General features: G+C 62.2%; 92 protein-coding genes and 1 riboswitch. Of the genes, 40 read left to right on the top strand and 52 right to left on the bottom strand.

Annotated elements, in window-relative coordinates:
• Positions 1-256: 256 nt before the first annotated feature.
• The 7 genes from GOQ25_RS13140 to GOQ25_RS13110 form a co-directional block, all read right to left on the bottom strand.
• Positions 257-1027, bottom strand: coding sequence for an ABC transporter ATP-binding protein (locus GOQ25_RS13140; RefSeq protein WP_160350932.1), 771 nt, complete (start codon positions 1025-1027; stop codon positions 257-259).
• Complete coding sequence (locus GOQ25_RS13135) at positions 1024-2862, bottom strand: ATP-binding cassette domain-containing protein (RefSeq protein ID WP_160350931.1); 1839 nt, start codon at positions 2860-2862, stop codon at positions 1024-1026. Before GOQ25_RS13135 ends, GOQ25_RS13140 begins: the two co-directional genes overlap by 4 nt.
• A 5-nt stretch (positions 2863-2867) precedes the next feature.
• Positions 2868-3905 carry a branched-chain amino acid ABC transporter permease gene (locus GOQ25_RS13130; RefSeq protein WP_160350930.1) on the bottom strand — a complete coding sequence of 346 codons (1038 nt, stop codon included), beginning with the start codon at positions 3903-3905 and terminating at the stop codon, positions 2868-2870.
• A 220-nt stretch (positions 3906-4125) separates the two neighbouring features.
• Entirely contained in the window at positions 4126-5292 is a 1167-nt protein-coding gene (locus tag GOQ25_RS13125) for an ABC transporter substrate-binding protein (RefSeq protein ID WP_160350929.1), read from the bottom strand.
• 237 nt (positions 5293-5529) lie between these two features.
• Positions 5530-6093: a biotin transporter BioY gene (locus GOQ25_RS13120; protein ID WP_160350928.1), complete on the bottom strand. Its 564-nt coding sequence runs from the start codon at positions 6091-6093 to the stop codon at positions 5530-5532.
• A gap of 140 nt (positions 6094-6233) precedes the next feature.
• Positions 6234-6833, bottom strand: a complete 600-nt coding sequence (locus tag GOQ25_RS13115; RefSeq protein WP_160350938.1) for an energy-coupling factor transporter transmembrane protein EcfT — start codon at positions 6831-6833, stop codon at positions 6234-6236.
• Positions 6833-7510 carry an energy-coupling factor ABC transporter ATP-binding protein gene (locus GOQ25_RS13110; RefSeq protein ID WP_160350927.1) on the bottom strand — a complete coding sequence of 226 codons (678 nt, stop codon included), beginning with the start codon at positions 7508-7510 and terminating at the stop codon, positions 6833-6835. The genes GOQ25_RS13115 and GOQ25_RS13110 overlap by 1 nt, the downstream gene beginning before the upstream one ends.
• Positions 7511-7573: 63 nt before the next feature.
• Between GOQ25_RS13110 and msrB the strand changes: the two genes are divergently transcribed.
• The 4 genes from msrB to GOQ25_RS13090 are packed head-to-tail and all read left to right on the top strand — an operon-like array spanning position 7574 to position 9660.
• The gene (msrB, locus tag GOQ25_RS13105) at positions 7574-7975 is read left to right on the top strand and encodes a peptide-methionine (R)-S-oxide reductase MsrB (protein WP_160350926.1); all 402 of its coding nucleotides are present in this window, start codon (positions 7574-7576) and stop codon (positions 7973-7975) included.
• Positions 7972-8559 (top strand): septation protein A, encoded by a 588-nt coding sequence (locus GOQ25_RS13100; protein WP_160350925.1) that lies wholly within the window; start codon positions 7972-7974, stop codon positions 8557-8559. The genes msrB and GOQ25_RS13100 overlap by 4 nt, the downstream gene beginning before the upstream one ends.
• Before the next feature lie 36 nt (positions 8560-8595).
• Positions 8596-8874, top strand: coding sequence for a BolA family transcriptional regulator (locus GOQ25_RS13095; RefSeq protein ID WP_160350924.1), 279 nt, complete (start codon positions 8596-8598; stop codon positions 8872-8874).
• A 9-nt stretch (positions 8875-8883) separates the two neighbouring features.
• Positions 8884-9660 carry a peptidylprolyl isomerase gene (locus GOQ25_RS13090; RefSeq protein ID WP_160350923.1) on the top strand — a complete coding sequence of 259 codons (777 nt, stop codon included), beginning with the start codon at positions 8884-8886 and terminating at the stop codon, positions 9658-9660.
• Positions 9661-9799: 139 nt separating this feature from the next.
• Here GOQ25_RS13090 and ligA read toward each other — a convergent pair whose 3' ends face one another.
• Genes ligA through smc form a run of 3 tightly spaced genes read right to left on the bottom strand, consistent with a single transcriptional unit; the run spans position 9800 to position 16549 of the window.
• On the bottom strand, positions 9800-11899 hold the full coding sequence (ligA, locus tag GOQ25_RS13085) for an NAD-dependent DNA ligase LigA (RefSeq protein WP_160350922.1): 2100 nt from the start codon (positions 11897-11899) through the stop codon (positions 9800-9802).
• The gene (locus tag GOQ25_RS13080; RefSeq protein ID WP_160350921.1) at positions 11899-12972 is read right to left on the bottom strand and encodes a cell division protein ZipA C-terminal FtsZ-binding domain-containing protein; all 1074 of its coding nucleotides are present in this window, start codon (positions 12970-12972) and stop codon (positions 11899-11901) included. The genes ligA and GOQ25_RS13080 overlap by 1 nt, the downstream gene beginning before the upstream one ends.
• A 46-nt stretch (positions 12973-13018) precedes the next feature.
• Positions 13019-16549 carry a chromosome segregation protein SMC gene (gene smc, locus GOQ25_RS13075; RefSeq protein WP_160350920.1) on the bottom strand — a complete coding sequence of 1177 codons (3531 nt, stop codon included), beginning with the start codon at positions 16547-16549 and terminating at the stop codon, positions 13019-13021.
• A gap of 287 nt (positions 16550-16836) precedes the next feature.
• On the opposite strand from smc, the gene lplT reads away from it, so the two are divergent.
• Positions 16837-18147, top strand: coding sequence for a lysophospholipid transporter LplT (lplT, locus tag GOQ25_RS13070; RefSeq protein ID WP_160350919.1), 1311 nt, complete (start codon positions 16837-16839; stop codon positions 18145-18147).
• Positions 18148-18249: 102 nt separating this feature from the next.
• Here lplT and GOQ25_RS13065 read toward each other — a convergent pair whose 3' ends face one another.
• Together GOQ25_RS13065 and tsaB are read right to left on the bottom strand one after the other, a co-directional pair.
• Positions 18250-19236, bottom strand: coding sequence for a uracil-DNA glycosylase family protein (locus GOQ25_RS13065; protein WP_160350937.1), 987 nt, complete (start codon positions 19234-19236; stop codon positions 18250-18252).
• Positions 19237-19325: 89 nt separating this feature from the next.
• The gene (gene tsaB, locus GOQ25_RS13060; protein ID WP_160350918.1) at positions 19326-20654 is read right to left on the bottom strand and encodes a tRNA (adenosine(37)-N6)-threonylcarbamoyltransferase complex dimerization subunit type 1 TsaB; all 1329 of its coding nucleotides are present in this window, start codon (positions 20652-20654) and stop codon (positions 19326-19328) included.
• A gap of 129 nt (positions 20655-20783) precedes the next feature.
• On the opposite strand from tsaB, the gene ompR reads away from it, so the two are divergent.
• From ompR to GOQ25_RS13040, 4 genes are all read left to right on the top strand, one after another.
• Positions 20784-21518, top strand: a complete 735-nt coding sequence (gene ompR / locus GOQ25_RS13055) for a two-component system response regulator OmpR (protein ID WP_160350917.1) — start codon at positions 20784-20786, stop codon at positions 21516-21518.
• Between the two features lie 46 nt (positions 21519-21564).
• Positions 21565-22950 (top strand): ATP-binding protein, encoded by a 1386-nt coding sequence (locus GOQ25_RS13050; protein ID WP_160350916.1) that lies wholly within the window; start codon positions 21565-21567, stop codon positions 22948-22950.
• Between the two features lie 69 nt (positions 22951-23019).
• Positions 23020-23568, top strand: a complete 549-nt coding sequence (locus GOQ25_RS13045) for a peroxiredoxin (RefSeq protein ID WP_160350915.1) — start codon at positions 23020-23022, stop codon at positions 23566-23568.
• A gap of 55 nt (positions 23569-23623) precedes the next feature.
• Positions 23624-24142 (top strand): carboxymuconolactone decarboxylase family protein, encoded by a 519-nt coding sequence (locus GOQ25_RS13040; RefSeq protein ID WP_160350914.1) that lies wholly within the window; start codon positions 23624-23626, stop codon positions 24140-24142.
• 1096 nt (positions 24143-25238) lie between these two features.
• On the opposite strand, the gene GOQ25_RS13035 is transcribed toward GOQ25_RS13040, so the two are convergent.
• The 5 genes from GOQ25_RS13035 to GOQ25_RS13015 are packed head-to-tail and all read right to left on the bottom strand — an operon-like array spanning position 25239 to position 29838.
• Positions 25239-25943: an ABC transporter ATP-binding protein gene (locus tag GOQ25_RS13035; protein WP_160350913.1), complete on the bottom strand. Its 705-nt coding sequence runs from the start codon at positions 25941-25943 to the stop codon at positions 25239-25241.
• On the bottom strand, positions 25937-26749 hold the full coding sequence (locus tag GOQ25_RS13030) for an ABC transporter ATP-binding protein (protein ID WP_160350912.1): 813 nt from the start codon (positions 26747-26749) through the stop codon (positions 25937-25939). The genes GOQ25_RS13035 and GOQ25_RS13030 overlap by 7 nt, the downstream gene beginning before the upstream one ends.
• Positions 26746-27702, bottom strand: coding sequence for a branched-chain amino acid ABC transporter permease (locus tag GOQ25_RS13025; RefSeq protein WP_160350911.1), 957 nt, complete (start codon positions 27700-27702; stop codon positions 26746-26748). Before GOQ25_RS13025 ends, GOQ25_RS13030 begins: the two co-directional genes overlap by 4 nt.
• Before the next feature lie 3 nt (positions 27703-27705).
• On the bottom strand, positions 27706-28620 hold the full coding sequence (locus tag GOQ25_RS13020) for a branched-chain amino acid ABC transporter permease (protein WP_160350910.1): 915 nt from the start codon (positions 28618-28620) through the stop codon (positions 27706-27708).
• A 54-nt stretch (positions 28621-28674) separates the two neighbouring features.
• The gene (locus tag GOQ25_RS13015; RefSeq protein ID WP_160350909.1) at positions 28675-29838 is read right to left on the bottom strand and encodes an ABC transporter substrate-binding protein; all 1164 of its coding nucleotides are present in this window, start codon (positions 29836-29838) and stop codon (positions 28675-28677) included.
• Between the two features lie 190 nt (positions 29839-30028).
• Between GOQ25_RS13015 and GOQ25_RS13010 the strand changes: the two genes are divergently transcribed.
• The 4 genes from GOQ25_RS13010 to GOQ25_RS12995 all read left to right on the top strand — a co-directional run bounded on the left by GOQ25_RS13010 (position 30029) and on the right by GOQ25_RS12995 (position 33698).
• Positions 30029-30520 (top strand): MarR family winged helix-turn-helix transcriptional regulator, encoded by a 492-nt coding sequence (locus GOQ25_RS13010; RefSeq protein ID WP_160350908.1) that lies wholly within the window; start codon positions 30029-30031, stop codon positions 30518-30520.
• A gap of 79 nt (positions 30521-30599) precedes the next feature.
• Positions 30600-31826, top strand: coding sequence for a bifunctional glutamate N-acetyltransferase/amino-acid acetyltransferase ArgJ (gene argJ, locus GOQ25_RS13005; protein ID WP_160350907.1), 1227 nt, complete (start codon positions 30600-30602; stop codon positions 31824-31826).
• A gap of 50 nt (positions 31827-31876) precedes the next feature.
• The gene (locus GOQ25_RS13000) at positions 31877-32743 is read left to right on the top strand and encodes an ATP-binding protein (RefSeq protein WP_160350906.1); all 867 of its coding nucleotides are present in this window, start codon (positions 31877-31879) and stop codon (positions 32741-32743) included.
• Positions 32736-33698 carry a Nudix family hydrolase gene (locus GOQ25_RS12995; RefSeq protein WP_160350905.1) on the top strand — a complete coding sequence of 321 codons (963 nt, stop codon included), beginning with the start codon at positions 32736-32738 and terminating at the stop codon, positions 33696-33698. Before GOQ25_RS13000 ends, GOQ25_RS12995 begins: the two co-directional genes overlap by 8 nt.
• 50 nt (positions 33699-33748) lie before the next feature.
• Here GOQ25_RS12995 and GOQ25_RS12990 read toward each other — a convergent pair whose 3' ends face one another.
• The 7 genes from GOQ25_RS12990 to GOQ25_RS12960 form a co-directional block, all read right to left on the bottom strand.
• Positions 33749-35269 carry an efflux transporter outer membrane subunit gene (locus GOQ25_RS12990; protein ID WP_160350904.1) on the bottom strand — a complete coding sequence of 507 codons (1521 nt, stop codon included), beginning with the start codon at positions 35267-35269 and terminating at the stop codon, positions 33749-33751.
• Positions 35266-38394 carry a multidrug efflux RND transporter permease subunit gene (locus tag GOQ25_RS12985; RefSeq protein ID WP_160350903.1) on the bottom strand — a complete coding sequence of 1043 codons (3129 nt, stop codon included), beginning with the start codon at positions 38392-38394 and terminating at the stop codon, positions 35266-35268. The genes GOQ25_RS12990 and GOQ25_RS12985 overlap by 4 nt, the downstream gene beginning before the upstream one ends.
• A complete protein-coding gene (locus GOQ25_RS12980) occupies positions 38391-41504 on the bottom strand; it encodes an MdtB/MuxB family multidrug efflux RND transporter permease subunit (protein ID WP_160350902.1) in 3114 nt (1037 codons plus the stop codon). Before GOQ25_RS12980 ends, GOQ25_RS12985 begins: the two co-directional genes overlap by 4 nt.
• A complete protein-coding gene (locus GOQ25_RS12975; RefSeq protein ID WP_160350901.1) occupies positions 41501-42808 on the bottom strand; it encodes an MdtA/MuxA family multidrug efflux RND transporter periplasmic adaptor subunit in 1308 nt (435 codons plus the stop codon). Before GOQ25_RS12975 ends, GOQ25_RS12980 begins: the two co-directional genes overlap by 4 nt.
• A gap of 111 nt (positions 42809-42919) precedes the next feature.
• Positions 42920-43672: a cell division protein ZapD gene (gene zapD, locus GOQ25_RS12970; protein WP_160350900.1), complete on the bottom strand. Its 753-nt coding sequence runs from the start codon at positions 43670-43672 to the stop codon at positions 42920-42922.
• A gap of 41 nt (positions 43673-43713) precedes the next feature.
• On the bottom strand, positions 43714-44358 hold the full coding sequence (gene coaE, locus GOQ25_RS12965; protein ID WP_160350899.1) for a dephospho-CoA kinase: 645 nt from the start codon (positions 44356-44358) through the stop codon (positions 43714-43716).
• A 133-nt stretch (positions 44359-44491) separates the two neighbouring features.
• Complete coding sequence (locus tag GOQ25_RS12960) at positions 44492-45346, bottom strand: A24 family peptidase (protein ID WP_160350936.1); 855 nt, start codon at positions 45344-45346, stop codon at positions 44492-44494.
• 180 nt (positions 45347-45526) lie between these two features.
• Between GOQ25_RS12960 and GOQ25_RS12955 the strand changes: the two genes are divergently transcribed.
• Entirely contained in the window at positions 45527-46264 is a 738-nt protein-coding gene (locus GOQ25_RS12955) for a copper resistance protein NlpE (protein ID WP_160350898.1), read from the top strand.
• Between the two features lie 270 nt (positions 46265-46534).
• The gene (locus GOQ25_RS12950) at positions 46535-48538 is read left to right on the top strand and encodes a PIG-L family deacetylase (RefSeq protein WP_160350935.1); all 2004 of its coding nucleotides are present in this window, start codon (positions 46535-46537) and stop codon (positions 48536-48538) included.
• Positions 48539-48577: 39 nt separating this feature from the next.
• On the opposite strand, the gene GOQ25_RS12945 is transcribed toward GOQ25_RS12950, so the two are convergent.
• The 4 genes from GOQ25_RS12945 to GOQ25_RS12930 form a co-directional block, all read right to left on the bottom strand.
• Complete coding sequence (locus GOQ25_RS12945) at positions 48578-48820, bottom strand: LuxR C-terminal-related transcriptional regulator (RefSeq protein ID WP_160350897.1); 243 nt, start codon at positions 48818-48820, stop codon at positions 48578-48580.
• Between the two features lie 177 nt (positions 48821-48997).
• Complete coding sequence (gene panC, locus GOQ25_RS12940) at positions 48998-49840, bottom strand: pantoate--beta-alanine ligase (RefSeq protein WP_160350896.1); 843 nt, start codon at positions 49838-49840, stop codon at positions 48998-49000.
• Positions 49841-49875: 35 nt separating this feature from the next.
• Positions 49876-50760 carry a ScpA family protein gene (locus GOQ25_RS12935; RefSeq protein ID WP_160350895.1) on the bottom strand — a complete coding sequence of 295 codons (885 nt, stop codon included), beginning with the start codon at positions 50758-50760 and terminating at the stop codon, positions 49876-49878.
• Between the two features lie 32 nt (positions 50761-50792).
• The gene (locus GOQ25_RS12930; protein WP_160350894.1) at positions 50793-50981 is read right to left on the bottom strand and encodes a DUF3460 family protein; all 189 of its coding nucleotides are present in this window, start codon (positions 50979-50981) and stop codon (positions 50793-50795) included.
• A 95-nt stretch (positions 50982-51076) separates the two neighbouring features.
• On the opposite strand from GOQ25_RS12930, the gene GOQ25_RS12925 reads away from it, so the two are divergent.
• Positions 51077-52510: a DHA2 family efflux MFS transporter permease subunit gene (locus tag GOQ25_RS12925; protein WP_160350893.1), complete on the top strand. Its 1434-nt coding sequence runs from the start codon at positions 51077-51079 to the stop codon at positions 52508-52510.
• Between the two features lie 30 nt (positions 52511-52540).
• Positions 52541-54157, top strand: a complete 1617-nt coding sequence (glpK, locus tag GOQ25_RS12920; RefSeq protein WP_160350892.1) for a glycerol kinase GlpK — start codon at positions 52541-52543, stop codon at positions 54155-54157.
• A gap of 33 nt (positions 54158-54190) precedes the next feature.
• On the opposite strand, the gene GOQ25_RS12915 is transcribed toward glpK, so the two are convergent.
• Positions 54191-55216: a tripartite tricarboxylate transporter substrate binding protein gene (locus GOQ25_RS12915; RefSeq protein ID WP_160350891.1), complete on the bottom strand. Its 1026-nt coding sequence runs from the start codon at positions 55214-55216 to the stop codon at positions 54191-54193.
• 292 nt (positions 55217-55508) lie between these two features.
• Between GOQ25_RS12915 and GOQ25_RS12910 the strand changes: the two genes are divergently transcribed.
• Entirely contained in the window at positions 55509-57566 is a 2058-nt protein-coding gene (locus tag GOQ25_RS12910; RefSeq protein WP_236844568.1) for a TonB-dependent copper receptor, read from the top strand.
• A gap of 65 nt (positions 57567-57631) precedes the next feature.
• On the opposite strand, the gene GOQ25_RS12905 is transcribed toward GOQ25_RS12910, so the two are convergent.
• From GOQ25_RS12905 to GOQ25_RS12890, 4 genes are all read right to left on the bottom strand, one after another.
• Positions 57632-58372 (bottom strand): amino acid ABC transporter ATP-binding protein, encoded by a 741-nt coding sequence (locus GOQ25_RS12905; RefSeq protein ID WP_160350890.1) that lies wholly within the window; start codon positions 58370-58372, stop codon positions 57632-57634.
• 60 nt (positions 58373-58432) lie between these two features.
• Positions 58433-59533, bottom strand: coding sequence for an amino acid ABC transporter permease (locus GOQ25_RS12900; RefSeq protein WP_160350889.1), 1101 nt, complete (start codon positions 59531-59533; stop codon positions 58433-58435).
• 1 nt (position 59534) lies between these two features.
• Complete coding sequence (locus GOQ25_RS12895) at positions 59535-60725, bottom strand: amino acid ABC transporter permease (RefSeq protein WP_160350888.1); 1191 nt, start codon at positions 60723-60725, stop codon at positions 59535-59537.
• Positions 60726-60855: 130 nt separating this feature from the next.
• On the bottom strand, positions 60856-61872 hold the full coding sequence (locus GOQ25_RS12890) for an amino acid ABC transporter substrate-binding protein (RefSeq protein WP_160350887.1): 1017 nt from the start codon (positions 61870-61872) through the stop codon (positions 60856-60858).
• Positions 61873-62079: 207 nt separating this feature from the next.
• On the opposite strand from GOQ25_RS12890, the gene GOQ25_RS12885 reads away from it, so the two are divergent.
• From GOQ25_RS12885 to GOQ25_RS12870, 4 genes are all read left to right on the top strand, one after another.
• Positions 62080-62748 carry a cell division ATP-binding protein FtsE gene (locus GOQ25_RS12885; protein WP_160350886.1) on the top strand — a complete coding sequence of 223 codons (669 nt, stop codon included), beginning with the start codon at positions 62080-62082 and terminating at the stop codon, positions 62746-62748.
• Entirely contained in the window at positions 62745-63653 is a 909-nt protein-coding gene (locus GOQ25_RS12880; protein ID WP_160350885.1) for an ABC transporter permease, read from the top strand. Before GOQ25_RS12885 ends, GOQ25_RS12880 begins: the two co-directional genes overlap by 4 nt.
• A 187-nt stretch (positions 63654-63840) precedes the next feature.
• Positions 63841-64899 carry an A/G-specific adenine glycosylase gene (gene mutY / locus GOQ25_RS12875; RefSeq protein ID WP_160350884.1) on the top strand — a complete coding sequence of 353 codons (1059 nt, stop codon included), beginning with the start codon at positions 63841-63843 and terminating at the stop codon, positions 64897-64899.
• Between the two features lie 46 nt (positions 64900-64945).
• Positions 64946-65764, top strand: coding sequence for an aldolase/citrate lyase family protein (locus tag GOQ25_RS12870; RefSeq protein ID WP_160350883.1), 819 nt, complete (start codon positions 64946-64948; stop codon positions 65762-65764).
• A 105-nt stretch (positions 65765-65869) separates the two neighbouring features.
• On the opposite strand, the gene GOQ25_RS12865 is transcribed toward GOQ25_RS12870, so the two are convergent.
• A complete protein-coding gene (locus tag GOQ25_RS12865) occupies positions 65870-66691 on the bottom strand; it encodes a helix-turn-helix transcriptional regulator (protein ID WP_160350882.1) in 822 nt (273 codons plus the stop codon).
• Between the two features lie 177 nt (positions 66692-66868).
• On the opposite strand from GOQ25_RS12865, the gene GOQ25_RS12860 reads away from it, so the two are divergent.
• From GOQ25_RS12860 to GOQ25_RS12850, 3 genes are read left to right on the top strand one after another with little or no spacing between them, the layout of a single operon-like run.
• Positions 66869-67264: a GtrA family protein gene (locus tag GOQ25_RS12860; protein WP_160350881.1), complete on the top strand. Its 396-nt coding sequence runs from the start codon at positions 66869-66871 to the stop codon at positions 67262-67264.
• 31 nt (positions 67265-67295) lie between these two features.
• On the top strand, positions 67296-68318 hold the full coding sequence (locus GOQ25_RS12855; protein ID WP_160350880.1) for a glycosyltransferase family 2 protein: 1023 nt from the start codon (positions 67296-67298) through the stop codon (positions 68316-68318).
• Positions 68311-69837: a glucosyltransferase domain-containing protein gene (locus GOQ25_RS12850; RefSeq protein WP_160350879.1), complete on the top strand. Its 1527-nt coding sequence runs from the start codon at positions 68311-68313 to the stop codon at positions 69835-69837. Before GOQ25_RS12855 ends, GOQ25_RS12850 begins: the two co-directional genes overlap by 8 nt.
• A 142-nt stretch (positions 69838-69979) precedes the next feature.
• Here GOQ25_RS12850 and metH read toward each other — a convergent pair whose 3' ends face one another.
• Positions 69980-73753, bottom strand: coding sequence for a methionine synthase (metH, locus tag GOQ25_RS12845; protein ID WP_160350878.1), 3774 nt, complete (start codon positions 73751-73753; stop codon positions 69980-69982).
• A 92-nt stretch (positions 73754-73845) separates the two neighbouring features.
• Positions 73846-74008: riboswitch (cobalamin riboswitch) on the top strand.
• Between the two features lie 63 nt (positions 74009-74071).
• Here metH and GOQ25_RS12840 point away from each other — a divergent pair.
• From GOQ25_RS12840 to GOQ25_RS12815, 6 genes are all read left to right on the top strand, one after another.
• Positions 74072-76096, top strand: coding sequence for a TonB-dependent receptor (locus GOQ25_RS12840; RefSeq protein WP_160350877.1), 2025 nt, complete (start codon positions 74072-74074; stop codon positions 76094-76096).
• A complete protein-coding gene (locus GOQ25_RS12835; protein ID WP_160350876.1) occupies positions 76096-77052 on the top strand; it encodes a cobalamin-binding protein in 957 nt (318 codons plus the stop codon). The genes GOQ25_RS12840 and GOQ25_RS12835 overlap by 1 nt, the downstream gene beginning before the upstream one ends.
• Positions 77053-77135: 83 nt before the next feature.
• Positions 77136-77945, top strand: a complete 810-nt coding sequence (locus GOQ25_RS12830) for a thiazole synthase (protein WP_160350875.1) — start codon at positions 77136-77138, stop codon at positions 77943-77945.
• The gene (thiD, locus tag GOQ25_RS12825; RefSeq protein ID WP_160350874.1) at positions 77942-78787 is read left to right on the top strand and encodes a bifunctional hydroxymethylpyrimidine kinase/phosphomethylpyrimidine kinase; all 846 of its coding nucleotides are present in this window, start codon (positions 77942-77944) and stop codon (positions 78785-78787) included. The genes GOQ25_RS12830 and thiD overlap by 4 nt, the downstream gene beginning before the upstream one ends.
• A 102-nt stretch (positions 78788-78889) precedes the next feature.
• Complete coding sequence (locus GOQ25_RS12820; protein ID WP_160350873.1) at positions 78890-79570, top strand: protein-L-isoaspartate O-methyltransferase; 681 nt, start codon at positions 78890-78892, stop codon at positions 79568-79570.
• Positions 79571-79579: 9 nt separating this feature from the next.
• Entirely contained in the window at positions 79580-80914 is a 1335-nt protein-coding gene (locus GOQ25_RS12815; RefSeq protein WP_160350872.1) for a TolC family outer membrane protein, read from the top strand.
• Between the two features lie 29 nt (positions 80915-80943).
• Here the strand turns inward: GOQ25_RS12815 and rfaE2 are convergent, their stop codons facing one another.
• From rfaE2 to ubiE, 6 genes are all read right to left on the bottom strand, one after another.
• A complete protein-coding gene (gene rfaE2 / locus GOQ25_RS12810; RefSeq protein WP_160350871.1) occupies positions 80944-81435 on the bottom strand; it encodes a D-glycero-beta-D-manno-heptose 1-phosphate adenylyltransferase in 492 nt (163 codons plus the stop codon).
• Positions 81436-81586: 151 nt separating this feature from the next.
• Positions 81587-82471, bottom strand: coding sequence for a ferritin-like domain-containing protein (locus GOQ25_RS12805; protein ID WP_160350870.1), 885 nt, complete (start codon positions 82469-82471; stop codon positions 81587-81589).
• Positions 82472-82634: 163 nt separating this feature from the next.
• Complete coding sequence (gene ubiB / locus GOQ25_RS12800; protein WP_160350869.1) at positions 82635-84188, bottom strand: ubiquinone biosynthesis regulatory protein kinase UbiB; 1554 nt, start codon at positions 84186-84188, stop codon at positions 82635-82637.
• Between the two features lie 2 nt (positions 84189-84190).
• On the bottom strand, positions 84191-84829 hold the full coding sequence (locus GOQ25_RS12795) for an SCP2 domain-containing protein (protein ID WP_160350868.1): 639 nt from the start codon (positions 84827-84829) through the stop codon (positions 84191-84193).
• A gap of 240 nt (positions 84830-85069) precedes the next feature.
• Entirely contained in the window at positions 85070-86062 is a 993-nt protein-coding gene (locus tag GOQ25_RS12790; RefSeq protein ID WP_160350867.1) for a Tim44 domain-containing protein, read from the bottom strand.
• 346 nt (positions 86063-86408) lie between these two features.
• Positions 86409-87179 carry a bifunctional demethylmenaquinone methyltransferase/2-methoxy-6-polyprenyl-1,4-benzoquinol methylase UbiE gene (gene ubiE / locus GOQ25_RS12785; protein ID WP_160350866.1) on the bottom strand — a complete coding sequence of 257 codons (771 nt, stop codon included), beginning with the start codon at positions 87177-87179 and terminating at the stop codon, positions 86409-86411.
• Between the two features lie 145 nt (positions 87180-87324).
• Here ubiE and phoB point away from each other — a divergent pair, with 145 nt between their 5' ends.
• From phoB to serA, 3 genes are all read left to right on the top strand, one after another.
• A complete protein-coding gene (gene phoB / locus GOQ25_RS12780; RefSeq protein ID WP_160350865.1) occupies positions 87325-88023 on the top strand; it encodes a phosphate regulon transcriptional regulator PhoB in 699 nt (232 codons plus the stop codon).
• A 9-nt stretch (positions 88024-88032) separates the two neighbouring features.
• The gene (phoR, locus tag GOQ25_RS12775; protein ID WP_160350864.1) at positions 88033-89331 is read left to right on the top strand and encodes a phosphate regulon sensor histidine kinase PhoR; all 1299 of its coding nucleotides are present in this window, start codon (positions 88033-88035) and stop codon (positions 89329-89331) included.
• 255 nt (positions 89332-89586) lie between these two features.
• Positions 89587-90786, top strand: coding sequence for a phosphoglycerate dehydrogenase (serA, locus tag GOQ25_RS12770; RefSeq protein WP_160350863.1), 1200 nt, complete (start codon positions 89587-89589; stop codon positions 90784-90786).
• Positions 90787-90792: 6 nt separating this feature from the next.
• Here serA and GOQ25_RS12765 read toward each other — a convergent pair whose 3' ends face one another.
• Positions 90793-91656, bottom strand: coding sequence for a LysR family transcriptional regulator (locus GOQ25_RS12765; protein WP_160350862.1), 864 nt, complete (start codon positions 91654-91656; stop codon positions 90793-90795).
• 179 nt (positions 91657-91835) lie between these two features.
• Between GOQ25_RS12765 and GOQ25_RS12760 the strand changes: the two genes are divergently transcribed.
• The 4 genes from GOQ25_RS12760 (at position 91836) to GOQ25_RS12745 (ending at position 94938) form a co-directional block, all read left to right on the top strand.
• Positions 91836-92267 (top strand): VOC family protein, encoded by a 432-nt coding sequence (locus tag GOQ25_RS12760; protein WP_160350861.1) that lies wholly within the window; start codon positions 91836-91838, stop codon positions 92265-92267.
• A gap of 92 nt (positions 92268-92359) precedes the next feature.
• Positions 92360-93031 (top strand): 5-oxoprolinase subunit PxpB, encoded by a 672-nt coding sequence (pxpB, locus tag GOQ25_RS12755; protein WP_370519951.1) that lies wholly within the window; start codon positions 92360-92362, stop codon positions 93029-93031.
• A complete protein-coding gene (locus tag GOQ25_RS12750; protein WP_160350860.1) occupies positions 93028-94044 on the top strand; it encodes a biotin-dependent carboxyltransferase family protein in 1017 nt (338 codons plus the stop codon). Before pxpB ends, GOQ25_RS12750 begins: the two co-directional genes overlap by 4 nt.
• 123 nt (positions 94045-94167) lie before the next feature.
• Positions 94168-94938, top strand: a complete 771-nt coding sequence (locus GOQ25_RS12745) for a LamB/YcsF family protein (protein WP_160350859.1) — start codon at positions 94168-94170, stop codon at positions 94936-94938.
• Positions 94939-95967: 1029 nt separating this feature from the next.
• On the opposite strand, the gene GOQ25_RS12740 is transcribed toward GOQ25_RS12745, so the two are convergent.
• Positions 95968-99927 carry an FAD/FMN-binding oxidoreductase gene (locus GOQ25_RS12740; RefSeq protein WP_160350858.1) on the bottom strand — a complete coding sequence of 1320 codons (3960 nt, stop codon included), beginning with the start codon at positions 99925-99927 and terminating at the stop codon, positions 95968-95970.
• Positions 99928-100005: 78 nt separating this feature from the next.
• Positions 100006-100599, bottom strand: a complete 594-nt coding sequence (locus GOQ25_RS12735) for a YqaA family protein (protein ID WP_160350857.1) — start codon at positions 100597-100599, stop codon at positions 100006-100008.
• A gap of 175 nt (positions 100600-100774) precedes the next feature.
• On the opposite strand from GOQ25_RS12735, the gene ilvA reads away from it, so the two are divergent.
• Entirely contained in the window at positions 100775-102283 is a 1509-nt protein-coding gene (gene ilvA, locus GOQ25_RS12730) for a threonine ammonia-lyase, biosynthetic (protein WP_160350856.1), read from the top strand.
• 69 nt (positions 102284-102352) lie between these two features.
• Here ilvA and GOQ25_RS12725 read toward each other — a convergent pair whose 3' ends face one another.
• The 8 genes from GOQ25_RS12725 to purT form a co-directional block, all read right to left on the bottom strand.
• Positions 102353-102907 (bottom strand): adenine phosphoribosyltransferase, encoded by a 555-nt coding sequence (locus GOQ25_RS12725; protein WP_160350855.1) that lies wholly within the window; start codon positions 102905-102907, stop codon positions 102353-102355.
• Positions 102908-102961: 54 nt separating this feature from the next.
• Positions 102962-104647 carry a thiol reductant ABC exporter subunit CydC gene (gene cydC / locus GOQ25_RS12720; protein WP_160350854.1) on the bottom strand — a complete coding sequence of 562 codons (1686 nt, stop codon included), beginning with the start codon at positions 104645-104647 and terminating at the stop codon, positions 102962-102964.
• Positions 104644-106551, bottom strand: coding sequence for a thiol reductant ABC exporter subunit CydD (gene cydD, locus GOQ25_RS12715; protein WP_160350853.1), 1908 nt, complete (start codon positions 106549-106551; stop codon positions 104644-104646). The genes cydC and cydD overlap by 4 nt, the downstream gene beginning before the upstream one ends.
• A 23-nt stretch (positions 106552-106574) precedes the next feature.
• Complete coding sequence (cydX, locus tag GOQ25_RS12710; RefSeq protein WP_160350852.1) at positions 106575-106709, bottom strand: cytochrome bd-I oxidase subunit CydX; 135 nt, start codon at positions 106707-106709, stop codon at positions 106575-106577.
• 30 nt (positions 106710-106739) lie between these two features.
• A complete protein-coding gene (gene cydB / locus GOQ25_RS12705; protein ID WP_160350851.1) occupies positions 106740-107891 on the bottom strand; it encodes a cytochrome d ubiquinol oxidase subunit II in 1152 nt (383 codons plus the stop codon).
• 15 nt (positions 107892-107906) lie between these two features.
• Positions 107907-109484, bottom strand: a complete 1578-nt coding sequence (locus GOQ25_RS12700) for a cytochrome ubiquinol oxidase subunit I (protein ID WP_160350850.1) — start codon at positions 109482-109484, stop codon at positions 107907-107909.
• A gap of 126 nt (positions 109485-109610) precedes the next feature.
• Complete coding sequence (locus tag GOQ25_RS12695; RefSeq protein ID WP_160350849.1) at positions 109611-110156, bottom strand: GbsR/MarR family transcriptional regulator; 546 nt, start codon at positions 110154-110156, stop codon at positions 109611-109613.
• Between the two features lie 285 nt (positions 110157-110441).
• Entirely contained in the window at positions 110442-111668 is a 1227-nt protein-coding gene (purT, locus tag GOQ25_RS12690) for a formate-dependent phosphoribosylglycinamide formyltransferase (protein ID WP_160350848.1), read from the bottom strand.
• 117 nt (positions 111669-111785) lie between these two features.
• On the opposite strand from purT, the gene GOQ25_RS12685 reads away from it, so the two are divergent.
• A complete protein-coding gene (locus tag GOQ25_RS12685) occupies positions 111786-112775 on the top strand; it encodes an SIS domain-containing protein (RefSeq protein ID WP_160350847.1) in 990 nt (329 codons plus the stop codon).
• Positions 112776-112804 lie beyond the last annotated feature (29 nt).

Genomic DNA, 112804 nt, shown 5'->3' with positions numbered 1-112804 from the left:
AACAGGCCATGATCCAGTTTGCTATCCTCTATGAGGATCGCTTCGTCCGTCCTTCCATTTGATTTTTAACCCGCCTTAAACACGGAATTTCTGACACCCCCGACAGGGCCGGCATCGCCCACGCACACCGCCCCCGGACGCCAAAAGAACCCAACCCTAAGCCAGCAAGAAGCTCTAAACGCACACCCCCAGCAACAGCCCACCACCTACCCAAAAGCCAAACCTAAACGACAAACCCACGCACATCGAAAGCCCATCACCCCGCAGCCCCCTTCCCAAACCCCAGATAGCTCTCGATCACCCGGGGATTCCCCGCCAGCTCCCGCGCTGGCCCATGCAGCACCACCTCGCCCGTCTCCAGCACATACCCATAATCCGCCACCTGCAGCGCCGCCCGCGCGTTCTGCTCTACCAGCAGTATCGCCACACCCGTCTCCCGCAACCGAGAAATGATGTGGAAAATTTCGCGCACGATACGCGGCGCCAGGCCCAGACTAGGCTCATCCAGCATCAACACTCGAGGCTTTGCCATCAAGGCACGCCCCACGGCCAGCATCTGGCGCTCGCCCCCCGACAAAGTGCCAGCCTCCTGCCGCCGCCGCTCCCGCAAACGCGGAAACAAGGTAAACACCTCGTCCAACGTATCGCGCCATCCGCTCTCACGCGCCCGATAACGACGGAATCCGCCTAACAACAGGTTGTCTTCCACGGACATGCTGCCAAACAGCTCACGGCGCTCCGGGACCAACGACATCCCCGCCGCCACGCGTCGCTCAACCAGCCAATTCGATACATCCTGTCCCGCGTAGTGCACCGCACCCGCTGCATGGCCGGTGGTCGGTAACGCTCCCATCATGGCGTTGAGCAGCGTCGATTTACCCGCGCCATTCGCGCCAATAACCGTGACAATGCTGCCCGGCGCCACGGTCAGACTCGCGTTATTCAACGCGTTCACTTTGCCATATCGTGCGGTCAGCCCACGTACGTCGAGCACGACCTTCTGGTTCGGTGCTTGTGCTTGCGTCATGCTGCGCTCCCGGTAGTCGCTTCGGCGCGCTCAGGCTCGGGCAGGTCATCGTCGATACCCCCCAAGTAAGCCTCCAACACCGCAGGATTCTTCTGCACATCGGCCGGCACGCCTTCGGCCAGCTTCGTGCCAAAGTCCATGACCACCAGATGATTGGTTAACCGCATGACGAAGTCCATATCGTGCTCTACCAACAAAATGCTCATGCCTTCCTCACGCAGCTGCTCGAGCACCTGAGCCAGTTCCTGCTTTTCTTTGTAGCGCAAGCCAGCCGCCGGCTCGTCCAGCAACAGCAAGGTCGGATCACTGGCCAACGCGCGGGCGATTTCCAGAATACGCTGCTGGCCAAGCGCCAGATTGCCCGCTTGCTCGTAGAGGTAATCACCCAAGCCCACCCGCTGCAGTTGCGTGGCGGCCTCGTGCAGCAGTCTGGCCTCTTGAGCACGGTCGCTATGCAAGGCGCCCGACACCACACCAACATGGGCACGCATATGCGCACCGAGCGCAACGTTTTCCAGCACGGACATACCGGGCAGCAGTTGCACGTGCTGGAACGTACGACCTACACCCAGGCGGGCAATTTCACGCGCGCTGCGCCCGGAGATGTTTTCACCGAAGAAACACACGCGCCCGCGCGTCAGTGGCAACACGCCACTGATCAGGTTGAAGGTGGTGCTCTTACCCGCGCCATTGGGGCCGATCAAGCCAACAATCTCGCCGGCACGCACATCGAAAGAAATATCGTTGACCGCTACCAGCCCGCCGAACTCTTTGCGGATCTCCTGGACCTCGAGCACGAGATCACCACGACGTGGCCGCTCACGCTGCGGCAATGGCTGCGCCGCGGGCGGAGGAGCGAGCTGACGGCGCTGAGACGCGCCTCCTGTCACACGCGCCCAAGCCGAAGCCAGAATCGGCCATAGCCCATGCCCGGCATACTGCAACATGACGATCATCAAGACACCGAAAACGATGAGCTCGAAGTTCGCGTTGGTGTCCAGCAATTTCGGCAACAGATTCTGCAGCTGATCCTTCAATCCCAGAATCACCGCCGATCCAACTACCGCACCCCACACATGCCCAGCACCGCCCACCACGGCCATGAACAAATACTCAATCCCGTAGTTCAATCCAAACGGGCTGGGGCTGACAGCGCGCTGCATATGCGCATAAATCCATCCCGACAGGCAGGCCAGTAGCGCCGCCCATACAAAGATCACGATCTTGTACGAAGCGGTATCGACGCCCATCGATTCGGCCATGCCCGCGCCGCTCTTCAATGCGCGGATCGCCCGGCCCGGACGTGAGCTCAACAAGTTGCTGGTCGCCCACAAGGACAACAGCAGCAGCACCCAGATCAGATAGTAGATGTGCCGTCCGCTTGCGAGCGAAAAGCCGAACACATTGATCGGCTGCAGCCCCGCGATGCCATCATGCTTGCCCAGCCAATCGAGATTGCCGAACAGATAAAACAGCGACAGGCCCCATGCGATCGTGCCCAGCGGCAGATAATGGCCCGACAGCCTCAGGGTAATCAGCCCCAGTAAATAAGCCACGCCCGCGGTCAACAACAACCCCGCGATCAATGCCAGCCAAGGCGACGCATCATAGTGACTCGTCAACACCGCCGTCGTGTAAGCGCCCAGGCCCACGAATGCCGCCTGGCCGAATGAGGTCAGGCCGCCTACCCCGGTCAGCAATACCAGCCCCAACGCCACCATCGCGGCCAGGCCGATGTAGTTCAGTTGGGTGATCCAGAATTCAGGCGTGGACGGCAGCGCCGGCAACACGGCCAGCACGACGATAAAAACGAACAAAGGAATACGGTTGCTCATGACGCTTACTCCTCGTCATCCGAAGCGTGGCTGCCGAACGACCGCCACACGAGCACCGGAATGATCAACGTGAACACTATGACTTCCTTATAGGCGCTCGCCCAGAACGAGGCAAAGGCTTCCAGCACGCCCACCAGTATCGCGCCGGCCGCGGCCACCGGATAACTCGCCAGCCCGCCGATGATCGCGCCGACAAAGCCTTTCAGGCCAATCAAGAAGCCCGTGTCGTAATACACCGTCGTAATCGGCGCGATCAGCATGCCGGACATGGCGCCAATGGCCACCGCCAATGTGAACGTCAGGCTCCCCGACATCGTGGTGCTGATGCCCACCAGCCTTGCGCCGCGGCGATTCACCGCCGTTGCGCGCAGGGCACGGCCATACAGCGTCTTGCCGAAAAACACCCACAGCGCCACGATTAGCAGTGCACATGTGCCCACCACGAACAGGCTTTGCGCCGACCACGTCGCCGGGCCAAGATCAAACTGACCGCTCACGAACGCCGGCGTGCGCCAGCCTTCCGCGCCAAAAAACACCAGCGCCAGTCCCAGCAACGCAAAATGCAACGCCACCGAGACGATGAGCAATACCAGTACCGTGGCCTCGGCCAGCGGTTGATAAACAATGCGATAGACCATCGGCCCCATCGGGATAATGAGCACCAAAGTCAGCAGCATGTTCAGCCAGAGCGAGGTATCCGGCGCGGCATAGGCGGTTGCCAGCCACAGCAGCGCGAGCGGCAGCGCGACGCAGGTCAGCAGCACCTTGGGCATGGCCGACCAGCTGCCGGTGCGCAGCGCGCGCACGATCTCCATCACCAACACCACCGCGCCCATCAGGGGCAGCAGATACGCGGTGCCCGGCACGCGGCCGTTGACAAGCATCGCCAGTGTCAACGCACCAAATGCGACGAACTCGCCCTGAGGAATGAAAATGACCCGTGTGACCGTGAACACCAGCACCAGCGCCATTCCCAACAATGCATAGATGGCGCCGTTAACGATGCCATCCTGCAGCAGGATGAGGGCAATAGAAAAATCCATGAAACCGCCTTAAGAGTTGCTAACGAGCGCCCCAGATTGACATGGCCCGAGCCGCCCAATGCGGATCCTATGCCCGCCTGAAGCGGAAATTCCATTCACGGGCAGCAGCGTTGTAACGTTATCGGCCCGCGCGGAATTATCGCGGATAAGACACACCGGCCAAAAGGCCGGTGCGAAAGAAATCGCCGATACGCTTGCCCCCGTATCGGCGATCGATCCATCAAAGGTCCGGCTGGTACACCCACTTGCCATTATCGACCTTCACCATCACGCGGGAACGCTCATCAAAACCGGCATGATCCGTTGGGCTCATATTGAATACGCCCTGCGAGGCCGGCAGGTTCTTGATGTTCTCCAACGCATCGCGCAGCGCGGCGCGGAATTCCGGCGTGCCGGGCTTGGCGCCGCTCTTGAGCGCTTCGGGCACGGCCGCGACGATCAACTGACCGGCATCCCACATATGTCCGCCAAACGTGTTGGTCGTGCCCGCGCCGTACTTACCCTCATAGGCTTGGGTATAGGCCAACGCGGATTTCTTGACCGGGTTGCTATCGGGCAGCTGCGCCGCCACGAGCAGCGGGCCCGCCGGCAAGAGCATGCCGTTGCAATCGGCGCCGCAAACGCGCAGCACGTCACTATTGGCCGCGCCATGGGTTTGATAAATCGTGCCCTTATAGTTGCGCGCGCGCAGTTCTTTTTGCGGCAGCGCCGAAGGCGTACCGGCGCCCGCGATCAGGATGGCATCCGGTTTAGCGCCAACCAACTTGAGAACCTGACCGGTGACGCTAGTGTCCGTGCGTCCGTATTTCTCGACCGCCGTAATCTCGATGCCCTTGCTCTTTACCGCATCTTGCATCACGGCCAGCCAGCCATCGCCGTACGCGTCGGCAAAGCCGATAAAGCCCAGTTTCTTGACGCCAGCCTTGGCCATGGCGTCGGCCAGCGCGCTCGCCATCAAGGCATCGTTTTGCGGAGTCTTGAAGACCCAGCGGCGCTTGTCGTCCACCGGTTCGACAATCTTGGAACTGGCGGCCACACTGATCATCGGCACCTTGGCCTCGCTCGCCACATCGACCATGGCCAGCGAACCCGGGGTGATGGAAGTGCCCACCAGCACATCGACCTTGTCGTCAGACACCAGCTTGCGCGAGTTCTTCACGGCCTGAGTGGTGTCGGTGGCATCGTCCAGCACGATCCATTCGATTTTTTGACCGGCCACCTCGGTCGGCAACAAGGCGACGGTGTTGCGCTCGGGGATACCCAAGGACGCGGCCGGCCCGGTGCTCGCCACCGTGACACCCACCTTGACCTGCGCGCTCGCCATCAAGGGCAGGCTCAGCGCAAGCGCGCCAGCCAACGCGGACAAGCCGAAATTTTTGCGACTCATATTGTTGTCTCCTGTGAGCTCTTTGTTGTTGGACCCTGACGGACGCGAGCTCAATTAAAGTTATACAAAAAAAACGATACCTGGCCTTGAAATGTATCAAATGCCGGTACTATCCACCCCCCGTGACTTCCCTAATCGACTTCACCGCCAAACAATACCCGGATTGCGCAATCCGGAGCGGTAAAATCAAACGCATTCAACAATAACGAATTTTTCACCGCGCGCCGAGGCGCGTCATTAAGGGGATTCCCGCAGAACCGGCCACACGCGCTCGACTCGCCACGCTGCCCAGGTCGCGACCGCGACTTTGACCAGATCTCCCGGAATAAAGACCAGCATCGCCATCGCCGCTTTCGCAATAGGCATTTGCGTGACAGCCGCGAGCCACGGCACACCGATCAGATACACCATGCCGATGCCCCCTGCCACGCAGGCGACGGCATACCCGGCCAAAGGCCGCGCGCCTTGCATTGGAAAACGCACCAACGTGCGCGCCATCCAGCCGGTCACGAAGGCACCTAACGCCATTCCGATCAGGAAGCCCCCTGTAGGGCCGAAAAACACACCCAGCCCGCCCCGGCCACCCGGCAGCACGGGCAAGCCAATGGCAGCAAGCGCGAGATAAAGCAGGCATGCCAGACCGCCTCTGACCGGACCGAGCATGGCGCCAGTCAGCATGACGCCCAGGCTCTGCAACGTGACAGGGACCGGAATCGCCGGCAATGGAATCGGCGGGGCCAGACTCAGCACCACGATCAGCGCGGCAAAAAGGGCAATCAAAACAGTGTCTTTAGTTCTCATCCTGGATTCCTAAACCATCGTCCGTATGGGTACTGCTGCGTTATTTATGTTGGAGCGGAGTCACTATATAACCACCATGAGCCATGAGCCCCGCTCTTGGAAGCGCCATCTCTGGCCGGTCGCGTCCGACTTGTCTTTCATTATGTTCCGCCGCGCGCATCAATGGCCTGGGCGACTTGCTCGGCGCGCTTTAGCGTTCTGACAATCAGCGGCACTAATAAGGCCAACGGATGCTTGGCCAGCCCGCGCGCCGCCTGCGCTTCACGAATTTCCTGATACTGCCGCCAAATCTCGGGCACAAAGCGCAAGGTCAAAGCGAGCGCGAGCGCCACTTTACCGGCATTGACCCAGCCTAGCCGCTCCAGCGGCGTCAGCGCGCGTTCGCAGGCCGCAATCAGATCCGCACTGCGCGTGGAGAGCGTCACCGCCATCGCCAACGCCACCAGCACCCCGATGCGCAATAACACCACGGCAGCGTGCATCCATCCCTGAAACACCGCCGCAAAAACGCCGATAGCCGCCAGTACCCACACCAGCCCGCGCACCTGCCGCCACCATGACGCGGCGCTCACCCCGGTCAGCATCACCAGCGCCGCCGCGAGCGCCATCGCCCCCGCCAGAATCCATAGATTCTGCACGAAGAAAAGCGCGACCCCCGCTGCCACCAGCGCCGCGAGCTTTGCTCCCGCCGGCATGCGGTGCAGCCAACGGTCACCTTGTATATAAAGCGGCTCGAGCATCATGCGCAGTGCTCGCAATACCAGCGCAAGGCCGGACCCGGCGTATCGTCGGCCGCCACCTGGCCGTCCACAACCACCAGCACCCGGTCAAAATCGCGCAACAAGTCCAGATCGTGCGTCACCACCACCGCCTGCTGCGCCAGCCCCTCGATCGCGCGCGCAACGCGGTTGCGATTGCGCAGATCCAGCTGGGTGGTGGGCTCGTCAAACACCACCAAGGACGGTTGCATCACCAGGACAGAGGCCATCGCCACCAGCTGACATTCGCCCCCGGATAAAGAATGACTCGCGCGGTCGGCGAGATGCCCTACCCCCATCGCATCCAGGCACGCTTGAATGCGTCGCGCGGATTCATCGGCCGGCAGGCGTTGCGGCTTCAGCCCGAACGCCATGTCCTCCCGCACGATAGGGAATACGATCTGATTTTCAGGATTCTGAAAAACGAATCCCACCTGCCGGCGGATCGCCTTCAGATCCTGGCGCGTATCCAGTCCGTCCAGGCGCACTCGCCCCTCGGTCGGCAGCACCAGCCCATTGAGCAGTTTGGCCATCGTGCTCTTGCCGGCGCCATTGGGGCCGACAATGCCGATGCGATGCTCGCCCAAGCTGGCGGTCACCCCTCGTAGGGCCTGGGCGTGCGGCGTGGCGACAACGACGCGTTCAAAGTCGATTAACATGGGACGAAATTATGCCCGATGCACGGGCAGACCTCTTTCACCGATTTAGGCTCACGACCGGATATGGAAAAAGTTCGCAAAACTGACGAGGAATGGCGCGCGCAGCTGTCCCCCGAGGAATACGTGGTCGCCCGCCAGAAAGGCACCGAACGCGCCTTTACGGGCCGCTATTGGAATACCACCGCGACCGGCATTTACCGATGCGTCGGCTGCGGCACGCCCTTGTTCGCCTCGGACACCAAATTCGATGCGGGTTGCGGCTGGCCCAGCTATTTCGAACCCATCGATCCCGAACGCGTGCGCGAAGAACGCGACACCTCCCATGGCATGATCCGCACCGAGGTGCTTTGCAATATTTGCGACGCGCACCTCGGCCACGTATTCCCCGACGGCCCCGAGCCCACGGGTCTGCGCTACTGCATCAACTCGCTGTCGCTGAAATTCGAACCGCTCGAAGACGAATGAAGAAATTCCTGTTTGACCTGTTTCCGCTGATTCTTTTCTTCATTGCGTACCGCTATGCGGATATCTATACGGCGACCGCGGTAGCCATCGCGGCATCGGTCGGCCAGTTCATCTGGCTGCGCGCCACCGGCAAACGCATCGAGATGACGCACTGGATCAACCTGTCCGTGATCGTGATTTTCGGTGGCGCCACGCTGTGGCTGCACAGCGATGTCTTCATCAAATGGAAGCCCACGGTCCTCTACTGGCTCTTTGGCGGTGCCCTGCTGGGCGCGCGCTATGTGTTCGGGCGTAACCTCATGCGTAAATTATTAGGGGGACAGTTGGAACTTTCCGCCCCCTTATGGGACAAACTCAACTTGAGCTGGTCCTTGTTCTTCGTGGCCGCGGGCGCCGTTAACCTGTATGTGGCGTTTTCCGGCCATTTCACCGAGTCGCAATGGGTCAACTTCAAAGTCTTTGGCCTGATGGGTTTGCTGCTGGTATTTGTTATTGCGCAGTCGTTATGGCTGGGCAAGCACATGCAGCATGTCGAACAGTCCGGCGCCGGCGAACGAGATCCACGCCGGCTTGATAAAGACTGATTTTCTTGTTTTAACGTTGTTGCTTGCTTTGTTGAGATGTCCGACACGACCGATCGAATTGACTTGATACGCAGCCGCTTGGCGCCCTTGGAACCCACGACGCTGGACATCCGGGACGACTCGCATTTGCACGCCGGTCATGCCGGAGCCCAAGGTGGCGCCGGTCATTACCACGTGCGAATTGTGGCCTCGCGCTTTGCCGGTTTGTCGCCCGTGGCACGACATCGCCTGGTGTATGATCTTTTGCGAGATCTGATCCCTCATCCCATTCATGCGCTTGCGCTCGATGCCCAAGCACCTCAATCCAATAATTAAAGGAAAACCATGAAACGCTATGTGATGCTCGCCGCTGCTTGCGCGGTCGCGCTCCCCGCTTTTGCGCAGAACGTTGCAACGGTTAACGGCCAGCCGATCACTCAGCAGAGCCTGGATCAATTCGTCAAGCTGCTGGTGAGCCAAGGCGCCACTGACTCGCCGCAATTGCGCGAGCAGGTCAAGCAAGAGATGATCAATCGTCAGATCTTTGTCCAAGCGGCAGAGAAAGACGGCATCGCCAAACAACCCGCCGTCCAGACCGAAATCGCCCTGGCGCGCGAAGGCATCCTGGTTCGCTCCTTGATGGCCGACTACTTGAAAAAGCACCCGATCACCGACAAGCAGATCGAGGCTGAGTACAACAAGCTCAAAACCCAGCAAGGCGACCAGCAAGAGTACAAGGTCCGTCACATCCTGGTCGAGGATGAGAAGACCGCCAACGATCTGCTCGCTCAGATCAAGAAAGACAAGAAGAAATTCGCCGAGCTGGCCAAGAAAAACTCCAAGGATCCGGGTAGCGGCGCCAATGGCGGCGAACTCGGCTGGGCCTCGCCTTCCAACTACGTCCAACCGTTCGCCGAGACGGTCAGCAGCCTGAAGAAAGGCCAACTGGCCGACAAGCCGGTACAAACCCAATTCGGCTGGCACATCATCCAGGTCGAAGACACCCGCCCGGTCGAGTTCCCGCCGCTGGCCCAAGTCCGCCCGCAAATCGAGGAAATGCTGCGCCAGCAAGAGCTGGGCAAGTTCCAGAAAGAACTGCGCGAAAAAGCGGTCATCAAGTAAGTCGCGGTACAAGCTGACCGGGGCTGCGTCCCGGTCACCGCGTTACGCTGACCGTGGGTGGATATCCGCCCACGGTGCATCTCGAGGATGATGGCGCGCGGATACCCCCGAGGAGCGCGAGACGCTCCGCAAGTTTGCCTTATACGCCCAACAGCGCCTTCAGCCCGTCTTCGTCCAAGATCGCCACGCCCAACTCGCGCGCCTTGGTCAGCTTGCTGCCCGCTTCTTCGCCGGCCACGACATACGCGGTCTTGCGAGACACCGAGCCGCTGACCTTGCCGCCGGCGGCAAGGATATAACGCGTGGCCTCGTCGCGCGTCCAATTCGGCATGGTGCCGGTCAGAACAAACGTCTTGCCCTCTAGCGTGTTGTCCTCTGGACCTTGCTCCTCGACCGCATGCACGCCGCGCTGCTTGAGCTGCTCGATGATGTCGCGATTATGGGGTTCGGCGAAGAAACGTCGAATCGAACCGGCGACCACCGGCCCCACATCGGGCGCGGCCGCCAGCGCTTCCTCGTCCGCATCCATGATGCGTTCGATACTGCCGAAATGGCGCGCCAGATCGCGGGCCGTTTTTTCGCCCACGTGCCGAATACCCAATGCAAAGAGCAGTCTGCCCAAAGTGGGCGTGCGCGCCTTGTCGATTGCCGCCACCAAGTTGTCGGCGGATTTTTTGCCCATGCGATCCAGCGCCGCCAGTTCAAAGGCGGTTAAACCGAATAGATCCGCCAATGACTTGACCTGACCGTTGTCGACAAGCTGCTCCACGAGCTTTTCGCCCAACCCGTCGATATCCAGCGCCTTGCGACCAGCCGCATGCCAGAGCGTTTGCTTGCGCTGCGCGGCGCAGAAAAGCCCGCCCGTACACCGTGCGATGGCCTCGTCTTCGGGCCGTTCGATGGCCGAACCACAGACAGGACATTGCGTCGGCATGACGAATTCGCGCACATCCTCGGGCCGCAGATTCAACACCGGGCCCACGACCTCGGGGATCACATCGCCCGCGCGCCGCACGATGACCGTGTCGCCGATACGCACGTCCTTGCGGCGGATTTCGTCCTCGTTGTGCAGGGTCGCATTGGTCACCGTCACGCCGCCGACAAACACCGGCTGCAAGCGCGCCACGGGCGTGATCGCCCCGGTACGGCCCACTTGCACCTCGATGTCGAGCAGCCGCGTCGTGACTTCCTCGGCCGGGAACTTGTGCGCCACGGCAAAACGCGGTGCGCGGGCGACAAAGCCCAACACCTTTTGCGCGCTTAGCGAATCGACCTTGTACACCACGCCGTCGATGTCATAAGGCAGATCCGGACGCTGCTTGCCCACGCGCGCATAAAACGCCAGCAAGCCGTCGGCGCCCTTGGCCCGATGGTTATGCGATTTGTTGACGGGCAAACCCAGCTCGTCCAACCAATCGAGCATGGCGCCATGCGTGGTTTGCGGCAGGCTCGAGTCGGCGCGCGCGTTGCCGGTGGGCTCTTCGAAGCGCTCCGGCTGCGATTTCGCCAGTCCTTGCACTTCGCCCCAGCCATACGCGAAAAAGCGCAACGGCCGCTTGGCGGTGATGCGCGGATCCAACTGGCGCAGGCTACCGGCCGCGGCGTTACGCGGATTGACGAAAACCTTGTCGCCCCGGCCGGCCTGCGTGCGATTCAAGCGCTCGAAGTCGGCCCGGTTCATCAGTACCTCGCCACGGACTTCCAGCACGTGGGGATAGTCACCCTTCAGGCGCAACGGTATCGCGCGAATCGTACGCACGTTGGCCGTGACGTCTTCGCCCACCTGACCATCGCCGCGCGTGGCGGCCTGAACGAGCACGCCGTCCTCGTAGCGCAAACTCATCGCCAAACCGTCGAGCTTGAGTTCGCAGAAATACTCCGGAGAATCCGCCGGGCCCAACAGGCCGGCGCCGCGCAACGTCTCGGAAACACGGCGATCAAAAGCGCGCACTTCCTCTTCGTCAAACGCATTGCCCAACGAGAGCATGGGCACTGCGTGCTGCACACTACCGAACGCTGCTAATGGCGCGGCGCCCACACGCTGGGTGGGCGACTCCGGTGTGACGAGTTCGGGATGTTCGGATTCAAGCTGCACCAGCTCGCGCATCAGCGCGTCGTAGTCGGCATCCGATATGGTGGGCGCGTCTTGAACGTAGTAGCGCACATTGTGCTGCTCGATCTCGTGACGCAGTTCGGCCGCGCGCTGCGCGGCCTGATCGGCACGGGCAGACTCAGCCATCAGCCAAACACCCTCAGTGCACGCTCGCCGCCCGCGGGCAGTCCAGCTTGATCGAGCTTACGGAACAGCGTCAGCAGTTGCTGATCGATACTGGTTTCCATGCCATCGACGACGGGCTTGCCGTGGTCATCCACCAGCTCGGCCTGCAAACGCGCGGCCAGATCGCGGCCCACGTCCACCATGCGACCGAACGCACGTTCGTCCTCGGGGCTGCGCGGCACATCCAACAGCAACACCAGGCGATCGACCGGTGCCATGCCGTTATCAAAGCCACCGCCATCAGCGCGCGACAGCGTGAAACGCGTCGCGCCCGTATCGGCCAACCACGACAGATGGCCGCCATCGACGGCAAAGCCCAATTCGCGTGCCACGCCGATGACCTCGGCGGTGGCGCGGGGCGCTTGCAAGGTAAGCGTCAGCCCCACTTGCGCATCCAACGACGCGCAGAATTCATCCAGTTTGGTCGCTCGGTCGACCACGACTTGTTGATCGGGACCTTCGATCGTGGCCTCGAAACGATCTGCCAGGCCCTGCGCGCGCGCCCAGAGTTGAGACCACTCGATAGCCGTCAATGCGCCACTGCGATTCGCCAAGAGCACGGCCAGTTGCAGGGTGGCGTAGGACTCCTCGGCATGCAGGCGCGCGCGATGACGCCCGCGATCGGTGGAGGCGAACACACGCACCGGCTTGCGACCGACATGAGTCAGATCGCGCACCGCGCCCAGCAGATCGGCCCCCGACACCGGCTCGGCAAAATGAATCTCAACGACGACCTCACACGCCGGATCGGGTTCTTCGGCGTCATCGGCGGTGTTGTTAGGCGGCTCAGAGGCCGCAGCCGCAGCCGAAGTCGCCGCCGAACCGGGCACCCCTATACCGGGTTCGCGACGCTGGTGCTCGGGCGTGGCGGTGCGCGCCGCCGCCTCGGCACCAAACAGTGGATCCTGTTCAGTGGCCGGAAATCGCGCCTGCATGCGCTGACGCGCGCGGCGGTCCTGCCACCAATTGAAACCCAGTACCAGCAGTATCAGCAGTACACCCAGGGCGATTAGCCCAATCTGCAAGTCGCTCATGTGTCAATCCTGCGCTGTGATGACAGCGCCCTTTCGTTTGTAGTGGTTATGCGGCTTCGGAGGCCATTTGCACGGCCGAATCAATATCTACAGCAACGATACGCGAAACCCCTTGCTCTTGCATGGTTACGCCGACCAGTTGCTTGGCCATCTGCATTGCGATTTTGTTATGGGATATGAACAAGAACTGCGTTTGCTCGCTCATGCTGCTCACCAAATTGGCGTAGCGTTCGGTGTTGGCGTCGTCCAGAGGCGCGTCCACTTCGTCCAACAGACAGAAGGGCGCGGGATTGAGTTTGAACAACGCGAACACCAGTGCCGTCGCGGTCAAGGCTTTTTCACCTCCGGATAACAAGTGAATCGTACTGTTGCGCTTGCCGGGCGGTTGTGCCATCACCTGCACCCCCGCATCCAGGATCTCGTCCCCAGTCATGATGAGCTTGGCTTCGCCTCCGCCAAACAGCTTGGGGAAGAGCTCGCCGAAATGACCGTTGACCGTATTGAACGTGGCCTGCAAGAGATCGCGCGTTTCGCGATCGATCTTGCGAATGGCGTCTTCCAGCGTGGAGATCGCGGTCAGCAAATCCTGCTGCTGCGAGTCCAAAAATTCTTTCCGTTCCCGCGCGGCGTTGAGCTCATCGAGTGCAGCAAGGTTGACCGAACCCAGCGCATCGATCTGGCGCGAGATGCGCCCGACTTCCGATTGCAGCCAACTTGCGCGGCGCCATTCGTCCGGCATCTCGGCCAGCGATTGGGCGAGCTCTTCGCGATTGACTTCGCGGGCATTGAGTTGTTCGGTAAATTGCTCTTCGGCCAGTCGCGCGGCTTGTTCTTGCAGCTGCAGCTCGGTGATGCGCGCGCGCAGCGGTTCCAGCGCGCGTTCCTGCTGCATGCGGTCCTCGTCGGCGCCGCGCAGCAAGGCGGCCAGATTGTCCAGCTCCTGGCGGGCGCGCGTCAGCGCCTCCTCGCGTTCGGCGCGAAGCTCCAGCGCTTCTTGCAGACCCGCCTTGGAGGCCGACTCATCGAACTCGGCGAGCTCGGCTTGCAACTGTTCTAGTTCCTGCGCACCGCGTTGGCTTTGCTCTATGGCCAACTGGCGGTTGCGCTGCAGATCCGCGATGCGGCTTTGGATCGCCCGTTCGGCGAACTCGGATTCCTGCGCGGCGCGTTCCAGCTCACGCAGCCGGTTGCGGGCAGCCTCGGCCTCGGCGGCGAGGTCTTCGCCGGCCATCTCCGCATCGGCAAAACGCGATTGATGCTCGGCCAGCTCTTCGTCCAAGGTCTCGAAACGGGCTTCGGCCTCTTCGCGCGTGGCACGCAGGTCTTCTTCGTGCGCGGCGATTTCTTCCAGGTCTTGTCGCAGGCGCGCGGCGCGTTCGCCGGATTGCGCGGCCTGCTGCTGCAAGCGCGCGTGCTCGAGCTGAATGTCGTGCAGGCGGCGCGTCAGCTCCACGACCCGCTGACGCGCAGGCACGATGGCTTGTGAAACTTGCTGCCAGGCACTTTCGGCCCGGGCCACCGCTGCACGGGCCTGGTCGGCGATCAGCTGATGCGCCTTGATCTCGCGCTGCAGATTCTCGATTTCCTGCTGACGGGCCAACATCCCGGCCTGCTCGGAGTCCGGTGCGTAAAAGCGCACGCTATGCGCATCGACCAGATGGCCGGCGCGCACGACGAGGGCAGCGCCGGGCGGCAGGCTCGCGCGCGCGGCCAGCGCCTCGCCCATATCGGTGGCAGTGTAGACATTGCGCAGCCAATCGTTGAGCAAGGTGCGCAGGTCCGGATCGGTGACCCGCAACAGACTCGCCAACGGCGTCAGGCCGGGCGCGCTGGCCGGCGCGGGCGCGGCCGCGGGAACTTGATAAAAGGCCAGACGCGCGGGCGGCGCATCCTCGGCAAAGGCCCGTGACCAGTCCAGATTGCGCACTTCCATCGCCGCCATGCGTTCGCGCAGCACCGATTCGAGGGCGTTCTCCCAGCCGGGTTCGATATGCAGCTTCTGCCACAACCTCGCCAGGCCGGTCAGTTCATGCTTGGCGAGCCACGGCTCCAGTGAGCCCTGCTTCTGCACGTCTTCTTGCAGCTTGACCAGGGCCGCCAGCCGGGCTTCGAGCCGCGCCAGATTCTGGGCGTCTTGCTGAGCCGCCGACTGCGCACGGCTGCGCTCGGCATCGGCTTGCGGAATCTTGGCTTCGAGGGCGGCGAGTTCTTCCTGAGACTCTTGCAGTTGATCTTCGGCCACGGCGCGATCGCCTGCCAGTTGCTCCAACTCGGCCGGGTCGGGACTATGCAGCTCGCGCAATTCCTGCTGCAGCCGTTCACGGCGCTGCTCCAGGTTTTGCAGCTGACGATCGGCGTCACGCTGCGTTTGCGCGGCCAAGGCCAGATTTTGCTCGACACGCGCCAGCGCCGCTCGCATTTCGTCGCGCGACGCGGCGGCCTCCCGCACGCGCGCTTCCGTCGAGGGCAGACCCGCCTGAGCGTCCTCGGCCCGCGCGCGCGCTTCCTCGCTGCGGGCGACCGCGGCGGCGAGGTCTTCCTCTGCCTGAGCGATCTGCTCGACGCAATGTTCCTGCTGCGACTCCCATTCCGCGATCTGCTGCTGCAGCTGCTCGCGCCGGGCGTGCAGTCGATTGCGGGAATCCACCACGTGGCGAATCTCCGCCTCGAGTCGGCTGACCTGGGAATTTGCCTCGTAGAGCGCGCCTTGTGCCGCGTGCACCGCGTCGCTGGCGGCGTAATGCGCCTGGCGTCGCGACTCCAACTCGAGCTCGCCCGAGCGCAGGTTGGCGATGGCGGCTTCCAGATTGGTCTGGGCCTGCGCCATTTCCTGGCTCTTGCGCTGACGTTCATCGCGCGCACCGGTTTCCTTGAGCAGCCACAGCGCGAATTGTTTTTTCTCGCCGTCGGCTTGCAGTTCCCGGTACTGGCGCGCCACTTCGGCCTGGGCCTCGAGCTTTTCCAGCTGCGAACCCAACTCGCGCAGAATGTCTTCGACCCGGGTCAGGTTCTCGCGGGTGTCGGACAACCGGTTTTCGGTCTCGCGCCGCCGCTCTTTATAGCGGGAGACGCCCGCCGCTTCCTCGAGAAATACCCGCAGTTCCTCGGGGCGTGCCTCGATGAGGCGGTTGATCATCCCCTGCCCGATGATGGCATATCCGCGCGCGCCCAAGCCGGTGCCCAGGAAGATATCGTGAATATCCCGGCGGCGTACCTGCTGGTTATTCACGTAATAGCTGCTGGTGCCGTCGCGGGTGAGCACCCGGCGCACGGCGATCTCGGAATAGGCGCTCCACTGGCCCGCGGCACGGCCCTCGCTGTTATCGAATACCATCTCGACAGAGGCGCGCGCGGCGGGCTTGCGGTGGCCGGAGCCGTTAAAAATCACGTCTTGCATGGATTCACCACGCAATTCGGACGCTTTGGCCTCACCCAACACCCATCTGACCGCGTCGATGATGTTAGATTTACCGCAGCCGTTCGGCCCGACTACCCCGACCAGCTGACTGGGAACGGGGATGACGGTCGGATCGACGAACGACTTAAATCCGGCAAGTTTTAATTGAGTCAGGCGCACAGTACGATAATCGGGACGGGTGGGGTTAAGCGGAAAGCGTTAAACAGACCTGCCCTACAGATAGCAACCCCGGCATGGCTAACCCAGCCGGGTAATGGCCCCCGGGCCAAACAAGGCGAATCTTGAGTGGATCGTATGATACCCCAGCCAGTCGAGCGTCCCCCGCATGAACCTGGGCGAGGCACCACCGTCTAAACCGCAGACGCTATACTCGCTCACACTTTTTTTCCTCCTACACCATTTTTTAACCTGTCGCCCTCGCGGCGACGGCCACTGAGGATTGTCCTTTGAAACGTGGGTTTTATCTGGTCATGGCGGCTCAGGCCTTTTCGTCCTTGGCGGACAATGCGCTGTTTATCGCCGCGATCGCCCTGATTCTGGAACTGAACGGTCCGGACTGGATGGCTCCCATCATGAAATGGTCGTTCGCGCTGGCGTACGTGGTGTTGGCGGCGTTCGTGGGCGCCGTGGCGGATTCGTTCCCCAAGGGCCGGGTCATGTTCGCGACCAACGCGCTCAAGGTCACGGGCTGCCTGCTGATGTTTTTGTACGCGAGCGTGGGCGTTCCTGGCGAATACCAGACCTACCTGGTCTGCATCGCCTATGGACTGGTCGGCGTGGGCGCCGCGGCCTATTCGCCGGCCAAGTACGGCATCGTGACAGAAATGCTGCCGCCAGAGTTGCTCGTCAAGGGCAATAGCTGGATCGAAGGCCTGACGGTGTTTTCCATCATCCTCGGCACCGTGCTGGGTGGCGTGCTCATTTCGCCGGCCGCCTCAAGCTTTTTCCTGGAGCATCACGTCATCGGCGGCTGGGTCCATACCCCGGCCGAGGCCGCGATTCTGGTGATCGCGTGTGTTTATCTCATTGCCGCGGCTTGCAATCTGCTGATTCCGAACACGCACGTGCACTACCCACCTCAGCAGAAAAACGTCATCAAGCTCACCAAGACCTTCGCCAGCTACGTGCGCGTGCTGTGGCAGGACAAACTCGGTCAGATTTCGCTGGCGGTAACCACCCTGTTCTGGGGCGCCGGCGCGGTGCTGCAGCTCATCGTGATCGAATGGGGCAAGCAGCATCTGGGCTATCGTCTGGACGAGGCATCCATGCTGATGGGCGTCGCGGCAGTCGGCACCGTGGTGGGATCGATCCTCGCGGGGCGCATTCCGCTGCGCAAGGCATTGACGGTACTGCCGATCGGCGCGCTCATGGGCGTCGTGGTGCTCTTCATGCCCGTCGTTCATAGCACCTGGTCGGTCTATTCGATATTGCTTCTGACGGGCGGCTTGGCGGGCTTTTTCGTCGTGCCGATGAATGCGTTGCTACAGCATCGCGGCCATGTGCTGCTGTCGGCCGGCCACTCGATCGCCGTGCAGAACTTCAACGAGCAGCTCAATATCCTGCTGATGGTCGCCGTCTACACGCTGATGTTGTGGCTGGAGATGCCCATCAATACCGTCATCGTGCTGTTTGGCCTGTTAGTCGCCATCCTGATGCTGATCTTCATGCGCTGGAGCCGCCGCAATCTGTCGGCTAATCCGTCCCTGCGCGATCAGATCGGACAAGAAGGCCATGGAAAGGCGCTGAATCAGCATTGAGCGGATAGGCCGTTGGAAGCTGAACCCGCAATGGGGACGTCCGCATAGGGCACAAAATCACCTCGCGCGCGCCCCGTCGGAAGCAGGCTCCCCGGTTGCGCGCTAAACGGTCGATGCCACAGCCAATTGCAGGTCCTGCCACGCCCGCGCCTTTTCCAGCGGGCTGCGCAGCAGATAAGCCGGGTGATAGCTCACGATCACGGGGATGCGCACCCCGGCTTCTGTGGTCCACACATGTTGGCGTCCGCGCAAATTGCCGATCGTGGCATCCGTGCCCAGCAAGGTCTGCGCGGCGAATCTGCCCACCACCAGGATGCGTTCGGGCTGAATCATTTCGATTTGGCGCTTGAGGTACGGACTACAGGCCGCGATTTCCTCGGGCTTCGGGTTGCGATTCCCGGGGGGCCGGCACTTGATGACGTTCGCGATAAAAACGTTCTCGTCGCGGCTCATGCCGACCGAGCGCAGCATCGCGTCCAGCAGCTGACCAGAGCGGCCGACAAACGGAAGCCCCCGACGATCTTCTTGCTCGCCCGGCGCCTCGCCAATGATCATCCAGCGCGCTGGCCGCGCGCCCATGCCGAAAACCGCGTGACGGCGCCCCTGGCAGAGCTGGCATGCCGTGCAAACCTCGACCTGTGCGCGTAACCCGTCCAGATCGGGGGCAGCAGCGGCGATTTCGACGGTCGAGACGGAAGCGCCGGCAAGCAATTCCGCGCTTGCCACGGCAATGGGCGGCGACGCGACAGGACGCGAAGGCGGTGCCGCCGCTGGGCGCGGAGCTGGCGCAGCGGTGGGATGTGCTCCAGGCGAAGCGGCTGAAGGTGCTCCAGGCGAAGCCGACGTAGGCAACGCTGTCGAAGCCGTGGAGTCCGAAGCCGGACCAGATGAAGAGCGCGCAGCTGGCGCACCCGTAGGGTACGAACGCGGAGAGCCTGACGACGCCGGCCGACCTGCGGTCATCAACTGCGACCGGGCGTCCGAGTCGGACTCGATCGCTGGCGACTCAGCTATCGGCAGCCAGGTCTTTTCGATCCCGATTTCCCTCAACCACAGTTTCTGCAGCGCGTTGATACGCGGGGCACCCATGGCGCCGACGGACGCGAACGGGCCGTTTTCCACAACCTGATCCGCTTCGGCCGCCATCGCCACCCCGGCATCCCCGGCTATTTCCGAGCTCATAGCGGCGCTCCGGCCCCGTCCAGCGTTTTCTGCATCACCCACGCATCCTCGCGGGCGCCTTGCCCGTTGGGGTAATAACCCCGCCGCACGCCGATGCGCTGAAAGCCAATTTTTTCGTAAAAAGCCAAGGCGGGCACATTAGACGGCCGCACTTCCAACATCACCGCGGGCAGGCCTTGTTCGCGCGCGATGCCTTCGCACCACCGCATGAGCAGACTGCCGTACCCCTGCCGATGCTGAGTTCGCGCCACGCCGATGACCAGCAGATGCGCCACATCAGGCGCCAACATCACGAGACAAAAGCCCACGACCTTGCCGCCCTGCCGCAATACGCAGGCCTCGTAGCCTGACGCCAACGCATCGGCGAAATTGCCGCGCGTCCACGGAAAAGCCTGCAAATTCGCCTCGATGTCAGCGACAGCATCGACATCGGCCTCTGTCATGGGTTCAAGCACCGGCGCGGACAATGCCGGCGCCGCCTTGGGGTTGCCACCCAGCCCGCGCTCGCGCTCGGCGGTGGTAAAGGCGACTTTATCCCGCACATAGAGCGGCGCTGCCAGTTCCGGCGGCTGGGCTTCACCACGCAGCCACGCCTCGCGCGCCAGCTGCGCGACCGAAGTGGCTTGCGGCCGCGCGGCAACGCTAAGACGCCAATCTGACGGCACAGCCATCCGGTCTGAGTAAACATGCCAGGCGTCGCCCGCCGCGTGCAGCGTCGGTCCACTCGAGGGGCTCGCGCAGCCCCCCACCAGCCCGCCCGTCAGGCCATCCACCAGACCATAGGTCAGGTCGTGCGCCAGCCCCTCTTCTTGGCTCTGCTCAGACCAAACCGACAAATAATGCAAAGACCACGGCACGACTTCCTCGGCCGCGATCAGCATCGGCGACTGCAAGGTAATCCAGGCGTGCTCGGGATCCGCGCTGCGCAGATAGGCGGCCAGATAGACCTCATTCATGCGAGCGTCCAGCGCCACCAGCACGATGTCGCCGGCCTGTGCCCCAGCCGCCTCGGCCACGGCTAAATGGGAAACGACAGGCACCACGGGAATATCCAACGCCAATCCCATGCCCTGCGCCACGCCACACGCCACGCGCAAGCCCGTGAACCCACCCGGCCCTTGTCCAAACGCGACGGCGTGCAAATCGGCGGGCGTCAGCCCCGCCGCCTTCAGCAACTCATCCGCCATCGGCAAGAGGCGTTCCGCATGCTCCTGAGTCCCCTCGTGTTCCAGCACGGTGACCACAGATCCCGCCGCAGTTTCGCGCAGCAATGCAACCCCGCAGCGCGAGGAGGACGTTTCGAGGGCTAAGAGGTTTAAATTCATAGATTTGGATTGTACGGAATCCCGGCTCCTCCCCTTCGACAAACAGGGATTTCAACCGTAATGCGCAATGTGTAATATCTTGTGAATACCCACTAGCCGTCGATTCTTGTCACTGTTACATTTCCGGCCATGAACACGCAAAACGCAAATCCCGTCCGAAAAATCCTGGTCGTTGACGACGATCCTCGGCTGCGCGACCTGCTGCGCCGGTATCTGTCCGAACAGGGATTCAACGTCTTCGTCGCCGAAGACGCAAAAGAAATGGGCAAGCTCTGGCAGCGCGAGCATTTTGATCTGCTCGTTCTGGATTTGATGTTGCCCGGCGAAGATGGCTTGTCCATCTGCCGTCGACTGCGCGGCGGTCACGACAATACACCCATCATCATGCTGACCGCCAAGGCCGAAGAAATCGACCGTATCGTCGGCCTGGAAATGGGTGCGGATGATTATCTGTCCAAACCCTTTAACCCACGAGAGCTGCTGGCGCGCATCAACGCCATTCTGCGCCGCCGTGGCACCGAGGAACATCCGGGCGCGCCCAGCCAGGAAAACGAGTCGATCGTTTTCGGGCCGTACGTGCTCAACTTGTCCACGCGCACCCTCACCCGTAATAACGAACAAGTGCCGATCACCACGGGTGAATTCTCTGTACTGAAGGTCTTTGCTCGTCACCCGAAGATCCCGCTATCGCGCGACAAGCTGATGGAACTGGCGCGTGGTCGCGAATACGAGGCTTTCGACCGCAGCCTGGACGTGCAAATTTCGCGTCTGCGCAAACTGATCGAACCCAATCCCTCCAAGCCGGTATTCATTCAAACGGTTTGGGGCCTGGGCTACGTCTTTGTGCCGGACGGCGGTAGTTGATCTGTCCCTCGGCTTTTAATCAGCACAACTTGTAGTGTCGTCCGGAGTGCGCAAGCTTTCGCGAAGCCTGACTTCTCGTCTCAGGCTGGGGCTGTTCGGCCGTACGTTCCTGTTGCTGGCCGCCCTCATGCTCGTGAGCCTGGGGGCGTGGCTGCAAGTGTTTTTCAGCATGGAGCTCGGGCCCCGCGCCAATCAAATGGCGCAACGCGTGATCACTGCTGTCAATATCACGCGTACGGCCCTGATCTACTCCGACGACGCCGAGCGCAGCAAGCTATTGCTGGACTTGGCCACCAATGAAGGTATCCAGGTCTATCCGCGTGAAGTCACCGATTTCACGCAGCCGCTGCCGGACGACGAATACTGGCAACGGGTGGCCGACCACATCCGAGCGCGTTTTGGTCCCGAGACCCAGATTGTCTGGGCGGTTAACCAAGTGCCCGGTTTCTGGGTCAGCTTCCATATCAACCAGGATCTGTACTGGTTGGTCTTCGAGCGCGAGCAAATTGGCCTGACTGGCGGGATCGAATGGCTGGGCTGGGGCGCCACGGCGCTACTGCTCTCCCTGATCGGCGCCGCGGTGAGCGTGGGCTTTGTCAACCGCCCGCTATCGCGCCTGGCGCGTGCCGCCCAGGTGCTCTCGCGCGGAGAAACCCCCGCCCCCTTGCCCGAAAATGGTCCATTAGAGATCCGCGATCTCAACGCCTCGTTCAACCGCATGGCAAAAGACTTGCGGCAAGCGGAAGCCGACCGCGAACTCATGCTCGCGGGCATCTCGCACGATCTGCGAACCCCGCTGGCACGCATGCGGCTCGAAATCGAAATGAGCGGCATCTCCGAAGACGCGCGCCAGGCGATCGACGATGACCTCGCGCAAATCGACCACAGTATCGGTCAACTGATGGAATACGCTCGCCCTGCTGGCACACTGCCTCAGATGGCGACGGATATCTCGGCCGTCCTCACGGAACTTTACGAGCGGGAACGCAGTCACACCATCTCGCTAGGGGGAACGCTGGACGCGAAGATCGCGCCGGGGCTGTATGCACGGGTGACCGCGCTGGATTTAAAACGCGTGGTCAGCAACCTCATCGAAAACGCCCGCCGGTATGGCAAATCAGCGGACGGCCAACCTCATCTCGAGATGAGCCTGCGCGCCGAGGGCAATACGTTGGTCATCGAGGTCTCTGATCGTGGCCCCGGGATCGCCCCCGAGGATGTGGATCGTCTCCTGCGGCCGTTTTCGCGTGGCGAGGTGGCGCGCACCGGGGTGAGCGGCGCGGGTCTCGGTTTAGCGATCGTCGAACGCTTGCTCAAGCACGTGGGCGGGTCGCTCAGAATGCTGGAGCGCCCGGGCGGCGGCTTGAGGGCGCGTATAGAGATTCCTAAAGCCAAATTTAGGAATTATCAATTAGACAGCGATAACCAATAGCGTAAAATGTGGTTTTAGCGCACCAATTATTGCGTGCCTTAATTCACCCAACAACTAACGGGAGTACTCATGAAAACTGTTGGCGACAAGCTCGAGCCTTTCAAGGTCACCGGCGTTAAGCCCGGCTTCAATCATCACGAAGAAAACGGTGTCTCGGCCTTCGAAGAAATCACAGAAAGCTCGTTCCCCGGCAAGTGGAAAGTGATCTACTTCTACCCGAAGGACTTCACCTTCGTGTGCCCGACCGAAATCGTTGGCTTCAACAAGCTGGCTAAGGATTTCGAAGACCGCGACGCCGTTCTGCTGGGCGGTTCGACGGACAACGAATTTGTGAAGCTGGCATGGCGCCGTGAGCATCCGGACCTGAACAAGCTGGGTCACTACCAATTCGGCGACACGACCGGTTCGTTGATCGACCAACTGGGCGTGCGTGAGAAGGAAGCTGGCGTTGCTCTGCGCGCTACCTTCATCGTTGACCCCGACAACACGATCCAACACGTTTCGGTGAACAACCTGAACGTGGGTCGTAGCCCCGAGGAAGTTCTGCGTTTGCTCGACGGTCTGCAAACCGACGAGCTCTGCCCGTGCAACCGTAACGTTGGCGGCGCAACGCTGTAATATTTCCAGCCCGGCCCTGCCGGGCTTTTCCAGATCCAGATTATAGGTAAAAACTATGGAATTCCTTTCAGCAATCAAAGAACAACTGCCAGACTGGGCCAAAGATATACGCCTGAATCTGGACGCGGTGATCTCGCGTTCGACGCTGGCTCCCGAGGATGCCGTTGGCGCTGCCCTGTCGGCTGCCTTTGCCGCACGTAGCCCGGTGCTGATCGAAGCATTCAAGAGTGGCCTGTCCGAAACCGACGCAAATGCCGCATTGACGGCTTCGGCGTTGATGGGCATGAACAACATGTGGTACCCGTATGTTGAAATGACCGGCGACAGCCAACTGAAGAGCTTGCCTGCTCAGCTGCGTATGAACGCTTATGCGACGCATGGTGGCGTGGATAAGAAGCGCTTTGAATTGTTCGCGCTGACGGCCTCGATCGTGGGCAAGTGCCATTTCTGCGTGCAATCGCACTATGAAAACCTGAAGAAGGATGGCTTTACTGTCGAGCAATTGCGCGATGCGGGTCGGATCGCTGCGGTGGTCAATGCGGCTGCGCTTTCGTTGGCTGCTCAAGGTAAGTAAAAAGGTTTCCTCTTTACGCTCGGGGGGTTTGATCTCGAGCGTTGAGGCTATTAAGGGCGTCTCTGGTTTTGCCGGAGACGCCCTTGCTGTTTTTTGGGCTGCTGGTTTGTGGGCGTGCGGGTCGGGATCTTGCTTAAGGCGTCGAAGTGGGGCTGTGGGGGTATGGGGGCTTCACGGCGTCGGTCGGACGCCTGCGCGTCCGACACCGCTTCGCTCGTCTCGTCCGCGCCTTCGCGCTCCCTTCGACTTCCGCTCGCTCGACGCCGAGGCGCCCCCACACCCCCACAGCCCCACTTCGACTCGCGTTGTGCTTGATTGAACGGGCGCTGGGACGAGGGGTGTGCTTAGGCTTCGTAGGCGACTGGGATGGTGGGGAGGAAGATTTTGCGGGGCTGCTCAGAGCAGGCGCCTACGGGCGCGCCTGCTCTGAGCGTTCGTTAGCGTAGTGCGAGAGTCCTCTACCCAAAGGCGCGAGAGCGTCGACTTGAGGGCGAAGACGGTCTACTTGGCGGCCAAGAACATTTATTAGAGGGCAACGGCTGTTTGCTTGGTAGCTGCCAAAGACCGTGTACTTAGCGGCGAAGAAGACCCATTCAAAGGTGTAAGGCCATCAACCCAAGCAACCGCAGCGCATGCCACAAAGACACCCCGACGCGAATTACGGGCGCGCAGGGCGCCCGCAATTCGCAGCCCTGCAAGACCTTCCAAACTAAAAACTACGCCAGCAAAAAGGCCAAGCAAAACACCCGCCCCGCCGACGGCGCAATCCCGCACCCCTGCCAGTCGAGGCGAGGCAATTGGGCTGCGAGGGCGCCTCAAAGCCGAGCGAGCGGAAGTCGAAGGGAGCGCGAAGGCGCGGACGAGACGAGCGACGCGGTGTCCGGCGCCCGGGCGCCGGACCGGCTTTGTGAAGCCCTCGCGGCCCGAGTGCCTCGGCTCGACGCCAAAAGAAAGAACCACGCCCACGGCAAGCAGAAAGAAGCGCGCCCCAGAAGAGGCACGAGCGCTCCACACAGATAAAGCCGAGTCATGCACAGCCCAGCCAATGCAAAACCTACAGCCCCCGAGCTACGAGCGCCGCAGGTACACCCCGCACTCACACGCCCAGATAGCGCTCCCAAACCCCCCGATCCCCATCCAACGCCGCAGAATCCCCCGTCCAAACCACGCGCCCCCGCCCCAACACCACGTGGTAGTCCGCCAACCCCAGCAACCGTTCCACATACTTATCGATCACCAGAATCGTCTGCCCCGCCTCTCTCAGCGTAGCCAAGCACTGCCAGATCTCTTCCCGCACCAATGGCGCCAGCCCTTCCGTCGCCTCATCCAGAATCAACAACCGGGGATTCGTCACCAACGCCCGCCCGATTGCCAGCATTTGCTGCTCGCCCCCCGACAGCTGATTCCCCATATTCGAAGCCCGTTCCTTCAACCGAGGGAACAAGCCGAACACCCGCTCCACCGTCCAAGGCTGCGCGATATCCGGATTGCGCTGCGCCACAAACGCCGTCAGATGCTCACGCACCGTCAGATTCGGAAAACACTGCCGCCCCTCCGGCACAATCGCCAACCCCGCGCGCGCAATCCGATCCGGCGCCCACCCGCCAATATCCTGCCCCGCGAAGCGGACCGTCCCCGCCCGCAACGGCAGCTGCCCAAACATCGTCTTGAGCAGCGTGCTCTTGCCCATGCCGTTGCGCCCCAAGAGCGTCACCACCTGTCCCGCCTGAATCTCCAGATCCACGCCAAACAGCACCTGGCTCGCACCGTAGCCGCTTTCCACCCCGCGCATGCTCAACATGATGCCTGCTCCCGCGCGCGCGCCACGCCGCCATGCCCCGCGTCGTCATCGCCCAGATATGCTCGCCGCACCTCCGGATTCGCGCGAATCTCATCCGGCGTCCCCGTCGCAATGACGCGCCCATACACCAACACCGAAATCCGATCCGCCAACCGAAACACGGCCTGCATATCATGTTCCACCAACAACATCGCCGCCTGCCCGCGCATCGACTCGATCAGATCCGTCAACCGCAAGGTCTCATCCGGCCCCATCCCCGCCATGGGTTCATCCAATAGCAACACCCGTGGCCGCGCCGCCAAGGCCAGCGCAAACTCCAGCTTGCGCTGCTCGCCATGCGGCAACGTGCCAGCGGGGCGATCCAGCACATCGTCATCCAAGGCGCACTGTCGCGCCAACTCGTGCGCCACGTCATATAACCGTGCATCCGCCGCGCGCGGTTTCCAGAACCGGAAGCTGCTGCCCGCATGCGCCTGCGCCGCCAGCAACAAGTTATCCCGCACGCTGAACGACTTAAAGATGTTGGTGATCTGATACGAACGCGACAACCCCGCCGCGACCCGCTGATGCGCATTCATCCGCGTCACATCCACGCCATCCAACACCAGCGTGCCCTCATCGGCCGGCAAGGTGCCAGACAACAGATGAATCAGCGTCGATTTCCCCGCGCCATTCGGCCCGATCAAGGCATGAATCTCACCTGGGCGCAGTGACAACGACACATGGTCCGTTGCCAACAACGCTCCAAAGCGACGCACCAGCCCGGTGGCTTGCAGCACCGTTCCCGTTTCCGCGACAGCGCTCATGGCCGCTCTCCCCGCGCAGAAGACCCACTCACCCACGGCCCGAACAGCCCTGCGATTCCGCGCGGCGCGCCAAACACCACGCACAGCAGCAGAATGCCCAACGGCAGATGCCAATATTCCGTCCACATGCGCAGCACTTCCTCCAGCGCCAGCATCACCACCGCGCCCACTACCCCGCCGTAGCGCAGCCCGATACCGCCGACCAGCACCATCACCAGCAGATTCGCCGATTGCGTCCAGTGCATGAGGCTAGGCGAGATAAAGAGATTGTGATTCGCCAACAACGCCCCGGCCAGACCCGCGAATGCACCGCTGATCACGAAGGCGACGAGCTTTATCCGATACACCGGATAGCCCAACGATTCCATCCGCGATTCGTTTTCGCGTATCCCTTGCAAGGCCATGCCGAATCGCGAATTCACCAGGCGCCCGAACGCCCACATCGATAGCGCGAACAACACCAGCACCACGTAATAAAAGCTGTTGCTGTTGGCCAAATCGATACCAGGCAGCGTCGAATAGCCGGCCATATTCAGACCATCCTCGCCACCGTACTGCCGCAACGAGATGAACACATAGAACACCATCTGCGCGAAAGCCAGCGTGATCATGATGAAGTAGACACCGCGCGTGCGTAACGACACCGCGCCGATCAGCAGCGCCAGCACCGCCGCCAACCCCGCTGCGGCGGGCCACGAGATCAGCCCGGCCTGCACGCCCGAGGCTTCGAGTATGCCGACCACATAGGCCCCCGCGCCGAAAAACGCGGCGTGCCCCAGCGCCACCATGCCCCCATAGCCCAGGATCAAATTCAAGCTCGTCGCCGCCAGCGCATAGATCAGCACCCGCCGCACGACCGACACATAAAAATCCATATCCAGCGCTTCGGCTACCCACGGAAACACCGCCAGTGCCGCCAACAGCACCCAGGTCACAATCAAGGATCTACGCATCGCTCACCCACGCGCCGGAAACAGCCCGGCCGGCCGGAATACCAGCACCACGGCCATGAGCACATAAATAGAAATCGCCGCCAGCGTCGCCGCTAACCCGGAGGCCACCGCCGGTGGCAGCACCTCGCGCAACAACATCGGCAGAAACGCGCGGCCCGCCGTATCGACCATGCCGACCAGCAATGCGCCGACAAAGGCACCACGTATGGACCCGATGCCGCCTATCACGATGCACACCAGCACGAGGATCAGGATTTCCTCCCCCATGCCTATCTGCACTGCCGTGATGGGCCCCAACAACGCGCCCGCAACGGCAGCCAACATCGCCCCCAGCGTGAACACACCGAGAAACAGCAAAGGTACGCGCACGCCCATTAATGTGGCCATCTGACGATTCGACGCCCCCGCGCGCACCAGCACACCGGCGCGTGTGCGCGTGACAAACCAGTACAGCCCCACGGCCGCAGCCAGACCACAACCGATAATCAGTAGCCGATACGCGGGATACATCAGGTCCGGCAACAAACGCACGGGCCCAGACAACGCGGCGGGCAGATTCAACATCACCGGCGCGGGTCCCCACACCATCTTTACCAAATCATTGGCGATCAGAATGACGGCATATGTGCCTAGTACCTGAGCCAAATGGTCCCGTACGGCCAGCCGCCGTATCAGCAGATGTTCCAGCACCAGCCCCACGATCCCCGTGGCGACGGCGGCCACCACCACGGCCGCGACAAACGAACCGGTGCGCTGCATGGTCTCGGCCGCCACGTAGGCGCCCGCCATATACAAGGACCCATGCGCCAGGTTCATGATGTCCATGATCCCGAACACCAGCGTCAGTCCCGCGGCAATCAAAAACAGCATCAGCCCAAACTGCAGGCCGTTTAACAATTGCTCGACTACAAGCGTCATGAAACGTATCCCCAGTGCCGCGGGCCGGTTCGGGCCCGCGGGCGGTTGCCATGGTTACAGCTTGCACTGCCCCACGTATACGTCTTGATAGTCGTCGAAGACTTTTTCTACGAGCTTGTTGGTAATGCGTCCGTCGCCGTCTTTTTCGATGACGCGCAGGTAATAGGCCTGGATCGGGTAGTTGTTCTTGCCGTAGGTGAACTTGCCGCGCACCGAGGGGTAATCGGCCTTGGCCAGTGCGGCAATGATGGCGTCACGGTCGCTGGCCTTGCCGCCGGCTTGCTTGACGGCGGCGTCCATGGCCATGATCACGTCATACGCCTGAGCCGCGTACACCGACGGGTAACGGCCACCGTATTCCTTGCGGAAGGCTTCGACGAACTGCTTGTTTTGCGGCACGTCCAGATCGTGGGCCCATTGCGCAGTGTTGTACATGCCGAGCATGGGCTCGCCCACGGCCTGAATCACGTCCTCGTCAGCCGAGAACCCCGGGCCGATGAGCTTGATGTTTTCCGACAAGCCGGTCGAGACGAACTGCTTGACGAAATTGATGCCCATGCCGCCCGGCAGGAAGATGAACACCGCATCCGGCTTGGCCGCGCGGATTTGCGCTAGTTCGGCGGCGTAGTCAAGCTGGCCGAGTTTGGTGTAGACCTCTTCGGCCACGTCGGTTTTATAGCCGCGCTTGAAACCGGCCAGCGCGTCCTTGCCCGCCGGATAATCGGGGGCCATGATCAGGACTTTCTTGAAGCCTTTGTCGGCCGCGACCTTGCCGGCTGCCTCGTGAAACGCATCGTTCTGATAGGAGGTACCGAACCAGTAAGGATTGCAACGTTCCCCGGCGAACTGGCTGGGGCCCGGGTTATTGGAGAGGTACGGCACCTTGGCCGCGAAGAGCGCGGGACCTACCGCGAGCGCCACGTTAGAGCCGATCGGGCCCGTGAAGAAATCGATCTTGTCGCGCTGGATATAACGCGAAACCAACTGGCGGGCCTGATCGGGATTGCCGCCCATATCCGTCTGCAGAAACTCAGCGGGCTGTCCGCCCAGCTTGCCGCCCAGCTGCTTGATCGCCAGATTGAAGCCATCGCGGGCCTCGGCGCCCAGCGCGGAAAACGGGCCCGATATATCATTAGCAATTCCGACCTTGACCGGGTCGGCGACAGATAAAGCGGGCAGCAGCGCAGCAGCGGCCACCAGGGAAGTCAAGAAACGCATCGATATACTCCTTGCGCGAGCCGCGCGGCGGACATTTTTTATCAGTTAGGCGAAAGCGTTTACCGCAAAGGCCAGCGAGCATGCGGACCCCTTGCAACGCAAACACCACTGGCATGGCGCATAGTTTAGGTTTAAAGTATCTAGCCCGACAAGACTAGGGTTTTTACCGAGATTCGCCCCTCGCCATATCATGACCGACTTGCCCGACCTGGAATCCCGCGCCGCTCCCGAGGACCATCACGCGTTGCGTTTGTGGCTGCGTATGCTGACCTGCTGCAACCTGATCGAATCCGAGATCCGCACGCGCCTGCGCACGGAATTCGACACGACGCTGCCGCGTTTCGACTTAATGGCCCAGCTGCAGCGCGCGCCCAAGGGTTTGAAAATGGGCGAGCTCTCGCGCCGCATGATGGTGACCAACGGCAATATCACCGGCATCACGGATCAGCTCGAAAAAGAAGGCCTGGTCATGCGGCTGAAAGTCGAAACCGACCGGCGCAGCTCGGTGTTGAAACTGACTCCGCAGGGACGTCGTACCTTTTCCCGCATGGCGCGCGCGCATGAGCGCTGGGTCAAAGCCATGTTCGCGGATCTGCCGGAAGACCATCGCGACGCCATGTATCAAGCGCTGGGCGAATTAAAGTTGCAAATCGTCGCCCGGCGTCCAGACTCCGCTCGGTGATGGTGGGATAATAGAGGGATAACCCGCAGTTGCCGCGGGCTACCCCCTTCATTTTCCGCCAAGCCACAGAGACGAAGTCATGGCCGTTAATCTGCAGATTCCTTCAGAATCCGAAATATTTCCCGTTGCCGGTGTTGAAATCGGCGTCACCGAGGCCGGCATCCGCAAGGCCAACCGACGCGATCTGACTGTTTTCCGCCTGGCGCCGGGCTCGAACGTGGCCGGCGTTTTCACCCGTAACCGTTTCCGCGCTGCGCCCGTGCAAGTCTGCGAGGCCCACCTCGCCGCCGGCGGCCCGATCCGGGCGCTGGTCATTAATACCGGCAATGCCAACGCGGGCACCGGCTCTGAAGGTCTGAAGAACGCTCAGGAGACCTGCGTGGCGCTGGGCAAACTGCTGCACGTGCCGGCGCAACAAATCCTGCCGTTTTCGACCGGCGTGATTCTCGAACCGCTGCCGCTGGACCGGCTGACCGCTGGCCTGCCCGGCGCGATCGACAAGCTCGGTCCGGATCAATGGTTCAACGCCGCCTACGGCATCATGACCACCGACACGCAACCCAAGATTCACTCGCAGCGCGTGCAGATCGATGGCAAGACCGTCACGTTCACCGGCATCAGCAAGGGCGCGGGCATGATTCGCCCTAACATGGCCACGATGCTGAGCTTTCTGGCCACCGATGCGGGCATCGCCCAACCGCTGCTGCGCAAGCTGGCGGTCGACATCGCCAACCGTTCGTTTAACCGCATCACCGTCGATGGCGACACCTCGACGAACGACTCGTTCATCATCATCGCGACCGGTCAGTCGGGCGTGGAGATCAACAGCGAGTCAGATCCCCACTACCAAGCCGTGCGCGAGGCGTTGACCACCGCCGCCCTGGACCTGGCGCAGAAGATCGTGCGCGACGCCGAGGGCGCGACCAAGTTCATGACGATCCGTGTCGAGGAAGCCAAGTCCACCGAGGAAGCGCTCAAGGTCGCCTACGCTGTCGCACACTCGCCGCTGGTCAAGACCGCCTTCTTTGCTTCGGACCCCAACCTGGGCCGTATCCTGGCCGCCATCGGCTATGCCGGCGTGGACGATCTGGATGTTTCCAAGCTGCGGATGTGGCTGGACGATGTGCTGGTCGCCAAGGATGGCGGACGCAATCCGGATTACCAAGAGGCTGACGGCCAGCGCGTCATGAAGCAGGCCGAGATCACGGTACGCATCGCGCTGGCGCGCGGCGACGTGGCCGACACGGTCTACACCTGCGACTTCTCGCACGAATACGTCAGCATCAACGCCGACTATCGTTCGTAAGTCTCGCGCAGGCTTTGCCGATCTTTTAACGACCCGCAGGAAACAACGACGTGAGTGCTGCAGATTTTTCGGTTCTGATAGAACGCGCCGAACGGGTGTTGGCGCAGCTGGAAGCCTGGCTGCCCGCCGCCCCGCCAGAGATCGATTGGACGGCCCATGCCTATCGCTGGCGTAAACGCGGCGCGCGCGGCTGGCTGGATGCCGTGCGCCACGTGGCACGTATCGATTTGACGGATCTGCAGCATATCGAGCGTCAAAAAACCATTATTGACCGCAATACGCGTCAATTCCTGCAAGGCAAGCCTGCTAATAACGTCCTGATGACAGGCGCGCGCGGCACGGGCAAAAGCTCGCTGGTCAAGGCCATGCTCGCGACGTACGGCGAGCAAGGCCTGCGTCTGATTGAAGTGGACAAAACGGACCTGGGTGACTTGGCCGATATCGTCGAACTGGTGGCGGCAAGGCCCGAGCGCTATATCGTGTTCTGCGACGACCTGTCGTTCGAGGAAGGCGAAGCCGGCTACAAAGCGTTGAAATCCGTGCTGGATGGGTCGGTATCGTCCTCCGGCGAGAATGTGCTGATTTACGCGACCTCGAACCGGCGTCACCTGATGCCGGAATACATGAGCGAGAACCTGCAGGCCAAGCATCAGGCCGATGGCGAGATCCATCCCGGCGAGACCGTGGAAGAGAAAATCTCGCTGTCCGAACGCTTCGGATTGTGGCTGTCGTTTCATCCGTTCAGGCAAGACGATTATCTGGACATCGTGTACCACTGGCTGCGCGCGCTGAAGTGCCCGGCGGAGCAGATCGAAGCCAGCCGCACCGAGGCGCTGCAATGGGCGCTGGAACGCGGTTCGCGTTCGGGACGCGTGGCCTATCAGTTTGCTCGCGACTGGGCCGCGCGCTATGTCTGAGCGCATCATTGATGTCGCCGCCGGCTTGATTCTGCGCCCCGACGGGCAACTGCTGTTGGGCCAACGGCCCGAGGGCAAACCTTGGTCGGGCTGGTGGGAATTGCCCGGCGGCAAGCTGGAGCCTGGCGAAACCGTGCTAGAGGCTTTGTCCCGCGAGTTGCAGGAGGAAATCGGCATCGAGGTCACGCAAGCCGTGCCCTGGGTGACCTATGTGCATTCCTATCCGCAGACCACCGTGCGACTGGCTTTTTGCCGCGTCACCGCCTGGAACGGCGAGCCGCGCGGGCTGGAGAATCAACGTCTGGAATGGGTGGATCCGCGCAACGCGGCAAGCGTGGGCGAACTGCTGCCGGCTACCCTGCCCCCGCTGCGCTGGTTGCAACTGCCAGAAACCTACGGCATTTCATCGATTGGCGGTCTGGCCGGTGTGCCTGAATTCCTGCAACGCCTGGAGCGCGCATTGGCACGCGGCTTGAAGCTGGTGCAGCTGCGCGAACCCGATTGGCCCGATGGCGTCGGGGCGACATCGCTGCGCGATGTGATGCAAAGCGTCGTCAAGCTTTGCCATGCCGCCGGTGCACGGCTATTGATTAATAGTGTGCACCCGGCCGCCTGGTGGCGCATGGCCGATGGCGTGCATCTGCGCTGGAGTGACGCCGAGGCCTTGCGCACCCGACCGGAATTGCCCGAAGGCGCGCTCGTTGCGGTCTCGACGCACGACAACAACCAGGTCGTGCATGCGCGCGATATGGGCGCGGATTTCGCGGTATTGGGCGCGGTGCTGGAAACGCCCAGCCACCCGGGTCAACCGGGCTTGGGCTGGGACGGGTTCGTGGCCGCTAATCGCGATGCCGGTTTGCCGGTCTATGCATTGGGCGGTCAGTCCATCGATACCTTGAGCGAGGCGCAACGCCACGGTGCGCATGGTATCGCGGGTATTCGAGGCTTGATTTAAGCCCGCATTTTTCGCCGAGCGCGCACGCCGCTGACGCGGTCGTCTCGCGCTCAGTTCTGCTGCTGCGCCGACAGGCCGTCCCAGCCACCGCCCAAGGCCGCGATTAAGCGCACGCTGGCGGCGAGCCGGCTGGCCACGAGATTAAGCGCGTTGCGCTCGCTGTTCAAGGCGCCGGTTTCCAGCGTTGCGACATCCAGGTAATCGATCAGGCCTTCCTGATATTGGTTTCTCGCCAGACGCAGCGACTCGCGCGCGGCCGTCAGAGCGCGCCGTTGCACCACTTGCTCCTCACCCAGCACGCGCATCTGGATCAAATAGTCCTCGACTTCCTGTAGCGCCGTCAGCACGGTCAGGCGATAGGCCGCTGCCTGCGCGTCATAGGCGGCGCGCGTTTGTTCGAGGCGGGCATTCCGTGCGCCACCATCGAACAGCGTCAACGCAAGCGCGGGCCCCAAGGACCAGAACCGCGCGGGCGCCGTTAGCCATTGCGCGAACTCCCCGCTACGAAAACCGCCATTGGCGCTGAGCGTCAAATCGGGAAACCAGGCGGCCTGCGCCACGCCGATTTCGGCATTGGCGGCAGCGGTGCGGCGCTCGGCGGCAGCAACATCGGGGCGGCGCTCGAGTAATTGGGATGGCAGACCAACGGGAATATCCGGAATTTGCGGTTCGAACGTTTGTGCCTCTGCCAAGGTGAAGCGCGAAGGCGCCAGTCCCACCAACACGGCGATGGCATGCTCGAACTGCCCGCGCTGCCATTCCAAGTCGACCAGCTGAGCCCGCGTGGATTCGAGCTGAGCTTCGGCAACGGTCACATCGGACTTGCCGACAACGCCCGCCTCATAACGGTTTTGCGTAAGTTTCAGCGATCGTTCATACGCCGCGACCGTCGAGGCGAGCAGGCGCTTTTGTTCGTCCAACACGCGCAGCTGGAAATAGTTCTGCGCCAACGCCGATTGCGCACTCAGGCGCGCGTTAGCGGCATCGGCGAAACTGGCCTCGGCCTGCGCGCGGCTGGATTCGACTTCGCGGCGGATACGGCCCCACAAATCCGCCTCCCAGCTCACGCCGAGACCCAGGTTGTACTGGCTGCCCGAGGTGCTGTTGGACCCGCTGCCCGAGCCACTGCGCGTGGCGCTGGCATCGGTACTAATGAACGGGAAAAACCCGGCGCGCGCGTTCTGTACCAACGCCTGGGCCTGACGGTAATTGGCTTCCGCCTGCGCGATGGTCTGGTTGGCGGCGTTTAACTTCGCCATCAATTCATCGAGCGTACTGTCGCGATAAAGTCGCCACCATTGGCCGCGATCGATCTGATCCTGCGGTTGCGCGGGCGTCCATCCCTCGGTGCTGGCGGCAGTCGCCACGGCTGCGCCAATCTCCCCCACGCTCTGCCCTCTGCGCTGTTTATAGTCTTCGCCCACGTCGACAGCAGGACGCTGATAATCCGGCCCGACCGCGCAGGCGCTCATCAATGCGCAGCATAGCGCCGTCGCGACACCGCGCAGCACCCGCGTACGCGGCAACGACGCAAAAGACGAGAGGGTCAACGGGATTGATGCGCGGTTCATGATGGTTCTACTTCAGAAGTCGGAGGGCCGGTACGGCCCGCGTTGCGACGGGTGGTGCGGCGGCGCGCCCATAAACGGAAACGGTCGAGGTACAGATAAACGACCGGCGTGGTGTAGAGCGTAAGAATCTGGCTCACGATCAGCCCGCCGACGATGGTCACCCCCAGCGGGTAACGCATTTCCACCCCGGCACCGGTCGCGAGGATCAACGGCAGCGCGCCGAAAATCGCCGCCATCGTGGTCATCATGATGGGCCGGAAGCGCGTCAGGCATGCCTGAAAAATCGCATCGCGCGGCGACAGGTTCAGCCTGCGTTCGGCATCGAGCGCGAAGTCCACCATCATGATGGCGTTTTTCTTGACGATACCAATCAGGAGGAACACACCGATCAACGCAATAATCGTGAACTCGCTGCCCACCAGCATCAGCGCAAGCAACGCGCCGATCCCGGCCGACGGCAGCGTGGACAAGATCGTCAAGGGATGCACGTAGCTCTCGTATAACAGGCCTAGCACGATATACATCGTCACCAACGCTGCCAAAATTAGCCAGGGTTGCTGACGTTGCATGGCAGCCTGCGCGGCGGCCGTCCCCAGGAAACCCGCCTGAATCTGATCTGATGGCAAGCCGATGCGCGCCACGGCATCATTGATCGCTGCCACGGCTTCATCCAGCGACACGCCCGGGGCAAGATTGAAGGAAATCTCGTCCGCGGCAAACAAGCCGTTATGCTGCACGCTCAAGGGGGCATTCCCCATCTCGAAGCGCGCGAACGCGGCCAGCGGCACGCGCGCGCCATCAGCGGCGATCACATGAACCTGCTTTAACGATTCCGCATCCTGCGCAAAGCGCGGTTCCACGCCCATGACGACCCGGTATTGATTCAAAGGCCCGTACATTACGGATACCTGGCGTTGACTGAACGAATTATTCAACACCGCTGAAATATCGGACATGCTCACGCCCAGGCGCGTGGCGGCTTCTCGGTCGATGACGAGATTGATCTGGCGACCTTTGTCCTCGACGCTGGAATCCACATCGGTCAATTGCGGCAACGCGGCCATGGCCTGCCGGACTTTCGGTGTCCAGGTACGCAATAGCGATAAATCGCCAGCCAGCAGGGTGTAGTCATAAGAGCCGCTGCCCTGCTGACCCCGCACAAAGATATCCTGCTGCGGCACCAGAAACATGCGAGCGCCGGGCACGCCCTGCAGCTTGCCACGCAGCCGATTCACAACATCATTGGCGCTGACCTTGCGTTCGGCCAACGGCTTGAGCTGGATCATCATGAAACTGCTGTTGCTGCCGCCCCGACCGCCGGCGTAGGCCGTCATACTCGCCACGGCGGGATCGGCCAGTATGACCTTGCGGAAATGTTCGAGCTTCGGGACGGTCGCCTGAAACGACGTGCCCTGGTCCACGCGGAACATGCCAATCAATTGGCCCGTGTCCTGCTGCGGGAAAAAACCCTTCGGAACTACCGCATACAGATACACATTCAGACCGATGGTGGCCACCAACAGCAGGATCATCAAACGGCCATGCGCCAGCGCCCAGGACAAGCTACGCCGATAGCCCGCCAACAACGCATCGAAGAAACGCTCCAAGCCGCGCGCCAGCCAACCGGGCTCGCGAACCTCGGGCGGCTCATGCCGCAAAAGCTTGGCGCACATCATTGGCGTCAAGGTCAACGACACTACCATCGAGACCAACACCGAGGCCGACAAGGTCACGGCGAATTCGCGGAACAAGCGCCCGACGATATCCCCCATCAGCAACAGCGGGATAAACACCGCGATCAATGACAGACTCATCGACAACACGGTAAACCCCACCTCGCGCGAACCACGCAAGGCGGCACGCAACGGCGAGGCGCCGCGCTCCACATGCCGCATGATGTTCTCGAGCACGACTATGGCATCGTCCACCACAAAGCCGGTCGCGACAATCAAGGCCATCAAAGAAATCGTGTTCAGGGTATAGCCGCACCAATACATGATGCAGAACGTGCCAATCAAAGACACCGGCACCGCCACACTAGGAATCAGCGCCGCACGCCAGCGACGTAGGAACAGCAGCACCACCAGCATGACCAGACCTACCGCCACAATCAGCGTGATCTCGGCTTCGTGTAACGAGGCGCGTATGCTGGGGGTACGGTCTTGCGCGACGGTCAGATCGACATCGCCCGGCAGCAGCGCCTGCAGCTGCGGCAGTTGCTCGCGCACCGCCTCGACCGTCTCGATGATGTTGGCATCGGCCTGCCGGCGCAGTATCAGCAATATCGCCTTGCTGTTGTTGTAGTAGCCGGTCTGAAACAAGTCCTCGACCGAATCTTCGACCGTGGCCACGTCCGACAACCGTATCGGCGAGCCATCGCGCCATGCGACGATAAGCGGGCGGTATTGTTCGGCCCGTTCGAGCTGATCGCTGGCCATGATCTGCCAGTGATGCTCGTCGTTTTCGATCATGCCCTTGGGCCGATTCGCATTGGCCTGGGTCAGGGCATTGCGGACTTCGTCCAAGGACACACCGCGATTCGATAACGCCCCCGGGTTTAACGTCACGCGCACGGCGGGCAAGGAACTGCCGCCCACCGTGACCTCACCGATACCGCTCACCTGCGCGAGCTTCTGCGCCACGATGGTCGAGGCCAGGTCATACAGCTTGCCTTGGCTCAGGGTACTAGAGGTCATGGCCAGCACCATAATAGGCGCTGACGAGGGGTTCACCTTGTTATAGGTCGGATTGCCGCGCATGCCGGTAGGCAGCAGCGGACGCGCGGCGTTGATGGCGGCTTGCACATCGCGCGCGGCGCCATTGATATCGCGACTCAGATCGAACTGCAGCGTGATGCGGGTCGAGCCCTGCGAGTTGCGCGAGGTCATTTCCGTCACACCGGCGATGCTGCCCAGCGAACGTTCGAGGGGCGTAGCCACACTGGAGGCCATGGTCTCCGGACTGGCCCCGGGCAGGCTGGCCGTTACCGAAATAATCGGCAGATCGACTTGCGGCAACGCCGCCACGGGCAGCAGGCGAAACGACAGAATGCCCGCCAGCACCAGTCCCAGGCATAGCAATACCGTGGCGACCGGCCTGACGATGAACGGCGCCGACAAATTCATGTGGGCTCCGCGACCGCGCGCGTGCGACGGCGATGCGCCAGACGGTCAAACATCAGATAGATGGCAGGCGTGGTGAACAGCGTCAACACCTGGCTCACCAACAACCCACCCACCATCACCAGACCCAGCGGTTGACGCAACTCCGCGCCCGTGCCGGTGGACAACATCAGAGGCAATGCGCCAAACAGCGCCGCCAGCGTCGTCATCAAGATCGGGCGAAACCGCAGCAACGCCGCCTCGTGTATCGCGGCACGTGGTGTCAGGCCGCGTTTACGCTCGGCATCCAACGCGAAGTCGATCATCATGATCGCGTTCTTCTTGACGATACCGATCAGCAAAATGATGCCGATGATGCCGATCATGTCGAGCTGCGTACCGGTGATCATCAGCGCCAACAACGCGCCCACCGCCGCCGAGGGCAGCGTGGACAGGATGGTGATCGGATGGATATAGCTTTCGTACAGCACCCCCAGCACGATATACATCGTGACCACAGCGGCCAGGATCAACCACAGCGTACTCGACAAGGAGTTCTGAAACGCGAGCGCTGCGCCTTGGAACCGCGTGTCGATACTGTCCGGCATGCCGATCTCTTTCTCGACGGCATCTATTGCCTCGACCGCATCCGACAGCGATGCGCCCGGCGCCAGATTGAACGAGACGGTCGTCATCGGGAACTGATCGAGTCGGCTGATCGCCAACATGGTCCGCCCTTCGGATATGCGCGCGACCGACGACAGCGGCACCTGCGCACCGTCGGACGTGGTCAGATAAATTTGCTGCAAAGAGTCGGGCGATTTGCTGAACTGCGGCAACACCTCCAGCACCACGCGATACTGATTCGATTGCGTGAAAATCGTCGAGATCAGGCGCTGACCGAATGCGTTGTACAACGCTTCGTCAATCGCGGATGCCGTAATGCCCAGTCGCGATGCCGCATCGCGGTCGATTTCGACCCAGGTCTGGAGCCCATCGTTTTGCAAATCGTCCGTGACATCGGTCAATTGCGGCAATTCCGACAGGCGCGCGACCAGCTTGGGCGCCCATTCCGTCAGCACAACGATGTCCGGATTGGACAAGGTCATCTGATACTGCGTGCGGCTGATGCGATCCTCGATGGTGAGGTCTTGCACGGGCTGCATGTAGACCGTCAGATCTGGCGCGGCATCTTGTGCCGAGCCAAACCGTTCGGTCAGCGCGTCTTGTAAACGCTGCGTGACCGCCGTCAGATCCGCATCGCGATCCTTGTGCGGTTTGAGGGCGATCTGGATACGCCCGCTATTGAGAGTCGCATTCGTGCCATCCACGCCGATAAACGAGGACACCGACTCCACATCCGGGTCTTGCAGAATAATTTCGGCGGCCTCTTGCTGACGCTTGGACATCGCCGTAAACGAGATCGATGCGGGTGCCTCGGTAATCGCCTGGATCATGCCGCTATCCTGCTGCGGGAAAAACCCTTTGGGCACCATGATGTACAGCAACACCGTCAACGCAAACGTACCCAGCGCGACCAGCAAGGTCAGCGGCTGATGCGCCAGCACCCACTGCAGACCCCTGTCGTAGGCCGCGATGCAGCGGTCGATCCACGCGCCCGTCGTGCGATGAAAACGGCCATAGCGCTGCTCCGATTCCGGCCGCAACAGGCGCGCGCACATCATTGGCGTCAGCGTCAACGACACCACCAGCGAAATCAGGATCGCGACCGCCAAGGTGATCGCGAATTCCCGGAACAGGCGCCCCACCACTTCGGTCATGAACAACAGCGGAATCAGCACGGCCACCAGCGAGAACGTCAGCGACACCAGCGTAAAACCGATTTGCGAGGCGCCCTTTAATGCCGCCTGCATGGGCGTCTCGCCTTCCTCCAGATGGCGGGCGATGTTCTCAATCATCACGATGGCGTCATCCACCACGAAACCCGTGGCGATCGTCAGCGCCATCAGCGTCAGGTTGTTGATGCTAAAGCCCGCCAGATACATGATGCAGAACGTGCCCACCAGCGACAGCGGCACCACCACACTGGGGATCACCGTGGCGGTCAAGCTGCGCAGAAAGACGAAGGTCACCATCACCACCAACGCCACCGCCAGAAGGAGTTCGAACTGCACGTCTTCGACGGACTCGCGTATCGTTTCCGTGCGGTCCGACACGATGTTCACATCCAGCGTGGCAGGCATGGCCGCACGCAGCTGCGGCATCATGGCGCGGATACGGTCCACCACGTCGATGACGTTGGCTCCGGGCTGGCGCTGCACATTGAGCAGAATCGCGGGCTCGCCGCCAGCCCACGCCGCCTGGCGGACGTCTTCGGCGCCCAACACGGCGTTGGCGACATCCGACAGACGCAATGGCGCGTTATTGCGATAGGCAATGATGAGGTCGTTGTAATCCGTCGGCGATTTCAGCTGATCATTGGCATCGATGGTGGTCGATCGCTCGGGCCCGTCCAGGTTGCCCTTGGGCTGATTAACGTTGGCGCCCACGATCGCATTGCGCAAGTCATTGAGCGACATCCCCGCCGAGGCCAGGGCAACTGGATTGGCCTGAATGCGCACCGCCGGCCGCTGGCCACCCGCCACGCTGACCAGACCGACGCCCGGAATCTGCGAGAGCTTCTGCGCCATGCGCGTGTCGACCAGATCGCGCACCTGCGGCAGCGGCATCGTGGGCGAACTGATCGCCAAGGTCAGTACCGGCGCATCTGCCGGATTGACCTTGTTGTAGACCGGCGGCACGGGCAGATCACTGGGCAGCAGATTCGAGGCCGCGTTGATCGCGGCCTGCACTTCCTGCTCGGCCACATCCAGCGGCAGATCCAGCCCGAATTGCAATGTGATCACCGATGCGCCGCCCGAGCTGGTCGACGACATTTGATTGAGGCCGGGCATCTGTCCGAACTGTCGTTCCAGGGGCGAAGTGACCAGCGAGGTCATCACATCCGGGCTCGCACCGGGATACAGCGTCACCACCTGGATCGTGGGGTAATCCACCTCCGGCAGCGCGGATACCGGCAACAAGCGATACGAGATAAACCCGGCGATCAGGATCGCCACCATGGACAGCGTGGTGGCGACGGGCCTCAGGATAAAGATGCGGGAGAGATTCACGGCGCCTTGGACCCCGAGGCGTTACGAGAACCGCGCGTTGCCGACCCGGCACCCAAGGCCTCGCCCGGCGTAGCGGGAATGGTGGCGTCGTTGTTGACCACCGACACCTTGGTGCCGGTGCGCAGCCGGTCAGTGCCCTCGATGACCACGCGATCGCCCGGCACCAGGCCTTTATTTACACCGACCCGGTCGCCGTTGATGGGACCCAGCTCGACCTGACGGACCTCGACGGTATTGTCATCGCGCAACAGGAATACGAAAGGACCCGCGGAGCCCTGCTGCACGGCCGCGGTAGGAATGGTCGTCGCATCGTTGCGCGTCTGCACGAGCAGGCGCACGTTGACGAACTGATTCGGGAACAACACTTCATCGGCGTTATCGAACCGCGCCTTGAGCTTGACAGTGCCGGTGGTCGTGTCGATCTGGTTGTCGATGGTTTCCAGTTCGCCCGTGGCGATCACTTTTTCGTCCGAGCGATCGAGTGCCTGGACTTTCAGCGTATGTCCGGCGCGGACCTGGGCCAGCACCTCGGGCAGCTGCGTCTCGGCGATCGAGAACACGACCGAGATCGGCTGAGTCTGAGTGATGACGACCAGACCCTCGGTGTCCCCCGCGGACACGAGGTTACCCGGGTCGACTTTACGCAAGCCCAAACGGCCATCGATCGGCGCGGTCACCCGTGTGTAGCTCAGCTGCAGCTTGGCATTATCCACGGCCGCCTGATCGATTTTCTGTGTGCCCTCGTACTGCCGCACCAGCGCCGCCTGCGTGTCGAGTTGCTGGCGCGCAATGGAATCCTGTTTGAACAAGGTCTGATAGCGCTGCAGATCGCGACGCGCGTTGGCGAGCTGTGCCTGATTCTGCTGCTGCTGGCCCTCTGCCTGCGCGAGAGCCACCTCATAGGACCGCGGATCGATCTGCGCCAGGACATCGCCCGCCTTGACGCGTTGACCCTCTTTGAAGTTGACGCTGATGAGCTCGCCATCGACGCGGCTGCGCACCGTGACGGTGTTGTAAGCCGTGACTGTTCCCAAGGCCGGCAGGATGATATCCAGGCTCCGGGTGGTCGCTGGCGCCACGCGGACAGGCGTATCGGCCATCATGCCGGGGCCCATTCCGGGAGCACCGCCACGCGGCCCCGCGCCCCGCCCGCCAGGCCTGGACTGCCCCGCCGGCGCGGACACGGCCGTTTCGGATTTAGGCTTATAGAACACCCACCAGGCCGCCCCGGCGGCGGCCACCATACAGAGGATGACGAGCCAGGTAATCGTGCGGCGAGTGGGGTCAGGGCGGCTTTCAGGCATAGGAATTAGGGTCAGACGGAGGTCGAGGCGCTATTGTGCGCTAACTCGACACGTTTGCCACAGGCGAAAGCCGCGCTGAAATACAGCGCAACAGGTATTGTGATCGCGGTACTAAGCGCTACACAATGACATCTGGAATCCGATATCGCGCGCGACCGGCTGTGGCTTCGCATCCCCCTCTTGCGAGGAAAAACGTATCCACACCATATACTTATTGGCGCTGATTTCCGGAAAAACGCCTGCGTCGGGATCTATCCAGACGCGCAAGAGCTGAAAAAGTTTCCCGGCCAGCATCTGCTGGTAGCCACCCTGATCGGCCACCATATCGGTGCGCCGGCCCGATTCACGAAGCAGACGCAATGCCATGGCCACGGCCTCATGCAGGGGCCGCAACGGGGCGATCCAGGCTTGCAGGTCTGCCTCGCGTTCCTGGGGCAGTCTGTGCTGCCAGGCATGATAGGACGGCATATCGACCTGGGTAGCCCCACCTGGTACCGCCAGCCGGCCGCGCAGACTGATCAGCCACTCGTTCTCGCGCAAGGGCTGCCCGGCACGTCCCTGCCCGGCCAGATTGCCCACCGTACGCTCCATTTCGGCCAGCATGGATTCCAGGGCGTCTTGCACCACGCCGGGGTGGTCGCGCAAGGCCACCAGCGCCATGCGCTGGCGCTCCAGATCTTGCAGCACGGAGGTCTTGATGTCGGCGCGTTCGGTCGCGTCCAGGATGTCAAATAAGGTGGCGACCGCAATCTGATGATGATGCGCGTCAGATTCGCCGGAAAAGAAAAACAGTCTGTCGAATAAATACTCGAGTCGCAGATAGGATCTTATACGCTCGTTGAAGGGATATTCGTAAAGGATCACGCTTGCTACAGGCCTGTTGGTGAGCGGCCCGAAGGGCCGGATTAGTCAGGGAAGCCGGCCACATCTATGAGCGGTCGACGCGATGCCGCCGCCATGTGGCACCAGCGGTCGTGCAGAGCTTTTGCCCGCGCGCGCAATGCCGTGACAGTGGTTTGGCCATCGTTGACGATGACGTCGTCCGCTGCCGCCAGCCGGGTTGCCCGCGCGGCCTGTGCTGCCATAATACGCTGGATAGCCTCGACCGTCAGCCCGCTACGCGCTTGCACCCGCGCGACCTGGGTTTCAGGGTCGCAATCGACCACGCAGATCCGATCCACCCGATCGCGCCAGCGCCCGGATTCCACCAACAGGGGCACCACAAACACCAGATAGGTGCCTTGCGCCTGACTTGCCGCGCGCTCGGTATGTTCCCCAATCAGCGGATGCAAGATGGCTTCCAGTCGCGCGCGCGCATCGGGCTCGCGAAACACCAGCTCCCGCATCCACGCGCGGTCCATCGCGCCATCCGGGCGGGCGGCTTGTGGGCCGAACGCCCGCACCAATGCCGGCATGGCCTCGCCGCCGGGCGCGGTCAGCGCATGCGCGATCGCATCCGTGTCGACAAGCGCGGCGCCCCACTCGGCCAACATATCGGCCACGCGTGTTTTGCCGGACCCGATGCCGCCGGTCAAGCCGATCTTATACATATCCCTCTCTTGCGAAACCGAATGAACGGCAAAGCGCCGTGCGGGTTGCGATGATGTCTGTCTGGTGATTCTGAAGCATACGCCCCGGCGCCACGCGGCGGCAAACGAGGTGCACACTCCAGGCGTGGTTGCCTCAACCCGCAACCGTCACGAACAGCATGACCACGCCCGCGAGCGCCAGGTAAGGCCCAAACGGCAAGGCCTGCCCCGCCTGCGCGCGCCCGATCAAGCGCAAGCACAGCGCTGCCACCACGCCGCTGATGGACGCCACCAGCAACAGCATGGGCAGGGCCGCCAGCCCGAGCCATGCACCCAACGCGGCAAGCAATTTAAAGTCCCCATAGCCCATGCCCTCGCGTCCAGTGACGAGGCGAAATACGTGAAAAAGTAACCAGAGGAACAGATATCCGGCCACCGCCCCCAAGACGGCCAGCGGCAGCGGCGTGATCGCGCCATGCAGATTCACCAGCAACCCCGCCCATGCCAGCGGCAAGGTCACCGCGTCCGGCAGCAAGCAGGTTTGCAGATCGATCCATGACAAGAGCAGGAGCGACGCGCAAAAGCCCATGGCGGCTAGCGCGAGCGGTGTGGGTCCGAACTGCCACGCACAGAGCGCGAACAAGATTGCGGTCAACGCCTCGGTGACGGGGTAGCGCCATCCGATCGACGCGCCACAGTCCGAGCAGCGGCCACGCGTGAACACCCAGCTCAAGATAGGCAAGCGCTGCCAACCGCGCACCGGCGCATGGCAGTGCGTGCAATGCCAACCCGGGCGCCACAACGTGTAGGGCTGCTCTTGTGCCTGCTCGTGCTCCCCGCCGTCTGCTTGGCCAGTGTTTTGCGCGGCCTGCCACTGCTGCGCCCAGTCGCGCTCCATGATGCGCGGCAACCTGTGACCCGCGGCGGTTATCCAGCTGCCGACCGCGAGACCCAGCACGGCGGCAAGCATGACAGCCCAGACAGGATCGATCGCAAAGACATGCCACATAATCATCAAAGCCGCGCCCCACTGGGCGAATCAGAAGCCCGCATTATTCCGGCAAGGACTCAATAGTTCAAACGGAGCCGGACAAACAAGACCCGACGCGCCGCAGTGAACCGTATCGGTCGTGCGTATAAATGCGTAGAATTCCGCCCATACTCATCCTCATTCATTGCCGCGACCGCCATGCCTACCTCCGCGCTCTCTTTGCCTCGCCGCCCCTCTGCGCCCTTCATCACCACCATCCTGGCAGGTGCCGTTCTGATGGCCGGATGCGCGCAGCAGCGCACCGAGGGCTACTACAACCCGCCCCGCGAAAGCACCGTTACCGACGCGCAGCAGCAGGGCCAGGGCGCGGGCTTTCTGCCTTTGGTACAAGCGCCCTCGCAGCTGCAAATCGCGCTGAAAGCGCCAGCGCCTGGTCAAAGCCGCAAGCCCGCTCCCACTGAAGAAGAGGCCGCGCATCAGGCCGCCGTCGCCGAGAATCAAGCCGCGGCAGCGGCTGCGGCGGCTGGCAGCACCTCTGCGGCCGCCCATGCCCTGGTGCCGCAGGCGCAAACCTACATGGGCACGGTGCCGTGCCTGTCCCCGTCCCAACAGTGCGCCGCCCAGCGCGTGACATTGACGCTGGCGCCGAACGGACGCTGGCGCAGCCGCTCGATTTATTTGAGTCAGGCGGGCGAAGCCGGTGCGCCATCGACGCAGCAAGGCTGCTGGGACGCGACGGCGGAACGCCCGCCACGCGTGCTGATCTTTGATGTCGACGGCAACCCGCTCATGGAACTCACGGTCGCGGCAAACAATGTGCTGCGTGTGGCATCGGTGCTAGGGGTCACGCCGAATCTGACCTACAACTTCACCCGCCAGCCGGATCTGGACCCCATCGACGAACTGTCGCAATCGCCCGTGCCGAAGTGCTCCTGAACCAGGACGGTACGAAGTCCGGCGCCCCCTAAAACGCGAGGCGCCGCGCGGGACCCACGCGATCCGCTATGTCACGCGTAAACGGATACAACTAGCGCGAACCCTGATAGCTGCATCCCGCACGGCACGCTACACTCGGCCGCGCATCCGGGCGGTACATGCCGTCATGACTCGATCACCCGGACGCGGCGCGAGATGCCTGCCCTTTGGCATCGTGTTAACGCTGGCCGGGTCGTTATGCGTGTTTTCCGGGAATGTGCTGTGCATGCCATGCGTCTGGCGGCGCTATGGCTTTTTGGCTTTGCCATCGCGGTTCGGGCGGACACCACCACGCCTGCGTTTACGCCGCTAGCCCTCGCGCTGCCAGAATGCCAGGGCATTAAAGACCTGGCCTTTGTCGCCCACTTGGATGACGACCTGCTCTTCATGAACCCGGATATTTCGTCCAATATCCAGGCGGGCGGCTGTGTGCGGATCGTCTATCTCACCGCCAGCGATGCCGGCGAGGGTGAAGGTTACATGCTAGGCCGCGAACGCGGCGTGCGTGCCGCGTATGCCTATATGGCGCGGCAACCCGATCTGTGGAAAGAAGACGTGGCGCAGGTAGATCGTTTCCACATCGCGCGTTTTACGCTGCAAGGCAATCCGCGAGTGCAGCTGTGGCATATGCGGTTAAAGGATCCGTGGCTAGGCAAGGGCTGGGGCAGCTTGACGCCATTGAGCCAGGCCGAATCGGTCGCAGGCATGACGGCGGACACGCTGGGTCCCTACCATGATGTCTATACCCGCGAGGATCTGGTGCGCACGTTGGCGAGCATCATCGCCGGCTACAACCCCACGACGGTACGTCATCTGGACGATACGATCGCCGTACCCTATACCCAACTGTGCTGGCGCTGCGCCGGCCATGGCCATCCCGACCACATTGCCAGCGCCCGCCTCGTGCGCGACGCGCTGGTGGCGGCGCCCGGCAACTATGCGGAGACCGGCTACATCGACTATCCGAGTCAGGAACACGAAGCCAACCTCGCCGACGCGGAGGCGCTGATGAAGTCGGAGATCTTTCGCCGCTATGCCTGGGACGACTATCACTATTGTTCCGGTCCACAAGGATGTCGGGAGCCCGCGGGTCCGGCGGCAGCGTGGGTCCGCCGCGCTTATTATGTGTCGCGTCAGGATGCGCCGCCCGAGCTGTTTTCCGACGCTCATGGATCGCTACTGTTGTTCGCGGCGGGCGAGACCAACGACGCGGTGAACATTTGGGATGGCGCAAGCCGCCGCTGGAATACGCTGGGTGGCCGCACGGCGGGCCCGCTCGTTTCCTTTGCTTATCCGGACGCCACGGCAGGGTTGGTGGCGCGCGATACCTTGGGCGGCTTGTGGGTCAATAAGCAGAAAGCCGATGGCGGCTGGCGCGGTTGGCAGGCGATGGCGGGGATACGCGTGACCCGCGCCCCGGCTGTGGCGCCCAACGGTGACGCGGCGATGGTCGCGATGGGCAACGATGGTAATTACTATTGGACGAGGCTCGCGGGGCTGGATCAGGGATGGTCGCCGTGGCAACCGCTGCCGGCGCTTTCCGACGCGCGAGGCAACGCCGTGATCACCAAGTTGGCCGATACCCGGTTCATCGCGTTTGCCGCCGACGCATCGGGACAGACTTATATGACGCTGCAACGACACGCCGCCGATGACTCGGCCTGGACGGATTGGCAGCCCTTGCCCGCGCCAAGCAGCGACGGGGGCTTGGCCGCCATTCGCAATCGCGATGGGCGCGTTGAACTTTATATGCGCGCACGGGCTAGCCGGCATCTGACCCGCCTCGTGCAGGATGCTGCCAACCATAGCGAAGACGACCCGGTCGCTACGATCCGATGGATGGCCGCGACCGACCTGGGCCTGCCATACGTTGGCCGCCCGGCCGTGGGATTGGACCAAGATGGCGGCATGCTCGTCGCCGTGCTGGAGCGGCACGGCGGTCGGCTGTGGCTACTCGACGATGGACAAGCGACTGAGCTCGCGAATCAAGTCGCCTCCGTGCCAGCCATGCGGCTGCTGCATGGCACGCTATATGTGGTGGCGCGCCGTGCGGGCGCGGTGCAGTCCTATGCGGTGTTGGCGCGGCAAAGCGATGGCCGTTGGCACAGCAACGCGGCCATCGACGGTTTGCCCGATGCGGGAGGTAGCCCCTTTATCGAGATAGCGCACGCGGACCCGGCTGTGACGAGCCCTCATGTCCGCAGCCATGGCGCTCTCGAGCACGCACTTCATTGATCGAATTAATCGCATCGGCTCCATTGATCGCATCAATCGTCATCGCCGTTTCAATGGACAAGCGTCATGGCGGCACATAAAGCATGCCAGTTCCAGGGCGTTGCGTACGCCCACCTTGCGAAAGATACGGGCGCGGTGCGCTTCGACCGTGCGCAGCGATATCCCTAACTCTAGCGCCACGGCTTTGTTGGCCTTGCCCGTGCTCAGCAGCATGGCCACCTCGCACTCACGAGGAGTGAGCAAACGGGCAAGCGCTTCGGGCGGATCAGTGGACTCCGGCATGGATACCTCTCGGTTGTGATCATTCTTTGCGCCCAAGTCTGCCAGGACTTGGGCCCCTCGCGCACCTGTCAGTTCTGACAGGCACGAAAATGTCACACCTGAGGGAAAAACGCTTGAAAGCCCCTTAAAACAAGGGTCCGCAGCGTTTTGAGGAGTCTGCTAGATGGGGATAACGGCTTACAGTTCGAGGTTATCAATCAGACGCGTCGCACCCAGCTTGGCGGCCGCGAGCACCACCAAAGGCTCGCCCGCGCCGACTTCGGCGGGCTCGGGACGTAGCAGATCGCGTTGGCGACGCACCGACAAATAGTCGACTTGCCAGCCACGTGGGGTTAATCGGTCTATGGCGGCTTGCTCGAGCGCTTTCAGATCATGCTCGCCAGCGGCCACGCGCTGTTTAATGTCGGTCAGGCAGGCATACAGCGTCGGCGCTTCGGCGCGCTCTTCGGGCGAGAGATAACGATTGCGCGACGATAGTGCCAGACCATCGACATCGCGTACCGTTTCGTGCGCGACTATGTCCACCGGCAGCTGGAACTGGCGGCACATCTGACGCACGATCATCAGCTGCTGATAGTCTTTTTTGCCAAACACCGCGACGCGCGGCTGCACGCACGACAGCAGCTTGAGCACGACGGTGCTGACACCGCCGAAAAACCCGGGGCGGAACTCGCCCTCCAGAATATCGCCCAGATCGTCAGGCGGCTGAACGCGGAATTTCTGGGGCTCCGGGTACATCTCGCGCTCATCGGGCGCGAATAGTACGTAGACGTCGCGGGCGCGTTCGAGCTTTTCGATATCCTGCTGCAGCGTGCGAGGATAACGGTCGAAATCTTCGTTCGGGCCAAACTGCAGGCGATTCACAAAAATGCTTGCCACCACCGGATCACCGTGCTGGCGCGCCGTCTTCATCAGGGCCAGGTGACCTTCGTGCAGGTTGCCCATGGTGGGCACGAACGACGCGCGGTTCTGGCCGCGCAAATGATCACGTAATTCCTGGATCGTGTGGACGACTTTCAAGAGAGACTCTCCGTAAACGGGAAAGGCCGCGATATTCAGGCGGCCGCGACGCTGGTGTAGGCCAGACGTACGTAAATAGGGGCGTAGGGCTCGGCCTGCGTGATTTCGAGCAGCGACTCGCGCGCGAGTTCGAGCATGGCGATAAAGTGCACGACCACCACCGCCACGGGCGCGCCCTCGAGGATGCGCTCCATGAAGAGTTCACCGAACTCCATGAAGCGCACATCGTTCAGGCGGCGCAAAATGTGCGTCATATGATCGCGCACGGATAGCTGTTCGCGCGTGATGTGATGGTGCTGATTCAGCTTGGCGCGTTTAAGGATGTCGGCCCAAGCCGAGCGCAAATCATCGAGATCCACCTCGGGCTGCATGCGCTCGAAGGTGATGTCGGCCACCGCCTGAGCGCTTTTGAAATCGCGCCCCAGCTGCGGCATCGCGTCGAGCTTTTGTGCGGCCAGCTTCATCTGCTCGTATTCGAGCAGGCGGCGCACCAGCTCGGCACGCGGGTCCTCGGGCTCTTCGCCGGTGTCGGTCTTTTTGACCGGCAGCAGCATGCGCGACTTGATCTCGATCAGCATGGCGGCCATCAGCAGATACTCGGCCGCCAATTCGAGGTTGGTAATGCGAATCTGATCGACATACGACAGATACTGCCGCGTGACATCCGCCATGGGGATGTCGAGCACGTTGAAATTCTGTTTGCGGATCAGATAGAGCAGCAGGTCCAGCGGCCCCTCGAAAGTCTCGAGAAAGACCTCCAGCGCGTCCGGCGGGATATAGAGGTCTGTGGGCAGCTGAAACAGCGGCTCGCCGTACAGGCGCGCGAAGGCCACCGCATCGACGACATCGGGCGTACTGTCCACCGGCGGCTCAACCAAAGCCGCCAGCGCATCGCCGGAGACGGGTGGCTGCGTAGGCATGAGCGTGCGCGAGGCCAAGCGTCGCTATGGAATTATTCGCCTTGATAGACGTAAGGCTTTTGCGGCACGCGGGCGGCGCGGAACGATTCCAGCAGCTCGGGATCCTGGGGCTTGTCCCAGAAACGGGCGCGGCCCTCGAGCTGGCGCTGCTCGACATCGGGATGCGCTGCCTTGTATTCCTTGAGGAACTGGGTAATTTCAGATTCGTAATTCTTAGCCATGACACAACTGTGAGCAGGTTAGGGATAACAGGAGTTTACTTCAGGCGGCTGAGAGGCAGCGTTACAATCGATTCGACCGCCATTCTTTTGTCGACATGCCTACAGAGCCCGCCGGATCCGCGTTACCTAATACCCCTCCCCCCACCACGAGCGAAGCCGCCCGGATGATCCCGTTCATCGTCGGGTGTGCGCTGTTCATGCAGATGCTCGATAGCACCGTGGTCGCCACTGCTCTGCCGGCGATGGCCCAGGCGCTGGGCTCGACGCCCGTGCGGCTGAATGTCGCCATCACCTCTTATCTTTTGGCCGTCGCGGTATTCGTGCCGATCAGCGGCTGGGCCGCCGACCGTTACGGAGCACGGCGCGTGTTCATGGCGGCAATCGCGCTATTCACCCTGAGCTCGGTGGCCTGCGCGGCGGCGACGAATCTGACCTATCTGGTGATCGCCCGCGTGGCCCAGGGGATCGCGGGGGCCATGATGGTGCCGGTCGGACGCATCATCCTGTTGAGGGTGGTGCCAAAGCAGGATTTGCTCAAGGCCATGTCATTTCTGTCGATCCCTGCCTTGCTGGGGCCGGTGATCGGGCCGCCGTTAGGCGGCTTTATGGTCACCTACATGTCGTGGCATTGGATATTTTTGATCAATATCCCGATTGGCATCATCGGAATCTGGCTGGTGCGGCGGTATGTGCCCGAGATCCGCGAGGCCTCGACGCCGCGACTGGATTGGACGGGGTTCCTGCTCAGCGCGGTGTGTCTGGCCACGCTGGTGAGCGCTTTCGAAGCGCTGGGGCATAGTCTGATTCCGCCCAGCGCCGTTATCGGGCTCGCTGTGGTGGGCTTTGTATGTGGACTCCTCTACGTCTATCACGCCAGGCGCGCGCCGCACCCGATTTTGGACCTCACGCTCATGCGCGAGCCTACCTTCGCGATTTCGGTCTTGGGCGGTAATCTGTGCCGGTTCGCGGTGGGCGCGATGCCGTTTTTGCTGGCGGTACAGTTACAGGTGGGCTTCGATATGTCGCCCTTTTCCGCCGGGTTGATTACGTTCGCCAGCGCCGCGGGCGCATTGTTGATGAAATTCGTGGCCACGCCGATCGTGCAGCACTTCGGTTTTCGCCGGGTGCTGACCATCAATGCCGTGCTTACCGGGCTATTTATCATCGCCTGCGCGGCGTTCACGGCGAATACGCCCGTGTGGCTCATGATTGGTATCCTGCTGGCGGGCGGGTTTTTCCGCTCGTTGCAGTTCACCGCGATCAATACGCTCACCTATGCCGACATGACGCCTGAACGCATGAGCCGCGCCAGCAGCTTTGCCGCGATGGCGCAGCAGCTGGGCATCAGTCTGGGCGTGGGGGTTGCGGCCGTCACGTTGAATCTGAGCATGGCCGCACGGGGGCAGCATACGGTGTCTGTCAGCGATGTGATGATCGCTTTCGTGGTGATCGGTGTGCTGTGCTCGGCCTCGACCTTCTCATTCCGGAAACTGTCTCGCTCGGCCGGCGCGCAGCTGCGCGCTAAATAGTCGGTCACCCTAGAACGGATTTGCTTCACCATGACCCAATCTTTCATTCTGGCCCTGGACCAAGGCACGACCAGCTCGCGCGCCATCGTATTCGACCGGCACGGCCGCGCGCGTGGCATCGGCCAGCGTGAATTCCGTCAGTATTATCCGCAGCCCGGCTGGGTCGAGCACGATGCAAGCGAGATCTGGCAAAGTCAGCTGGATGTGGCTCGCATCGCCTTGCAGAACGCGGGCGCTAATGCCGCCGATATCGCGGCAATTGGGATCACCAATCAGCGTGAGACCACGTTGATCTGGGACCGCGCGACCGGCCAGCCGCTCGCGCCCGCGATCGTCTGGCAGGATCGGCGCACCGCGGGGTTGTGCGATCAGCTGCGCGCCGAAGGGCATGACCGGCTGCTGCAGGCGCGCACGGGGCTCGTGCTGGACGCCTATTTTTCGGGCACTAAGCTCAAGTGGCTGTTGGATCATGTACCCGGCGCGCGCGCGGCTGCTGAGCGCGGCGAGGTGGCATTTGGCACCATCGACACCTGGCTGGTGTGGCATTTGACGGGCGGTGCGGTACACAGCACGGATGCCACCAATGCATCGCGCACGCTGCTCTACGACATCCATCGGCATGATTGGGATGACGAGATCCTGGCGCTATTGGGGATTCCGCGCAGTGTGCTTCCTCAGGTGGCGCCCAGCAGCGGCGTGATCGGGCATGCCCGGCCGGAATGGCTGGGTGGCGAGATTCCGATAGCCGGGGTAGCAGGCGATCAACAGGCCGCGACGTTCGGGCAGGCGTGTTTTCAGCCTGGCATGGCGAAAAACACCTACGGCACCGGGTGCTTCATGTTGATGAATGTGGGCGACAAGCCAGTGGCTTCACGGAACAACTTGCTCTCGACGATAGGCTGGCAGTTGCCTGACACGACCGGGCGAGCAGCCCTTGAGCGCCACGCCGGGGCGCAATCTGCGCTTGCCCTCGCACCTGCTTCTGCATCCGTTGCGGCTGGATCTGGGGCGACCTCCCTGCCTGCCGGCCGCTGCACTTACATGCTCGAGGGCGGCGTCTTCATGGCGGGCGCGGCCGTGCAGTGGCTGCGCGACGGCTTGGGCATTATCGAGCGGTCCGATCAGGTCGAAGCGCTGGCGGCCAGTGTGCCGGATACGGACGATGTGTTTCTGGTGCCGGCATTCGCCGGTCTGGGCGCGCCCGACTGGGATCCCTATGCCCGCGGCACGCTGGTGGGATTGACCCGGGGCACGACGCGGGCGCATATCGCGCGCGCCACCCTCGAAGCAATCGCGCTGCAAAGCGCCGAGCTGATGAGCTGCATGAAGGCCGATAGCGGCATCGAGTTATCCGAGCTGCGCGTCGATGGCGGCGCGTCCAACAACGATCTGCTGATGCAGATGCAGGCCGACTTGTTGGGCGTGGCGGTGGTTCGGCCGCGCGTGGCGGAATCGACCGCGCGCGGCGCTGCGGGTCTTGCCGGCCTGGCTGTTGGCTTCTGGTCCGGCCTGGACGAGTTTGCCAGCCAGTGGGAAGCGCAGCATCGCTTCGAACCGCAATGGAGCGAAGCGCAACGCAATGCGCGGCTCGCGCGTTGGCGTGAAGCGGTGGAGCACGCCAAGGGCTGGGCGCGCCACACCGACTAGGCCAAGACCACTGCGTTCACGCTGAACTGGCGATTAGTTCAGACTCGCGCCCGAGAGCTTTACGATCTCCTGGTACTTGTCTTTTTCCTTCTTCACGAACTCGGCAAAGGCCTCGGCCGTCATGGGCTCGGCTTCCGATCCCATCGCCAGCAACCGGGTGCGGATCTCCGGATCGCGCAGCGCTTCGGCGTAGGCCTGGTTCAACTTAGCGACTACCTCGGGCGGCGTGCCGCCGGTGGTGAAGACGCCAAACCAGGTCCCGAGATCGAAGCCCTTGACACCCGCCTGATCCATCGTCGGCACGTCGGGCAGCAGCGAGGAACGATCCAGCGTGGTCACCGCCAGCGCCTTGACCTTGCCATCCTTGATCATCGGCGCGGCGGCGGCGAGGTTATCGAACATAAAGTCCGATTGCCCGCCCAGCAGCGCCAGCTGGGCTGGAGAGGCGCCTTGATAAGGCACGTGCACGGCCTGAATACCCGCGCGGGCCTTGAGCAGTTCGCCCGCCAGATGACCCGCGCTGCCATTGCCGCCCGAACCGTAGTTAAGTTTGTCCGGGTTTTTCTTCGCGTAGGCGATCAAGTCGTTGAGGGACTCGATGCCGTTGTTTTTGGCAAAATCGACGTTCATCACCAGCACATTCGGGACCGCCGCAACCAGCGTGACGGGCTCGAAGTCCTTGACCGGGTCATACGGCAAGTTCGCGAATAGCCAGGGATTGATGGCATGCGTGGCCACAGCGCCCATCACGAGCGTATAGCCGTCGGGCGCGGCCTTGGCGACTTGATCCGCGCCGATGTTGCCCCCCGCGCCCGCGCGGTTTTCAACGATGATCGGCTGCCCGAGTGACCCACGCACTTTTTCGGCGAGAAAGCGCGCAGAACTATCGAGCGGTCCGCCCGGCGGATAAGGCACGACAAAGCGCAGCGGCTTGTTCGGGAAATCCGTGGTTTGCGCCAATACGGGGGTCAGGCTTGCGAAGCCCACGACGAGAGCGGCCGCGCCCAGAACTAACGTGCGGCGCGCTGCCGAGAGCGGGGAATTGGGTAAGCGTTGCATGGCGTGCGTCTCCTCTTTTGGGTGCGAACGGGATACGGGCAGCAGCATACTCCAAGCGCTGCGCGTATGCCCGTGCAACGTCGCCCACGCACAGAGAGCTGACTAACGACGTGTCCATGTAACGCCAATACTCAGACGCTAAATCGCCCCAAACTCACACTCATTCCTATTTTTGCGGCGAAGTGGCACATATCGCGAGTTAACGCGAAACGCTTCCTACTATCTGCGGACCCTAACTCCGGCGAGTCCGCGCACCAGACCGGTCGCCATTTTCCTCGTTGCACGGTCCACCATGCAGAAAGCCCTGACCCTGTTTCCCATCACCGGTATGGCAAGCGCGCTCGTGTGTGCAAGCGCCGGCGCCGCGCATGCCGTTGGCGACTACCCGGTGTTTACGCAACACCCCATCGTGGTCACGAGCACGCCACCCAGCGCGCCGCTGATCTTCGTGACGGACCCAAAGCTGCCGCGGCAACCGTTGCCCGCCAGCGATGCCACCGACTACCTGAAAACCATTCCGGGATTTTCGGCGGTGGGCAACGGGGGCACCAATAGCGATCCCGTGTTGCGCGGGCAATTCGGCTCGCGGCTGAACATACTGACCAATGGCACATCGCTGCACGGCGCATGCGGCGGTCGCATGGACCCGCCGACCTCGTACATCTCGCCCGCCAACTTCGATAAATTGATCGTGATCAAGGGTCCGCAGACCGTGTTGTGGGGGCCGGGCGCTTCGGCGGGCACGGTGCGGTTCGACCGGGATACTCCACACTTTACCGAGCCGGGATTTCGCTTCGACGGCAACGTGGTCGGCGGCTCGTACGGGCGCAATGATCAAGCCGCTGACTTGACGGTGGGCAACACAGGTTGGTACTCACGCGTCACCGCCAACCATTCGCACTCGCAAGACTACCGGGACGGCAGCGGCCGTACCGTGCCGTCGCGCTGGGACAAATGGGCAGCCGATGTGACCCTGGGACTCACGCCCGATTCCGATACGCGCTATGAATTGTCGGCCGGCGTCGGCAATGGCGAGGCACGCTACGCCTCGCGTGGCATGGACGGCACCCGGTTCAAACGCGAGAGCGTGGGGCTGCGCCTGGAAAAACACCATATCGGCACGACGTTGAGCGCCATGGAATTGCAGGTCTATTACAACGACGCCGATCACGTGATGGACAACTTCACCTTGCGCACGCCGCCCAAACACCACGGCGTGGCCATGGGCCATGCGTCTAACGTCAATCGCAGCACCTGGGGCGGCCGCTTCGCCACCACCTGGGCGCCCGCCAACGATATCAGTTTGACCACGGGCATCGATACCCAACGCAGCCGCCACCGGGGACGTCGCGGTACGCCGCAAAATTCCTATGCGCAGCAACCCTGGCAGCGCAATGCGACCTTCACCGATACGGGTTTGTTCGGGGAAATGACCTGGCACCCGACCCAGGCGCAACGTCTGATCGGCGGCGCTCGCGTGGACAGAGCGGAGGTCACCGACTGGCGCGGGACGAAATCGCCCTCGCCCACAAAGACGAATCCCACCGCGGGTCAGCACCGCCGCGATACCCTGCCCGCTGGGTTTCTGCGCTACGAGTACGATGCGGACTCCATCCCCGCGACCTGGTACGTGGGCGTAGGCCATGTCGAGCGCTTTCCGGATTATTGGGAGCTCTTTCCCCCCGGACGGGGCCCGGGCGGTTCGATCAATGCTTTCCAGGGCGTCAAACCCGAAAAAACCACCCAGCTGGATTTCGGCGCGCAATATCGCACCAAAACGACGAACGCCTGGTTTTCCGCCTATGTGGGCAGGGTGCAGGACTACATTCTGTTCCGGTATCCCAAGGTCGGCATGATGGGCCCCACACAAGCGACCAATGTAGGCGCGCGGATTCTAGGCGGCGAACTTGGGCTGAGCCACGCCACGAGCCGGACCTGGACGACCTCGGCAACACTGGCCTATGCCTGGGCGCAGAACGCAGATACGGATAAGCCCTTGCCGCAGATCCCTCCACTGGAAGGCCGTATGATGGCGAACTACGATGATGGGACCTGGACCGCGGGTTTTCTGTGGCGGCTCGTCGCCCCGCAACATCGCTACGCCGTGAACCAGGGCAATGCGGCGGGCAGAGACTGGGGCAAGAGCCCCGGCTTTGGCGTGCTGTCCATGAACGCAGGCTATGCGTTCAGCCGCAACGCGCAGCTAACGCTGGGTATCGATAACGTATTTAACAAGACCTATCGCGAGCCCTTGAACCGCGCGGGCAGCCCCGCATTCGGCTACACCGGCGATATCGGGTTCAACGAACCCGGCCGCACCGTATGGGCACGGCTGGGTGTGATGTACTAACCGAGGTCGCCTGGACCAGAGTGCCGCCTGGCCGGTCACGTCGTACTCGGCATGACCGGCCAGGGTCAATGCAAGATCTGGCTCAGGAACAGTTTCGTGCGTTCGTTCTGCGGATTATCGAAGAACGCATCGGGACTGTTCTGCTCGATGATTTCCCCGCGATCCATAAAGATCACACGGTCGGCGACCTTGCGCGCAAATGTCATTTCGTGCGTGACGCACAGCATGGTCATCCCACTTTCCTGAGCCAGCGTCACCATCACGTCCAACACTTCTTTCACCATTTCCGGATCCAGCGCGGACGTGGGCTCATCGAACAACATAATTTTCGGGCTCATGCACAGCGATCGCGCGATCGCCACGCGCTGCTGCTGACCACCGGAAAGTTGGCCGGGATATTTATTGGCCTGCTCCGGAATGCGGACGCGTTCGAGATACTTCATCGCCGTGGCCTCGGCCTCGGCGCGCGACTTTTTCAGCACCCACGTCGGTCCGAGGGTGAGGTTCTCCAGCACAGTCAGATGCGGGAATAGGTTGAAGTGCTGAAACACCATGCCCACATCGCGGCGGATGGCTTCGATCTGCTTCAGATCGTTGGTCAGCTCCGTACCGTCCACGATGATCTGGCCTTGCTGGTGTTCTTCCAGGCGGTTGATACAGCGGATCATGGTGGACTTACCCGAACCCGACGGTCCGCACACCACGATGCGCTCACCCGGCGCGACATCCAGATTGATATTGCGCAGTACGTGGAATTGCCCGTACCACTTGTTGACATTCTGCATGCGGATGATGGCATCACTCATGCTGTTACTCCCAAAAGGTGCGCCTGCCCGGCTGCGCATAGCGATGCCGGGCCACGGCAACTATCGTTTCTGTCCGGCCGCGAGGCGTTTTTCGAGTCGCTGACTGTATTGCGACATCGAGAAGCAGAAGACGAAATAAATCAGTGAAATGAAGATATAGGCCTCGATGCCAAAGCCGCGCCAAGCCGCGTCCGACAATGCCGCCTTGGCCGCTAACGTCAGATCGAAAATACCGATGATGACCACCAGCGACGTGTCCTTGAACAGCGCGATGAAGATACTGACCAGCGGCGGAATCACGATGCGCAGGGCTTGCGGCAAGATAATCTTGCGCATCTGCTGCCAATAGGTCAGGCCCAGCGAATCGGCGCCTTCGTATTGCCCCTTCGGGATCGCCTGCAAGCCCCCGCGCACGGTCTCGGCGATATAGGCCGCCGCGAACATGATGATCGCGATCTGCGCGCGCAGCAGTTTATCGATGGAAAAACCCTCGGGCAAAAACAGCGGCAGCATCACCGACGACATGAACAGCAAGCTGATCAAGGGCACACCGCGAATCAGCTCGATATACACGACGCACAGGGCTTTGATCGCAGGCAGCTTGGATTTGCGTCCCAACGCCAGCAACACGCCCAGCGGAAACGCAAAGGCAATGCCAAAGGTCGACAGAATCAGCGTAAGCGGCAGACCGCCCCACAACGAGTTCTCGACATAGGTCAGGCCAAACACCCCGCCCCACATCAGAATCGCGACGGCCGTGAGCCCCACCACCCAGATCAGGGCCAGACGCGCATCCCAGAAACGGCGCATGCCGCTGCAGATAATGACCGCGATCAAAATGATCGAGGCAATCAAGGGGCGCCATTGCTCGTCATACGGATACGTGCCGAACAAAATCAGGCGATGTTTCTCGACGATAAAGGCCCAGCACGCACCCGCAGCCTTACGGCATTCCTGCGCCGTCGGCGAGGTAAAGTCGGCCTGCAGGAATGCCCAGTCGACGAGCGCGGGCACCGCCAGAAACAGTATCCAGGCCGTCAGCACGGTGCCCAGAATGCTTAGCGGCGAAGAGAACAGTCGCTCTTTGAACCAGTGCCAGACGCCGACTTGATTCGAAGGCGGCGGTAGTCCTTCGCTGGGGATAGGCGTAGTCGTACTCATATCAACGCTCCACCAGCGCGATGCGCTTGTTGTACCAGTTCATGAAAATCGAGATCGACAAGCTGACCGTCAGGTAAGCCGCCATGATGATCAAGATCCCTTCGATCGCCTGCCCGGTCTGGTTCATCATGGTGTTGACCACCGAGACGATATCGGGATAGCCGATCGCCACCGCCAAGGAACTGTTCTTGGTCAGGTTCAAATACTGACTGGTCATCGGCGGGATGATGACGCGCAAGGCTTGCGGCAAAATCACCAGACGCAGCACGCGCGCGCGGCTCAGGCCCAGCGAGCCCGCGGCCTCCCATTGACCGCTATTGACCGCCTGGATACCCGAACGCACGACTTCCGCGATAAAGGCAGCCGTATAGATGACCAGCCCGGCCAGCAACGCAGCGAACTCCGGCGAGACGGTGATACCGCCCTGGAAGTTAAAGCCCTTGAGCTGCGGCACGTCCAGCGCCAGCGAAGCGCCGCTAAACACCCAGCCCAGGACCGGCAGCAGGATAAAGAGCCCCACCGCGACACGTCCTAACGGAAAGATCTGCCCGGTCGCTTCCTGTCGTTTCTTGCCCCAGTGCGCGACCAGGATGGTGGCAATCACGGCAAGCACCAGTCCGCCCAGAATCCAATCCATCGAATTGCCTTCCAGACCGGGTATTTTCAGGCCACGGTTGGAGATGAACACGCCAGGCAGCGGGTGATACGCCTGACGCGGCCCCGGCATGTTCTCGGTGATCAGCGCGTACCAGAAGAAAAGCTGCAGCAGCAACGGCACATTGCGCATCACCTCGACATAGACCGAGCAGACCTTGGCGACCAGCCAGTTCTTGGACAGGCGTCCAATGCCTATCAGCGTGCCCAGAATCGTAGCGAGGATGATGCCGAGCGCCGCCACGCGCAGCGTGTTCGTGATCCCAACCAGGATGGCGCGGCCATAGGTATCTGCCGGACTATAGTCAATGAGCGATTCACCAATGGCGAACCCCGCCTCGCGGTCCAGAAATCCAAAACCCGTGGAGATATTGCGTACCTGCAGGTTATGCAGAGTGTTGGATACCAGGAACCACACCGCCCATCCAACCAGAGCCAGCGCGACAACCTGATAGACCACGGCGCGCACGCCGGGATCGTTCCAGTTCAGGCGGCGCCGAGGCGCGCCGACTGGAGCTTTCGAATCGTTTGTCGTCATGAAAAGCTTCTACAGAAGTCAAAACAGGAATGGCCCGGGCAGTGCCGCAAGGCCACCTCACTCCTGCCGCCCGCATTGCGCGGGGGAATAAAGACAGGACGGGCTGACCCGTCCCGTCAGGCAGCAACGCTTAGCGGATGGGCCAGCCGTACATCAGGCCGCCGTCCTTATAGGTCGCGTTCAGGCCGCGCTCGAGCTTCATGGGGCTGTCCTTGCCCAGGGTGCGCTCGAAGCTTTCACCGTAGTTACCCACTTGCTTGATGATGTTGTAGGCCCACTTGTCATCCACGCCCAGGTTCTTGCCCATGCCCGGGGTCACGCCCAGGATGCGCTGCACGTTGGGATTGGGACTCTTGGTCATCTCGTCGACGTTTTTCGAGGTGATGCCGTATTCCTCGGCCTCGATCATCGCGTTCAGCGCCCAGCGAACCACGTTAAACCACTGCTCGTCGCCTTGGCGCACCATCGGGCCCAGCGGCTCTTTAGAGAAGTCCTCCGGCAAAATGATGTAGTTGTCGGGATTTTCCAGCGTCGTGCGGCTGGAGGCGAGCTGCGATTTATCGGTCGTAAGCGCGTCACAACGGCCAGCCGAGAACGCACGAATGATTTCGTCGTACTTGTCGATCACGACCGGTTTGAATTCGATCTTCTCGCCGCGGAACCAGTCCGCGAGGTTGAGTTCGGTGGTGGTGCCGGGCTGCACGCAAACAGTCGCGCCATCGAGTTCTTTCGCACTCTTGACGCCCAGATCCTTGTTAACCATGATGCCCTGGCTGTCGTAGTAGTTCACGCCAGTGCCGATCAGACCCAAGGTGGTGTCGCGCGTCAGCGTCTGCGTGGTGTTACGCGTCAGCACATCGACTTCACCAGACTGCAGCGCGGTAAAGCGTTGCTGGGTATTGAGCGGCGTGACTTTGAACTTGGTCGCGTCGTTGAACATGGCGGCGGCAACCGCACGGCACATGTCGACGTCGATCCCTTGCCATTGGCCCTTGCTGTCGGCCATGGAAAACCCGGAAATCCCGGTGGATACGCCGCATTGGACGAACCCTTTTTTCTTGACGCTATCGAATGTAGCGCCCGCATGAGCTGTTGCTGCAGTGGCAAATAATGCAGTGGCCACTGCGGCTAGTTTCAGTGCTTTCATCTGGATCTCCTGTATGGAACAACGCCCGAGTGCTGCAATTTTGCAACTCTAAGCATCGCCGGGATGGTAGCGGCTGCCGATATTCGGGGACATGGGGGAAATCCCTTGACAAGTTCCGTCAAAATAGGGGACAGAAAAAATATGCAACAGTCCCGTAAGAGGATTGAGACACACGGTACTATTGCGCTTACATCCTCTATTGCCGTCATGATCGAATTCCAGCACGTCTTCAAATCATATGGGCGCGGCCGCAATATCCTGGCCGACATCAATTTCCGCGTGACCGCCGGCGAATTCATTTTTGTGTCTGGCGCATCCGGCGCGGGGAAGTCCACCCTGCTCAAGCTGATAGGCGGTCTCGAGCCCGCCAGTCGCGGCTCGATCCAGGTCAATGGGCAGCGTCTGGATAAGCTATCCGCGCATGCCCGCCCTTATCTGCGACGGGCGGTTGGGGTAATTCTGCAAGACACCCATTTGCTCTACGATCGCAGCGCGCTGCAAAACGTCATGCTGCCGCTGGCTGTCACCGGTCAATCAAGCGGGCAGGCCAGCGCACGCGCGCGCGCCGCGCTCGATAAGGTCGGCCTGGCGGGCAAGGAGGACATGAACCCGATCGAGTTGTCGGGCGGCGAACAGCAGCGTCTGGCCATCGCCCGCGCCATTGTGAATCGCCCGGCGATTCTGATCGCGGACGAGCCCACCGCGAACCTGGACCTGGACACGGCACGGCGCATCATGAATGTGTTTCGCGACTTCAACCGGGTGGGCGTGACGACCCTGATCGCCTCGCATGATCAGGCCCTCATGGCGCAGTACGCCACGCGCACCCTGCGGCTCGAACCGGGCAAATTTTTCGATACGGGAGCACTCGCATGAAGTCCTGGTTGCGACTGCATCGTTATGCGCTGATGGTCACACTGCGGCGTCTGGCGGCGCAGCCGTTTTCGTCTTTGGCGAACCTGGTGGTGATGGCGCTGGCGCTGGCCTTGCCGCTATTGGGCGCTGCAATTCTGGTCTCGGCGCAGCCTGTGGCGCGTGAGTTATCAGTGACGCCTGAAGTCACGATTTATCTCACCACCACGGCCCCAGAGGGCGCCGCCACCGGCATTGCGCAGCGCATACGCGCCGAGCATGCAGAGCAGGTCCAGTCAGTGCGCGTCATTCCGCGCGACGAGGCGCTCGCCTCCTTGCGTAATGATCCTACCTGGGATCAGGCGTTGGCGGTTTTGCCTGGAAACCCCTTGCCGGACGCGGTGGTCGCCACCCTGACCGAGGGCGAGCGACTGGCCGAACGCGCCGATCAGCTCGCGCAAACTTGGGGTTCGTGGGAACATGTTGACATGGTGCAACTCGATAGCGCCTGGGTACAGCGGCTGGAGGCAATCCTGCGTTTTGCCCGCGTGGGGCTGATGTTCCTGGCGGCCTGCGTGGCGGCGGTGGTGCTGGCGGCGGTGTTCAATACCGTGCGCATGCAGGCGATGCTGCAGCGCGAAGAGATCGCCGTGGCCCGGTTGGTGGGGGCCACGGAATCGTTTGTGCGCAGGCCCTTTCTCTATCTGGGTGCGCTCTCTGGCGCCGTGGCCGCGTTGCTCGCCATTGGCGCTGCCGCACTGGCGCTGTCACCGCTGAATAACGCCCTGCAAGGGCTTGCGCGCAGCTATGGTGCCAGTTTCTCGCTGCATCTTCCCAGCTTGTCCGTTCTGGCGGTAGCAGTGGTGGGCACGGGCGTATTAGGCGCGTTGGCGGCGCGCTGGTCGGTGACGCGCAATACGCGTTTTTAACGGGGACGGTTCAATGGCGCCCGCCGCGGTGCGCCCCGATACGGAGCTCCTTCGGATCTGCGTGTTACATATATTAGTAACGGCTGCTTACGAAATGTGCAAGCGCTTGACTGGCGCGCGCGCCATTTCAACCTGTCGCTCACCGGTCTCGAAGCCGAGCGGTCTTCCAATGCGATAATCGCCGGCTATGGATTTCGCCCCCCGCATCGTCGCCTGGCAAGCCCGGCATGGACGCCATGGCCTGCCCTGGCAACACACGCAAGACCCCTATCGGATCTGGCTTTCCGAAGTCATGCTGCAGCAGACGCAGGTCTCGACAGTCATCCCGTACTACCTGCGCTTTCTTGAACGCTTCCCCGACGTCGCCGCCCTGGCCGCCGCCTCGCAAGAAGAGGTCATGCCGTACTGGGCCGGACTGGGCTACTACGCCCGGGCGCGCAACCTGCATCGCTGCGCGCAAACCATCATGAGCGACTGGAACGGGCGTTTCCCCCCCACCGCCGAACAGATTGCCACCCTGCCCGGCATCGGCCGGTCCACGGCGGCGGCGATTGCCGCCTTTGCCTATGGCGAGCGCTCGCCCATCATGGACGGCAACGTCAAACGCGTATTCACCCGACATTTCGGTGTTGAGGGCGACCCGTCGCGCAGGGAAGTCGAACAACGGCTGTGGGTGCTGGCAGAGGCGCAAGTCGCTGACGCCCCGGATCTGAACATGGCCGCCTATACCCAGGGCTTGATGGATCTGGGCGCCACGGTCTGTACGCGGGGCAAGCCGGACTGCGCGCGCTGCCCGGTGATGCAAACCTGTATCGCCTATCGCGACGCACGGCAGGCGGAATTGCCCACGCCCAAGGCGCGCAAGACGATCCCCGAACGCCAGACGGCGATGCTGGTCCTTCAACACGAAGGCGCCATCCTGCTGCAACAACGCCCCTCGCCAGGGATTTGGGGCGGCCTGTGGAGTTTGCCGGAATTCGATGCGGCGAGTGATCCAACGCAAGCCGCACGCCGCCTGGGGTGGGAACCGACACAGCGTTATGAACTGGCTGCGTTTGCCCACACCTTTACGCATTACCGCCTGCATATCAAACCCTGGTATGTGCCGGTACGCGCCGCCCCCACGCCAGGCGAACCAGGCGCGCCGCATCAATGGGTAAACCTTGCGCAGCTATCATCCTTGGCGCTGCCGGCGCCAATTCGCAAACTGCTTTTAGGCCTGCTCGAAGCCGGCCTGCCCGAATAGAAACCCTTTCACGCTGACTGATCGATCGAAGACGGAGACACTGCCAATGAAGACCCCGCACAACGCATTCAAAGCCGCGCTTGCCGCCAAGCAAGCGCAAATCGGCCTGTGGTTAGGTCTGGGCAGCCCTTATACGGCGGAAATTTGCGCGGGCGCGGGCTTTGACTGGCTACTGATCGATGGCGAGCATGGACCCAACGACACGCAAACCTTGCTGTCGCAACTACAGTCCATCGCCGCGTATCCGCATACGCACCCCATCGCGCGCATTCCCATGGGCCATGGCGAAATCGGCGAAATGCTGATCAAACAGTATCTGGATCTTGGCGCGCAAACCTTGCTCGTGCCCATGGTGGACACGCCCGAGCAAGCGGCCCGTATCGTAAGCGCAGCGCGCTACCCGCAAAACGATGGCAAAGGCGGCATACGCGGCATGGCCGGCGCGCGGGCCTCGATGTGGGGTCGGCGTACGGACTACTACCAGGAAGCGAACAATCAGCTGTGCTTGCTGCTGCAAGTGGAAACGCGCCAGGGCCTGGCGAATCTGGATGCCATTGCCGCCACCGAAGGCGTGGACGGCATTTTCATCGGCCCGGCGGATCTGTCGGCGTCGATGGGGCATGTCGGCAATTCCAGCCACCCGGAAGTCCAAGCCGCCATCGAAGACGCCATTGCCCGTATTCTCAAAGCCGGCAAGGCTCCCGGCATCCTGACCTCCAACGAAACGCTCGCTCGTAAATATCTGGAACTCGGTTGCACGTTCGTCGCCGTGGGGCTGGATACGGGCATCCTGGTGCAAGGCACCAGCGCGCTGGCGGCCCGTTATAAGACGGTGCAGAAGGTCGAGCAAGGCAACACGTATTGAGCGCTCCATGAACTGGGCGGGCTTCGCGCGGCTCGTTGCGCCGCGTACCGCTCTGCTCCGACAGTTTGCGTCCTACGTGGACATGGCGCGTGCGCGAGGCGGAGGTCAAGCGTTCTGCAACAGCATCACCAGCTTCAAATCCGGGTGCGTGGCCAGTCGGAAGGTCGTTTGCTGATAGGCCAGCCTGCCATGGCGCGGATGCTGGAACTCTCGCAGACCGCCTTCGCGCTCGACCACGGCATGGCGCGTCCACCAGTGCGCGAACACCTCGCTTTCACGGTTGAGCTCGTCTAACAGCGTCAGCACATCCGGTTCATCCAGATGCGCGCCCGCATCGGCGCGGAATTCCGCCACCACGCGGCGCGCGCGCTGGTCCCAGTCCACGACAAGTTCGCGCGCGGCCGGATTCAGAAAGATATAACGCAGCAAATTGGGTTGGGCATCGCGCAACGGCCAATCGTCAAACAGGTCGTTCATCGGCACGTTGTGCACCAGCACGTTCCATGCGCGGTCGAGCACATAGGCGGGCGCCGTGATGGCATCCACGCATTCACGCAGCAGGCCGGGTGCCTCGCTATCCTCATCACGCGGGTGTTGCGGGTCCGCGCATTCGGCCAGCTCGAACAGATAGGCCCGCTCGGCGCGCGCCAACTGCAGCACGCCTGCAATGCGCGCCCACACCGCCGGCGAGACCGTGACCTCGCGTCCCTGCTCGATCCACGTATACCAAGTCACGCTGATGCCACACAGCTGCGCGACCTCTTCGCGCCGCAGACCGGGCGTGCGGCGCCGCATACCATCGGGCAGCCCCGCCATCTGCGGGGTAATCCGAGCACGCGCGGCGCGCACGAACTCCCCCAACGCCTGTCGGCGGCGGGTGGAACTGTCAGGCGAAGCGAGCAAGGCAGACCGGGAGGGGGGATTCATACCTTGGCAACAAGCGGAGCTAAATGATGAAGGTTCAAATCTTAACTCTCTCAATCGGGCCGAAGACAGCATGTTTATGTTGCGCTAAGTCCGATTTGCCATAAACCCCAGGCTTAAAAGCACCCTGTCAAACTGGTCGCGCTATTGTCGCAAACCGATTTATAGGTTTTCTTCAATATGCGTAACCTGCTGCATCAGATCGGTTTATTCGTCGCTGTCGGCTGCGCTGCATCGGCCACGCATTGGGCCATCGCCGTAGGCTGTGTGGAAGCGTTCGGCATGGCGCCATTGACGGCGAACCTGGCCGGATGGTTGGTGGCCTTTGTTGTTGCATTCAGCGGCCATCACAACTTCACCTTTCGACATGCCGCCGTGCCTTGGGCCATGGCGGCACGGCGCTTTTTCTTCGTTTCCGCGGCCTGCATCACGGCTAACCAGATCGCCTATGCCAGCTTGCTGCATGTCACCTCGATTCCGTATGACGTGTTGCTGGGGGCAGTCCTGGCAGGGATGGCGATGGTTACGTTCGTCATCAGCCGGTTATGGGCTTTCCGTGATGAAGCTCGTGCATGATCCATCCCACGGTCACGCTGCGGCGCCTGCGATGAAACCGGATCTCATCTCTCTGATCATCCCCTTCTACAACGAGGGGCGGGCCGTCGATCTTTTTTTCCAGGCCATCGACGAGGTCCTGGCCGCGCTGGATCAATACGAATTCGAGCTGGTGTGCGTCGACGATGGCAGCCGCGACGATACGCTGCATCGGCTCATCGCGCATGCGCACACTGACTCTCGCATTACGGTTGTCGAGCTCACGCGCAATTTCGGCAAAGAGGCCGCGATGACGGCGGGGATTCACCATGCCCGAGGCATCGCGGCCATTGTGCTGGATGCCGACTTGCAAGATCCGCCCGAGCTCATCGGGCAAATGCTGGCGACCTGGAAAAGCGAGAGCGCCGATATGGTGCTCGCACGCCGAGCCGATCGGACATGCGATGGCGCGCTTAAACGCCTGACGGCCAAGTGGTTCTATCGACTGCACAATCGCGTCGCGAACGTACAGATCCCTGAAAATGTCGGTGACTTTCGCTTGATGACTCGGCCCGTTCTTGATGCGCTAAAGGCATTGCCCGAACGGCAACGATTCATGAAGGGGCTGTTTGCCTGGGTCGGTTTCAAGACAGTCACCATCGACTACGTCAGACAAGGCCGCGCCGCCGGCACGACGAAATTCTCCGGCTGGAAACTATGGAATTTCGCGTTGGATGGCGTGAGCGCTTTTTCCACGATGCCCTTACGCGTCTGGACGTATCTGGGTGGGGTCGTGAGCTTGCTGACGGCGCTATATGCCCTGTATTACGTGACGCGCGTGCTAACGCAAGGCATCGACGTGCCGGGCTATGCGTCGCTCCTGATCGCGGTGTTGTTCTTTGGCGGCGTGCAGCTGGTGAGCGTCGGCATACTCGGCGAGTACATGGGCAGGATCCACGAAGAGGTCAAGCAAAGGCCGATCTATCTGGTACGGGCAATCCATCAACAACACGCGCTGTACGCCCATGAAACGCCAACCACTGCCCGCCACAGCGCCTCACACCTCGATGTCCATCCCGGGAATCACCATGAGTAGCCACAGACACGGGCGGCGATACGACTGCCCGAAAGCCTTTCTATGGGCGTTTGCGCTCTACTTCATCGCGATCATGCCCATTCTGCGCGCCGATCGTTATTACGTGGACGACATGGGGCGGGCGCTCACTGGGTATCTGGGATGGTCCGGCGATGGCCGCCCATTGGCCAACGTCTTTATGGAGGTCTTCAATCTCGGCACGCCGCTGACCGATATATCACCACTGCCGCAGATCGTCAGTATTGCCATCCTGGCCGCGCTGGCGGTGAGCGTGGCCCGGTATTTCCGGATTAATGGAACCATCCTGCCCGCGCTGGTTTTCGCGCCCATGGTGATCGGCCCGCTCTTCTTGGAGAACCTGTCCTATAAATTCGACGCGCTGACCATGACGCTGGCGGTCTTCCTGGCCTTGGTAACGGTGTTGAAAACGCGCGCCGACCTGACGGGCGCCCTGCTGGGCATACTCGGCCTGGTCGCGTCCCTGAGCCTGTATCAGCCGGCGTTTAATGTCTTTCTTGTATTCACGACGATACAGCTGGTCTATCTGCAGCGGCAAGACGCGCCCGTGCCTGTCTGGGCGGGCCTGTTGGTCATGCGGGTCGCACAGGCCCTCGCGGCGCTGATCCTCTACAAGCCACTGGCCACCTCCAGTATCAAGGGCGCCTATTCCGCGCGTCACAGTCAGCTTGCGCCGTTTAGCGACCTGCCGGCCGTGGTCGGCCGCAATGTCCTGCTGTTCTGGGACTATGTCACCGCGGCCTTGACGTCGATCTGGGGTCGTACGCTGCTCATCTGGATCGCTGCGGCCATCATCGTCGCGCTGGGGTTTTCGATCCGGTACATCATGCGTCATTGGGCGGGTCGGCCGGCGTGGCAGCGCCTATTGATGGTGGTGGCAGCGCTGGGCATCGTCCCGGCCTTGGTGATGACTTGTTGGGGGCCGATGCTGGCCCTGCTGCATCCGGTGCTGCTGCCACGCACCATGATTGGATTCGGCGCCTTGGCTGCCGGCGCCAGTCTGCTGATTGTGCTCGCCTTGCCCGCGCACCTGTCTCCCCGCTGGCGGGCAGGGATCGCGGCCGTCCCATTGCTTGGTCTGGTGCTTTTTTCCCACGTGTATGGCAACACGCTCAAGTTGCAAAAGGACCTGGAGGATTCGCTGGCCCGCCAGATCAGCGACGATCTGGCCGTCATCGCTGCCGAGCGCGAACTTCGGCAATTCACGATGATCGGTCACGCCTCGCGACCGGCGGTGGCGCGCAACAACATGAAAAAGTATCCGCTGCTGCGCGTACTGGTGCCAGTGCATCTCAGGGACGAATGGGGATGGCCGGTCGATCAGCTCCAGCACTTTGGCCTTACCGTCACGATGGCCAAAGAGCCGGAACGGCCCGAGCTCATCAAACACGTCTGCCATGACGATGCTCAACCGATCGTGCGACGTGGCAGCTATCGGGTCTATGCTGCCGATGATCTAGCCGTCGTCGTACTGGGTGATGCAAGGTGCGAGGCGCCTTAGTGATACACAGTACATGCCGCCGTAGTTAGTAATGCCCGATCCGGGCACCCTAGGTCAGACGTTCGATACCGCCTCGGGTGACGCCTCAGCGTCACCCGCGTCTTTCGTTGCGCGCGCCTGAAGGGGCTTCCTGCCTGTGCGCCTACCCAAGATTACTCGCCAAGGTACGCCGCACGTCTGCTTCGCTACGGCCGCTGCGCGCGACGTAGTCGGCGAGTTGGTCCTCGCCTATCGTACCGACATTGAAGTACTGCGACTGCGGATGGCTGAAGTAGAACCCGGATACGCTGGAAGCCGGGAACATCGCGTAGCTGTCGGTGAGCATCATGCCGATATCATTACCGTCCAACACCTCGAACATATCGGTTTTCACCACGTGTTCGGGGCATGCCGGGTAACCCGGCGCCGGGCGAATACCCACGTACTTCTCGGCGATCATGTCATCGTTGGATAATGCCTCGTCGGGCGCATAGCCCCACAGATCCTGACGCACGCGCGCGTGCAAGCATTCCGCGAAGGCCTCGGCCAGTCGATCGGCCAGCGACTTGAGCATGATGCTGGAATAGTCGTCCATCGCGGCCTGGAATTCCGCCTCTTTCTTCTCGATGCCCAGACCGGCGGTCACGGCGAACATGCCGATGTAATCGGCCACGCCGCTGGATTTAGGCGCAATGAAGTCAGCGAGACACTTATTGCTCACGCCCTCGCGCTTGGCGCCTTGCTGGCGCACATTGCGATAGGTGAACAATACCTCGGTGCGCGATTCGTCGGTATAGATCTCGATGTCGTCATCATTGACGGTGTTGGCCGGGTAGAACGCCACCGCGCCGTTGGCGGTGAGCCAGCGGCCTTCGATGATGCGCTTAAGCATGGCTTGCCCGTCGGCATAGACCTTTTTCGCCTGCTCGCCGACGACCTTGTCTTCCAGAATGGCCGGGAATTGGCCGAACAGACTCCAGGTCTGGAAAAACGGCGTCCAGTCCACGTACTTCGCGATCTCGGCCAAGTCATAGCTCTTGAACGCGCGCCGGCCGATGAATTTGGGGCGCGGCGGCGTGTAGTTGGCCCAATCGATTTGCGGTCGTGCCGCGCGCGCATCCGCCAACGAAATCAGCGGCGTGGCCTTGCGATTGGCATGGCGGCGACGGACCTCCTCGTATTCTTGCGCGATCTCGTCGATGTAGGCTTGCGCCTGATCGGACACGAGGTTCGCCGCCACGCCCACGGCGCGGCTCGCGTCGGGCGTGTAGATCACCGGGCCGTCGTAGTTCGGCGCGATCTTCACGGCAGTGTGGACACGGCTGGTGGTCGCCCCGCCGATCATCAACGGAATCTTGCGATCGCGGAAATACGGGTCACGCTGCATTTCCGAGGCCACGTAGGCCATCTCTTCCAAGCTCGGCGTAATCAGGCCGGACAGACCCACGATATCGGCCTCTTCTTCCTTGGCCTTTTGCAGGATCTGAGCGCACGGCACCATCACGCCCATGTTCACGACTTCGAAGTTATTACATTGCAGCACGACCGAGACGATGTTCTTGCCGATATCGTGCACATCGCCCTTCACAGTGGCGATCACCATCTTGCCCTTGGCGCGCACATCGCCGCCCGCGGCCGCGATCTGGCGTTTCTCTTCCTCGATGAAAGGAATCAAGTGCGCCACGGCCTGCTTCATCACGCGCGCGGACTTCACGACCTGGGGCAGGAACATCTTGCCGGCGCCGAACAGGTCGCCCACGATATTCATGCCGTCCATCAACGGCCCTTCGATCACCTCGATCGGGCGGCCACCGGCGGCGGCGATTTCCTGACGGACTTCCTCGGTGTCTTCGACGATGAACGTCGTGATGCCGTGGACCAAGGCGTGCGACAAGCGCTCGCGTACCGGCGCGGCGCGCCAGGCGAGGTCTTCTTCCTTCTTCGCGCCCGAGCCTTTGACCGAATCGGCGAACTGCACCAGACGCTCGGTCGGCGTGCGCTCGTCGCTGGGGTCGGTTTTACCCACGGGCTCGGCACGATCGAGAATGACGTCTTCGACCAGATCGCGCAGCGTCGGATCCAGGTCCGCATACACGCCCAGCTGACCGGCGTTGACGATACCCATCGTCAGGCCTTCGCGGATGGCGTAGTAGAGGAACACCGTGTGAATGGCCTCGCGCATCGGCTCGTTGCCACGGAACGAGAAGCTGACGTTCGAGATCCCGCCGGAGATCCGCGCGTAAGGCAGGTTCTGGCGAATCCAACGCGTGCCCTCGATGAAGTCCATCGCGTAGTGATTGTGCTCGTCGATGCCCGTGGCGACAGCGAACACGTTGGGATCGAAGATGATGTCTTCCGGCGGGAAGTTTTCTTCTTCGACCAGAATCTTGTAGGCGCGCCCGCAGATTTCCTGACGACGGGCGAGCGTGTCGGCCTGCCCTTGTTCATCAAAGGCCATCACGACCACGGCAGCACCGTAACGGCGGCACAGACGCGCATGCTCGCGGAAGGCCTCGACGCCCTCTTTCATCGAGATCGAGTTGACCACGGGCTTGCCCTGCACGCATTTCAGACCTGCTTCGATCACTTCCCATTTCGAGCTGTCGATCATGAGGGGCACGCGGGCGATATCGGGCTCGGATGCGATCAGATTCAGGAACCGATGCATGCACGCCACCGAATCGAGCATGGCTTCGTCCATGTTCACATCGATGATCTGCGCGCCGTTCTCGACCTGCTGGCGCGCGACCGCCAGGGCCTCGTCGTACTTTTCTTCGCGAATCAGGCGGGCGAACATTTTGCTGCCCGTCACGTTGGTGCGTTCGCCGACGTTGACGAAGAGGGAGTCTTCGTCGATGTTCAGCGGCTCCAGGCCAGACAGGCGGGTTTTCACCGGCACATCGGGCACCACACGCGGCGTCAAGGTCTGTACTTTTTCGGCAATCGCGCGAATATGGTCGGGCGTGGTGCCGCAGCATCCGCCCGCCATGTTGACCAGACCGGCGCGCGCGAACTCTTCCAGTAGCCCCGAGGTGTCGGCCGGCGACTCGTCAAAGCCGGTCTCGGCCATCGGATTAGGCAAACCTGCGTTGGGATACACGCACACATAGGTGTCGCAGATCTTGGACAGTTCCGCCACATACGGACGCATCAGCGCCGCGCCCAGCGCGCAGTTCAGGCCGATCGTGATGGGGCGCGCATGGCGCACGGAGTTCCAGAACGCCTCGACCGTCTGGCCCGACAAAATGCGGCCCGACGCATCGGTCACCGTGCCGGAGATCATGACGGGCAAACGGATACCGCGTTCTTCGAACACCGATTCGACGGCGAAAATCGCGGCCTTGGCGTTCAGCGTGTCAAAAATGGTTTCGATCAGCACAAGGTCAATGCCGCCATCGAGCAGCCCATTGAGCTGTTCGACATACGCGATGCGCAGCTCGTCAAACGTAATGTTGCGCGCGCCCGGATCATTCACATCGGGCGAAATCGACGCGGTCTTCGGTTGCGGACCCAACGCACCCGCGACAAAGCGCGGGCGCTCCGGTGTGCTGTACGCGTCACAGGCCGCGCGCGCGAGTTTGGCGGATTCCAGATTCAGCTCATAAGCCAGCCCGGGCAAGTCATAGTCGCCCTGCGCAATCGAGGTTGCGCCGAAAGTATTGGTCTCGATGACATCGGCGCCGGCTTCCAGATATTGACGATGGATTTCGTCAATGATGTCCGGACGCACCAACGACAGCAGTTCGTTATCGCCCTTCAAGTCCTTGGGATGATCGGCGAAGCGTTGACCACGGAAATCGGCCTCGCCCAGCTTATAGCGCTGGATCATGGTGCCCATAGCACCATCCAGAATCAGGATGCGCTGACCAAGCAGGCGGGCGAAATCGCCGCCTCGGGTATAGGACGAAGGCGGATAAGGCAGACGGGGATACGACACGGGGTTATCTCGAAATGGCGAAAAAGGCAGGAACTGCCCGAAAACCGACACTTGATGGTAACAAAACGGCTGAGTTCCTGTCTCCGGATGCTACAGTTGCGCCCCGAACAGGTGCTTCGGGCGCAACACGCGCGCCGAAGGTAAACGGGAAACAGGAAGACGCTCGACGCGTCCAGCCTGTGCTGCCCCCGCAACGGTCCCCATGTCGCCTGATGACATGGCAGCCCGATACCGGCCAGTTCGACTAGCGGGACGCGAGATCGCGCCCCATTCCCGAGAACGACGTGCGGGGTCGCGCGTCATACCGAGGTTTATTTCATGAACGCCCGCCTTATCCGGCGCGCCAGTTTGTTCGTGTGGGCCATGCCCACGCTGGCCGCCGCGCAATCTGTTTCCTCCGAAACTCATCCCTCCTCCACCGTGCCCGAGTTGGGTAGTGTCACAGTCACCGCGTCACGCGTGCCCGTGGCCAACGACGACCAGCCAGTGCAAGTTTCCGTCCTCACCGAGGATCAAATCCGCCGCAGCAGCGCCACCACGGTGCAGGAACTGCTATCGACGCAGACCGGCATCCATACGATAGACAGCACGGGCGCGGCCGATCAAGCCATGGTGGACATGCGCGGCTTTGGTCTGGCCGGCAGCGGTAACACGCTGATCTTGATCGACGGTGTGCCACAGAACAATAACGACCTCTCCACGCCGGTACTGGGCGCCGTGCCCTTGTCGCGCATTGAGCGCATCGAAATCGTGCGCGGCAGCGGCTCGGTTCAATATGGCGGCGGCACAACGGGCGGCGTGATCAACATCTTGACCAAGCGCGGCTCGGCCGACGGCGAACCCGTCGCGGCCAGCGTGACTGGCTCGGTGGGCAGCCACCAGCGGCGTCAGGCGGATGCGGCGTTCAGCCTGCAAAATGAACACATCACCGTGGACGCCTACGGCCAGAGCCTGCGCACCGACAACTACCGCGACAACAATCGCGAGCAGCGCGACAGCGGCGGCGGCAGCATCACCTTTCGCCACGACAACGGCCAGATCCGGCTGTATGCGCGCACGATGCACCAGAAACTCGGCCTGCCCGGCCCACGCCTGGTCGACCCGGCAGCAGGCATCAATCAATACCGCGACGACCCGCGCGGCACGTCCACGCCCGACGACTATGTGAATACCCAGACCGACGCGTTTGGCATTCAGGTCGAACAGCGTATCGGTGCGGGCATGCTGTACGCGGAAATGAATCAGCGCGACAAGACGTTGCACGGGTTCACCGGCAGCGCCTATGGCGATATCTGGCGCGATCAGGATCTGGACGAGAAGACCGCTAGCCTGCGCTATCTGCTGCCGATTGCCGAAAAGCACGCGTTGATTGTGGGCGCCGATATGCTCGACAGCGACCTGGACGCATCGAATACGTATTCTTCATCGCCTCTGGCCGACGCCTGGCGCGCGAAACAGCGGCGGCGCGGGGTGTTCGCCGAAGTCCAGGTTCAGGCCACCGAAACCACCCGAATCACGCTGGGCGGACGCCGTCAGTATGCCAATGACGATCTGAAAACGCTGTCCGGCTACGGCGGCAATGCCGACGTGACCCGCCGTCTGGGCGCATGGCAGCTGGCGCTGCGGCAAGAACTGGGCGCGGGCTTCAGCTTCTACGGCAAGGCTGGCCGTAGCTTCCGCTTCGCGAATTCCGACGAGACGCTGTATGTCAGCACGCCGCTACAGCCGCAAACCTCAATGGACAAGGAGCTGGGCATACTCTGGCGCTCCGAGGCTTCCAGCGCCCGTCTGACCTGGTTCCGCTACGACCTGACCAACGAGATCCAGTACAACCCCCTGACGTTTTCGAACGTCAACCTGGATCCGACCCGCCGCCAGGGCATTGAACTCGAGGGCGAGCATCAGCTGACGCCTTCCGTCAGTCTGAATGGCAACCTGAGCTGGACGCAGGCCACGTTCCGGTCCGGTACGGCCAATGGCGTTAACCTGACGGGTAACACCGTCCCATTGGTGCCGAAATGGATGGCGAATGTGGGTGCGACGTGGCGGCCGACGGATAAACTGTTCCTCAGTCTGGCGGGCCAATACGTGGGCAAAGCGCGTATGGATAACGATCAGGCCAACCAGTTCGATCATCAACTGGATGATTACTTCCTCGTTAACGGCAAGGTCGGGTATGCCTTCAACAAACATGTCTCTGGCACATTGGCCGTCAACAATCTGTTTGATCGGGAATATGCGACCTATGGCATACGATCGGGCAGCACGGGCGGCAGCGGGTCGTACTACCTGTATCCGGCGTCTGGGCGCACCGTGCTGGCGTCCGTGACGCTGCGCTACTGATGTCGGGACTGCGTCACGCAGCTCCGCGAAGGCATGCACGCTGGTTCGCACTGACGTGCGCGCTCTTTGCCGGGGGTGCCCTGTCCGCGCCCATCGTCGCACCGTCTGGCGCCGTGCCGGCTACCGCCGACGCGACCATTGCGGTACGCGACGATCAGGGCCGCGAGGTCGTGCTGGCGCGTCCCGCGCGGCGCGCGCTGACTGCCGCTCCGCACGCAACAGAGTTGGTCTATGCCGCCGGTGCGGGCGACTTTCTCGTCGGCACGGCGCAAGGCAGCAACTACCCCGATGCGGCGCGCTCGCTGCCAGGCATCGGCACGACCTTGGGGCCAAATCTGGAGATCGCGATGACGCTGCGTCCGGATCTGCTCATCGCTTGGCAGCCCCTGACTCCCGACCGGCTGGGCGATCTGATGCTGCGCCTGAACGTACCGGTCTATTACAGCGATCCTCGCACACTGGCCGCCATCCCCGACGCGGTGGAAACCCTGGGTCGGCTGTTCGGAACGGAATCGAGGGCCTCGGCCGCAGCGCAAGGCATGCGCGCACGGCTCGCGACTCTGACGACCCGCTATGCCCAACGCAAACCGGTACGGGTATTTATTGAGGCCGGCGCGCAGCCGCTATACACGGTGAATCGCGAAAGCATCATCAACGACGCCATCCGGATCTGCGGCGGCGTCAATGTATTCGCGGATGCCGATTTGCTAGCACCGCAGATTTCACTGGAAAGCGTACTTGCCGCCCGACCCGACGCAGTGATAACGAGCGCGATCCATCCTGAAGAGGCCCACGAAAACTTGCGCGCCTGGCAAGCGCGCGGCCTGCCCGCCGCGCAACGTGGCCACGTCTACACACTGGACGCCGACGCCCTGTATCGCCCCGGCCCGCGCCTGATCGATGTAACCGAGCAGCTCTGCGCACACCTGGATAAAATCCGTCACTCCGTAGAATAAAGAAGCCCGCTGCGATTATCATGGTCGTTTCGCCGAGGGTCGTAGACCCGGCGGCCCGCCTTTCAAAATCAGCACGCATCACAATGACGACTCAAGACACTCTGACTATTGCAGGACGCGACTATCAGTCCCGCCTTCTGGTAGGCACCGGCAAGTACAAGGATTTCGAACAGACGCGCGCCGCGCTCGACGCGAGCGGCGCGGAAATCGTCACGGTAGCCATCCGCCGTACCAATATTGGCCAGAATCCGGACGAACCCAGCCTGCTGGACTACGTGCCCACGTCGAAATTCACGTTGCTGCCCAACACCGCCGGCTGCTATACCGCCGACGATGCCGTGCGCACGCTGCGTCTAGCGCGCGAGCTGCTCGACGGCCACGATCTGGTGAAGCTCGAAGTGCTGGGCGACTCGCACACCCTGTTTCCCAACATGCCGGAAACGCTGGCCGCCGCCAAAACGCTGGTCAATGATGGCTTCAAGGTGATGGTGTATTGCACCGACGACCCCATTCAATGCCGCATGCTCGAAGACATCGGCGTGGTCGCCGTCATGCCCTTGGCGTCGCTGATCGGCTCCGGTATGGGCATTCTGAATCCGTGGAATCTGCGCCTCATCATCGATCAGGCCCACGTGCCCGTGCTGGTGGATGCCGGTGTCGGCACCGCCTCGGATGCGGCCATCGCGATGGAATTGGGCTGCGACGGCGTGTTGATGAACACCGCCATCGCCGCCGCCCAGGACCCGGTCCTGATGGCGCGCGCCATGAAAAACGCCGTGCAAGCCGGCCGTGACGCTTTCCGCGCCGGCCGCATGCCGCGCAAACTGTATAGCGGCGCGCCCAGCTCGCCCACCGAAGGTCTGATCACCGCCGCCCCGGCCAACGTACGATGATTCCCGTGCAGGCAACGTCCTCGGGGACGCGTCAGATCCCCAATGCGCTGAGCATCGCCGGGGTCGATCCGTCTGGCGGCGCGGGCGTGCTGGCCGACGTCAAGGCCATGAGCGCGCTGGGCGCCTACGGCTGTGCGGTCGTGGCCGCGCTCACCGCGCAAAACACCCAGGGCGTAACAGCGATTTCGCCCGTCTCGCCCGCGTTTGTCGGCCAGCAGATCGACACCGTGTTTGCGGACCTGCGCATCGATGCGGTCAAGATTGGCATGCTTGGTCAACAGCCGGTCACGCTGGTCGTGGCGGAAAAGCTGGCCAAATGGCAGCCGGCGCATGTGGTGCTGGACCCCGTCATGGTGGCCAAAAGCGGCGATCATCTGCTCGAACGCGATGCCGTCGGCGCGCTGCGCGAGGCGCTGCTGCCGCAGGCGACCATGCTCACGCCCAATCTGCCCGAGGCCGGCGTGCTGCTGGACGAGCGGCCCGTCGAAACCATCAAGGAAATGCGCCGCGTGGCCGAACGCCTGCGCCGCATCATGGCCTATGATGGCCAGCGCTGGGTCTTTCTGAAAGGCGGTCACCTGCCCGGCGACGATACCGTGGACTTGCTGCACGACGGCGATCGCATGATCGAGTTGCCCGGTCAGCGCATCCCGACGCGCAACACCCACGGCACCGGCTGCACCTTGTCCGCCGCGCTGGCGGCCCTGCTGCCGCAGTTCGACGATGTCCCCGAAGCCGCCCGGCGCGCCAAGGCCTATCTGGCCGAGGCGATTCGCCATGCGGACCGGCTGCAGGTCGGCTCAGGCCACGGCCCGACGCACCATTTCCATGCGTGGTGGTGAGCCGGCCGTGACCAAACACGCGCGCGGGCATTGTGATGTGCCCACGTTTACACCGAATCAGTACAATGCCCGCTGGTTCTTCCTGAATTCTTCTTCGCTGTCATGAACGCTTCGACCCTGCCTGATGTAGAAAAAGCCCGCTTCAACATGGTGGAGCAGCAAATCCGCCCCTGGGATGTGCTCGATCCCAAGGTGCTCGACGCGCTGTTCGTTGTGCGTCGCGAGCAATTCGTGCCTCCGGCACTGCGCGCGCTGGCGTTTTCTGATCTGGAAATCCCGCTGGAAATCGGCTCGACCAATACGCGCCAGAACATGCTGGCGCCCAAGATCGAAGCCCGTCTGGCACAGGAACTGCAATTGACGCCGACGGACTGTGTGCTGGAAATCGGCACGGGCTCCGGCTATCAAGCCGCGCTCCTGGCTCATCTGGCTCAGCAAGTCACCTCGGTCGAGATCGATAACCGTCTGGTCGCGTTCGCGCAAAGCAATCTGCAGGCGAACAACGTCACCAACGTTAAAGTCGAAACCGGCGACGGCCGCAACGGCTGGGGCACCACCGAATACGACGCCATCCTGGTCACCGGTTCCGTACCCGTGGTCCCGGACGCGCTGAAGTACCAGCTGCGCGTGGGCGGCCGCCTGGTGGTGATCGTGGGTCAAGCCCCGATCATGACCGCCTGTCGAATCACCCGCACTACCGCCGCCACATTCGAGACGGTCAACCTGTTCGAAACCGTGGTCAAGCCGTTGCGCGGGACCACTGTGTCGCACTTCAAGTTCTGACCCGCCTCCATGCGCGCCCGACGGATTGCGACGGCGCTGAGCCTGGCGCTAAGCGCCGGGTGGAGCCTGCCGGCCCATGCGGCCCAGGATCTTTGGCAAACATGGCAAGCTGCGCTAGCCAACGATCCGGTGTATGCGGCGGCGCGCGCGCAGTATCGCGCTTCGATTGAACAGCTGCCCCAGGCGCGCGCCGGCTTGCTGCCGGCCGTCAGCGCCGAGGTGGGCCTGATGTATCAGGACACGCGGGCGACCAACAATCTGTCGCAGCGAGTGCGGGACGACACCTACGCGCCCTGGCAGCTGGTGCTGACGCAACCGCTTTACGACTGGTCGCGCTGGCAGCGTTACGAACAAGCCAAACTCGGCGTGGCCGATGCGGAACTGGCGCTGCAGCAGGCCTATCAGGACCTGCTATTGCGCGTGTCGGATGCGTATTTCGGCATCCTGGCCGCCGAAGACGCCCTGACGGCGACCGAGGGCGAAAAAGCCTCCGTCGCGGCCCAACTAGAGGCCGCGAAACGCAATTTCGAACTGGGCACGGCGACCATTACCGACACCTATGAGGCCCAAGCCCGCTACGATCTGGTCGTGGCGGAAGAGCTCCGGTTACAGCACCAGCTGACCGTGCTGCGCGGCGAACTGACGCAGATTATTGGTCAACCGCCCGAAGCACTGGCCGAATTGCCGGCGGATATTGCGCTACCCGCACCACAGCCCGCGCGCCAGGAAGACTGGACCACGCAAGCCGAAGCGGCCAGCCTTGCCGTCGCGCGTGCCCAGCTGCAAACCCAAATCGCGCAACGCGAAATTCAAATCGCGCGCGCGGGCCACTACCCCACGCTGAGCCTGCAGGCCTCCAGCGGCCGCGCCAGCAACGCCAACCGCCAAACGGCAGGCAGTCGCGCTGCCGACAGTTCGGTGGGCGTCGTGTTGTCGGTGCCGATTTATTCCGGTGGCGGCGTGTCTTCGCAGGTCACCGAGCGTGTGCAACTCGAACAGCGTGCTCGCAGCGAATACCTGGCGGCCCGCCGTCAGGCCGCGCAGTCCGCGCGCCAGTATTACACCGGCGTGCTGTCCGGTCTGGCACGCGTGCGCGCGCTCGAAGCCGGCGTGAAGTCCAGCCGCGCCGCAGTGCAAGCGAACGAAACGGGCTACGAACTGGGAGTGCGGATCAACCTGGACGTACTGGCCTCGCAGCAACAGCTCTACGCCACCCAGCGCGATCTCGCGCAGGCACGCTATACGGCGTTATTAGACGGACTACGACTCAAGGCCGCGGGCGGCATTTTGTCTGAAGCCGATCTGGAAACCATCAACCGGCTGCTACGCCTGCCGCGTCGTTGAACAGACATGCGGCCAGCAGTCGTCGCCAATCACGACACGCCGCGGATCTTCTTTACCAATGACGTCGTGGAGCGTTGAAACTCAAAGGGAATCGCCACTGCGCGGCCACCCCAGGTCTTCACCAGCGCCGTCTCCGGCAGCGTTTCCATGTCGTAATCCCCGCCCTTGACGATCAGATCGGGACGCAGCTCGCCGATGAGTTCGACTGGCGTGTCTTCATGAAACGTGGTGACCACGGACACGCAACCCAACGCAGCCAGCAAGGCCGCACGGTCTTCTTCTCGATTCAGCGGCCGGTCGTCGCCCTTGCCCAGGCGGCGCACAGACTCGTCCGTGTTGATCGCCACGATCAGCGTCGCGCCCAACTGAGCGGCCTGATCCAGGTAAGTCGCATGCCCTCGATGCAGAATATCGAAGACCCCATTGGTAAAAACCAAGGGACGCGGCAAGTCACCGCGAGCCACGGCCGCAGCGCAGGCCTCGCGGGTGAGGATTTTGGATTCGAAACGGGCGGATGACATGGCGCGATTGTACGCTGAGGCGCAGCTCACCAAGACGATCGGTTGCCGCAGCCCACGTGTACGCCGTAGACGATTCGGGCGTTATGGGGCGGCCTATGCGCGGAATGCCTGACAGACTCTACCGGCCTGCCCCAAAGCACCAAATCGTTCCTTATGCCCCGACCGGCACGATAATCGGCCGCGGCTCGCGCGCGGAGATCAGATTCGAGACCTCCTTGCGGTAGCGGCTCAGATCCTTGACCGTGTCAAAGCTCCTGCCCAGCAGCTTGGACAGAATGTGCAGAATGCGCGATGCGACTTTGCCTTCCCACACATCGTCGAACCGGATCTGCGAGTCCAGCCAGTTTTCCAGCCAGCCCGGCTCGGGCAGTCGCGACTGCACCGTATCGTTGGGAAACAGGTCCTTGTTCACGTGCAGATTGGTCGGGTGCATGGCCTGCGATGTCCGACCCGCCGAGGCCATCAAGACCCCGATCTTGGAGAAGGACAAGCGGGCCTGCTCGCTGGTCTGCTCGCCACGGTCATGCAGCGCGCGGCGCATGTACTGCAGATACGCGCCAGCATGGCGCGCCTCGTCGCGAGAGATCGTGCGATAGATCTCGCGGATCACGGGCTCGGTGTGCCATTCGGCGGCGCGACGATACCAGTGGTTCAGACGAATCTCGCCGCAGAAATGCAGCATCAACGTATCGAGCTCGGGCGCCGGGTCGAACTCGAAACGGATCTTGTGCAGCTCCTCTTCGGTGGGCACCAGCTCCGGGCAGAACCGGCGCAGGTATTCCATCAACACCAACGAGTGCTTTTGTTCTTCGAAAAACCAGACCGACATAAACGCGCAGAAATCGCTGTCTTCGCGGTTGTCGCGCAAGAACATCTCCGTCGCGGGCAGCGCGGCCCACTCGGTGATGGCGTTCATCTTGATGGTGTAGGCCTGTTCGTCCGACAGCTTGCTGCGATCGAATTCGTGCCAGGGGATATCGCTCGCCATGTTCCAGCGCACGGCTTCCATGGTCTTGAAAAGTTCAGGATAAAGCATGTTTTGGCCCTATGTATTCCCGCTCGGGGCGCCTCTGTAGGTAAACGCCGTGTCATCACGGCTCAGTCGCTGTGCGCACATCACGCAAGCGTGTTTATCGCTGTCGCATGCGAAACTGCCGTGACACTGCACGACAGATTCATGACCGCACACTAACAACTGGTCAGCGAGTCAGCGCCCAAAGGGCCACTCCCACTGCAACCGCCAGCACCGCCGTCAAGGCGACCAACAAGCGATTGTTCTGCTCCTGCGCCTGGCGCAACCGGGTCATTTCCGCGAGCAGGTACGGCGATGTGTCAGGACGACTCAAGCGCTCGTACATCAAACGTGGCAAGGCCGGCAGCGTCTGTGACCATTGGGTTGCTTCCTTGGTCAAGGTTTGCCGCAAGCCTTCCAAACCGATGCGTCGCCGCATCCAGTTCTCAAGATAAGGTTTCGCCGTTTTCCAGAGATCGAGGTTCGGGTCCAATTGCCGGCCCAGCCCTTCGACGTTCAACAAGGTCTTTTGCAGCAGCACGAGCTGCGGCTGAATTTCCACGTTGAAACGGCGCGAGGTTTGGAACAGACGCAATAGCACCTGACCTAACGAGATCTCCGACAACGGTCGGTCGAAATAAGGTTCGCATACGGCGCGCACCGCACCCTCGAGTTCTTCTTCGCGCGTATCGGCTGGCACCCAGCCAGACTCGATATGCAGCTGCGCCACGCGACGATAATCGCGATGGAAAAACGCGAGGAAATTCTGCGCGAGGTAGTTCTTGTCGAACTCCGACAGCGAACCGACGATGCCGAAATCCAGGGCGATATATCGACCCAGCGTCTCGGGCTGGTCCGATACATAGATGTTGCCCGGGTGCATATCGGCGTGGAAAAAGCCATCCGAAAACACCTGACTGAAAAAGATATCCACGCCGCTGCGCGCCAGTTTCGGAATATCGATGCCGGCCGCGCGCAACCGATCCACCTGCCCCACCGGAATGCCATACATGCGCTGCATGGTGAACACGGTGGAGGTCGTGAATTCCCAGATCACTTCCGGCACAATCAGCCAATCGCCACGCCCGGAGGCCGCGTCGAAATTGCGGCGCAACTGACTGCAATTGGACGCCTCGCGCACCAGGTCGAGCTCGTCATGCAGATAGTTATCGAACTCGGCGACCACCTCGCGCGGCTTGAGCCGACGGCCATCGGGACCTGTGCGCTCGATGATGCGCGCGACCCAGTGCAATAGCGCCAGATCCCGCTCGATCGCCTCGCGCATGCCAGGACGCAGCACCTTGACGGCAACCTCGCGACCGTCGTGCAGCACCGCGAAGTGCACCTGCGCAATGGATGCGGATGCGACCGGATCCACCTCGAAATGCGCAAACAGCTGCGCGGGCGGCGCCCCTAATGCGGCCTCGATGCAGGCGGCAGCCTGAGCCGACGGAAACGGCGCCACGCGGTCTTGGAGCAAGGCCAGCTCGTTGGCGATATCGGCGGGGATCAAGTCGCGCCGCGTCGACAGCATCTGCCCGAACTTCACGAAGATCGGGCCCAACGATTCCAACGCACGGCGCAGTCGCAGTCCACGCGGGGCTTTGGGGCGGCGTCCCAACCGCAAGGTCCAACGCAACGTGCGGGCGAGCGGATGATTCAAACTCGATAACGCGAGGTCGTCCAGACCATACCGGTACGCCACGCCCAAAATACGCAGAATATGCAGAAAACTAAACATCGTCACCCGCCCCGTTGGCCGTCGAGTCGCGCCAGACGCGCTTCCAAGACAGCCGCCTGCCTGGCGACCTGTTCGCGTTGCTGGTCAAGCTCGGCCAAATCCAGCCGCCACTGTGCCAGTAACGGCGCGCCAGCCAGGGCGCCGCTTTCTTCGGCCAGGTATTCGGATACGTTGCGCCCCAGGCTCGTCACCGCCGCGCGTGCGCTCTCGCTCAAGACGCGCGCACCCGCCATCATCCGTGTCGCGGGGATATCCCCCACCAGACGCGATAACTCGTCCTCCGGATCCCAGCGCAGCTTTTCAGCCAGCTCGGCCACCACGCGGGCCAAGCCAGCATCGCCCTCGATGTGCGTGGCCTCGACCACATCGGGCTTTTTTTGCCCGGGTAACAGGCCCAGCGGATTGAACTTCGCCGGGTCCACGGTCAGGGTGACATCCGGCACCACTGCCGCATCCGCCTGATCCGCATACCCTTCGCTATTGATGGCCAGTCCGGTGACAAAGCCGCCCAATGCAAAGCGTACCGTCTTGCCCGCGTGGCGTGCCAGACGTTCACGCGCCCAGTCTTCGCGCGACAGCAAACGGTTCAGCGTACGGACGGCGACCTGCGACGGAGTAGGCAGTAGAGAAAAAGGCAGCATTGTCTGAAGCGGGCTCACGAAGGTGCAACGCCTGAAAAACAGAGATACCCGCAGTTTACCGGGTCGGCGACTTCATGCCTCGAATCGGACGGATCGCCGCAAAAAATAAGGAGGGCGCCGCCATGGCGGCGCCCCCCGTGGAAGGCTAGAGAATATTCGGGCAGCAGCATGGCCATGCCCTAGCAATTGCCATTCCCAGCGTGGGCCGTGCATCGCGCATCGACCCACTCGCGCAACCGATCAGCTCGCGTATTCCACCGGAATCTGCTGAATGCCAGCCAGCAGCCAGCCGCCTTGTTGGGGCTTGAACAGGTTCCAGACCTCTTCGAAGCGGAACGCCTCGGTGCCCGGCGCCTCGCGCAGCATGCCAGAGAAGCGCACGCTCGCCAGATGGCCGTCGGACACGGTCTCGATACCGAGCAATTCGGCATTGAGCAGCACAACCTCGGTTTTGTTGGGCGTCGCGCCACGTTCGGCCAGCTGCTGCTTGAGCTCGGAGATCAGATCGTCGGTGAGGTACTCCTGCAGACGGTCGGTGTCGCCGCTATCCCAGATCGCCTGGATTTGCACGAACTGCGCCTTGGCGTTTTTCAGGAACGTCGTCTGATCGAAGTCGCCTGGGATGAACCAGTTGTCGCTATCGCCAGCCGCCGGCACGGAGCTGGGCGCGGCGGCCGAAGGAGCCGCTGCGGGGGCAGCCGGAGCCGCCGCCGAGGGCGACAGCGATTCACGCCACATGGGCTGTTGCGATTGGCCTTGACGGGCGTTGTTCGCGCCATACGCACCCTGCATGGCCGGGCGCGCGCCACCGCCACGCAGACGGCGCACAATGAAGATCACGGCAAAGATCACCAACGCGATCAGCAGCATGCTGGAGAGCGCCTCGGCAAACGCGCCCGACAGGCCCATATGCGACAGGAGCGCGGCAATCCCCAGACCGGCGGCGATACCGGCGATGGGGCCTAACCAACGGGACATGCCGCTTTTAGCAGCCGTGCCAGCCGCAGCGGTGCCTGCAGCGGCAGCCGGTGCGGCGGCGCGATTGGTCGTGGTCGATGCGGCCGGCGGCGTGGTCGCCTGACGCTGCTGCATCACATTGGTGGACTGGCGACCTACGCTGGCGCCCCCGCCCGCGCGGCGGGCTTCGGCGTCAAAGGATACGACCAGCATGGACGTGCTCGCTACCGCGATCAGCGCGGCGGCGATAAACCGGGAGAATCCGGATCGAGACATATATGGTGACTCCTGACAAATTCAGGGCCCGATTAGAACCCTGTCCGCCGGCTCCCCGCGAGGCAGCCGGCTTTTCTGAACGCTTCCTGACAGAAAGCTGAATGTACACAGAATAACGGACTCGCCGGCGATCGACAAGTACGAATTTTTGGTCGGTTTACGAGGTATTCAAGTAGCGACGTTAAGGCCCAGGCTCGGGCACTCGTCATCGACCTGGCTTTCGCGTCCCGCCTGGCCACGCGGGCAAGGCCGTGTCAGGTGCATGCGTCACGGCTTGACCCGGATGAGGGGACACAATCCGGCAGGCCCCTCGCCAAGTCGCCTCAGCCGTACGCCCTTGACCAGATCACTCCAGCCGCACGCCCTCGTGCAAGGCGACCACGCCCGCCGTCAAATTGAAATACTGCACGCGATCCAGACCCGCCGTGCGCATCATGTCGGCCAGCGTATCCTGATCGGGGTGCATACGGATCGATTCCGCCAGATAACGATAGCTGGCTTCGTCGCCCGCTACTTTTTTGCCCAGCCACGGCAGGATATTGAACGAATACCAGTCGTATGCCGGCGCCAAGGGCTTGGCCACGCGCGAGAACTCCAGCACCAGCAATTTGCCGCCCGGTTTCAGCACACGGCGCATTTCCGCCAATGCTTGGTCCTTATGCGTCATGTTGCGCAGGCCGAACGCCACGCTCACGCGGTCAAAATAGCCCGACGGGAAAGGCAGCTTTTCTGCGTCACAGACCGCCGTGGGCAGCAGCAAGCCGGCATCGGTCAGCCGATCGCGCCCGACCCGCAGCATGGAATCGTTGATATCCGTCAGCCAGACTTCGCCCGTCGGCCCCGCGCGGCGCGCGAACGCCTTGGCGAGGTCGCCCGTGCCGCCCGCGATATCGAGCACCTTCATGCCGGGGCGCACCGCGGCGCGGCCGATGGTAAACGCCTTCCACACACGATGCAGACCGCCCGACATCAGGTCGTTCATGACGTCGTAGCGCGAGGCCACCGAATGGAAGACCTCGGCGACCTTGCGTGCCTTTTCGCTTTCGGGAACCGATTGAAAGCCAAAATGGGTGCTGGTCGAATCGGAAGAAGAATCAGGTTGTTGTTGCATAGTCATAGCCCGGTATATGCCGCAATGGTAGCCGATCGAGGCCCGTCACAACAGAAATGGCCACCCGCGACGCGATTCGTCACATACCTGAAATATTACGGCCATACTATCGTCACGTTCGCGCTCACGCGCTCCCTGTGCCCTACTGCTTATGTCGAGTACCATTCTCGTCGTCGAAGACGAACCCGCCATTCAGGAATTGATCGCCGTTAATCTGTCGTTTGCCGGCCATAAAGTCCTGCGCGCCTTCGACGCCGAGCAAGCTCAAACGCTCATCAGCGCCGAGCTCCCTGACCTGATTCTGCTGGACTGGATGCTACCCGGGACCTCCGGGCTGGCGTTGGCGCGCAAGCTGCGCGCCAACGAACGCACGCGCGGCGTGCCCGTCATCATGCTGACGGCCAAAGGCGCAGAACAGGACAAGGTCGACGGTCTGGAGGCCGGCGCCGACGACTACATCACCAAGCCCTTTTCCCCGAAAGAGCTGGTCGCCCGGATCAAGGCCGTGCTGCGCCGCCGTGCGCCACAGCTGACCGATGACATCATCGAGGTGGGTGCTCTCAAGCTCGATCCGACAACGCATCGCCTGATGGGTAACGATGCGCCGCTGGCCATCGGGCCGACGGAATTCCGGCTGCTGCACTTTTTCATGACGCATCCCGAACGGGTCTTCTCGCGCTCGCAGCTGCTGGATCAGGTGTGGGGGGATCATGTCTTTGTCGAAGAGCGTACGGTGGACGTACATATCCGGCGGCTGCGCCGCGCGCTGGAACCCTCGGGGCATGACGCCCACATCGAAACCGTGCGCGGCAGCGGGTACCGATTCACCGCCAGGCCGCCCGCGCGATAAGCCGCCGCGATGATCTGGCTGCGCACCCTCACCCTGCTACTTCTCTGGGCCTTGATCGCCTGGGGCGTGCAACGGCTTATCGGCGACCCTGCGGGTTGGATAACGTTCTCAGGCGGGCTGGTGTTTTCGCTGCTGTGGCGCGTCTGGCGCATGCGCGCGGTGTCGTACTGGGCCCATCACCCGGAAGCCGCGCCGCCGGCCTCGGCCGGCCCGTGGGACGATATTCTCGCCCCGCTCTATCGCTACACGCGCGCCCGCGCCCGCGAACTGACCGAGGCGCGCGCCACCATGCAAAGCATGCTGTCGGCCGCCCAGGCCTTGCCCGACGGGATCGTGACTCTGAGCCGGGACTTTCACATTGAATGGTGCAACCGGGTGGCGCGGCATCACTTGTCCCTCAGCCTGCCAGACGATCGGGGCCAGAATCTCTTGAATCTGCTGCGCGCGCCCGAGTTCGTCGCGTACGCCCAGAGCGAAGAATGGTCCGAGCCCATCATCGTGCGCTTGACCCACGGGGATCAGGAGCGCGCCATGATGATGCATCTGGCAGCCTATGCCAGCGATCGACGACTGTTGATCACGCGCGATGTCTCGCAGATCGAAAAGCTGGAAACCACGCGCCGCGACTTTGTAGCCAATGTGTCGCACGAGCTGCGCACGCCTCTGACCGTGCTGGCGGGCTTTGTGGAAACCTTGCGCGACATGCCGCCCGAGGCGCTGACGGATGAGCAGCGCAGTCAGTACTTGGGCCTGATGCACGAGCAGGCCACGCGCATGCAGGCGCTCGTCGATGACCTGCTCACGCTATCCACGCTGGAATCGTCGCCTGTTTCGGATCTGCGCTCCGTGCAGGCACCCGCGGTACTGCTGACGCTACGTCAGCAAATCGAGGCGCTCTCGGGGGGGAGACACCATTTTCAGTGGGACATCGATGAATCCCTCGATGTCCTCGGGGCGCAATCCGAGATGTCCTCAGCCATGTCGAATCTGCTCACCAATGCCGTACGCTACACCCCGGAGGGCGGAACCATCACGGTGAGTTGGCAAAGCACACCCGATGGCGGCGCGCGCTACAGCGTGCAGGATACGGGCATCGGCATCGCCGCCCATCATATTCCCCGTCTGACCGAACGCTTCTATCGGGTGGATCGCGGGCGATCGCGCGCCGTGGGCGGCACAGGGCTGGGTTTGGCGATTACCAAGCACATCGCGATTCGCCATGATGCGGAACTGGTGATCACGAGCGAGGTCGGTCGCGGCAGTACGTTTGCGCTGCAGTTTCCGCCTGAGCGTGTCGCGGCCGATTGATGGCGCCCTGTACGAACTGCGCTACAGGAGCAGGCACGTCGCGTGCGGCGACACCGTGATCGCCTTACCGTCCGAGTGGGTTCTCGTTCATGTGGGCATGCTGTCCTTCACAATGAATGGATGAAACGCGCGTGCCGGACGCGCCGGGCCGCATCTGCCCGGCCTCCGCTTTAACAGCGTTCATTCCGTGCCGACCTACCTGAGCGGCGTTGCATCGAGAACTCGCTTTTTATTGCCCTTGCCTTATCCGTACCTATGACCAAGATCGTCCTGTTCGAGAATGTCCATCCCAGCGCCCGTGAGGTCTTTGCCGCGGCGGGCTATACCGACATCGTCACGCATGCGACCGCGTTGCCGCCCGCCGAACTGCGCGAGGCATTGCGCGGCGCGCAGGTGGTGGGCATACGTTCTCGCACGCAAATGGACGCCGAGGCGTTTGCAGCCGCCACCGATCTGCGTGTGGTGGGATGCTTTTGCATCGGCACCAATCAGGTCGATCTGGACCACGCCATGAATCGCGGCATTCCCGTGTTCAATGCGCCGTTTTCCAACACCCGCTCGGTCGCCGAGCTGGTGCTAGGCGAGGCGATCCTGCTATTGCGCCGTATCCCGGAAAAGAACGAGCGCGTGCATCAAGGCCACTGGGACAAGACCGCCAAGGGCGCATTCGAGACACGCGGCAAAACGCTGGGCATCGTGGGCTATGGCAACATCGGCTCGCAGATCAGCACGCTGGCCGAAAGCATCGGCATGCGCGTGGTGTTTCACGATGTCGAAGCCAAACTGCCACGCGGCAATGCCCGCGCGGTGACAACGTTGACGGACTTGCTGGAACAGGCCGATGTCGTGACGTTGCACGTCCCCGGCGGCGCGAGCACCGAAAACTTGATTAACGCGCAGACGCTCACGCATATGAAGCGAGGCGCGATCCTCATCAATGCGTCGCGTGGCACGGTCGTCGATATCGATGCGCTGCATGAGGCGCTGAAATCCGGCCATCTGGGTGGCGCGGCGTTGGACGTATTCCCCACCGAGCCCAAGGGGCCGAACGAGCCGCTAGACAGCCCGCTGATCGGCGTGCCGAACGTGCTGCTCACGCCCCATATCGGCGGCAGCACACAGGAATCGCAGGAAAACATCGGCCGCGAAGTCGCGGAAAAATTGGTGCGCTTCATGCAAGCCGGCACGACCAAGGGCGCGGTGAATTTCCCAGAATTGCCGTATCTGGAGCCCGCGGGCAAGGCGCGCATTTTGCACGTACACCGCAATGCGCCCGGCGCGCTGGGCACGCTGGATAACTTGCTCGCGGAACAAGGCCTCAACATCCTCAGCCAAAGCCTGCAAACGCGTGGCCAGATCGGCTATGTGATCACGGACGTGGACGGCGAGGTCAGCGAAGCGGTACTGGCCAAGCTGTGCGCGCATCCGATCACGGTGCGCTGCGATCTGGTGTAGTTCGGGTCAATTCCGCGACGCGCGCTCGAAGCATTCGATCAAGTGCGCGACAGGCGACCCGGGCTCTAGCGACAAAGGCGCGATCAGGCCGATTTCCCGGTGAAAACCGGCCTCGCCCAGATCATCCAGACGCAAGCCGCGCGCATCGAATTGCCGGGTGCGCGGCACCAGCGCCACACCTAGCCCGCCTCGTACGAGATTGGCGATCGCGTCCATCTCATCGAGCTCGACCGCCTCTTGCACCACGATGCGCTGCTTTTTTAGAAACAGATCCACCAGCCGGCCGCCAAACGAAGAACGGTCGTAGCGGATAAACGGTTGAGTGCTTAAAGCCTCGCGCCAGCTCTGAGCGGGAAAGTCGGCCGGCACCGCCAGCACAATCGGCTCGCGCGCCAAGGGCCGCCACGCCAGCTCGGGCGGCAACGCAAAGGGCGGACGCAGCATCACGGCCATATCGATTTCCCCGGCATCGACTTGTCCCAGCAGAGACAAGGACACACCGGGCATCACGCGCACGCGTACGTCGGGAAAGGTCTCGCGAAAGTCTTTGAGCGCCCCGACCAGCAAATGCTGCTGAACCGAGGCGATCGCGCCGATGCGCAGCAGGCCTTTTACGCGCCCCGCTCCCACCGATACCGCCATGCGCTCGGCCATGGCGACGAGGTCTTCGGCCTGCGGCAACAGATCGCGGCCGGCTGCGTTGAGCATGGCGGATTTACCCGTGCGCTCGAAGAGCTCCACGCCCAGGTAATCCTCCAAACGCCGCATCTGGGCGCTGACCGCAGACTGCGTCAGACCAAGCGAGCGCCCCGCACCGGTGAACGTCCCGTCGCGCGCCGCGGCGATAAAGGTCTTGAATTCGCGAATCATGGCTTAAGATATAGCATCGATTTTATTTATGCTCAGCGCGAAAAAATATCGTTTTTCTATCAAAAAAACAATCGCTAAACTGATAACCATGCAATCGGCCCCTGATCGCATGAACCTGCGACATTTGGGGCCGGCAGACAAAACGATTTTGATTTACGCTTATCGACTTGGAGTCATAAATGAGCACACCCGCTACTCTCCCCCCGTTCCATCTGGCATTTCCGGTTCGCGATATTGCCGAAGCACGCGCTTTCTACGGCGAGCTGCTGGGCTGTCCCGAGGGGCGTAGCGCCCCGGAATGGGTGGACTTCAACTTCTATGGCCACCAAATCGTCGCCCACTTGTCGCCCGAGGAATGCGGCCACAAAGCGACCAGCTCGGTGGACGACCATCAAGTGCCGGTACGCCACTTCGGCGCCGTGCTGCCGATGGAAGACTGGGAAGCTCTGGCCAAGAAACTCACCGACGCTGGCACGAAGTTCGTGATCGAACCCTACGTGCGTTTCAAGGGCGAAGTCGGCGAACAGGCCACGATGTTCTTCCTGGATCCGTCGGGCAACGCACTGGAATTCAAGGCGTTCAAGAACATTGAATCGTTGTTTGCAAAATAATCCGTTCGGAGGCGGTTGATCTGGTGCATTCTTTTTCTTTTCCTTCCAGTTCCACCGCCTGGCGCATCTGCCCGCAAGGCGACCGATGCGTGATGGTGTATTTCGGCGATCGGATCGACATGTCGATCGGTCGCCTGTGCCTCGCGGCCGCGACGCTGGTGCGCGAGGCGAACCTGCCCGGCGTCATTGACGTCGTGCCTTCTTTTATCGCGCTGGCCGTCCATTACCAGCCGACGGGCGCGCATCGCCCGCGCTTTAATGAACTCGCCGCGCGGATCGACGCGATCTTGCAACAGGGGCTCGATCCAGAATCTCAGGAAACCGACACGCAAGCCGGGCGCGAAGTGGAAATCCCCGTGTGTTACGGCGGCGAATATGGTCCTGACCTGGAAGACGTGGCGCGCCATGCGGGTTTGACCACTGATGAAGTCGTGGACTTGCACACGCAGCCCGGGGCTTTGGTCTTCATGCTGGGCTTTGCCCCTGGGGCGCCGTATATCGGCGTGCACGATGAGCGTCTGAATATTCCTCGTCGGGCTTCTCCGCGTACCGCCGTGCCGGCAGGCTCGGTGGCGGTTGCCAATCGACAGTCCGTGCTTTACCCGAGCCGATCGCCGGGTGGCTGGAACATTATTGGCGCCACCCCGCTATCCCTGTTCGACCCGCACGGCAAGCCGGCCACGCTACTACAGCCTGGCGACCGCGTGCGGTTTGTTCCTATCGAAGAAGCCGAGTACCGCCGGCTGTTGGAGGCTCGGCGATGAGCATACGTGTCCTGAAACCCGGTTTGCTTTCCACATTCCAAGATGCCGGCCGAACTGGTAGTCAGCATTTGGGCGTACAGGTAAGCGGCGCCATGGATCCACGTGCGCACCGTTTGGCCAACCTGCTGGTGGGCAACGAGGCCGATCTGGCCACGCTGGAAATCACCATGCTCGGGCCGACGCTGCAGTTCGAGGCCCCGGCCTGTTTCGCTATCGCTGGCGCGGACATGCAGGCGATGTTGAACGATTCGCCCGTTCCGAATCACCGGCCCCTGGTGGCGCGGGCGGGCGATGTGTTGACGCTGGGCCCGGCCACGCCGGGAAGCGGCGTGCGGGCCTATCTGGCCGTGCATGGCGGCTATGAGCTCGCACCTGTCTTGGCCAGTACCAGCACGGACATCCGTGGCGCATTCGGCGGCCATGCGGGCCGTGCCCTGGCAAAGAACGACCTCATCGGCTTGCGCTACGCGCTGCCGGACAGCGAAGACGATTTATCCGACCTCGCGCAAACGCTATGGCAGGTACGCATTTATTTGCCGGCCGCGCTGGCCTTACGCCCGCGCAGCCGCTTGCGTGTACTGCCTGGCGTGCATTGGGATGAATTCACGGCCGAATCACAACGCGAACTGCTGGAGGCGGAATACCGCATCAGCACGCAGTCCGATCGCATGGGCTACCGGCTGGAAGGCCCGCCATTGACGATGAAGACTCCCCGCCAGATCCTGTCCGAAGCCGCGAGCTTTGGCACGATCCAGGTGCCGTCGGGTGGCGAAGCGATCGTGTTGATGGCGGATCGACAGAGCACGGGCGGATATCCCAAAATAGCCCAGGTCATTTCGGTGGACTTGCCGGATCTGGCTCAGCGCCGCCCGGGTCAAACCGTGTGTTTCGCGCCCGTGGAGCTGGATGAGGCGCAGCAACTGGACAGTGAACTCGAGGACGCTTTTGAGCAGGTTCACGAGGTACTCGCCGCCGCGAGAACGGCCTTAGAGAGCATTGCGAAACCCGAATAAACACCGAGCCCGGCTTGGACGTTTTTAAATGCCACACTCGAGGCTTGCGAAGACGCGGCCTTGAGTGTCGAACACGAATCACCTGACGCAATACCGATCACATCACTTTTGGAGCAGCACCCTATGTCCGCCTCTCAATCACTCGTCATCGATCTCAACTGCGATATGGGCGAGAGCTATGGCGCTTGGCATATGGGCAATGACATTGCCGTACTGCCTTTCGTCAGTTCGGCTAACGTGGCCTGTGGGTACCACGCTGGCGATCCTTCGACGATGCGCAAGACCGTGGCGGCAGCCATCGAACATAAGGTGGCGGTAGGCGCTCACCCTAGCCTGCCGGATCTGGTTGGCTTTGGTCGTCGCACCATGCAGATCACGCCGCAAGAAGCCTACGATATGGTGGTCTGTCAGATCGGGGCGCTTGCCGCGGTGGCTGCTACACAGGGGGCACGCTTGCATCATGTGAAGGCGCATGGGGCGCTCTACAACATGGCGGCTAAAGATCGTGGCTTGTCGGATGCCATCTGCCGCGCGGTTCGCGATGTTGACGCCAGCCTGGTTCTGTATGGTCTGGCGGGTAGCCAGCTGATTGCGGCTGCTCAGGACCTGGGCCTGCGTGCAGCGAGCGAGGTATTCGCGGATCGCTCGTATCAGGATGATGGATCGCTGACGCCGCGCAGCCAGCCTGGGGCCATGATCGAAGACGTGGACACGGCTATCGCTCAGGTACTGAACATGGTGCAGAATCGGGTCGTTCGCTCGGTCAACGGCCGCGATGTGCCGGTGCAGGCGGATACGCTTTGCATTCACGGGGATCAGCCTAACGCGTTGGTGTTTGCCCGGGCGTTGCGGGAGGCGCTTAGCAAGGCGGGGATTGAGGTTCGGGCGGTTTGATCTGAACGCTATCGGTCGTTGTGAATTACGCCGCGCTTGGCGTCATGTTGGGTGGGTTTGGGTGTTTTGGCCGTTGTTGCGGTACTGATTTTCTTTTGGCGTCGCTGTGGGGCAGTGGCCGCGTTGGGGCTTCACGTGGCCGGTCGGCCGCCTGCGCGTCCGACATCGCTTCGCTCACCTCGTCCGGCCCGTTCGGGCCTACCTACGGTGTCCGCTCGCTCGGCCACGAGGCGCCCCAACGCGGCCACTGCCCCACAGCGACTCGCATTGTCTTCAACCGTGACGGTGCCGGGACGAGTTTCGTTTGTAGGCTTCGTAGGCGCGGTGTGCGCAGGGACGAAGATCTTGCAGGGCCGCTATTACCGGGCGCCTACGGGCGCGCCCGGTAATAGCATTCGGCCTGGGAGGCGCGGGCCGGCCGTGCCAGTGGGTGAATTGAGGCTAAATCGCCAATTGACGCAGCCGTGGGAACGGCTACGGTTGAACTTCGCAAATCGGATCTGTAGCCACTCGCGGCGCGCGCGCCACGTTACGGTTGGCTCACACTTGGCAAATCAAGCATCAAAGAAAGCAACCCACATATGACGCTGCCCCTGCTAGCACGCTTGATCCGCCCATTCCAAATGAAACCCACATTAAACGACAACCTGCCCGATAGCTAAAACGGGGCGCGCAGGGCGCCCCGTTTTAGCAGCCCCGCAAAGTCCTTCATAGCGAAACCACGCCGGCAAAAATGCCAAGCAAACCACCCTCCCCGCCAACGCCGCGAACCCGAGCTAACACCAGTCGGCGCGGGGTGCGCGGGCGGTTGGGGCGCCTCGAGGTCGAGCGAGCGGAAGTCGAAGGGAGCGCGAAGGCGCGGACGAGACGAGCGAAGCGGTGTCCGGCGCCCGCGCGCCGGACCGACCTCGTGAAGCCCCAACCGCCCGCGCACCCCGCGCCGACGACCAAAAGCACGCAACCGCAACCGGCGACCTAAAAGGCCCCCCACACACGACGCCCCGCCAGGCCACCAGCCATGCAGGCAAGCTAGACAAGCACCCGCTCAATCCCACCCGCATTAGCCCGCTGCACATACTCCTGCATCCACTGCTCACCCAGGATATGCCGCGCCATCTCAACAACGATGTAGTCCGCCTCCATCGCCGTATCCCCCTCATACCGCGACAGCCCTTGCAAGCAAGACGGGCAAGACGTCAGCACCTTCACCTCGCCGGTATAGCCATCCTTGCGCACCGCTTTCTGATTCTTCTGCAGCTCTTCCTGCTTACGGAATCGAACCTGCGTCGACACATCCGGACGCGTCACCGCCAGCGTGCCTGACTCGCCGCAACAACGATCGGTCTTGATCGCGCCCTCGCCCACGAGCGATCGCACGGTCTTCATCGGGTCCTGCAGCTTCATCGGCGTATGGCAGGGATCGTGATACACGTAGCGTGCACCGGTCACCCCATCGAGCTTGATGCCTTTTTCCAGCAGATATTCGTGAATATCGATCAAGCGGCAACCCGGGAAGATCTTCTCGAATTCATAACCGGCCAACTGGTCATAGCAAGTGCCGCAGCTCACCACCACGGTCTTGATGTCCAGATAGTTCAGCGTATTCGCCACACGGTGAAACAGCACACGGTTATCCGTGATGATCTGCTCGGCCTTTTCCGTCATGCCATTGCCGCGCTGCGGGTAACCGCAGCACAGATAGCCCGGTGGCAACACCGTCTGTACACCCGCATGCCACAGCATCGCCTGCGTGGCGAGCCCCACCTGCGAGAACAACCGCTCTGATCCGCAACCGGGGAAATAGAACACCGCCTCCGTATCCGCCGAGGTCTTCTTCGGATCGCGGATGATGGGTACGTAGTTCGCGTCCTCGATATCCAGCAACTTGCGCGCGCTTTGCTTGGGCAGACCGCCGGGCATCTTCTTGTTGACGAAGTGCACGATCTGCTCACGCATCGGCGGCTTGCCGACCGTGGCCGGCGGATGCGCAGTCTGCTTGCGAGCAAACGATGACAGCAAATCGTTGGCCATGCGCTGGGCCTTATAGCCTACGCCCACCATCGCCTTGCGCGTCGCGTTAATCGTCGCCGGGTCCTTGGCGTTCAAGAAGAACATCGCGGCCGCGGTGCCCGGATTGAACGACTTGCGCCCCATCTTGCGCAACACCGCGCGCATGTTCATCGACACATCGCCGAAATCGATATCCACCGGGCACGGGTTGTAGCACTTGTGGCAGACCGTGCAGTGGTCGGCCACGTCTTCGAACTCTTCCCAGTGCTTCAGGCTCACGCCACGACGGGTCTGTTCCTCGTACAGGAAAGCCTCGATCAGCAACGAGGTCGCGAGGATCTTATTGCGCGGCGAATACAGCAGATTCGCGCGCGGCACATGGGTGGCGCAAACCGGCTTGCATTTACCGCAACGCAAGCAGTCCTTGATCGACTCGGAAATCGCGCCGATATCGCTTTGCTGCATGATGAGCGATTCATGGCCCATCAAGCCAAAGCTCGGCGTCCACGCATGGCGCAGATCCGCGCCCGGCATCAGTTTGCCGGCGTTGAAATGCCCGTTCGGATCGACGCCGCGCTTGTATTCCTGGAACGGGGCGAGTTCGGCCTCGGTCAGGAATTCGTATTTCGTCAAGCCAATCCCGTGCTCACCCGAAATCACGCCATCCAGATCGCGCGCGATCTGCATGATGCGGTCCACCGCCTGGTGGGCCTCGGTGAGCATTTCGTAGTCGTCGGAGTTGACCGGGATATTGGTGTGAACGTTGCCGTCGCCGGCGTGCATGTGCAGCGCGACAAAGACGCGCCCCTTCAACACACGGGCGTGGATGGCGCGGAGTTCATCGACGATGTGCTTGCCCGTCGCGCCCGCGAACACCTGCTGTAGCTGCGCGAGTACCTCGGTCTTCCACGACACACGTATGGTGTGGTCCTGTACCACATCAAATACGCGCGCATCCGGCTGCGCGGCCACGCGATCGGCCAACGCGCCTTGCAGCGAAGTGAGCCCCAGCCCCGCCAGATCCGGCAGCGCCTGGCGCAGCGGCATATCCAGATTGTCCAGCAGCCATTGCCAACGGTGGCGCACCGTCGTCAACAGCATCAAGGCGTGCTGCGTACGTTCGGCCAGCGTCTCGCTGCGCGTCAACTCGTCGTCTTCGTCCTCGGCCTTGCCCACGGGCAACGGCTCGGACAAATAAGCCTCCAGCGCATTAAGCAGCTTGAGCTTATTGCGCGTGGACAACTCGATATTGATGCGTTCGATGTGGTCCGTGTACTCGCCCATGCGCGACAGCGGGATCACCACGTCTTCATTGATCTTGAAGGCGTTGGTGTGGCGTGCGATGGCGGCCGTGCGCGAGCGGTCCAGCCAGAATTTCTTGCGGGCTTCGGCGCTCACGGCCACGAAGCCTTCGCCGTGACGCGTGTTGGCCAGACGCACGACCTCGCTGGCCGCCACGGCCACCGCGTCCTCATCATCGCCCACGATATCGCCAATCAGCACCATCTTGGGCAAGGTGCCGCGCTTGCTCTTGGTCGCATAGCCCACGGCACGCAGATAGCGCTCGTCCAGATGCTCCAGACCCGCCAAAATCGCGCCACGCTCACGGCCTTCGCCATCGAGGTAGTTCTTCACCTCGACGATCGACGGAATCGCATCACGCGCCTGGCCAAAGAACTCCATACACACGGTGCGCGTATGGCGCGGCATGCGATGCAGCACCCAGCGGGCCGAGGTGATCAGGCCGTCGCAGCCCTCTTTCTGCACACCCGGCAGACCGGCGAGGAACTTGTCGGTCACATCTTTGCCCAGGCCTTCCTTGCGGAACACACGACCGGCGATTTCCAGCGTCTCGGTCTTGAGCAACTTTTCGCCCGGCTTGGCCGCGCCGTCGAACCATTTCAGTTCAAAGCGCGCGACATCGACGTCGTGGATCTTGCCCAGATTGTGTTCGAGACGGGTGACTTCCAGCCAGTTGCCGTCCGGATCGACCATGCGCCACCAGGCGAGGTTATCCAGCGCGGTACCCCACAGCACGGCTTTCTTGCCGCCCGCGTTCATGGCGATATTGCCGCCCACACAGGAGGCTTCGGCCGAGGTCGGGTCCACGGCGAATACGTAGCCGGCCTGCTCGGCGGCCTCGGACACGCGCTTGGTGACCACACCGGCGCCGGCATAAATCACGGCGGCAGGTTCGGTCAGGCCCGGCAAAATACAGGTTTCGACCGCGCCTAGCGTGTCGAATTTCTCGGTATTGATGACGGCCGACTTCCACGTCAGCGGAATCGCGCCACCCGTGTAGCCGGTACCGCCGCCACGCGGCACAATTGTCAGGCCCAGCTCGATACAGCCGCGCACCAGCGCCGCGATTTCCAATTCGCTATCCGGCGTCAGCACGACAAACGGATATTCCACCCGCCAGTCGGTCGCGTCCGTGACGTGCGACACACGCGACAAGCCGTCGAACTTGATGTTGTCCTTGGCGGTGATGCGGCCCAGAACCTTTTGCACCTGCTTGCGCAGATGGGCGGTCTGGTCGAATTCGCTCTCGAATGCCGCGATGGCCGAGCGCGCGCGCGCCAGCAACTCGACGACCTTGTGGTCGCGCTCCGGGTCGTGCCCCGGCTCGGTGGGCGAATTCGGCTCGCGACGCTTGTCGATTTCGGCCAGACGGTGATGGAGGGCCTCGATCAGCAGCTTGCGGCGCTTGGGATTTTCCAGCAGGTCGTCCTGCAGGTACGGATTGCGCCGCACCACCCAGATATCGCCCAGGACTTCGTACAACATCCGCGCGGATCGGCCCGTGCGGCGTTCGCCACGCAAGTCGCTCACCCATTGCCAAGCGTCTTCGCCCAGCAGGCGGCCGACGATTTCACGATCGGAGAACGAGGTGTAGTTGTACGGAATTTCGCGCAGACGCGCGTTGGCAGCAGGCGAGAGCGCCTCGGCAAGGATCTGACTGGGGAGAGGGGCGTTCATGAACAGACGAGGAGTGGGCCCTTAAAGAGCTATTTTATGACATCGCGCAAAAATTGCCCGGCGCAGGGCCAGACGCCGCTACAGAGTCTGAGGGAAAAACCACAGCAGCCCCGCCGTCATCACCGCATAACGGGCGAATTTGCCGATCGCCATATAGACCACGCAGGGCCAAAAGGACAGACGCAACCAGCCGGCCACGGCGCACAAGGGGTCGCCGACCGCAGGCAACCAGGATAATAACAATGCCGGGGGCCCGAGGCGGCTTAACCACCGGTCGGCGTAACGGTGCCAGCGGTCGCGGGTGGCGGAATGGGGGCTTTGTAACGGGCCCTGGGCAGGATCGCCATCTTGGCCCGGAGTGGCCGCACCTGAGTCGGCCGCAGCTGAGCCGGCGGCGTGCTTTTCCCGCCACCGGTCCATCGCGCGCGCCGCGCCCAGACCCATGGCATAGCTGATCATGCCGCCTATCGTATTGCCCACCGTCGCCACGATCACGGCAGGCCAGAACATGTCGGGGGCCAACTTCACATAGCCAAACACCGCGGGCTCCGACCCCAGAGGCAGCAAGGTGGCCGAAATCAGGCTGATCAAGAAAATAGCCGGCAAGCCGATGGTCGGCAGCGCCAGCAGGGCCAACAAACTATGAACCGCATTCAGTAGAGTCTGTTCCATGAGTTTCCTGATGATGCGCTGCGCGCCGCCCCGCGACCCCGCATGGGATACCCGAGCAAGCTGGAGAGTCTTTCCCGCCTCGCGCAGCGCGGCAGTGTATCCTGTCTAGGCCGTGAGGGTGAATGGCTGTGGTAATCTGGCCGACGCTGTTTTCACCCCGGCTGTTTACGCCATCATGTCCGAAGATTATCTAAAACGCATACTGACCTCCAAGGTCTACGACGTCGCTGTCGAATCCCCTCTCGAACCCGCTACCCGCCTGTCTCAGCGAATTTCGAACACGGTTCTGCTCAAGCGTGAAGATACTCAGGCCGTTTTCAGCTTCAAGCTGCGCGGCGCCTACAACAAGATGGCGAATCTGACGGACGCGGCGCGTCAACGCGGCGTGATCGCGGCCTCGGCCGGCAACCATGCGCAAGGCGTGGCGCTGGCCGCGCGCCGGCTGGGCTGCCGCGCGGTCATCGTGATGCCCACCACCAGCCCGCAGGTAAAAGTCGACGCCGTGCGCAGCCTGGGCGGCGAGGTCGTCCTGGCTGGCGAGAGCTTTACCGACGCCTACAACCATGCGTTGACGCTGGAAAAGAAAGAGAAACTCACCTTCGTCCACCCCTTCGATGACCCCGATGTCATTGCCGGTCAGGGCACCGTGGGGATGGAAATTCTGCGCCAACATCCAGGACCGATTGAAGCGATTTTCGTCGCCATCGGCGGCGGTGGTCTCGTCTCGGGCGTAGCGGCCTATGTCAAGCAACTGCGCCCCGAAATCAAGATCATCGGCGTACAGACCGAGGACTCGGACGCCATGATGCGCAGCGTGCGCGCGGGCCGCCGGGTGCAATTGAACGATGTCGGCTTGTTTTCCGACGGTACGGCCGTGAAAATGGTCGGCGCCGAGACCTTCCGCCTGACGCGCAAGTACGTCGATGATTTCGTCGTGGTCGATACGGATGCAATCTGTGCGGCGATCAAGGACGTGTTTACCGACACGCGTAGCGTGCTCGAACCCGCGGGGGCCATGGCCGTCGCGGGCGCCAAGCAATACGCTGCCGCGAACAAGCTCAAAGGCAAAACGCTGGTCGCCATCGCGTGCGGCGCGAACATGAACTTTGACCGTCTGCGCTTCGTGGCCGAGCGCGCCGAAGTCGGTGAAATGCGCGAGGCGATTTTCGCCGTCACGCTGCCCGAACAGCGCGGCAGTTTCCGCCGATTCTGCGAGCTGGTCGGCAACCGCAGCGTGACCGAGTTTAATTATCGGATCTCGGATGCCCAGCGCGCGCACGTGTTTGTCGGCGTGCAGATCAGTTCACCCAATGAGCCCGAGAAAATCGCAGCCAACTTCCGTCGTCACGGGTTTGACACCTTGGACCTGACGCAAGACGAAATGGCCAAGACCCACTTGCGCCATATGGTTGGAGGACGGTCGACGCTGGCCAACAACGAGCTGCTCTATCGCTTTGAATTCCCGGAACGCCCGGGCGCGCTGATGCGTTTCTTGAACGCCATGAACCCCGAGTGGAACATCAGCCTGTTTCACTACCGCAATCAGGGCGCGGACTATGGCCGTATCTTGATCGGGATTCAGGTTCCGCCGGCGGACAAAAAGCTTTTCAAGCAGTTTGTCGCGGACCTGGGCTACCCGCATTGGAACGAGACCGACAATCCGGCGTACAAGCTGTTCCTCTAACCCCAATCAACGCAACAATATGCCCGCCAATGTGGGCATATTTATTTGTGCAGCTCGGCGAATCGCTACTCAGCTTTCGTCCGCCCCGTCATAACGGCAGACCGTGAACAATGGCGTGCCCGTGGACGCGATCTTGGCCGAGCCGCCCAAATCCGGCAGATCCACGATCGCCGCCGCCTCGACCACATTGGCCCCCAGCCGCTGCAGCAACTTGATCGCCGCCATCATCGTGCCACCCGTGGCGATCAGGTCATCGACCAGCAACACTCGCTGGCCCGGACGCACCGCATCGGTGTGCATCTCGACTTTCGAGTTGCCATACTCCAACGCGTACTCTTCAGCCACGGTTTGGAAAGGCAGCTTGCCGCTCTTGCGCACCGGCACAAAGCCCAGATTCAATTCATACGCCAGCACGCTGCCGATGATGAATCCGCGCGCGTCCACGCCAGCGACCAAATCGAGGCGCTGGCGCATATAGCGATAAACGAATAAATCGATCAGCACGCGAAAAGTGCGCGGATCCTGCAAGAGCGGCGTAATGTCGCGGAACATCACACCGGGGCGAGGCCAATCGGGAATGCTGCGGATAGTGCGCCGGATGAGTTCGACGGAGTCGGTCTGCATGGGCGTGCCCCGGGGAAAATTAATGCAAGGCGAACTATACCCGGGCGCCCGCGGTTAGGCCAGCGAGTGTGGCGCCAGCACGCCATCTCTCAACACCAACTGTCGGTCGACGGCGCCCGGTGGCAATTTGGCGTGCGTGACCAGTACCACCGTGCGCCCGCGCGCCGCGGCCGCCAAATCGGTAAAGAACGCGATCTGCGCGGCTTCATCCAAGCCCGCGGTGGGTTCGTCCAACGCCAGCACGGGACACGATGTCAGCAAGGCGCGCGCCAGGCACAGGCGGCGCGCCTGCCCCACCGACAGGCTGGCGCCCGTCTCGCCCACCCAAGTATCCAGCCCCTCGGGCAAGCTGCGCACGAACTCGCCCAGCTTGGCCGCATCCAACGCGCGCCATAGCGCGTCGTCATCGGCCTGCGCGTCACCGATCAACAAATTCGTACGCAGCGTGCCGAGAAACACCGGCGCATCCTGCGGCAGCCACGCGATGCGGCGATGCAGTTCGGCCATCGCGCCATCGCGCAACGCGACGCCTGCATACCGCACACTGCCGGCCTGCGGGTCTTCCAGACGCAATAAAAGCTGCAGCAAGGTGGATTTACCCGCGCCACTCGGCCCCGAAATCGCAACGCGTTCGCCCGCAACAATACTCAAACTGAGCTCGCGCAGCACTGGCTGCCCTGGTTCGCCATTGGCCAACGGATACGCAAAGCTCACGCGGTCGAATTCGATGTCGCCGCGCTCGGGAAACGCGATCGCCTGTGCCGGATCGCGCTGATCGGGTTGCTGCTCGGTCAGCGTCAGGATACGTTGAGCCGCGCTCACCGAGGCGCCCAGGCGCGCCGCGCCGCGCATTAACGGACCTGCCACTTCAAAAAGACCCAGCACCGCCAGCAGTAAACCTGCCAGCAACGGTCCGCTCAAGCGTTCTTGTGCCAAGGCATCCAAACCAAACCAGAGTACGGCCAGCACACACAGGCCGGCGAGGATCTGCACGACCCACGCGCCATTCGCGGCCAAGCCGACTTGACGTTCGCGGGCACGCCCGGAGGCCGCACAGTGACGAGCATACGCATCACGCACTTCACTGGTGGCGTTCAAAGCGATCAGGTCCGCGTGACTCTCAACGGCCTCCAGCGTCGTCGCCCGCAATGCCGCCTGACTTTCCTGCAACGCACGGCCGGGGGCACGCGCTGCCCACGCCAGCCACGCCGGAATCACCAGACATGCCACGAGCATCGCGGCTGCCAGTATCCATCCGGCAGCGGGCACCCAGACACCTACCACCACTGCCAGCACGGCCGACGCCAGCGCCGCCGTCAGCATGGGAGTCAATACATGCAGAAATACCGTGTCCAGCGCATCGACATCCCCAGTCAAACGTGCAACCAGATCGCCATCGCGGTAGCGGCTCAGCTGTCGTGGTGTGAGCCCCACCAGCGCGTTAAACACCTGACGACGCAGATCAGTCAGCAAGCGCAACGTGGCGCTATGCCCCACCAACCGTTCTGCATATCGTGCGGCAATCCGGACGAAGGACAACAAACGCACCAACGCCGACGGCACGAACAAATTAAATACCGCACCCGCTCCCACGACGGCCGCCGCACTCAGGAACCAGCCCGACACTCCCAATAGCCCTACCCCGGCCACGATCGTGATCAACGCAAGCGTTAACGCGCCCAGCAGCGCGCCGCTACGTTGGCGGTAAACAGCAGGCAGCAAACGCCACAGAGCCTTCATGCCGCCTCCAGCTTGCCATCGACCAGCCGCACAACGCGCGCCAGCCGCTGCGCGACACTAGACGCATGCGTGGCCAGGATAAGGGTTCGCCCTTGGGCAAAATCCAGAATCGCCTCCAACACTTGCGCTTGCGTGGCTTCATCCAGGTGCGCAGTCGGTTCATCCAACAAGATCAAGGCGGGATCGCGCAAGAACAAACGCGCCAACGCGACACGCTGTGCCTGCCCCCCGGAAAGCCCGCGCCCGCGCGGCCCCAGCAGCGTCGCCAAACCCGCCGGCAACGCGTCCGCGAATGCCAGCACCTGGGCACGTCGTGCCGCCTCAAGAATCTCATCATCCGTCGCCGCCGGCCTGCCCAGCCGGATGTTGTCGGCAATGCTCCCGGCAAACAGAAAGGGCTTTTGCCCGATCAGCGCCACCCGCTCACGCAAGGCGGCCTCATCCCAATCCGCCAACACGACCCCGTCGAGCTCGATATGTCCTTCGCTGCTCCGCATGCGCGTCAGCGCCTCGAGCAGCGTCGTCTTGCCGCTGCCGCTCTCGCCCATCAAGGCCACGTGTTCACCCGCCGACATGGCGAGCTCAGCCGCCTGCAAGACAGGACGCGTACGATCCGGGGTGTGAATCGTCAATGCCTGTAAACGCAACGTCATGCCTGCGGCCGGCGTTTCATGTCGGGGCATCGCCGCAGGCACGGCCATACGCGACGAATCCATCTCGTGCGAGGCGCCCTGCGATATATCGTGCGACGTTCTTCGCCCAACGTTCCCGGCGGCTACGGTTGCTTGCCCCACGCCAGTTCGCTTCCCCTGATTCGGTGCACCCTCGCCCCCTTGCGTATCCGGCAGCCCCTCAAACGCCTGCGCGATCTGCGCTACCGCCGCACGCGCCGTCGCGCGGTCGTGATAATGCGCCGCGAATTGACGCAACGGCGCATAGGCCTCCGGCGCCATCAGCAGACAGAAAAATCCCGCGTGCAGCGTCAGCGGCGAGGCACGCAGGTCCAAAAATCCTAAATACGTCAGTCCGAAATACACGGCCATGCCCGCCACACCGAGCGCGGCGAAAAACTCCAGCACGGCCGACGACAGAAACGCGATACGCAGCACCGACATCGTGCGCTGACGAATTGCCTCGCTCGCGCTACCCACCAGCGCTGCTTCGGCTTGCGCACGGCCATAGAGCTTCAACGTCGCCAATCCGCGCAGGCGGTCGGCAAAAAATCCGGACAGTCGCGCCATCGCACGTACATGACGGCGGCTAGCCGCCTCGGCGCCCCAGCCAATCAATGCCATGAACATCGGGATCAGCGGCGCGGTGACCAGCAACAGCAGTCCGGCAATCCAATCCGATGGCAACAACACCAAGCCAAACGCCAGCGGCAATATCGCCGCCGACACAGCCGAAGGCAGAAAGCGCGCAAAGAAACCGTCCAGTCCCTCGACCTGATCCACCACCGCGCTGGCCAGCTCGCCCGACACCCGCGACCGGGTCCACGTGGGCCCCAGCGCCATCATGCGATCAAAAAGCGCGAGGCGTATGGTTTGTTTGACCCCCTCGGCCGCGCGTGCTCCTGCCCGCTCGCTCACCCACGTCAACAGCGCCCGGACCACAATCAACGCCACGATGATGCCAATATCGCCCATCAACGCGGCGCGCGGGGCATCACCGATGATGGCCGCATCCAGCACGCGCGCCAGCAACCAGGCCTGCACGAGCAACAGCACCCCACCCACCAACGGCGCCGCTACGGCCAGCGTCAGCGCCGCGCGTGGGATCCGCGCCTGCGCGCTTAGCCAGCGCGTGTGCTCACGCGGCAACGCGCCGCCAACGACAGCAGGGTCTGCGTCGGTGGCGGCGTCGGTCGTCGGCGCCGTGACCGCTGCGATCACGGACGCCTTCATCACAGCATCAGATTGGGGCTGTGTCACGAGTGCACGGCAGCTTTATCCAACCGTTCGGGGTCATGCTCGGCCCCTTCGCGCAGCTCGAACCACATCGCGTTCACGATGCCGAACGCGCATGCCAGGCTCAAGCCCAGAATCCACGAGAAATACCACATCTGTTTATGCTCCCATCGAGGGGTTGAATCTTAATAGGAATTAGGCGTGCCCGAGACCGTCTCGGCCGTGACTTTACCCCGCATGACCCGATACACCCAGGCGGTGTAGGCCGTGATGATGGGCAGGAAAAATACCACACCCAGCAACATGATCCACAACGTCAGCGGGCTGGACGAGGCATCCCAAACCGTCAAGCCAAAGCGCGGCGCCGTCGACGAAGGCATCAGGAACGGGAAAAGCGCCAACCCGACCGTCAGAATGATGCCCGATACCGCCGCCGACGAAAGAATAAAGGTCAGCCAGTATGCCCGCGTGCCGATCAACATCGCCACGAGCAGCGCGCCGCCCACCCCTAACGCCGGCGCGGCCCAGGCCAGCGGCCATTTCTCGAAATTAGCCAACCAGCCGCCCGTCTGCACGGCGACCGTCTTGAGCGCCGGGTCGGACGCGGCCATGAAGTTCACGCCGCTTTCGATCACGTGCCCGTCCATCCCGGCCACCACGAAGCCACCCACCACGAACAACACCGCGGTCAGCAGCGCCGTGATCTGCCCGGCACGGCGTGCGCGCATCGCGACCGCGCCTTCCGTGCGCCAGGCCAACACCACCGCGCCGTGCATGATCAGCATCAACACACTGACCACGCCGGCCAACAAGGCAAACGGACTGAACAGCTGATAGAAATGCCCGTAGTATTCCGGCCGCAACGTGTTGGCGTCGAAGCCGAACGGCACACCCACGATCAGATTACCCATGGCCACACCAAACACCAGCGCCGCCAGCACCCCCGATGCGCAGAGCAAACCATCCCACGTGTTGCGCCACCGCGTGCCCTCCATCTTGCTGCGGTACTTAAAGCCCACCGGGCGAATGATGAGCGCGATCAACGCCAACATCATGGCCAGATAAAAGCCCGAGAACGACGCCGCATACAACAAGGGCCATGCCGCAAAGATCGCGCCGCCAGCCGTGATCAGCCACACCTGGTTGCCTTCCCACACCGGCCCGACTACGTTGATCACAACGCGTCTTTCCACATCAGTGCGCGCGACCACCGGCAGCAACGCCGCGATCCCCAGGTCAAAGCCGTCCATCACCGCGAAGGCGATCAACAGCACGCCCAAGAGCGCCCACCACACGACGCGCAGCGTCGCGTAATCCAAAGGTATTAATGATTCCACGTGCGAACTCCGTACTTAAACTGCTTCTGCGGCGACCGCGACCGGGTCGGCTTGCGACGAACGGTGCGCGGGCTTGTCCGACTTCGGCCCCGCCTTGATCGCATGCAGCATGACCTTCACGCCGATGATCAACAACACGGTGTAGAGCACCAGGAATATCGTCAGGCTCGTCACCAGATCCACGAACGACAGACCGGAGGCGGCATAGTAGGTCGGCAGCACCCCTTCGATAACCCAAGGCTGACGGCCATACTCCGCCACGAACCAGCCCGCCTCGATCGCGATCCATGGCACGGGCAAGCTCCACAGCGCGATCTTCATCAAGCGCGGACGGCGATCCAAACGACCCTTGGACGCCAGCCAGAACGCCACCGCGAAGAAGGCAATCAGATACATACCAGCCGCGACCATGATGCGGAAGGCCCAGAACAGGGGCGCGACCGTCGGGATGGTATCCACCGCCGCTTGCTGAATATCGGCATCGGTGGCTTTGCTCAAATCGGGCTGATACCGCTTGACCAAGAGCGCATAGCCCAGATCCGGCCAGCCCTTTTCCACCGTGGCGCGGGCCTCGGTATCGCTGGGATTGGCGCGCAAGCGCTGCATCGCCTCATAGGTCACGATGCCTTGGCGGATACGACCCTCGGCGCGATGCACCAACTCATCAATACCCAGCATCGGCGTGGTCAACGAACGCGTACCGATAATCCCCATGACGTAGGGAATCTCGATCGCGAAATCGTTCTTGCGCTCTTCTTGATTTGGGATCGCGAACAAATTGAAGCTGGCCGGCGCGGGCTCGGTATGCCACATGGCTTCCATGGCGGCGATCTTCATCTTTTGATGCTCGGTCGTCAGATAGCCGCTCTCGTCACCCAGCACCACGACCGACAGCGAAGCCGCCAGTCCGAAGCTCGCGGCAACCGCCATCGAGCGCTTGGCCAGGTCCACATGTCGACGACGCAGCAGATACCAGGCGCTGACCGACATCACGAACATGGCTCCCGCGACATAACCGGCGCTGACCGTGTGCACGAACTTAGCCTGCGCCACCGGGTTGAAGAACACCGCGGCAAAGTCGGTCATCTCCATGCGCATCGTGTCGGGATTGAATACCGCACCCACCGGGTTCTGCATCCAGCCGTTGGCCACGAGGATCCACAGCGCGGAAAAGTTCGTTCCGAACGCCACCAGCCAGGTCACCACCAGGTGACTGACTTTCGACATACGGTTCCAGCCGAAGAAAAACAGACCGACAAAGGTGGCCTCAAGGAAGAACGCCATCAGCCCTTCCAGCGCGAGCGGCGCGCCGAACACGTCGCCCACGTAATGGCTGTAGTAGGACCAGTTCATCCCGAACTGGAACTCCATCACCACGCCCGTGGCCACACCCAGCGCGAAGTTGATGCCGAACAGCGTGCCCCAGAACATCGTCATGCGGCGCCAGATGTCGCGGCCCGTCATGACGTAGACGCTTTCCATGATGGCCAGAATGAACGACAGGCCCAGCGTCAGTGGTACGAAGATGAAGTGATACATGGCCGTCGCGGCAAACTGCAGCCGCGACAGGTCAACAACGTCCAGGTCAACCATGATCCACTCCTGAACGAATGACGACCATCACCGAAACGCTGGCGCTCGCGCTGGCATAACGGATGTCCCTTGTGGATCGGGACAGATAAAACGACTTCATGGCAATTCTCTTGATGCGCTGCGGCGTCAGTCCCGGCCCCGCAGCTTGCCGGCAAAATCCAATACCTTCTGCACCTTCGTACCCAGGCTCATCAAACGTTTGAGCGTCTCGGGCGGCAGGTCATGCACCTCGTCAAACCACCCGGTCGTCAACTCGATGAGCTCAAGCATTTCCTTCATGCGCCGCTGGGCGTAGACCTCCGACTCGCCCGAGGGCGACTCAAGCAAGGTGTCGCGCAGCAGGGTGAGCGTCGGGTCGATCTCGCGGCGGCGCTTTTCCTCCATGAGGATGCGAAAGATCTCCCAAACGTCCTTCGGCGTGTCGAAGTAATCGCGCCGGTCGCCAACCTGATGCACCAGCTTCACCAAGCGCCAGGACTGCAGCTCCTTGAGCCCCATGCTGACGTTGGATCGCGAAAATCCCAGCGCCTCGGCGATGTCGTCGGCGTTCAGCGGCCGGGACGACAAGAACAGCAAGGCATACATCTGCCCCACCGTGCGATTGACGCCCCAACGGCTGCCCATTTCGCCAAAGTGCAGGACAAATCGTTCGGTCTGAGGGCTGAGCGGCATAATTCCGTTACTCTAATTTCAGTAATTTCTGAAATTATCGAACAAACCGAATGACAAGGCAAACAGCATGCGCATCTGCGCTACCAAAGCGAGCTAGAAATCAGGAAGGGGAAGATGTCACGGCCGAGATGATACGACCGCCGAAGAGAGAAGTTCGCGGATTTTGACCGACAAACGACGATGCAATGACAAAGATCAAAAAAACACGTTATTTCGTGGCAATCGCCTCGACACGACTCTGCCGTCGTTAACGAGGCCGTCGTGCCGAGCGGCGATTGCTTCGCGTCACTCGCCGGACGCAGCCTTTACCGTCACCGATGAAGACACGCGTTTAGCTTTTTCACGTGCCGCTTCGACATCGCTGTCCACCGCCAGCGCCACGCCCATACGGCGTTTGACGAAGGATTCGGGCTTACCGAACAGGCGCACGTCGGTGCCGGACTCGGACAAGGCCTGCGCCAACCCGTGAAAGCTCACGCCGCGCGATTCCACACCGCCATAGATCACGCTGCTAGCCCCCGGCTGGCGCAGCGACACGTCCACCGGCAAACCCAGTAACGCACGCGCATGCAGCTCGAATTCGCTTTGCGACTGCGTGATCATGGTCACCATGCCCGTATCGTGCGGACGCGGGCTGACTTCGGAGAACCACACCTGATCGCCCGCGACGAAGAGTTCGACACCAAACACGCCCATGCCGCCCAACTCGCCGGTGATCGCCCGCGCGATTTCGCGCGCGCGCTCCAGCGCGACCGGCGACATAGGATGCGGCTGCCAGCTCTCGACATAATCGCCATCAACCTGCCGATGACCGATCGGTTCGCAGAATTGCGTCTGGATCTGCCCGTCCGCGCCGCGAGCCCGCACGGTCAAGAGCGTGATCTCGTAATCGAAGCGGATGAATCCCTCGACAATAATGCGGCCCGCACCCACCCGGCCGCCTTCTTGAGAATATTGCCAAGCCGACGCGATATCGTTCGGCCCGTGGATGACAGACTGGCCTTTCCCCGAGGAAGACATCACCGGCTTGACCACGCAGGGGTAGCCGATGCCCTCGTCGATAGCCGCGCGCAACTCGGCCTCGCTGTCGACGAATCGATAGGGCGAGGTCGGCAGGCCCAGCGTTTCGGCGGCCAGACGGCGAATGCCTTCACGATTCATGGTCAGTTTCGCCGCGCGCGCCGTGGGCGTGACGCGCACCGCGCCGGCGGCTTCCAGCTCGACCAGAACGTCAGTGGCGATCGCCTCGATCTCGGGCACCACCACATCAGGACGTTCCTCCTCGATCACGCGCCGCAGGGCCTGGGCGTCGGTCATCGGGATCACATGCGCGCGATGCGCGACCTGGTGGCCGGGCGCATCGGCGTAGCGATCCACCGCGATCACTTCCACGCCCAGCCGTTGCAAAGCGATCACGACCTCTTTGCCGAGCTCGCCGGCGCCTAGCAACATGACCCGGGTGGCCGAGGGGGACAGGGGCGTGCCGAGCACGGGCGCGGGGACGGTGGACATGATTGAAAACCTGTGGGAATGAGAATGAACGGATTGAGGCGCGATTTTCGCGCCGTGAGCATGCCATAGCCGCCAAGTCACAGCAACTCGGGGCGTCCTGCGATTAAAATCCGCCCCATGACCGATCATCCTACTCTCTCGCCCGACATGGCGCTTGCCTCGGCGCGTCGCACGCTGCATATCGAAGCGCAAGCGATCACCGACCTCTCCGCGCGCCTGAACGCCGATTTCACGCGCGTGGTGGAGCTATTGCTGAATTGCCGCGGCCGTGTGGTGGTCAGCGGCATCGGCAAGACCGGCCATATCGCGCGCAAGATCGCCGCGACGCTGGCTTCTACTGGCACCCCCGCCTTTTTCGTCCACGCCGCCGAAGCCATCCACGGCGACCTCGGCATGGTGACCCGCGACGATGTATTGATCGCGATCTCGCATTCGGGCTCAGGTCAGGAACTACTGACCATTTTGCCCGTGGCGCGCCGCATGGGCGCACGGCTGGTGGCCATGACGGGCAACCCGCAGTCCGAATTGGCGCGTCTGGCCGATCTGCACCTGGATACCAGCGTGGCCCAAGAAGCCTGTCCGCTCAACCTCGCGCCCACCGCCAGCACCACGGTGGCGCTCGCCCTGGGCGACGCGCTGGCCGTGGCATGCCTGGAAGCACGCGGTTTTGGTCCCGAGGACTTTGCCCGGTCACACCCCGGCGGCACGCTGGGCCGCCGTCTGCTGACCCACGTGCGCGACGTCATGCGCCAAGGCCCCGCCCTGCCCTTGGTCAAGGAAGACTCCGCCCTGTTTCCCGCGCTCGAGGAAATGTCGGCCAAAGGCATGGGAATGGCCATCGTGGTAGATTCATCAGGCAAGCCGGTTGGAATCTTTACCGATGGCGACTTACGCCGTCTGATTGAACGCCTTGGGGATATCCGTAGTCTAACGGTGGCCCAGGGCATGACCCGCTCGCCGCGCAGCATCGGCCCCGATGCGCTCGCTGTCGACGCCGCGCGCCTGATGGACGAACAGCGTCTGAACCAGATGCTGGTCGTCGACGCCGACGGCGCCCTGCTGGGCGCTTTGCATATGCATGATCTGATGGCTGCCAAGGTAGTATGACGATGACCCTTCCCCGTAGCACCCCCCAC

The sequence above is a fragment of the Bordetella sp. 15P40C-2 genome (assembly GCF_009763235.1).
In the GTDB taxonomy this organism is placed as follows: domain Bacteria; phylum Pseudomonadota; class Gammaproteobacteria; order Burkholderiales; family Burkholderiaceae_B; genus Bordetella_A.
The sequence above is the reverse complement of the archived record's forward strand: the minus strand, read 5'-3'. Positions and strand labels throughout refer to the sequence as shown.

Bases quoted from the DNA above. Each gene is read 5' to 3' on its own strand.
- tsaB (WP_160350918.1), bottom strand. From the start codon at position 20,654: ATGAATTTAAACCTCTTAGCCCTCGAAACGTCCTCCTCGCGCTGCGGG.
- GOQ25_RS12725 (WP_160350855.1), bottom strand. From the start codon at position 102,907: ATGCAGACCGACTCCGTCGAACTCATCCGGCGCACTATCCGCAGCATT.
- GOQ25_RS12760 (WP_160350861.1), top strand. From the start codon at position 91,836: ATGAGCACACCCGCTACTCTCCCCCCGTTCCATCTGGCATTTCCGGTT.
- GOQ25_RS12895 (WP_160350888.1), bottom strand. From the start codon at position 60,725: ATGACGACAAACGATTCGAAAGCTCCAGTCGGCGCGCCTCGGCGCCGC.
- GOQ25_RS13045 (WP_160350915.1), top strand. From the start codon at position 23,020: ATGAAAACTGTTGGCGACAAGCTCGAGCCTTTCAAGGTCACCGGCGTT.
- ompR (WP_160350917.1), top strand. From the start codon at position 20,784: ATGAACACGCAAAACGCAAATCCCGTCCGAAAAATCCTGGTCGTTGAC.
- GOQ25_RS13015 (WP_160350909.1), bottom strand. From the start codon at position 29,838: ATGCGTTTCTTGACTTCCCTGGTGGCCGCTGCTGCGCTGCTGCCCGCT.
- GOQ25_RS13140 (WP_160350932.1), bottom strand. From the start codon at position 1,027: ATGACGCAAGCACAAGCACCGAACCAGAAGGTCGTGCTCGACGTACGT.
- GOQ25_RS12950 (WP_160350935.1), top strand. From the start codon at position 46,535: ATGCGTCTGGCGGCGCTATGGCTTTTTGGCTTTGCCATCGCGGTTCGG.
- GOQ25_RS12835 (WP_160350876.1), top strand. From the start codon at position 76,096: ATGTCGGGACTGCGTCACGCAGCTCCGCGAAGGCATGCACGCTGGTTC.
- GOQ25_RS12975 (WP_160350901.1), bottom strand. From the start codon at position 42,808: ATGCCTGAAAGCCGCCCTGACCCCACTCGCCGCACGATTACCTGGCTC.
- GOQ25_RS12925 (WP_160350893.1), top strand. From the start codon at position 51,077: ATGCCTACAGAGCCCGCCGGATCCGCGTTACCTAATACCCCTCCCCCC.
- purT (WP_160350848.1), bottom strand. From the start codon at position 111,668: ATGTCCACCGTCCCCGCGCCCGTGCTCGGCACGCCCCTGTCCCCCTCG.
- GOQ25_RS12905 (WP_160350890.1), bottom strand. From the start codon at position 58,372: ATGAGTGATGCCATCATCCGCATGCAGAATGTCAACAAGTGGTACGGG.
- GOQ25_RS12985 (WP_160350903.1), bottom strand. From the start codon at position 38,394: ATGAATTTGTCGGCGCCGTTCATCGTCAGGCCGGTCGCCACGGTATTG.
- ubiB (WP_160350869.1), bottom strand. From the start codon at position 84,188: ATGTTTAGTTTTCTGCATATTCTGCGTATTTTGGGCGTGGCGTACCGG.
- GOQ25_RS12805 (WP_160350870.1), bottom strand. From the start codon at position 82,471: ATGCTTTATCCTGAACTTTTCAAGACCATGGAAGCCGTGCGCTGGAAC.
- GOQ25_RS12935 (WP_160350895.1), bottom strand. From the start codon at position 50,760: ATGCCTACGCAGCCACCCGTCTCCGGCGATGCGCTGGCGGCTTTGGTT.
- GOQ25_RS13130 (WP_160350930.1), bottom strand. From the start codon at position 3,905: ATGGATTTTTCTATTGCCCTCATCCTGCTGCAGGATGGCATCGTTAAC.
- cydC (WP_160350854.1), bottom strand. From the start codon at position 104,647: ATGAAGGCTCTGTGGCGTTTGCTGCCTGCTGTTTACCGCCAACGTAGC.
- glpK (WP_160350892.1), top strand. From the start codon at position 52,541: ATGACCCAATCTTTCATTCTGGCCCTGGACCAAGGCACGACCAGCTCG.
- GOQ25_RS13080 (WP_160350921.1), bottom strand. From the start codon at position 12,972: ATGAGCGACTTGCAGATTGGGCTAATCGCCCTGGGTGTACTGCTGATA.
- GOQ25_RS12870 (WP_160350883.1), top strand. From the start codon at position 64,946: ATGAAGACCCCGCACAACGCATTCAAAGCCGCGCTTGCCGCCAAGCAA.
- GOQ25_RS13110 (WP_160350927.1), bottom strand. From the start codon at position 7,510: ATGTTAATCGACTTTGAACGCGTCGTTGTCGCCACGCCGCACGCCCAG.
- GOQ25_RS12840 (WP_160350877.1), top strand. From the start codon at position 74,072: ATGAACGCCCGCCTTATCCGGCGCGCCAGTTTGTTCGTGTGGGCCATG.
- GOQ25_RS12955 (WP_160350898.1), top strand. From the start codon at position 45,527: ATGCCTACCTCCGCGCTCTCTTTGCCTCGCCGCCCCTCTGCGCCCTTC.
- coaE (WP_160350899.1), bottom strand. From the start codon at position 44,358: ATGTATAAGATCGGCTTGACCGGCGGCATCGGGTCCGGCAAAACACGC.
- GOQ25_RS13065 (WP_160350937.1), bottom strand. From the start codon at position 19,236: ATGGGTGCCCCGCGTATCAACGCGCTGCAGAAACTGTGGTTGAGGGAA.
- GOQ25_RS12945 (WP_160350897.1), bottom strand. From the start codon at position 48,820: ATGCCGGAGTCCACTGATCCGCCCGAAGCGCTTGCCCGTTTGCTCACT.
- GOQ25_RS12990 (WP_160350904.1), bottom strand. From the start codon at position 35,269: ATGAACCGCGCATCAATCCCGTTGACCCTCTCGTCTTTTGCGTCGTTG.
- GOQ25_RS12890 (WP_160350887.1), bottom strand. From the start codon at position 61,872: ATGAAAGCACTGAAACTAGCCGCAGTGGCCACTGCATTATTTGCCACT.
- GOQ25_RS12820 (WP_160350873.1), top strand. From the start codon at position 78,890: ATGAACGCTTCGACCCTGCCTGATGTAGAAAAAGCCCGCTTCAACATG.
- GOQ25_RS12745 (WP_160350859.1), top strand. From the start codon at position 94,168: ATGTCCGCCTCTCAATCACTCGTCATCGATCTCAACTGCGATATGGGC.
- GOQ25_RS12815 (WP_160350872.1), top strand. From the start codon at position 79,580: ATGCGCGCCCGACGGATTGCGACGGCGCTGAGCCTGGCGCTAAGCGCC.
- GOQ25_RS13040 (WP_160350914.1), top strand. From the start codon at position 23,624: ATGGAATTCCTTTCAGCAATCAAAGAACAACTGCCAGACTGGGCCAAA.
- GOQ25_RS12885 (WP_160350886.1), top strand. From the start codon at position 62,080: ATGATCGAATTCCAGCACGTCTTCAAATCATATGGGCGCGGCCGCAAT.
- GOQ25_RS12855 (WP_160350880.1), top strand. From the start codon at position 67,296: ATGAAACCGGATCTCATCTCTCTGATCATCCCCTTCTACAACGAGGGG.
- GOQ25_RS12900 (WP_160350889.1), bottom strand. From the start codon at position 59,533: ATGAGTACGACTACGCCTATCCCCAGCGAAGGACTACCGCCGCCTTCG.
- ilvA (WP_160350856.1), top strand. From the start codon at position 100,775: ATGTCCGAAGATTATCTAAAACGCATACTGACCTCCAAGGTCTACGAC.
- ubiE (WP_160350866.1), bottom strand. From the start codon at position 87,179: ATGACTATGCAACAACAACCTGATTCTTCTTCCGATTCGACCAGCACC.
- GOQ25_RS12930 (WP_160350894.1), bottom strand. From the start codon at position 50,981: ATGGCTAAGAATTACGAATCTGAAATTACCCAGTTCCTCAAGGAATAC.
- mutY (WP_160350884.1), top strand. From the start codon at position 63,841: ATGGATTTCGCCCCCCGCATCGTCGCCTGGCAAGCCCGGCATGGACGC.
- GOQ25_RS13115 (WP_160350938.1), bottom strand. From the start codon at position 6,833: ATGCTCGAGCCGCTTTATATACAAGGTGACCGTTGGCTGCACCGCATG.
- GOQ25_RS12735 (WP_160350857.1), bottom strand. From the start codon at position 100,599: ATGGAACAGACTCTACTGAATGCGGTTCATAGTTTGTTGGCCCTGCTG.
- rfaE2 (WP_160350871.1), bottom strand. From the start codon at position 81,435: ATGTCATCCGCCCGTTTCGAATCCAAAATCCTCACCCGCGAGGCCTGC.
- GOQ25_RS12865 (WP_160350882.1), bottom strand. From the start codon at position 66,691: ATGAATCCCCCCTCCCGGTCTGCCTTGCTCGCTTCGCCTGACAGTTCC.
- serA (WP_160350863.1), top strand. From the start codon at position 89,587: ATGACCAAGATCGTCCTGTTCGAGAATGTCCATCCCAGCGCCCGTGAG.
- GOQ25_RS12700 (WP_160350850.1), bottom strand. From the start codon at position 109,484: ATGGTTGACCTGGACGTTGTTGACCTGTCGCGGCTGCAGTTTGCCGCG.
- GOQ25_RS13090 (WP_160350923.1), top strand. From the start codon at position 8,884: ATGAAACGCTATGTGATGCTCGCCGCTGCTTGCGCGGTCGCGCTCCCC.
- msrB (WP_160350926.1), top strand. From the start codon at position 7,574: ATGGAAAAAGTTCGCAAAACTGACGAGGAATGGCGCGCGCAGCTGTCC.
- GOQ25_RS13035 (WP_160350913.1), bottom strand. From the start codon at position 25,943: ATGTTGAGCATGCGCGGGGTGGAAAGCGGCTACGGTGCGAGCCAGGTG.
- argJ (WP_160350907.1), top strand. From the start codon at position 30,600: ATGGCCGTTAATCTGCAGATTCCTTCAGAATCCGAAATATTTCCCGTT.
- GOQ25_RS13135 (WP_160350931.1), bottom strand. From the start codon at position 2,862: ATGAGCAACCGTATTCCTTTGTTCGTTTTTATCGTCGTGCTGGCCGTG.
- GOQ25_RS13125 (WP_160350929.1), bottom strand. From the start codon at position 5,292: ATGAGTCGCAAAAATTTCGGCTTGTCCGCGTTGGCTGGCGCGCTTGCG.
- ligA (WP_160350922.1), bottom strand. From the start codon at position 11,899: ATGGCTGAGTCTGCCCGTGCCGATCAGGCCGCGCAGCGCGCGGCCGAA.
- GOQ25_RS12850 (WP_160350879.1), top strand. From the start codon at position 68,311: ATGAGTAGCCACAGACACGGGCGGCGATACGACTGCCCGAAAGCCTTT.
- phoB (WP_160350865.1), top strand. From the start codon at position 87,325: ATGTCGAGTACCATTCTCGTCGTCGAAGACGAACCCGCCATTCAGGAA.
- GOQ25_RS13095 (WP_160350924.1), top strand. From the start codon at position 8,596: ATGTCCGACACGACCGATCGAATTGACTTGATACGCAGCCGCTTGGCG.
- GOQ25_RS12960 (WP_160350936.1), bottom strand. From the start codon at position 45,346: ATGTGGCATGTCTTTGCGATCGATCCTGTCTGGGCTGTCATGCTTGCC.
- cydX (WP_160350852.1), bottom strand. From the start codon at position 106,709: ATGTGGTATTTCTCGTGGATTCTGGGCTTGAGCCTGGCATGCGCGTTC.
- GOQ25_RS12795 (WP_160350868.1), bottom strand. From the start codon at position 84,829: ATGCTGCCTTTTTCTCTACTGCCTACTCCGTCGCAGGTCGCCGTCCGT.
- GOQ25_RS12860 (WP_160350881.1), top strand. From the start codon at position 66,869: ATGCGTAACCTGCTGCATCAGATCGGTTTATTCGTCGCTGTCGGCTGC.
- phoR (WP_160350864.1), top strand. From the start codon at position 88,033: ATGATCTGGCTGCGCACCCTCACCCTGCTACTTCTCTGGGCCTTGATC.
- GOQ25_RS12765 (WP_160350862.1), bottom strand. From the start codon at position 91,656: ATGATTCGCGAATTCAAGACCTTTATCGCCGCGGCGCGCGACGGGACG.
- GOQ25_RS13020 (WP_160350910.1), bottom strand. From the start codon at position 28,620: ATGACGCTTGTAGTCGAGCAATTGTTAAACGGCCTGCAGTTTGGGCTG.
- cydD (WP_160350853.1), bottom strand. From the start codon at position 106,551: ATGAAGGCGTCCGTGATCGCAGCGGTCACGGCGCCGACGACCGACGCC.
- GOQ25_RS12830 (WP_160350875.1), top strand. From the start codon at position 77,136: ATGACGACTCAAGACACTCTGACTATTGCAGGACGCGACTATCAGTCC.
- GOQ25_RS12740 (WP_160350858.1), bottom strand. From the start codon at position 99,927: ATGAACGCCCCTCTCCCCAGTCAGATCCTTGCCGAGGCGCTCTCGCCT.
- GOQ25_RS12695 (WP_160350849.1), bottom strand. From the start codon at position 110,156: ATGCCGCTCAGCCCTCAGACCGAACGATTTGTCCTGCACTTTGGCGAA.
- GOQ25_RS13100 (WP_160350925.1), top strand. From the start codon at position 7,972: ATGAAGAAATTCCTGTTTGACCTGTTTCCGCTGATTCTTTTCTTCATT.
- GOQ25_RS13010 (WP_160350908.1), top strand. From the start codon at position 30,029: ATGACCGACTTGCCCGACCTGGAATCCCGCGCCGCTCCCGAGGACCAT.
- GOQ25_RS12685 (WP_160350847.1), top strand. From the start codon at position 111,786: ATGACCGATCATCCTACTCTCTCGCCCGACATGGCGCTTGCCTCGGCG.
- pxpB (WP_370519951.1), top strand. From the start codon at position 92,360: ATGGTGTATTTCGGCGATCGGATCGACATGTCGATCGGTCGCCTGTGC.
- GOQ25_RS12880 (WP_160350885.1), top strand. From the start codon at position 62,745: ATGAAGTCCTGGTTGCGACTGCATCGTTATGCGCTGATGGTCACACTG.
- GOQ25_RS12910 (WP_236844568.1), top strand. From the start codon at position 55,509: ATGCAGAAAGCCCTGACCCTGTTTCCCATCACCGGTATGGCAAGCGCG.
- GOQ25_RS12915 (WP_160350891.1), bottom strand. From the start codon at position 55,216: ATGCAACGCTTACCCAATTCCCCGCTCTCGGCAGCGCGCCGCACGTTA.
- GOQ25_RS13120 (WP_160350928.1), bottom strand. From the start codon at position 6,093: ATGAGAACTAAAGACACTGTTTTGATTGCCCTTTTTGCCGCGCTGATC.
- GOQ25_RS12995 (WP_160350905.1), top strand. From the start codon at position 32,736: ATGTCTGAGCGCATCATTGATGTCGCCGCCGGCTTGATTCTGCGCCCC.
- GOQ25_RS13030 (WP_160350912.1), bottom strand. From the start codon at position 26,749: ATGAGCGCTGTCGCGGAAACGGGAACGGTGCTGCAAGCCACCGGGCTG.
- GOQ25_RS12790 (WP_160350867.1), bottom strand. From the start codon at position 86,062: ATGTCTCGATCCGGATTCTCCCGGTTTATCGCCGCCGCGCTGATCGCG.
- thiD (WP_160350874.1), top strand. From the start codon at position 77,942: ATGATTCCCGTGCAGGCAACGTCCTCGGGGACGCGTCAGATCCCCAAT.
- GOQ25_RS13025 (WP_160350911.1), bottom strand. From the start codon at position 27,702: ATGCGTAGATCCTTGATTGTGACCTGGGTGCTGTTGGCGGCACTGGCG.
- GOQ25_RS12750 (WP_160350860.1), top strand. From the start codon at position 93,028: ATGAGCATACGTGTCCTGAAACCCGGTTTGCTTTCCACATTCCAAGAT.